Here is a 115343-nt window from a genome sequence, read left to right as displayed (position 1 = left end):
CCACCGGGTCCAGTGAGTCGAGCGTGTGGTGAACCGTCAGCACACGCTGCATCAGGTTGAAATCGAGCGCCGCCACGCCAGCCATACCGCCGATCTTGTTGCGGATCAGCGTCTCCTCGGTCGGGCAATCCATCGCCTCGATGCGATAGGCCGCCGCACGGGTGCCAGCCGGGGCGGCAACCGGCGTGCTCACCGAAACCGATGCGCCGCAGGCCGAGCCGCAGCACGCATTGGGCTGCGCCGCTTCGGGCGCCGCTTCATGTGCATGATCGTGATCATGCTTGTGGCCATGACCGTGCTCGTGACTGTGGTCGCGGGAATGCGGATGATCGTGGTCATGCCCGCGACCGCGCGCGGCCGAGGATGACGGCAGGACGTTATCAGGGGTGGTGCGAGCCATGTCAAATTCCATTGATTCTTGTTCCCTGTCATTGAAGACCCTTTAGTCGCTACAGGGTCAAGCGCCTGCCGAAAATCTTTGGAGCGGCGCAAACATGACATGAACGTAATGTTTGCCCGCTCGCTAAACGCCTATAATCGCCCCCCATGCGCCGCCTACTGCTTGTATTTCTCGCAATATTGCTGCCGCTCCAGTTCGCCTGGGCCGGCGCGGCGGCCTATTGCGCGCACGAGAAGGCGACCTCGGTCGATGCGAGGCAGTGGCACTTTGGCCACCACACGCACGAGCACAAAGCCGCCGACGGCGACCGGCAAGCGCAAGACGCGAAAGACAGCAAATCGGCCAAGCTCCCGGACGGTGACTGCAATGCCTGTCATTTCCCGGGCTCGCACGGCCTGTTCTCCGAGTTGGCGATGACCGGGGACTACCCGTTCGTCACTGTGCACTATCAGCCACGCGCCAGCGCGTTCGGCTCAATCCCCTCCCCCGTTCCGGACCGCCCTCAGTGGTCCCGTCTCGCCTAGCCGGCGAGACGCGGAGAGCCCCTTTCCAATCCACGCGCCCCTGAACGGCGCGCCAGTCGTCTCGCCGATTTTCTCCCGTTCGTATTGGTGAAACTCGATGAGAAACTTCCTTTCGCCGCCCGGTCTGGCGGCCGTGCTCCTTTGCCTGTCGCTGGGCCCCATCGTCAGTCCTGTCGCATCGGCGCAGGGCACGGCGGCCCCTGCACCGGCCCCGGTATGGGTCCAAGTACCTGCTCAGGAACCGCCCAGCGCCTTGACGCTGGAAGCCGCGCTGGCACTGGCCACCGCGCAGAACCCAACGCTGTCCGCCGCCCGTATCGAACTCGATTCGACCGAAGGCGGCATCACACAGGCACGCGTGATCCCGAACCCCGAGATCGCCGTGCAGATGGAAGACACGCGCGCCGCCACGCGGGCCACCACTGGCCAGGTCAACCTTCCGATCGAACTGGGCGGCAAGCGCAGCGCGCGGATTGGCGCTGCAAACCGCGCGCGCGACGTGGCCCAGGCACAGCTTGGCACCACGCAGGCCGACCTGCGGGCCGGCGTGATCGGCGCGTTCTTCAACGTGCTGGTCGCGCAGGAGCGCGTGCGGCTGGCGGCCGGTTCGGTCGACATCGCCACGCGCGGTGCGAACGCCGCGGCGCGGCGCGTGGCGGCTGGCAAGATCTCGCCAGTCGAGGAAACCAAGGCACAGGTCGAACTGGCCAACGCGCAGATTGAACGCTCCGAGGCCGACGCCGCACTGGTGGCAGCACGGCAGTCGCTCGCCACGCTATGGGGCAATCCGTCGCCACGCTTCACCGAGGCCGATGGCAACCTCGATGCGTTGCCCGCCCGCCCTCAGGCAACAATGCTGCGCCAATCGCTCGACGGCGCCCCCGCGCTGCTGGCCAGCGAGCGGGAACTCGATCGCCGGCAGGCCGAAATTAACGTCCAGCGCAGTCGTCAGTACCCGGACGTGACGGTGAGCGTCGGCGCCAAGCGCGACAACAGCTCGCCGGAGCGCGGCACCTATCCCGTGCTGGGTGTCGCCATTCCGCTGCCGCTGTTCGACCGCAACCAGGGCAATCTGTACACAGCCATCCGTCAGGCCGACAAGGCCGCCGACGAACTCCGCGCAACACGCCTTCGGTTGGATCACGACCTGCAACAGGCCTCGAGCCAGCTCGAAGTCTCCCGTTCCTCGGCGCTGAGCCTGCGCGAAACCGTGCTGCCGGCCGCCGAGCGCGCCTACCAGGCCGCATCGCAAGGCTTTGAAGCCGGCAAGTTCAATTACCTCGAAGTCCTGGATGCCCAGCGCACGCTGTTCCAGGCACGCATCCGCTACCTCGGTGTGGTCGCCAATAGCTGGCAAGCCGCTACCACGATCGACCGCATCCTCGGCCGCTGACAGGAACCAACATGACCTTGACTCGAAAACAGGCCATCACCATCGCTGGCATCGTGATCGCCGGCCTGATCGCCGCGCTTGCCCTGCTGCTCTCCGGCCGTGGCGACGACCACGCGCACGAGGAGGGCGAAGCCGCGCACGGCCAGCCCGCGTCGAACGCTTCGGCTGAATCCGCGAAGACGCCGCAACAAGCCGAAGAGCCGCCCGGACTGATCGAACTGACGCCGGAACAGATCCGCAACGCCAATCTGGACATCCGCGCCGCCGGCCCGGGCCGCATCCGCAGCGCGGTGGAATTCCCCGGCGAAATCAAGTTCAACGAAGACCGCACCGCGCACGTGGTGCCGCGCGTGGCGGGCGTTGTCGAATCGGTGTCCGCCAACCTTGGCCAGCGTGTGAAGAAAGGCGACCTGCTGGCGGTGTTCGCCAGCACGCAGTTATCGGATCAACGTAGTGAGTTGCTCGCCGCGCAGCGGCGCCTAGAACTGGCGCGCACTACCTACACCCGCGAAAAGAAGCTCTGGGAGGACAAGGTTTCCGCCGAGCAGGACTTCCTTGCGGCACGTACCGCGCTGCAGGAAGCCGAAATCGCCGAGCGCAACGCCGCCCAGAAACTGACCGCCATTGGCGCGAAGCCCAGCGCCCGTGCCATCAACCAGTTCGAGCTGCGCGCCCCCTTCGACGGCATCGTCGTCGAAAAGCACCTGGCACTCGGCGAAGCCGTCGCGGCGGAGACCGCGGTCTTCACGATCTCCGATCTCAACACGGTCTGGGCCGAGTTCGTCATCGCGCCAAAGGACCTCGGGCATGTGAAGCTGGGCGAATCGGTACGTATAGCTTCTGCTGCATTCGATGGCGAGGCGGAAGGCAAGGTCTCCTACGTCGGCGCCCTGCTCGGCCAGCAAACCCGTACCGCCACGGCCCGCGTGACGCTGTCGAACCCCGAGATGGCATGGCGCCCGGGTCTGTTCGTCACCGTCAGCGTGGCCACCGGCGACGCCGAAGCCCCAGTGATCATCGAAGCGGATGCGGTGCAGGTCGAGAACGGCCAGAAGCAGGTATTCGTTGAGGCGCCGGGAGGCTTCCTCGCCCGGGCGATCAAGACGGGCCGCACTGACGGCAAGCGCATCGAGATCGTCGACGGCCTGGCCGCCGGCGATCGCTATGTGGCGGGCAACAGCTTCGTGCTCAAGGCCGAACAGGGCAAGGGCAGCGCCGAGCATTCGCACTGAACGGAGAGTCATTCATGTTCGAACGTATTCTCCGCTTCGCCATCGCGCAGCGATGGCTCGTGATGCTGGCGGTCCTCGGCATGGCCGGGCTCGGCATCTACAACTACAGCCGCCTGCCGATCGACGCCGTCCCGGACATCACCAATGTCCAGGTACAGATCAACACTTCGGCGCCCGGTTACTCGCCGCTTGAAACCGAGCAGCGCGTCACCTATCCGCTTGAGGTCACCATCGCCGGCCTGCCGGGCCTGGAGCAGACCCGTTCGCTGTCGCGCTACGGCCTGTCCCAGATCACGGTGATCTTCAAGGACGGCACGGATATCTACTTCGCGCGCCAACTCGTCAACCAGCGCATCCAGGAAGCCAAGGACAAGCTCCCGGAAGGCGTGGTGCCTGCCATGGGCCCCATTTCCACCGGCCTCGGCGAGATCTACCTGTGGACCGTCGAAGCCGAGCCGGATGCGCGCAAGCCGGATGGCACGCCATACACGCCCACCGACCTGCGGGAGATCCAGGACTGGGTCATCAAGCCACAGTTGCGCAACGTGCCCGGCGTTACCGAAATCAACTCGATCGGCGGCTTCGCCAAGGAATACCTGGTAGCGCCAAGCCCTGAAAAGCTGGCCTCGTACGGCTTCTCGCTGCAGGACGTGGTGCAGGCGCTCGAACGCAACAACACCAATGTCGGCGCCGGCTATATCGAGCGGCGCGGCGAGCAGTACCTGGTGCGCGCGCCCGGGCAGGTCAAGTCGACCGACGACATCGGGGACGTCATCGTGGGCACCGCTCAAGGCTTGCCGATCCGTGTCCGTGATCTTGCCGAAGTGGACCTTGGCCGGGAGCTGCGCACCGGCGCCGCCACCGACAACGGCCGCGAAGTGGTACTGGGTACGGTCTTCATGCTGATCGGCGAAAACAGCCGCGCGGTATCCCAGGCCGTAGATGCGCGCATGGCCGTGATCAACAAGTCCTTGCCGGCAGGCATCAAGGCGGTCACCGTCTACGATCGGACCAATCTCGTCGACAAGGCCATCGCCACCGTCAAGAAGAACCTGCTCGAAGGCGCAGTGCTGGTGATCGCCATCCTGTTCCTGTTCCTCGGCAACCTGCGCGCGGCGCTGATCACCGCCATGGTGATCCCGCTGTCGATGCTGTTCACGTTCACCGGGATGGTGTCATACAAGATCAGCGCGAACCTGATGAGCCTGGGCGCGCTCGACTTCGGCATCATCGTCGACGGCGCCGTGGTGATCGTCGAGAACTGCGTCCGCCGTCTGGCTCATGCGAAAGAGCGCCTGGGACGCCCGCTGACACGCGCCGAACGCTTCGAGGAAGTGTTCGCGGCCGCGAGCGAGGCACGCCGGCCACTGGTTTATGGCCAGCTCATCATCATGATCGTCTACATCCCGATCTTTGCGTTGAGCGGAGTGGAGGGCAAGATGTTCCACCCGATGGCGATGACCGTAGTGCTGGCACTGATTGGCGCGCTGATCCTCTCCGTGACTTTCGTGCCGGCAGCCGTGGCGCTGTTTATTGGCGGCGGCGTCGAGGAAAAGGAAAACCGCATCATGGGCTGGGCTCGCCGCGGATACGAGCCGGTGCTCAAGCGCGCCCTGGCCAATACGCCGGTGGTGCTCGCTGGCGCGGGCATGGCGGTGCTGCTTAGCGGGCTGGTGGCGCTGCGCCTCGGGAGCGAGTTCATCCCCAACCTGAACGAAGGCGATTTCTCGGTACAGGCGCTGCGCATTCCGGGTACGAGTCTGACGCAGTCGGTGGCGATGCAGCAGCAGATCGAAACGCGCCTCAAGGCAACCTTCCCCGAGATCGAGCGCATTTTCGCGCGCACGGGTACCGCGGAGATCGCATCGGATCCGATGCCGCCCAACATCTCGGATGCCTACATCATGCTGAAACCACGCGACAAGTGGCCAGATCCCTCCCGTTCCCGCGAGTCGCTGCGCGCCGCGATCGAAGGCGAACTGGAGAAGATTCCGGGCAATCGCTACGAGTTCTCGCAGCCGATCCAGTTACGCTTCAACGAGCTGATTTCAGGCGTGCGCAGTGACGTGGCGGTCAAGCTGTTCGGCGACGATAACGAGGTGCTTGATACCACGGCGCAGCGCATCGCCAAGGTCCTGCAGACCGTGTCCGGCGCCACAGAGGTCAAGGTCGAACAGACCACGGGTCTACCGGTGCTGACCGTCGACGTCGACCGCGCCCGCGCGGCACGCTACGGGCTGAACATGATCGACGTTCAGGACACCGTCGCCATCGCCGTGGGCGGCCGCGACGCCGGCGTGTTCTACCAGGGCGACCGCCGCTTCAACATTGGCGTGCGCCTGCCGGAAGGCATTCGCGCCGACGTGGAAGCGCTGCGACGTCTGCCTATCCCCCTGCCCAAGGGCACCAACGCGGCAACGAGCTACATTCCGCTCGGCGAGGTCGCCACGCTGACCATTGCGCCAGGTCCGAACCAGATCTCACGGGAAAACGGCAAGCGCCGCATCGTCATCAGCGCCAATGTGCGGGGACGGGATCTCGGCACGTTCGTCCCCGAAGCCGTGGCGGCCATCGACGCGCGCGTGAAGATCCCCACCGGCTACTGGATTGCCTGGGGTGGCACATTCGAGCAGTTGCAGTCGGCGACGGAACGGCTCCAGATCGTCGTGCCCGTGGCGCTGCTGATGGTATTCGTACTGCTGTTCGCCATGTTCGGCAATGTGCGCGACGGGTTGATCGTCTTCACCGGGATTCCGTTTGCATTGACCGGTGGCGTCCTGGCCTTGTGGATGCGCGGTATTCCGTTGTCGATCTCCGCGGCGGTGGGCTTCATCGCGCTCTCCGGTGTGGCGGTGCTCAACGGACTGGTCATGCTCTCGTTTATCCGCTCGCTGCGTGAGGAAGGCCGATCGCTCGACGATGCCGTGTTCAACGGCGCGCTGACGCGGCTGCGCCCGGTGCTGATGACGGCGCTCGTGGCATCGCTCGGATTCGTGCCGATGGCGATTGCCACGGGCACTGGCGCAGAGGTGCAGCGGCCACTGGCCACGGTCGTGATCGGCGGGATATTGTCATCCACCGCGCTGACGCTGCTGGTACTACCGGTGCTGTATCGCTGGGCCCACGGGCGATTGGCGAGCCGCTGACATGACTGCCCCCTCTTCCGCGAACGCGGGAGAGGGGGCAGGAGAAAACCGGAGAAATGGAAAGAGGCGGAAAGAGGCGGGTGACGACGGCTTGGCCGCTCACCCGCAATACGTCATCGCGTCAGTGTTCGCAGTTGACCATCCACGTCATGCCGAACCGGTCGACGAGCATCCCGAACCCCTCGGCCCAGAATGTCTTCTGGTAAGGCATGAACACCTGACCACCTTCGGCCAGCGCATTGAATATCCGCTGACCCTCTGCATTCGGCACGTCGCCCACCGACATCATGAAGCCGGAGAACGCGGGGGTCTGCCCCTCCCGGCCATCCGATGCCATGAACTGGCTGTCTCCCACCTGGATATTCGCGTGCATGACTTTCTCGGCCCAGGCGGGCGATGGCTTGGGCTGCCCTTCGGGTGCGTCCTTGTAGCGCATCATAAACGTCACTTTGGCGCCCATCACCTTGCCGTAGAACGTCATTGCCTCGTCAAATCGGCCGCCAAAATCGAGATACGGTTGCACCTGCATGTCGGTCTCCTTACGTGGAGCGGGCATATCCCGCGAGCCGACTATTATGCGCCTGCCCTACTGACAGCTTTGTCAGGAAAGTCGAGTTCGAACGTGGTTTGTCCGTCCACGCTGCGCACGGACACGCTGCCGCCATGCAGCCGCATGATGGTGTCGACAATGGCAAGGCCGAGGCCGGTGGATTTGGCCGAGTCGCGACGTGACGGATCGCCGCGATAGAAGCGTGCGAAAAGGTGCGGCAGCGCCTCCGGCGCGATCCCGGGGCCGCCGTTCACCACGCTGATGGCGGTATGGCCGGGCTGTCCACGTGACACGGCCAGTTGCACCGTGCTGCCCGCAGGCGCGTGACGCAGGGCGTTGTCCAGCAGATTGATGATGGCGCGCCGCAGCAACGGCTGGTCCGCAGTCACCGTGGCCGCGCCGGCGACGGACAGCGTCAGATCGCGGTCGGCGGCCACAGCTTCGAAATACTCCGCCACCTTGTCCAGTTCCGCCCGCGCATCGAGCGGACGCGCCCCGAGTGCAACCTGTGCGTTGTCGGCGCGCGCCAGGAACAGCATGTTTTCGATCATGCGCGACAAGCGCTCGTACTCCTCGAGATTCGACTCGAGCAACGATTCATACTCCGCCGCCGTGCGTCGCTGGGCCAGCGTGACCTGCGTCTGGCCCACGAGGTTACTGATCGGCGTGCGGAAGTCGTGCGCCAGATCGGCCGAGAACGTGGAAAGCCGCGTGAAGCTGTCCTGCAGGCGCGCGAGCATACCGTTGAATGCGCCCGCCAGATCGCGCAGTTCCTCCGGTGCGCTGCCCACGTCGAGGCGCGTCGCCAGCCGGCTCGTGGTCACGGCCGCCGCATCGCTCGCCATCCGCCGCAAGGGCCGCAAGCCACGCCGTGCCAGCAGGAAACCGAGGGCCGCCGCCACGATCGCACCGCACAGCACCGCCACGAGCAACCGGCTGTGATACTCGCGCATCAGCGCCACGCGATAGCCCGCATCGCTGAGCACGACGATCTCCACAGTCTGACCGGAGTCGCCAATCTGGCCCAACGCGACGATGCCGCGTGACGGCACGCCATTGCGTGGATACCAGGTCTGCAATTGGGTCGTATCGGGCGCCGTGGCGAGCGGCAGCACGCGCAGATCTGGAACCCGTTCATTACGCGGGTTGAGCGTGACCAGCGGATCGCCGCCCAACGTGCGGACCACGAGCACCAGCCCTTCGTGCCCCATGGCGATATCGGCAAATCGGTGTGTGTCCGCGCGAATTTCGGCCTCACTGCCAACTTCACGCAGCAGATGCCGCACCAGCAGCACCTCGCCTACCAGCTCGCCTTCATCGCGCGCCTGCAACTGGTTACCCAGCGAACTCGACAGATACGTTGCCACGCCAACCAGCACCGCCGCCGTGGTCAGCCCATAGGCCAGCGCCAGCCGCGTGGTAAGCGATGCCGGCATTGCGGCCTGCAGCTTCGACAGCAACCGCATCATGCCTCGTCGAATTCGTCGAGCACGTAGCCCATGCCACGGCGGGTATGGATCAGCTTGTTCGGGAACGGGTCATCCACCTTGGCACGCAGGCGTCGGATCGACACGTCCACGACGTTGGTGTTGCTGTCGAAGTTCATATCCCAGACCTGCGACGCAATCAGCGAGCGTGACAATACCTCGCCACGGCGCCGCGCCAGCAATTGCAGCAGCGCGAACTCCTTCGAGGTGAGGTCGATTTTCTGCCCCGCGCGGGTCACGCGGCGGCGGATGGTGTCGATCTGCAGGTCGGCCACCTCGATGAATTCGCTCTCGCGCAGCGGGCCACGCCGCAGGATCGTCCGGATACGCGCCACCAGTTCGGCAAACGCGAACGGCTTGACCATATAGTCGTCTGCGCCCAGTTCCAGCCCCTTGAGCCGATCGGACAATTCGTCACGCGCGGTCAGGCATAGCACGGGCGTGTCCTTGTCCCGGCGCAGTTCGCGCAATACCTGCCAGCCATCCATGCCGGGCAGCATCACGTCGAGCACGATCAGGTCATAGTGCTGCTCGCGTGCGTGGGCCAGCCCATCCACGCCGTCGCGGGCCAGATCGGCCACGAAGCCCGACTCGGTGAGTCCCTTGAGCAGATAATCACCGGCCTTCGGCTCGTCTTCGACAATCAGGATGCGCATGTTGGTTCACTTCCAAGCCGGCTTGGTACCGGCCCATTATTCGAGGTTCTGGATATAGACCGAGACACTAGCGGAGCTTTGCCACGAATTGGCGAACATTGCACGAATGTCATCTTGATATAGCCATTTTGCAACCGTTAGAGGCAGTACAATGCTGCAACTGCTCAACACAGGCAGTTCTAGCCCCTCGCAAGCCCCCAATTTCCTCGATGAAACGCCCGTTCTCCGGTCTCCTGTTGTGCCTTGCCTCACTCGCGCTGCCTGTCCAGGGCGCGGCTGCGGCTGATATGGCGGCCTGCGAATTGACGGAAGCAATCGGCCTGTCGATGCCCGAGCGGCACGCGGCGATCAAGATTGAAGCGGAAGCGGAGATTGGCCCGTTGAATGGCCTCAATGGAATGCAGGCCCAATGCGAGATAGGCCAGATGGGCCAGATGGGCCCCGCGCGAGGGCTGGAGGATGACCTGCCAGTCTGGCAGGATGCGCGACCCGCCGTTGATGCGCCGAATCACCCCGGCAAGCAACCGGGCGCCGCCGCCAGCAATGCGATGCTGTTGCAGGAATTACCACCCGCGGCGATGCAGTACCAGCGTCATGCGCAGCCGCTGGCTATTACCGCCTTCACATCCCTGCCGAACCTGACTGCCGAGCGTTGCTGACGCATCCGGCCAGCCAATGATGCCGATACACCAGGCGCCCATGCGCCCAGTGGGGTATCGCATTGCTACTCGACGCGATAGAAGTCGATCGACTGCCCGGCATTGACCGCGCGTTGCAGCCAATCAGGGTATTCCCCATTACCGTCCCAGGTTTGCCCCATGGCGTTGCGGTACATCACACGCGGCGGCACTTCCGGCGTCGGCGTTGCGGCTTTCGCAACGGCGTCGGCCTGATCGGCAACTTCGATATGCGCATCGGCAAAACAGCCTGCCTCGACCAGGTCTTCGAACGTCAGGCCATGACGCTCCATCTGTTCGTGGACCCACACCACCGCGGCTTGTTTGGCTGACTCAGACTCGGACATGACTCATCGTGCGCGCCTGTCGACATGGCTGGACAGGCTGGAGAAAGGAAATTCTTGGGGGACGGCCCGCGCAGCGTGCATTGCGAACCAGATTGAGATTCTACAGGTTGTTTGGCGTGGATTTGTCGCCAAGGCCGAATTCATTGTCCGGTCGGCACCCTGTCCGGCAATCGTATCGCATTGCCTCGGACAAATGACATCAATGTCATTCAAGGGTCATGTTCGCGTCGGGACCCGCCCTCTAGACTGCATTCCAAGGTCGCGCAACGACCGATCAGACTCTCCAGCAAGCCGTGAACAACCCGTAACCCATATCACGAAGAGGATTCCAAGATGCGAACCATCAAGCAAGCCCTGCTCTACACTGCCCTGACCGCCACCCTCGCCAGCGCCGCCGGCTTGGCCAACGCCGCGCCGCGCAGCGCAGATCCGTTCACCGACGGCGCGCGCGTCACCAATCGCGATGGCCTGGTCGAGCGCACTGGCACACGCGATCCGTACACCGATGGTGGCCGCGCCATCCACGATCCGCGCAGCCCGTACACAGACGGCGGCTTCAGCGCAACGGGCAAGCGCGACGTGTTCACCGACGGGGCCTGATACAGGATGTCGCTCGATGCGTGACGTGTCATGACACGCTCACGCATCGACATCGGCCAGCGCCAGCTCCGTGAATTGCGCCGCAGGCATCGGCCTGCCAAGCAGATAGCCCTGCAACGCATCACACCCCAGACCTGCCAGGAACGACCGCTGAGCGGTCGTTTCCACGCCCTCAGCCACTACCTGCAAATTCAGCGTTCGGCCCAGCGCAACAATGGCCGATACGATCGCGGCATCCTCGCTGTCCTCCGCGAGATCACGCACGAATCCCCGGTCGATCTTCAATTCGCTCGCTGGGATGCGCTTCAGATGCAGCAGACTTGAATATCCAGTACCGAAATCGTCGATCGCAATCCGCACGCCCATCTCGTCGAGTTGGGTCATGATCGCGAGCGTGGTCTCCACATCGCGCATGGCGGTGGTTTCCGTAATCTCGAGCGTCAATCGTCCAGGCTCGACCTTATGCCGCGCCAACGCCTCGGCTACCGAGTCGACCATGCCCGCATGGCAGAACTGCAGTGCGGAAAGGTTGACCGCCATCGACCAGTGCGCGTGCCCCATGTCGTGCCATAACGCCAATTGCCGGCACGCCTCGTTGAGTACCCACGTCCCGATCGGCACGATCGCCCCGGTCTTCTCTGCCAGCGTGATGAACTGGTCCGGCATCAGCAGGCCCTGCACGGGATGATTCCAGCGCAGCAGCGCCTCGGCGCCTACCAGCACATTGTCAGCAGCCGAAAACTTCGGTTGATAGTGCAACTGCAATTGGCCGTTTCTCAGGGCCGCGCGCAAGTCCTGGATCAGCATCTGCTGCGCCCGCGCCTGATGGTTCATCGACCGCTCGAAGAAGTAGCTCGCGTTCCGGCCTGATGCCTTCGCGTGGTACATCGCGGCGTCGGCATTGGTCATCAGCGCGTCCTGATCCTGTCCGTCGACGGGGTAGATCGCAATGCCGATGCTGCCTGAGACGTGCACCAAGTGGCCTGCCACATTTGCGGGCTCGCGCAGCGCGTCGATCAGCTTCCCGGCGACGACACCCGCATCCTCGGGTTCGTCGACGTGCACCAGCAGCACGAACTCATCGCCACCGACACGCGCGATCGTATCCTCCGACGAGACCGATGCCCGCAGCCGACTGGCGATCTCCACCAACAATCCGTCGCCGACCTGGTGGCCGTAGGTGTCGTTGACACCTTTGAATCCATCCAGATCGACGAAAAGCACGGCAAAACGGCCATGGTGCCGGGCCGCTGCCTGAATCGCCAGCGTGAAACGGTCTTCCAGCAGCACGCGGTTCGGCAGATGGGTGAGCTTGTCGTGTAGCGCCAGGAATTCCAGCTCTTCGTTCGCGACGCCCAGCGCGTCGGCCAGCACCGCCGTGCGCATTTCCAGGCGCATGTCGAGCACCGAGGTAATCAGCGCCACGGCCAGGACGCAGATCGTGATCACGAGAATGGGCAGCGCCAGCGTATTGCCCTGCAGCCCGCCGCCCGCTGCGCCACACACACTGCCGATAGGAAACCTCGCCGCGGCCATGCCGGTGTAGTGCATCGCCGCGACGGCGCCGCCCATCACCAGTGCCGCTCCAAAGCGCAGTTGATGCACGCGCGGCATGTGCCGCCGCAATCGGAAGGCAATCCAGAGCGCCGCCCCGGATGCCCCCACGGCGATCAGGATCGACAATAGAAACAACCACGGGTCGTACTGAATGCCCGGTTGCATGCGCAATGCCGCCATGCCCGTGTAATGCATGCTGGCTACGGCCCCGCCGAGCACCAGCGCGCCAAGCGCCAGCCGCCTGCGCGGCAGATGCTCCAGGCAGACGAGCCGCAGCGCGAATGCCGAGGCAACAACGGCGATCAGCAGCGAGACAGCCGTGATGGCGGGGTCGTAGCCCAGCGGAATCGGCAGGCTGAACGACAACATGCCCAGGAAGTGCATCGACTAGATGCCAAGCCCCATGGCCACTGCCCCGCCGGCCAGCCACAGCCGCGCATAGCGGCCGCTCGCGGTGGAGATGCGCCCTGCCATGTCCAGCGCGGTATAGGAAGCGAGAACGGCGACAATGACCGAAAACAGGACGAGTAACGCGTCGTAACTGGCGGGAAACATGGTGGGGGCGATGACTTCGAATGGGGCGATGACTTCGAGGTGGCGGCATTCTGACATCGACCGCCACTGCCCGCAAACGACCTATACTCTTGCCTCTCTTCGAAGTCACGGAGCAAAGTCATGCGGGTTGCATTCCTCGGGCTCGGCGTCATGGGCTACCCCATGGCCGGCCATCTGGCCGCCAAGGGCCATGACGTCACCGTTTACAACCGTACGGCAGCCAAGGCGGAGCGCTGGGTCCAGGCCTTTGGCAAGCACGGTGGCAAACAGGCAGCGACGCCGGCGCTGGCCGCAGTCGACTGTGACATCGTTTGTGCCTGTGTTGGCAATGACGATGACCTGCGCGCGGTCATGACGGGGCCAGATGGCGCGTTCCAGCACGCGGCGCCAGGCACTATCTTCGTCGACCACACCACCGCCAGCGCCAGCGTAGCGCGCGAACTGCACGAGGCCGCACGCGAGCGCGGCTGCCATTTCATCGATGCACCCGTTTCGGGCGGACAGGCTGGCGCCGAACAGGGCATCCTGACTATCATGTGCGGGGGCGACCCGGAAGCGTTCCAGCGCGCCGAGCCCGTCATCGCCGCCTATGCCCGCGCCGTCACCCGCATCGGAGAGAGCGGGGCCGGCCAGTTGGCCAAGATGGTCAACCAGATCAGCGTCGCCGGCCTGCTGCAGGCGCTTTCCGAAGCCATCGCGTTTGGCGAGCACGCCGGGCTGGACATGCGCGTGGTGCTCGACGTCATCAGCAAGGGCGCGGCGTCATCGTGGCAGATGGAAAACCGTGGCCCGACGATGCTCCAGAGCAAATTCGACTTCGGTTTCGCCGTGGACTGGATGCGCAAGGACCTGGGCCTGTGCCTGGACGAAGCCCGCCGCAATGGCGCCACGCTGCCGGTCACATCGCTAGTCGACCAGTTCTATGCAGACCTGCAACAAATGGGAAGCTCGCGAGACGACACCTCGTCGCTGATCAAGCGCTTGCGTCGCTCGTGACCCGTGCTCCGGCGCGCGGTGCCTGCCGTATCGAGATAGGAATAGACTGCCCGTCCGACCATCCGACCGTCCGACAAACACCTACATCGCTTTCAGCACGCGCCCGAATGGTGAGCGGCCGGCCCGCACCTATGCTTGATGCGTGATGGAGGTTTCCGCTTCCTGGTCGGCGGGCAGGGTCGGTCAGGACGGCGCGGCATCGTCCGTAGATGGGATGGACATGCCGCCACGCGCCGCACCATGGCGCCAGTTGCTGTTCTCCGCTTGCGGCAGCCATCAACGATAGCAATACATCGTCATCGCGGCATGGCACTGCGGGTTGATGCGACGGGCGGCATGATGCGGTACGTGGGAGTCACACCATCGCCAAGCCCTGGTGCGTCGCGCACCAGGGCTTCTTCATTTCTACGTCCGCCTGATTTTCGGCCTTGGTCTCAAGCTCAGTAGGACTTCGGCAATCCCAGCACCCGCTCGGCAATATGGCACATGATCAGCTGCGCGCTGACCGGTGCGATACGAGGGATATAGGATTCGCGCAGATAGCGTTCGACGTGGTATTCGCGGGCATAGCCCATGCCACCCAGCGTCAGCACAGCGGTCTGACAGGCCTGGTGCGCAGCCTCGGCGGCCAGGTACTTCGCCGCATTCGCCTCCGCGCCGCACGGCTTTCCATTGTCGTAGAGCCAGGCGGCCTTCCACACCATCATGTCGGCCGCTTCCAGCGCCATCCACGCCTGGGCCAGCGGATGCTGAATCCCCTGGTTCTGGCCGATCGGCCGCCCGAACACCGTGCGCTCGCGCGCGTAGCGCGTGGCCGCCTCCAGCGCGGCACGGCCAAGGCCTACCGATTCCGCGGCGATCAGAATGCGTTCGGGGTTCAGGCCATGCAGGATGTACTCAAAGCCACGGCCCTCCTCGCCGATACGATCCTCCGCGGGCACCATCAGGCCGTCGATGAACAGCATGTTCGAATCGACCGCGCCCCGCCCCATCTTGTCGATCTCGCGTACCTCGATGTGGTTCCGATCCAGCGTCGTGTAGAACAGGCTCAAACCCTGGGTCGGCTTGGCCACCGCATCTAGCGGCGTGGTACGCGCCAGCAGCAGCATGCGCGATGCCACCTGCGCCGTCGAAATCCAGATCTTGCGGCCGTCCACGCGATAGGCGCTGCCATCGGCTGTGCGCACGGCCTGCGTCTTCAGGTGCGTGGTATCCAGCCCGGCGTCAGGCTCGGTCACGGCAAAACATGCCTTGTCGCGCCCCGCGATCAGCGGCGGCAACGCGGCGGCCTGCTGGGCCTCGGTGCCGAACACCACCACCGGGTTCAGGCCGAACACGTTCATATGGATCGACGACGCCCCGGAGAAGCCTGCACCCGACGCCGAGACCGTCTGCATGATCAGCGCCGCTTCGGTGATCCCCAGCCCCGCGCCGCCGAACCGTTCGGGCATGGCGATGCCCAGCCAGCCCGCATCGGCCATCGCCTGATGGAAAGCCTCGGGAAACTTGTGCTCGCGGTCGAGTTCAGCCCAGTACTCGGGCCCAAAATCGCTGCAAAGCTGCGTCACGGCCTCGACGATCGCGTTCTGCTCAGGTGTCCTTTCGAAGTTCATCTATGTGTCCTCTTATTCCGGCTGGATGCCGGCGTCCTTCACCAGCTTGTTCCACTTCACCAGTTCGCTGCCCACAAAGCCCGCGAACTGCTGTGGCGTCTGCCCGAAGGCTTCAAAACCAAGCGCTTCAAACTTGGGCGCCACTTCCTTGCTCGCGGCGATCTTCGACAGCTCGCGGTTCAACCGGTCGACGATCGGCTGCGGCGTCTTTGCCGGCGCGAAGACGCCATTCCACGAGGTGATGTCGAACCCCTTCAACTCGGGTGCATCCCCGATCGGAGGCAGGTCCGGCAACAGCCGGCTGCGCTGCGCCGTGGTCACCGCCAGCGCCCGCATCCGGCCCGCCTTGACGTTGGCGATACCAGCGGCGACGTCGACGAACATCATCGGCACCTGACCCGCAATCACGTCGGTCATGGCCGGCGGGGTGCTCTTGTATGGCACGTGCAGCAGATCGATCTGAGCCATACGGGCCAGCGTGGCGCCTGACACGATGCCGGTGCTGTTGCCGCTGGCGTATGACATGCCCGGATGCGACTTCGCATAGGCAATCAGCTCCCCGACGGTCTTGACCGGCAACTTCGGATTGATGACCAGCATGAACGGCAGGTTCCCCATGCGCGCGACCGGCGTGAAATCCTTGATCGGGTCGTACGGCAGCTTCTTCATCAGCGAAGGGTTGGCCGAATGCGTCGTGTTCGTTGTCATGAACAGCGTATAGCCGTCGGGAGCGGCCTGCGCGACGATTTCCGCCGCGATCGAGCCGTTCGCCCCCGGACGATTGTCGACGATCACGTTTTGATTCAACGCATCGCCCAACTCCTTTGCCGTAATGCGCGCGACCGCATCGGTACCGCTTCCCGCCGCGAACGGCACAACCAGGCGGATCGGTCGGCTTGGATAGGCGTCATTGGCGCTCGCCGGCAGCGAAATCGCGGCAGCAGGCAACGCCAGGATGGCAGCGGCCAGCGTGCGCCGAATGCGGAAATTGGGCATGGTGTCTCCTCGGTTTTCTTGTCGGCGGCGGGCGCCGCCACGCTTCGATGCGTACTGTGTGCTCACTCGGGCCGGATCACGCGATCGGGCGACTCTTCATATGGCGGGGCATAGACGACGAGCAGCTTGACCGGTTCGTCGCTGATCACCGTGAAGACGTGCATCGCGTCGGCCGGAAAGAAGCAGCAGTCGCCAGGACCAAGCTCCTGCGCGTGGCCATTGACCTCGGCACGCGCGCGCCCTTCCAGGACGTAACAGACCTGCTCGATGCCGGGATGCGCATGGGGCAATGCGCCCTTCCCCCGTTCAATGGTGCCGTGGATGACTTCAAGCTGCGTGGCGCCGACGTTTTCGCGGCCGATGATGCGGCGATTCAGGGTGCCGACGTGATTGGCGGGGTGATATCCGGCGACGTCCTCGGTGCGGACGAAGTAGACGGGTGATGCGGTCATGGGTGGGCTGTCTCCAACTTTGAGCCCGGCCGAGCACAGTCCACGTCGGCCAGACTCTATTTTCATGTTTGTGAAACAGATTTTATTCCTATGAAAAATACCGTCAACTAGGGATTGCTCCGGATCCGACGTCTCAGCGCCCGCGTGACCGCGCAAACCGGGGGCAGCCACTATCCCTATTCGACAGGATCAAATTCCTCCCTTGGCCTGCCTGCGCGCCGTGCACTAGACTGCTCTCACAAAAAAAGCATGACCGTTCAGTTTTATTCGCTTGGTGCATCCGCGCCATGAGCCATCGTCATGACGCTTGCATCCGGGTCGACCTCGAAGTGCAACCGGAAGGAGACAATGCATGGAATCGAAGAACGTTCCGCACGTGGCCGAACTACTGCGCGACGCGCCGAAAAACTGGGGCAAATGGGGAGCTGACGACGAAGTCGGCTCGCTCAACTACCTGACCCAGGCCGAAGTGCTGCGCGGAGTGGCAGCCGTACGCTCGGGCAAGACCTTCACGCTGCAGATCCAGATGGGCAACCCGAAGGGGGATCCGGTCTGGCCCGGCCGCTCGCAGGCACGTCGTCTGAACGTGATGGACAAGGGCCACTACCTGTGCGGCAAGGCGCCGATCTTCCCGGGGCAAGGCGAGTACGCGGACGACATGATGATCATGTACCTGCAAGGCTCCACCCAGTACGATGCCCTCGGCCATGTCTGGTACGGCGACCAGCTCTGGAACGGCTATGACGCCAAGTCGACCATCGGCGGCATGGAAAAAGCCAGCGTGCTGCCCATCGCCGAACGCGGCATCGTCGGCCGTGGCGTGCTGATCGACATGGCGCGCCATCGCGGCAAGGCCGTGCTCGATCCCGGTGAGACCTTCACCCACCTCGACCTGCTGGCCGCAGCCGAAATGCAGGGCGTGCGTATCGAGAAGCATGACATCGTCATCATCCGCACCGGCTGGATCGGCTCCTTCTACGAGCGCGATCAGGCTGAGTTCTACAAGAATTTCATCGAGCCGGGTCTGACCTACAGCCCCGAACTGGTGGAGTGGTTCCACAAGATGGAAATCCCGAATCTGGTCACCGACACCATCGCCAACGAGGTCACAGTGGACCCGGTCTCGGGCGTGGCGCTGCCACTGCACAATGCGTTGATGCGCAACCTCGGCGTGACGCTGACGGAAATCGCGCAGCTTGACCCGCTGGCCACGGATTGCGCCGACGACGGTCAGTGGAGTTTCCTCTATACCGCCGCGCCGCTGAAGGTCGTGAACGGTAGCGGAGCACCGGTCAATCCGGTCGTCATCAAGTAGGCGGAGGCAGGGGTTCTTCCACCCATGCGTCCGCCTGCTTGATGACCGCGGACGCACCCTGCCACGCGCGGCGGCACGCATGGTGTGCCGCCGTTCCACTTTCCGGAGACACCATGACGCCCTATGACCGCAAGCCCTGGCTGTCGAGCTACGAGCCGGGCAAGCCCCACGCGATCACGCCCGAGTTCACCGACGCGCTGAGCCTGTTCCGTGCCGCGGTAGCGCGCGCGCCGTCGCTGCCAGCCATTCTCTACTTCGACGGCAGCCTGAGCTACGCCGAACTCGACACGCAATCCGACGCGCTCGCCTGCGCGTGGCAAGACCGCGGCATCACGCGCGGAGAACGCGTGGCCATTTACCTGCAGAACATCCCGCAGTTCGTCATCGCTCTGGTGGCGACGTGGAAGCTGGGCGCCATTGCCGTGCCCGTCAACCCGATGAACCGCGCGCGCGAACTGCGCGTGATCCTGGCGGATTCGGGCGCTCGCCTGCTGGTTTGCTCCGAGACTCTGTACGTCGATATCGTCCGCCCCCTGCTTGCCGAAGAAGCCAATGCGGAAAACGGCGTGCTGCCTCTGGTGATGACGACATCCGAACTGGAGTACCAACGGCGCCACGACCCACGGCTGTTCGCCAATACGAGCCGACAGGAGACACCGGGCGCGGAATCCCTGTCGGCAGTGATCGCAGCCAACGCCGGCCGCCATCCTCCGCCAGCGGCGCTGGGGCCGAACGACATCGCCATGCTGGTGTACACCTCCGGCACCACCGGCGTGCCCAAGGGCGCGATGAACACCCACGGCAACGTAGCCTTCAACGCCCAGGTCTACCGCGACTGGATCACGCTGGGCGAAGGCGAGCCCATCCTCGGCGTCGCGCCCCTGTTTCATATCACCGGGCTGATCGGCCATATCGGCGCCGCCTTCATGTGCGCCGCCCCGCTGGTGCTGGCCTGTCGCTTCGAACCGGGCGTGATGCTCGACACGCTGCGCGAACATCGCCCCGCCTTCACCATCGGCGCCATCACCGTGTTCATCGCGCTGATGAACCACCCGAACGCCACGCGCGATTGCTTCGCGTCGCTGACCAAGATCTACTCCGGCGGCGCGCCGATTCCGCCCAGCGTGGTGGAGGCCTTTCGCGAGCGCTTCGGTCACTACATCCACAACGGCTACGGCCTGACCGAGACCAACTCGCCAACGCACGTGGTGCCGCGCGGGGTCGAGGCGCCTGTGGACCCGGCCTCCGGCACCCTTGCCGTGGGCGTGCCGGCCTACAACGTCGAGTCCTATATTGGCGACGACGAAGGCAAGCCGATGGCGGTTGGCGAAGTCGGCGAGATCATTTCGCGTGGGCCGATGATCGTGCCGGGATACTGGAACAAGCCGCAGGAGAGCGCCAAGGCCATCGTCGATGGTTACTTCCGCACGGGGGATGTCGGGTTCATGGACGAACGCGGCTGGTTCTACCTCGTGGACCGCAAGAAGGACATGATCAACGCCAGCGGCTACAAGGTCTGGCCACGCGAGGTGGAGGACGTGCTGTACACCCATCCCGCCGTGCGGGAGGCCGCCGTGGTTGGCGTACCTGATGCCTACCGTGGCGAGACGGTGAAAGCCGTGGTCAGCCTCAAGCCCGGGACGAACGTCACGCCGGAAGAACTGGCGGAGTACTGCAAGGCCCGGATGGCGGCGTACAAGTATCCCCGCGTGGTGATGATCATGGACGAGCTTCCCAAGACCGTTACCGGGAAGATCTTGCGACGGGAGTTGCGGGGGTAATCATCGGGTTTTGGCTTTGGTCTTGGACGGTGCTACTCGATCGCCATCGGGTAGCACGCCGTCTGAATCCATGCATCGGCCACCGACCCCCTGGATAATCCCTCATCCTTGCGTGGATCGAGAGCGCCAGGGGCGCTCCTCGCCGTAGACTTGGGGCGTTCCGACTGCCGAGCGTCCGCATGAACCGCCTGATCTCAAGCCTTTGTCTGCTAGCAATCCTCACGCTGCCTGGATGCGGGAGCGTCGAGCCAGCCAAAGAGCCCGAAGCACCCGTCGACGCGGGTAAGCTGGCTGCCGGCGGCCCCACCGTCACTATCGAAGAGGCATACAGCCTTCTCGGAGGTATGCCGTCCGCGGCCTGCACCGGCACGACGTGCGTCCTGACAGCGCCGGGACGGGATACCTATCGGTGCGCGGACGGCGTCTGCACGAAAGGAAACGCACCGACCCGCTGAAGTCCGGCGCGGAGCAGCGGTACGACTGAAGAGAACCGCAGGCAAGGTTTGCCAGGCGAATCGGTGCTCGCTGACCCTTAGAACCCGCCGCCACGCTTCTGCTCGTGCTCTCGTTGGCAGGCCGTGCACCGTTTGGCCGTCGGGTATGCCTGCAGTCGCTCGAATGGAATCGGCTCCTCGCACTCGCGGCAGATCGCATAGGAGCCGAGCGTCATCCTGCCGCGCGCGGCCGCGATGTCTTCCAGTTCCACGCGGTAATGCTCGCGCATCGCATCGGCCTGCCGCTGACCGATCTCCCGATCCGCGACGTCCGTTTTGTCGCCCGGATCCTGCCGCTCCAGCGGCGCTCGCGGCGTGGCGCCGGTACCCAGTGCGGCACGCGCGCGGGCTTCTTCTACGTCGAGCATTGCGGCCAAGGTGGCAAATTGTGCGGAAGTCAGTGCATTCATGGAGGGGCTCCTTGTAGGGTGTGAGAAGCAAAATGCCCAAGGGGCATCTTTTCAAGATATGCCTCGACATGCGTATCCATCTGCTCCCAGATCAAGAATGACGGCGGTATCCGGTGACACTGGTGACATATTGCCAGCGCCGCGACTGCCTGGCAGGCATCGCGGAGGCATGAAGGGGCGCTATCCGCCCGTTACGCACGCATGCAGCCTGCTCCGTCAGAAAAACCTGACAATCCACGCGATACGACTGACGACACTCTCAGTGCACCCTGCTTTCGCGAGCGATCGGCGGACGCGATACTCGCCCGATGATTTCGCGTACCAACACCGACCGACTGACTGTGTATCTGGTCGAAAGAACGCCGTCTGTCAGGCGCAGGCAGTTGCGCCTGCTGGCGTCCCTGGACGGTCTACGTGTGGCCGGCGCCGGACACGATGCGCAAGCCCATCAAACGGAACTGGTAGACCTCCAGCCGGACGTCGTGCTGATCGGCCTGAACGCCACGGAGAACACACCTCTGCCGCGAATCCGCGCGCTCGCGATCGCCTTGCCGGCCAGCACGCTGATCGTGCTGGCCAACGAGGGCACACCGCAGATGCGCCGCGCGTGCCTGATGGCTGGCGTGGCCCACTGCTTCGACAAGACGCTCGAGATTGTGGAACTACGCAACCTGCTGCTCGCCATGGCGAGCACGGCACGGCAACACCGGCAACGATAACCCCCTGAATTCCTACTGACCGCAAGGACGCCCATCATGCACCAGCACATTCTTGTCGCCGTCGACGATAGCCCCTGCGCGCGTCGCGCCCTGAACGAAGCCGTCGGCCTTGCCAGCGCGTTTCACGCAAAGCTCGAGATCCTGCACGTCATCGACTACAGCTTCCTGCAGTACGACTTCGGCTATGGCGATTTCACCGAGCTACGCCCACAGTTGACGGCAGCCGGCGAATCGCTTCTCAAGGAAGCTGGCGAGATCGCCGGGGCCGCCGGGCTCGAGCATCACGAAACCCTGATCGACGATCTGGCGACGATGGGCAACATCGCGGACCGCGTCAACGGTTACGCGCGAACGTGCGGCGCCGATATCGTCGTCATCGGCACGCATGGCCGGCACGGCTTGAAGCGCATGCTGCTTGGCAGCGTCGCCGAAAGCCTGGCACGCGATTGCCCGGCCCCCGTTGTCCTGGTGCGTGACGACTCCCCCGCCAGGACCGCTGAACGTCCGGTCGCCCAGAAGTAAGGCTGTGGGAACCCGCGGGACGGGACTCACCACCCCTCCCGCGCTTCCAGCAAGGCCATTTCGATGACCTCCCGGATCTGGCGGGCCAGACCATCCATCCGCTCCGCCGGCACGCCCCCGTATCCGAGCACCAGGCCGTTGTAGTCCGGTGCCGAGCCCGGCAGACAGAACCTCGACAGCGGGCGCAGCACCAGCCCTTGCGCGCGGCCGATGCGGCTGACTTCGGTATCGGCCACCGGCACGTCCAGTCGGGCGGAAAGGTGCATGCCGCCCGCGCCTCCCGAAACCGTCACCAGCCCGTGCAGATGGCGCGTCATCGCATCGTGCAGCGCGGCACGCCGGGCGGCGTAGAGTTGCCGCATCCGCCTGAGGTGGCGCGTGAAATGCCCTGCCTCGATAAACGATGCCAGCGCGAGTTGCTCGGCCACTCGTCCGCGCAGCATGAGCGCGCCGGCCGTACGGTGGATCACCGGCGCCAATGCCGGCGGAACCACCATGAAACCGATCCGCAGCGCCGGGAACACCGTCAACCGGACCTTGCCCGCGGCCACGACATCGCTCGGCCTGCTCGGGGTGCCGGTGTTCGGCGTGGCGTGTTCGGCCATCGCGCTCGGCGAACCCATCTCGCTGCAGCTCATCGTGGCGATGGGGTTGATTCTGGGTGGGATCGGGGTAGGGACGATGGGCGGGGGAAGACAAAGGGGGTGATGTCCCCCCCTTTGTCCCCGGCGCCGTCAGTCGACCTTCACGTTCAGTTCACCCACGACACCCGCCCATTTGGCCAGTTCCGCCTGGATAAACCGCCCGAGATCGGCCGGGGAACTGGCGACGGGCGTCGCGCCCTCGCCATTGAAGCGCTGCACCAGCTTTGGCGAGGCCATTGCCTTGCCAATTGCCTTGTTCAGCGAATCGATGATCGGCTGCGGCGTATTGCGCGGGGCCAGCAGCGCGTTCCAGGTATTGATCTCGAAGTTGCCATACCCCGGTACTTCACGCATGGCGGGAACATCCGGCAGTTGCGCGGACCGGTCCCGGGTGGTCACTGCAATGGCCCGCAGTCGGCCGGCCTTGACCTGAGGCAACGCGCCAGGCAACGTCGCGAAGCTCATCTGCGTCTCGCCGGCAATCACCGACGTATTGGCAAGCGCGCCGCCGCGATACGGCACATGCACAAGCTTGGCACCTGCACCCTGGGCGAACATGGCGCCTGCGAGGTGCACCGGCGATCCGTTCCCGCTCGACGCATAGTTCAGCTCACCCGGTTTCTTCCGGGCCAGCGCCACCAGATCGGGCACCGATTTCACCGGCAGGTTCGGGGTCGTGATCAGCACCAGCGGGATCGATGCCACCATGCTGATGGGCGCAAATCCGTTGACCGGATCGTAGCCAAGCGATTTCTTGTACAGGGCCGGGTTGATGCCGTGGCTCGACACCGTCGCCATGAACAGCGTGTAGCCATCGGGCGCGGATTGCTGCACGTACGCGGCGGCGGCATTGCCGGCCGCGCCGGGCCTGTTCTCGATGATCACCGATTGCTTCAGCTCGGCAGCCAGTTGCTCGGCCAGGGCCCGTGCCAGGATGTCCGTGGTGCCGCCAGCCGCGTAGCCCACGACGATCTTGACGGGCTGCTGCGGATACTGCGCAGCAGCATTCTGCGCCGTGCCCAACCCGCCCACGATCATCGCCGCTGCGAGAGCAAGAATCGGCCTCTTGTTCATACATGTCTCCTGTAGTTTTATATGTTCGCCACGTCCGGCGCGGCGATACTGCCGGGAGCCGTGGTCTCCCGGGACGCGCGCTACTTCCCGGTGAAAACCGGGCTGCGTTTTTCAGCGAAGGCGCGCTTGCCTTCGCGATAGTCGTCGCTGGCGAAACACTGCATGACCAGTTGCTGCATGGCCGCGATGTCGACTTCCGGACCAAGCTGCTGCAACTGGCGGATCATGCGTTTGCCGGCGCGCAGCGTCAGCGGCGCATTCGCGGCGATCTGGTCGAGGCGGACCTGGAGCGCGGCATCGAGGTCCGCCGCATCCGGTGTATCGGTCACGTGATGGATCAGTCCGAGGGCCTTGGCTTCGGCAGCCGCGTAGCGGTTCGCGGTCAGGAAGATCTCGAGCGCATTGGCCGCCCCGACCGTGGTCACCAGGTTGCGGATAGCGGTCAGCCGGTACCCGAGCCCGAGCTTGCCAGCCGGAATCGCGAAGGTGCTGTCGGCCGATGCGATCCGGATATCGCAGCACAGCGCGATGTTCATCCCACCGCCGATGCAATAGCCCTTGATGCGTGCCAGCGTGGGCTTGGCATAGTCGTAGAGCGCGAGTTGCGCGGCCTCTGCAACCTGCTCGTAGGCCGCCACGGCTTCGTCGCCCGAGCGCAGCTTGTCGAACTGGGAAATGTTGGCGCCGCTCACGAAAGCGCGTTCGCCAGCGCCGGTGAGCACGACCGCGCGGATGTCGTCGTCCCGCTCGAATGCTGCCAGCGCTTTGGGCACCGCCGCCCACATGTCGAAGGAGACGGCGTTGTGCCGCCCGGGATCGTTGAAGGTGATCCAGCCTGTGTTGCCCCGCTTCTCCACGAGCAGGGCATCGGTAATTTCGCCTTCCAGAATGCGTGTGCTGTTCATGTTGCCTTTCTTGGCCGTCTGGCCCGGTGTCGTTCGATTCCGTTGGTCAAATGCCGGCGCATGGCCGTGCGTGCCGCTTCCGCATCGCCAGCTGCGATGGCATCGAAGATGGCGTGGTGTTCGTTTTCGACTTCCGCGATACGCGCCGTCCCCGTCGATCCGGTTCGCAGCGTACGCACGGCGTCGTGCAATACATGGCTCAGATGCGCCATCAACCGGATGAAGTACGGGTTGTTGGTGGCGTTACCCACGGCAAGGTGGAAATCGAGCGCGCTATCCGTGCCCTTCTCCAGGTCCCCGCCCGATTCGTCGACCTTCGCCAGCGCGACGCGCAATGCCTCGAGTTGCGTATCAGTGCGATACATCGCCGCCAGCGCCGCCGCGCCCGATTCGATCTCGACCCGCAACTGGAAGACATGCTCGAGCGCATCCTTCTCCATCAGTTCATCGGTGACGATCTCGAAATTGCGCTGCCCGATACCGTGAGCCACGAACGAGCCGGTGCCGCGCCGCGTTTCCACGTAGCCCGACAGTTTCAGCCGGGCAATGGCCTCCCGCACGACGTTGCGGCTCACGTCGAACGCCGTGGCCAGTTCGTGCTCCGTGGGCAACCGCTGGCCATGCGCCAGCGAGCCGTTGAGAATGCGCTGGCGAATCTGGTGCGCGATCTCGTCGGGCAGGTTGTCTGGCCGGCGCAGGCTCGTGAATCCGCGGGCTTCGGTATCGAATGGGGCCTTCATCTGAATCTCCGTCATGTCTTGCGCCCCCGTGTCGGGGACATTCATGCCGGATATATTAGCGCCCAATCAGATGACACCCTGCGCGGCGAGCGCCTCGACCTTCGCCGCGTCCAGACCAAGCAAGGCGCGATAGACGTCAAGGTTGTGTTCCCCGCTTTCCGGAGCCGGCGCCAGTTTCCCCATCGGCGTGCGGCTCAGCGTCACCGCCTGGCCTACGACCGAAATCGGCCCGAGCGTCGGATGATCGATGGGCTGGCTCATGCGCAGATGCTCCACCTGCGGATCGGCGAATGCTTCCTTCATATTGAGAATCGGGCCGCATGGCACGCCTTCCTCGTTCATGCGCGCGATCCATTCCTGCGTCGTGCGGGTACGGGTGCGTTCGGCAATCTCCGCGCCCAGTGCCGCGCGATGGCGCGCGCGCAGCGGCACGGTCCGGAACCGCTCGTCCTGCACCAGTTCGGGCGCGCCCAGTACGTTGCAAAGGCGGGCGAAGATGTCGTTGCCCATGGCGGCGATGTTCATGTGACCGTCCGCCGTGGGGAAGACGCCGGTCGGGCTGCTGGTTGGGTGATCGTTGCCGCTCTGGCCCGGCACTTCGCCATTCATCAGCCAGCGCATTGCCTGGAAATCCATCATCCACAGTTGCGACTGCAGCAGCGAGGTCTGTACCCATTGCCCCTGCCCTGACACCTCGCGCTCCAGCAATGCCACCATCACGCCGATCGCGCAGAACAGGCCCGCGGTCAGATCGGCAACCGGTATGCCCGCGCGCATCGGTCCCCGCCCGGGTTCGCCGGTCACGGACATCATCCCCGAGATGCCCTGCGCGATCTGGTCCAGGCCCGGGCGGTCGTGATACGGCCCATCCTGGCCGAAGCCGGAAACGCTGCCGTAGACAATGCGCGGATTCACCTTGCGCAGCGACTCGTAGTCGATGCCGAGCTTGAATTTCACCGAGGGACGGTAGTTCTCCACCACCACGTCTGCCTTGCGCACGAGGTCAAGGAACAACGCGCGACCTTCGGGATGCTTGAGGTTCAGCGTGATGCTCTGCTTGTTGCGATGCGTGTTCTGGTAGTCGGCCACCTGCGCCGAGCCACCGGGCCGGTCGTCGGGCGCCAGCCCCGGCTCTTCGATCTTGATGACGTTCGCGCCCCAGTCAGCAAACTGACGCACGGCAGCCGGGCCCGAACGCACGCGCGTCAGGTCCAGCACGGTGAAGCGGGAAAGCGGTCCAGATCCCACAGTTGTCTCCAATGTCTTTGCTCGGCGTTCGCGGATTGCCGATGTTGTTAAGTAGGATGTTGGACATCCTATCTATAAAACAAGAGGGAGCAAACGGGGTTAACCCGCTCATGGCTGGTTTGCAGATCGAATCAGGAAAGAGAATGCAAAGATGGCCGAGGCGCGCCCGGCCGTCTCGGCGTCAGGACGCCTAAGCCTCGAGCCCCTCGGCCACCAGGCTGGCAAACACCTCCGTCAGCCGCGAACTGGCGAGATGGCCCGCATGAGCCAAGCGCACCTCCACCGCGATCGCCGGCACCAGCGGCACCACCATCAGGGCCTGGCCGAACACGCGCGCGGCGTACGGATTGACGATACCGATGCCTGCGCCCTCGGCCGCAAGACGACAGATCGTGCTCGAATAAGTGGTTTGCAGCGTCGCGGCCGGTTCCGCCCCGGCTTCTTGCAGCGCCTGCCAGAGCGCGACACTGAGTTCGTCGTCCGCGTTCAGGGTCAGCAGCCGCTGGCCCGACAGGTCCGCCGCGCGAATCCGCCGCCGCGATGCCATGACGTGCCCGGGATGCATCACGCATACGGCGGGTGACCGGTGCATGACGCGGATATCGAACTGGGGATGGTCGAGCCGCCCCGTGGCCAGCACCAGATCGAATCGTCCGTGCAGCAGCCCTTCGCCAAGCTGGTGGCTGCCGACGGTCTGCAGGTCCACCGATACATCGGGATGCCGCTCGATAAAGCGCGCCACGATACCGGGCATCGGCCCCAGACCAAGCGTCGGCGTGCAGCCGAGCCGAAGCAGGCCCGTACCGGAACGGCGCAGCAGATGGACCTCCTGCCCGATACGCGCCAACCCCTGGAAATGCCCCTGTACGGTTTCGAACAGCCGCTGCGCCTCGGGCGTGGGCCGCAGCCTGCCCTTTTCCATATCGAACAGTTTCAGGTCGGTACCGGTCTGCATCTGCGCCAGCACCCGGCTCACCGACGGCTGCGTGGTGTGCAGCATGGCGGCGGCGGCCGTTGTCGTGCCGCTCAGCATCACTGCGCGAAAGACCTCGATTTCACGGAAACTTGGCGCGCGCGGCATATGGACTGGCTTCGATGGGGGGTCACCGAGTGTATATCAGCGGCGTATAGGGTCCGCGCAAATTTGAATTATCCGGCATGGCTGCCCGCGCCTACACTCCTGCCATCGTAGACACGCACAGAACATCCCGGAGACATCGAATGCCACGCTTTTCCCGTTGCCTGCCCCTCATTGCCGCGCTGCTGGGCACGGTCGTGCCGGCCATCGCGCATGCCGCATACCCCGACCACGCACTGCGCCTGATCGTGCCATTCAGTGCGGGCGGCAGCTCGGACCTGCAGGCGCGGATGCTGGCGGACAAGCTTGGCAAGCTGTACGGCCAGCCGGTGGTCGTGGAGAACCGCCCCGGCGCGGGCGGTCATATCGGCGGCAAGGCCGTAGCCGACGCCGCACCCGACGGCTACACGCTGCTGCTTGGCTCCATCGGCCTGCACGCCACCTATGGCACGTATCCGAAACTGAACTACGACCCGTCGAAAGACCTGAAGGTGGTGACGGTGCTCGCGGAGATGCCGCACGTCGTTCTGGTCAACCCGAGCATCCAGGTAACGAACCTCAAGCAACTCGTCGACGCGGCGGCAAAGCGCCCGGATGGCATGACGTTCGGCTCGGCCGGCGTCGGATCGTCAGTGCACATGATTGGCGAACTGTTCAAGGTCACCACCGGCGCGCATCTGACCCATGTGCCGTACAAGGGAAGCTCCGCGGCCATCGCCGACCTGCTGGGCGGGCAGATCGACATGATGTTCGAGAACCCGCCGACTACGCTCGGGTACATCCGCTCGGGCAAGTTGCGCGCGCTGGCCGTGACCGGCAAGACCCGGCTGGCGGCCTTGCCGCAGGTGCCAACGGCCGCCGAGGCCGGCGTGCCGAACTTCGTTGCCACATCCTGGACCACTGTCGCGGTCAGCGCGAAAGTGCCCGACGCGATCGCCGACAAGCTCAATGCCGACATCCGCTCGATCGTCGCATCGCAGGAATTCCGCTCGGCGCTCGCCGAACAGGGCATGACGCCGGTTGGCAACACCCGCGACGCCGCCACGACATTCATTGCCGGCGAGAAAGCCCGCTGGGACCAGGTCATCGCCAAAGCCCGGCTGACGGCCCAATAATCGACAGCCCAATAACCACAACGCCAACCTCATACCGATTCCACGCCCATCAAGCCGGCTGACCATGCATCACGACAAGATCGAACACCATCCCCTGCCGTGCCGACGGCTGGGTGACGGCAAGCTCCACCACTTCTTCGGCTACTACAACAAGAGCACCTGGGATCGCACCGACCGCTACGTGCTGGCGCAGCGCGTGCCGATGGCCGACGCGGACCTGCATCCCGGCCTCATCGCAGAGATCGGCTTCTTCGATACCCAGGACGACGACCGCTTCCAGAAGGTCGGCCAGACCACCGCATGGAACTGGCAGATGGGCGCTCAACTGCAGTGGCTCGATGGCGCGCCCGGCAGGCAGTTGATCTACAACTGCCGCACCGACGACGAATCCGCCTTCTATCCGTGCCTCGGCGCGGTCATCCATGACGTCGCCAGCGGTGTTTCGCGCCCGCTGCCGATGCCGGTCTACGTGGTGGCGCCGGACAGCCGCTACGCGCTGTGCGTCGATTACCGCAGGCTTTACGTCACGCACCAGACCATCGGCTACAGCGACGAGGCTTCGCTGCGGGCCCTCCCCCAACTGGATCTGGCCCCCGCGAGCGATGGCATCCATGTGATGGACCTTGCGACCGGCATGTCCCGGCTGATCGTCAGCTACGACGCACTGCGCAACTTCCATCCGGTCCCATCGATGGACAAGGCAATCCACTGGGTCAGCCATATCGAAATCAATCCGTCGTCGTCGCGCGTGCTGTTCCTGCACCGCTGGACGGAGCGGGTCGAGGACGAGACCTGCTTCCTGCATCGGCTGATCACCGTGAACCCTGATGGCACCGATATGCGGCTGCTCGAATGCTCGGACCACCCGCTGCCGCAACTGGCGGCAGATTTCGATCCGAATGCGGTGGGTACCTTCGACTACGAGAAATCGGAGTACCAGATCTCGCATCCGCTGTGGAAGGACGACACCCACATCATCGTCTGGGGCCCGCACGCCGGCAGCATCCACTATCACCTGTACGAGGACCGCGCGGACGGCGAGGTCATGGTGATCGGGGCCGACGTCCTGACCGAGAACGGCCATATGACGTTCTCCCGCACGCATCCCGACTGGCTGCTCAGTGATACCTACCCAGACGCGCAGACCAATGAGCGCATCCTGTTTCTGTATCACGTGCCCAGTGGCGTGCGCCACGACATCGGTTCGTTCTACACGAGCCCGACGCTGAAGAAGGAAAACCGCTGCGACCTGCACCCGCGCTGGAGCCGCGATGGCAAGCGCGTGTGCATTGACTCGATCCACGACGGCAACCGGCAGATGTATGCGCTGGATGTCGCCTCGCTGGTCGATCCCGCGTAAGCATCGGCCGAAAGCATTGCCCAAAACGGGGGTAACGGCGGTAACGGGGGTATTTCGGCCACTTGTCCGCTACACTGCGGCGCAATGCCGTCGATCCAGCCCCCGCGCCATGCGCCTGCGTCACCTTGAAATCTTCCATGCGGTCATGCGTACCGGCTCGCTGAGCCGGGCCGCCGAACTGCTCTTCATCTCCCAGCCCGCGGCCAGCAAGGTGCTGGCCCACGCGGAACGCGACCTCGGCTTCAAGCTGTTCACCCGCGCGCACGGCCGGCTGCTGCCCACGCGCGAGGCGCAACTGCTGCACGCCGAAACGGTGCATCTGTTCGCCAACCTGGAGAACGTGCGCCAGCTCGCGCGCAACCTGCGACGCCATCCCGAGGGCCATCTGCGCATTGGCTGCCTGCCCAGCCTGGGCCTGAGCCTGATCCCGCAGGCGGTGCGAGAGTTTCGCCAGCGCTGCCCCGGCGTCTCGCTGGAAATCGAGACACGGCATGGCGACGAACTGCAAGGCCTGGTGATGTCGCGCGAACTCGACATCGCCGTGGTCTTCGACCCGGCCCCGCGCCCGGGCGTGACATCGAGCGCGCTGGGGCAAGCGGAGGTCGTCTACCTCGGCCCCGCCTCGAACGCGCCGCCGCAGGGGCCGGTGCAACTGGCCGCGCTCGACGATCAGCACTGGATCGGCATCGGCAACAGCGACCCGCTGGGTGGCCTGATCGCTCAGGCCTTCCGCGATCTCGGGCTGGAGGAGCGCACGCCGATGATCGAGGCGCGTACCTACTACGTGGCCGCCGCGCTGGCGGAATGCGGCGTCGGCTACGCTCTGGTCGACCATTTCACGGCTCAGTTCTCGCAGCGCGCGAGCGGCGAGGAATTGCTGATCCGCCCGCTGGAACCCGCCCTGTCGGTGGGCGTGGCCGCGATCTACGCGGACGGCGCTGCGTCCTCGCACGCCCACGACACCCTGCTGGCGATCCTCGGATCCCAGTTCGAGGCGGCGCTGCCGGACCGGTCCGAATAACCTCAGGTTATAGGGTATGCGCTAAAGGTCATTTGAACGCTACCCCGCTCTCGTCAACACTGTCGCCTTGCCCGCAGCTGCGGGCGGCAGGTCATTTTCAAGGTTGGGGAGAGAAACATGCGGGTATGCGTACTGGGTGGCGGAGTGGTTGGCGTCGCGAGCGCCTACTATCTGGCGCGCGAGGGGCATACCGTCACCCTGCTGGAAGCGCGCGACGAACTGGCCCAGGAAACCAGCCTGGCCAATGGCGCGCAACTCAGCTACAGCTACGTGGCGCCGCTGGCCGACCCGGCCGTGCTCCCCAAGCTGCCGGGATGGCTGCTCGACCGCAACTCGCCCCTGCGTTTCGTTCCTCGCCTTGATTGGCGCCAGTGGACCTGGTGCCTCGAGTTCCTGCGTGCCTGCCGCACCGGCGTGGCCAAGAAAGTCACCGCGCAGTTGCTCGGGCTGGGCCAGCTCAGCCGCGATGGCGTGCATGAACTGGTAGAGCGCGAGGCGCTGCACTTCAACTATCAGCGCAATGGCAAGCTGGTGGTGTATCGCGATCCGGTTGCCTTCGACGGTGCCCGGCAGCAACTGGCGTATCAGGCCTCGCTCGGCAGCCGCCAGCAGGCGCTGGACGCCGCGGCCTGCGTGGCGCTCGAACCGGCCTTGGCCTCGTTGGAGCACAAGCTGGCCGGCGGCATCCACACCCCTAGCGAGGAAGCTGGTGACTGCCACGCTTTCACCGTTGGCCTGGCCGCGGCCGCCACGCGCCGTTTCGGCGCGAGCTTCCGCTGCGGCACGCGGGTGACGGGGCTGCGGCACGCAGGGCGACGCGTGGTTGCCGCGCGCACCGATGCGGGTGACATCGAGGCCGATGCCTTCGTGGTCGCTGCCGGCATGCAAAGCGTGCCGATGCTGGCGCCGCTTGGCGTGACGTTGCCACTGTATCCGCTGACTGGCTACAGCCTGACCGCGCCGACGCAACCGGGCCACCATCATCCCCCTGCCATCAGCGTGACGGACCTGCACTACAAGGTGGTCTACGCCCGTCTGGGCGAGCGGTTGCGCATCGCCGGCATGGTCGACCTGATTGGCCGCCATCCGCGTGCCGATGCACGTCGCGTCGCCCTGCTCGCCCGGCAGGCGCGCGAAACGTTCCCGGACGGCGCGAACTTCGACGCGGCAACCTCGTGGTGCGGCGGCCGGCCGGCCACGCCCGACAGCAAGCCGCTGATCGGCGCCACGCCGTACGACAACCTGTGGCTCAACACCGGTCATGGCGCGTTGGGCTTCACGCTGGCCTGCGGCAGCGCCGCGCTGCTCGCCGACGCCATGGCCGGCCGCCCCTCGTCGCTGGATGCATCGGCGTTCGCGCTGATGCGCTGACGCGCTGACACCGGGCCAACATCGCTTCCCCTCACACCGATACCCGCAACACACCATGAAACAGATCATCGATACCGGCCTGCCTCGATCCGCTGCTCCCGTCGAATGGGCGGTACTGGGCAACGGCATCCTGTTCACCACGCAGATCCCGACCGGCGCCGACGGCAACGTGGTGGAAGGCGGCATGGAAGCGCAGGCGCGCCAGACGCTGCAGAACCTGAAGCAGACGCTGGATGCGGCCGGTGGTAGCCTTGCCGACCTGACCCAGGTCATCGTCTATGTGACCGACCGTGCCGATCTCGCCGTCTTCAACCGGGTCTATGCGGAGATGATTCCGGCACCCTATCCCAACCGCGCGGCCATCGTGACCGTGGGTTTCGGGCGGCCCGAGATGCTGGTCGAGATCCTCGCCTACGCGGCACTCGGCTGAGTCACCCCCGCGCCAACGCTTATCTCCGAAGGACTGATCCCATGCCATCCTGCGACCTGTTGTTCACCAACGCCACGTTGATCGATGGTACCGGCGCCACACGTCGTACCGGCGCGCTGGCCGTGACGGACGGACGCATTGTCGCGCTCGGTGACTGCTCCGGCTGGCAGGCCGCGCATACGGTCGACGCAACCGGCCATGTGCTGGCGCCCGGCTTCATCGACGTGCACACGCACGATGACAGCGCCCTGCTCAGCACGCCTGCAATGCCGGCCAAGACCAGCCAGGGCGTGACGAGCGTGATTGCCGGCAACTGCGGCATCAGCATCGCGCCGCTAACGCCTACCCACGGCCTGCCGCAGCCGCTGATGCTGCTGGGCGAGGTCTCGGACTACCGCTTTCCCTCCGTCGCCGACTACCGGCGCGCGCTGGAGGCCTCGCCACCCAGCGTCAACGTTGGTCTGCTGGTGGGCCACAGCACGCTGCGCGCGGGCGCGATGACCGATACCACGCGTGCCGCCACCGCCGAGGAAATCGAGGCGATGGCCGCGATGCTCGACCAGGCGCTGACCGATGGCGGCCTGGGCATGAGCACCGGCCTCAGCTATCCGGCAAGCCGCGCAGCGCCAACCGCCGAAGTGGTGGCCCTGGCGCGCGTGACCGCGCGTCACCCGGGCGCGATCTACACCACCCATATGCGCAGCGAGCGCGACCAGGTCATCGAGGCCGTTGGCGAAACGCTGGAGATCGGCCGCGAAGCCGCGCTACCCGTCGTGATCTCGCACCACAAATGCATCGGGCGCAAGAACTTCGGCAAGACCACCGTCACCCTGAGCCTGATCGACAAGGCGCTGGCCACCCAGGACGTATCCCTCGACGTCTACCCCTACACGGCCAGCTCCACGGTGCTGCTGCCCGAGTTCGTCGGCGAGGCGGAACGGATCATCGTCACGAGTTCGCAGCCGTATCCCGAGCAGGCACGCCGGGACCTGTCGGCCATCGCCGCCGACTGGAATGTATCGCTGGAGGAAGCTGCCGCCCGGCTCGGACCGGCCACCGCGATCTATTTCCAGATGGATGAGGGCGACCTGCGCCGCGTGCTCTCTCACCCGCGCACGATGATCGGCTCGGATGGCATTCCCGGCCCTTACCCGCACCCACGGCTCTGGGGCAGCTTTCCGCGCGTGCTCGGCCACTACGCCCGCGAACTGGGCCTGTTGACGCTCGAAGACGCCGTGCGCCGCATGACGTCGCTGCCAGCCTCGGTCTTTGGTCTGCCCGGGCGTGGGGTGCTGGAAGTGGGCTACGCCGCCGATCTGGTGCTGTTCGATCCCGAACAGGTGATCGACCGCGCCGACTACACGCAGCCGTGCGAGCCGTCGGCCGGCATCGAAGCGGTCTATGTCAACGGCGTGCAGGTCTGGGGCCCGGATGGCGCCACCGGCGCTGCCGCCGGACAGTTCCTGCGCCATTGAGCCGGACGACCCGACTACCGGCCCGCCGCCCCCGACAACATCCATCCTGACAAGAATCACGAGGAGACCCAACTTGAAACGCAGACACTTCCTTCTGGCGCCCGTCCTCGGCGCCATCGCGCTGGGCACCGCCACGCTGGCGCACGCCGCCTATCCCGACCGGCCGATCACACTGGTCATCCCCTTTTCCGCCGGGGGGCCAACCGACGTCGTGGGACGTATCGTTGCCAGCAAGGCTTCGGAGATCCTGGGCCAGCAGATTGTGGTCGACAACCGCGTCGGCGCGGCCGGCACGATCGGCATGAATGCCGTGGCGCGCGCCAAGGCCGATGGCTACACGCTCGGCCTCGCCACGGTCAGCACGCACGGCACCGCGCCGCATCTGCTGGCCAAGCCGCCCTATGACCCGGTCAAGGACTTCACGCCGGTCGTCAATCTGGTCAGCAGCCCCAACATCCTCAGCGTGCACCCCGGCTTCCCGGCCCGCACGCTGAAGGAGTTCGTGGACTACACGAAGAAGCACCCCGGCAAGGAAAGCTACGCCAACGCCGGTGCCGGAGGCATCAACGACCTCGGCATGGCCTGGTTCCTGCAACTCAACGACGCCAACATGATCAGCGTGCCCTACAAGGGCTCGGCGCCGGCGCTCAACGATGCGATCGGCGGCAACGTCAAGGTCATCTTCGACAACTTCCCGTCGTCCCTGCCATTCATCAAGGCGGGCAAGCTGCGCGCGCTCGCCATCACCGGCACGCAACGCAACGACAAGCTGCCCGACGTCCCGACCTTCGCAGAGCAGGGCTACAAGGACTATGACGTCAGCGCCTGGTATGGCGTGGTAGCGCCGGCAAAGTTGCCGCCGGAGGTTCGCACCCGCCTGGTGGAGGCCTTCCAGGCGGCGCTGGCCGATGCCAACACGCGGCAGCGCCTTGTCGATGCCGGCGCCTTCCCGGTCTCGGTCGGGCCGGATGCCTTTGCCCGCCAGATCCGTCAGGAATACGAGCGTTGGGGCACGGTGATCCGCAAGGCTGGCATCACGCCGCAGTAAGCCTCGCAAACATCGCAGGCACAGGGACGGGAGCGGGCAGCGCCGGCAGAGGCCTGCCCGTCCAGCAATACAAGACAACACAAAGATAAGACGAGAGCAGGCAGGAGCCGGCACATGACATCAGTAGCAAGCAAAGCCCCCACTTCCTCAGACCTGCAGCCGAGTCGGCGCATCGCGGCGATCGCGGTGTTCGTGGCGGGTCTGGCAATCGCCCTGTACACGCACCTGGCCATGCCCGGCGAGACGAGCCTCTGGGGCCTGACGCCCGTGCTCGTGTTCGCCATCATCGCGCTGCTCGGCGTTGACATCGTGCTGTCGACCATCGCCGCCATCGTGCTCGGCGCGATCATGACCGGCACGACGCCGGTGGGCATGGGAAAACTGCTGGCCGACTCGCTCGGCTCCTTTATCGCGGTTGTCGGCCTGATCATCGTGCTGGGCGCCGGCGTGGGCGAAGTGGCCTCGCGCACGGGCGCCGCCGAGCAACTGGTGCGCGCCATTGTGCGGCGTATCGGCTTGTCCAATCAGGTACGCGTGCGCCTCGGCATCATGGTCACCTCCACGCTGATCTGCGGCGCGCTGGGCACGCTGGCCGGCGGTAACGCCATCATTGCCGCCGTGGTGATCCCGATCGCCGCGGCGGTGCGCCTGTCGCCGCCGGCGGTGGCCGCGCTGTTCCAGACCGCGGGTTCCGCCGGCCTGGTGCTCGGACCGTTCACGCCCAACGTCGTGACCGTGCTGGGGCTGACCGGCCTGAGCTACCCGGAATACCTGATGGTGGCCGGCATCCCGATGGCGGCGGCCACGCTCGCCAGCGGCTGGTTCATGTCGGGCCGCATCCAGAAGATGACCGAGGCCGAGCACCAGTACGACGAAGCCAAGAACGGCATCGCCGCGTTCGACCTGTCCGCCACGCCACCGCGCACGGCAGTACGCGCCGCATGGGCGTTCTGCCTGACCATCATCGGGCTGGCCACGGCCGGCGTGATCGTCAAGGCCGGCTTTGCCTTCGCCATCATCGTCATGGTGTCGCTGGCCGCCACCACCGGCCTGGCCGGCGGCATGGGTCCGCGTGCCATCCTCCAGGCGATGTATGCCGGCGCGGGCAAGCTGATCTGGATCTTCTTCCTGTTCTGGCTGTTCAACCCCGTGCTGGTGCTGGTGGACAAGCTCAACGCCTACCACGCACTGCTCGACATCGCCAGCCCGCACCTGGCAGGCATCGGCGGCGCCATGCTGTGCGTGATCATTCTGTGGTTCAACGTGATTGGACACATCCCCGGCGCGGCAGTCGCGCAGATGACCTTCACGGCCAAGATCTTCGGCCCGCTGCTGGCCGCCGCCGGCGTCGGCCCCGCGGCCACGACCGCCGTGATCCTCGGCAGCTCGCAGATTGACTGGTTCGGCCCCTTCCCTACCTCCGACATGTTCGGACAGATGGGCCTGGCCCGTTCGACCCAGCTAAAGTACATGCTCTACAACGGCTGGGCGGTGATCATCGTGAATCTCTGTCTGTTCTCTGGGCTGTTCTTCTTGCTGGTCTGAGGAGGCGATATGGAACTCGTGGCATTTCCGCTAGGTAGCCGGATTCCCGATGCGGCCGCGCTTCGCGCGCGGGTAGAAACCGCGCTGGCACCGCTGCTGGCCGGCACGCAGGCACGCGTCGCGATCAGCCTGCGGCTTGCCGATGGCAAGGTGGTGCTGGAGCGCGAGGCCGAGCGCGTGCAGCCATCGGCCAGCATCATCAAGCTGCCGATCCTGTTCACGCTGCTGGAACAGGTGGCGCAGGGTCATCTGCAGCTTGAGCAACGCTTCTCTCTGGACGGACTCGAGCGCGTGGGCGGTACTGGCATCCTCAGCCAGTTGCCGAGTGTCCAGAGCCTGACGCTGGCGGAACTGGCGCGGCTGATGATCGTGCTGAGCGACAACCTGGCGACCAATGCGCTGATCGAATTGCTCGGCTTCGAGGGCGTGAACGACTGGTGCGATCGCGCGGGACTCGGGCAGACGCGGCTGCAGCGTCGCATGATGGACGCCGCCGCGCGCGCCGCAGGGCTGGACAACTTCACGAGCGCCAGCGACGCTGCGGCCTCGCTGTGCAGGCTGCTGCGTGATGGATCGTTGCCAGCCCCGCTGCGTGACTTCGCACTGGGGCTGCTGGCCGATCAGCGCGAGCGCGCCCATTTCGGCGCGGCGCTGCCAGCCGATGCCATGCTGGCCAACAAGACCGGACAGTTGCCCGGCCTTCGTCACGACGCCGGCATTCTGACCGTAGGCGCCTACAGCGTCGTGCTGGCCGTACTGGCCGACGGTTTCACCGACGCGCGCACCGCGCAGACGCTGCACGGTGGCGATGGCGCGCAATGGCTGGCCGAAGCGGCGCGGATCGTGGCGCAGGCGCTTGCCGCGCAGCAAGACGAGAACGGAGCGGAATGATGCGGATAAAAGTCGCTGCCATCCAGATCGACAGCCGGCAGGACCGCGAGGCCAACCTGGCGGCACTCGAACACTGGATTCTTGCCGCCGCGGCGGACGGCGCGAAACTGATCGTCACACCGGAGTACAGCGATGTCCGCGGCGATGCCAACGCGCTACAGGCGGCCGCCAGCGCGGTTCCGGGCCCAGTCTCCGAGCACATCGCCTCGCTGGCGCAACGCACCGGTTGCTGGATTCATCTGGGCTCGATGCATGAACGCCTGCCAGGCGAGACCCGCCTCGGCAATAGCGGCATCACGTTCGCGCCAGATGGCGGCATTGCCGCACGCTATCGCAAGGTGCACCTGTACGACGCCGTGGTGAATGGCAAACCCTATCGCGAGTCAGCCGACTTCGCGCCGGGGGACGGCCTGCATACCGTGGACGCTGCCGGCCTGACCCTGGGTCTGAGCATCTGCTACGACCTGCGCTTCGGCGAGTTGTACCGGACCCTGCGCGCACGCGGCGCCAACGTGCTGCTGGTGCCCGCCGCTTTCAACGTGCACACCGGACGCGACCACTGGGAGACGCTGCTGCGGGCCCGCGCCATCGAAAACCAGTGCTACGTGATAGCCGCCGCGCAGATCGGCGGCCCGGGACCCGCCCTGCCCTGCCTGGGGCGCAGCATGATCATTGACCCCTGGGGCACCGTGCTGGCCTGTATGCCCGACACCACCGGCTTCATCACCGCCGAACTCGATACAGAGCGCGTGGCCGGCCTGCGCGAGGCGCTACCGGCATGGGAGCATCGCCGCACGGACCTGTATTTCGGCGGCATTCAAAACTCAGGCTGAGCCCTGGCCCCGCGTCCAAGAGACGCTATCAAAATGGGGCGAAGCGGCTCTGGCTGGACGCGCGGCCGCAGACAGTACAGGTACGCCAGAATCGTTCTGATGTGTCTCTAGGCCCGCGCGCACTTGATGACGGTGTCCAGCGTGCGCGTGGTGATGTCCTTCCCGAACGAGCGCTCGAGCAGCGTCATGAATACCGGTCCTTTCTTCGGATCCGGCAAATATGCACTGAAGACTTCCGCCGCGCTCGCCTTGATGATGCTGGCGCCGTCGCGCTCGATTGGCAGTGTGATTTCGGGCGCCACCGGACTGCGGAGAAAGGTGACGACCCGCTTGGCCCCGGGCGCCAGGTCAAACTCGGCAAATGGATCGGCCTCGATCAGGTCCCGGAGATAGCCGGCGGGCCGAATGAACGTGCCGAAGCTATGACCCAACTCGGCGTGCATGGCCTTCTCGGCGCGTCGCTCCAGCGCTGTGGTGGACGCCAAACGCGCGTCGAACACGACGTTCCCGCTGGACAACAACGTCCGAACCTCGGAGAAGCCCGCCGCTTCGAAGCAATGCTTGAGCTCGGGCATCCGGGCGTTCATCGGACTGACACCGCGAAGAAAGGCGACGTATCGGGGCATGGTGATCTCTTGATGGCTGCCGGGCAGCCGCTCACGATTGGCGTGACACGCAGTCTACGCCCACCAGGCCCACTTCCGGCGGCGTCGCGCCACTAAAGGCGCGGGACATCGCCCATTGCATGCGATGCCCGCCGAGTATCAGATCAATTGTCGGATCAGTCGACGAATCAGTCGACCTGCGCGCCGGAAACTTTCACCGCTTCGGCCCAACGCTTGCTCTCGCTATCGATGAATGCCGAGAACTCCTTCGGTCCTTCGTTGACCGCGTCGCCGCCCAGGTCCTCGATGCTGGCACGCGTGGCGGGCTCCGCCACGATGCGCGTCACGTCCTCGTTGATCTTCTGACGCAGGCCGGGCGGCGTGGTCGCCGGGCTGAAGAGACCGAACCACGTGGCCGCCTGGAACGGCAGGCCAGCCTGCGTAAACGTCGGCACGTTCGGCAACGTCGGGCTGCGCTTCGAATGGGCCAGCGCAATCGCGCGGAGCTTGCCGGATTTGATATGCGGCAGCGCCGATGACAGCGTGACGAACGCCATCTGCACCTGCCCGCCCATCAGGTCGGACAGCATCGGCGCATCGCCCTTGTAGGGGACATGCGTCAGCTCCAGACCAGCCTTCGACTTGAACAGCGCGCCCGCCAGATGCTGCGGTGAACCGTTACCGGGCGAGGCATACGTCGCGCCCGGATGGCTGCGCGCGTACGCCAGCAGTTCGGGGAGATCCTTGGCGGGGACGGTCGGTCCGACCACGAGCACCAGCGGGACAATCGCCGACAGGTTGATCGGGGCGAAGTCCTTGACCGGGTCGTAGGGAAGGGACCGATACAGGCTACCGCTGATGGTATGGGCCGCGGTCGTCATGTAGAGGGTGTAGCCATCGCCCGGAGACTTCGCCACGAAGCCCGCGCCGAGCACAGTCCCAGCGCCGGGCTTGTTCACGACGACGACGGGCTGCTTCCACACTTCGCCCAGGCGCTTGCCGATCAGCCTGGCAATGATGTCGGTGGCGCCACCGGCGGCGTACGGCACCACGATCGACACCGGCTTGGTCGGAAATGCCGGGGCGTCCGCCGCATTCGCGGCTCCAGTGCCCGAAACGGAAAGCACGCCAAGACAGGCGAGCAAGCCTGCGACCCGATTGCGAATATTCATCCTAAGTCTCCTAACTGCTTCTTGCGGTGGGCGATGGGTATCGCCTGTTCAAAAACAACTGGAACGCCACTCAGCCATGGAGCCCGCGATCCAGCCGTCTTGTTCCGTCGAACGGAATATTTATTCTTCTGAACAGAATTCTAGCCGAATAATGGATCAGAAGTCGTCCACTACGGGAGCGCGCCAAGCTAAAATTTGCGGCCGCCACGAGGCAACGTGCCTTTGCGGCAGAACCGGTATTCTGTTGAGCCCATGGCAGCCAGTCGGCAGCCAGCGCTATGTAGCCCGCCGACCCTGTCTTTTCACTTCTTCCACTTCAGACATGTTGCAAACTCCTCCCGACGCGGCTGCAGGTCAAACCGACGGTGTTGCGGCAGTCGACCGCGCATTTGCCATCGCTGTTGCGCTGGCCCAGGCTGGCGCGCCGCAGACCCTTGCCGACCTGGCACGGGCGACCGGCATGTACAAGAGCACGCTGCTACGTCTGCTGGCCTCGCTCGAACGGAGCAGCCTGGTCGTGCAACGGCCCGACAAGCGCTACACGCTTGGCTCGCTGGCCTTCCTGTTCGGGCGCGCCTTCGAGGCAAGTCACGGATTGCAGGAGGCCATCTATCCGGTCATGGAATGGCTGGTGTCTAAAGGGACCGAAAGCCCGTCGTTCCATGTGCCGCACGGTCCGGACAACCGCATTTGCCTGCTGCGCATCGACTCCTCCCACTCCACGCTCGACCGCGTGCGCGTCGGAGACGTCCTACCCCTGCGCAAGGGCGCGCCCGGCAAGGTACTGATTGCCTACGGCGCCGGAGCGCCCGCCACCGCGGACACCCCGGTGGTGTTCACCTCGTTCGGCGAGCGCGATCCGCTGTGCGGCGCCATCTCCAGTCCCGTATTCGGGCCTGGCAATACGCTGCTCGGCGCCCTCTCCCTGTCCGGTCCGCTCGAGCGCTTCTCCGAACTCGCCGTGAACCGCATGACGGACCTGCTGCTCGAGGCGGCCAGCAGGGCAACCCAGGCACTCGGTGGCCGCTGGCCGGACGATGCCGCTCCGGATGCGCCAAAAGCCGCGAAGCGCCGCGCCTGATCGGCACGCTCTGGCCACGTTTTTGCGTCGTGGCCAGAGCCCCCTCGCCAGCGACTTCCGCCGCTTTCGTCCCCGAGTTACTTGCCTTCGAATACCAGGCTGATGGCCGGTGCGTACTTGTCGCCGTGGCCAGCCTCGATGGCCTGATCGAGACAGTTCATCAGGTTCTTCGCGCCAGTGGCTTCCACACCCAATTGGTCAGCCAGGGCTACGGCATAGCTGATGTCCTTGCGCGCGTAGGTCACCGGGAATGCGCGCTCCGGAAAGACCTGGGGCGCAATCGCCTTCATGCCGTGATTGCGCAGCGCGAAGCTGTCGGCCGAACCAATGGAAAGCGCCTCGAAAAGCCCCTGCGGCGAAAGACCGGCTCGCACGCCGATCGCACGCGCTTCAGACAGTGCGAGCACGGTCTCGTAGAGCACCATGTTGTTGAGGATCTTCACGACCTGCCCCGCGCCCACGCCACCGGCATGGACGACATCCGAGGCGAACATGCGGATGAACGGGGCAACCAGCGCGAACAGCGCGTCGTCAGCGCCCACCGGCACCGCCAGCGTGCCGGCTTCGGCCGCTGCACGCGTGCGCATGACCGGCGCATCGGCAAACTTCATGCCCCTGGCCGCCATGGCCTCCGCAGCCTTGCGTGCCGTGTTCATCGTGGACGTGCTCAGGTCGACGATGATCTGACCGGCGCGGCCACCGGCCAGCAGGCCGTTTTCGCCCAGCACCACCGATTCGACCACCTCGCCGGAGGGCAGCGACAGGAAGACGATGTCCGCCTGCGCAGAGACCTCCGCCATCGTCGCGGCGCGCACGCCGCATGCGGCCAGACGCGCCAGCGGCGCGGCATCCCGGTCGCACGCGAGGACGGTCGCTCCGCTCTTCTGCGCCAGGTGGCGGCACATAGGCTCGCCCATGACGCCAACACCGATAAATCCAATAGTCTTGATTGCCTGCATGATTTGATGCGCTCCTGATCTGGAAACTGGTAGACGTCAGGCCAGGGCCCCGTCGGACGGGAAGTTCTTCTCGTCCATGCTCCAGTAGATGCCTTTGCTTTGCTGGTAGAGGCGCACACCGTTGACGCCTTTCTCCCGCCCGATGCCGCTGTCCTTGAAGCCGCCGAACGGCGTGGCGATCGACAACTGTTTGTACGTATTGATCCAGACCAGTCCGGTCTCCAGCGCCCGCGCCACGCGCCATGCACGCTGGTAGTTTGCCGTCCAGATGCCGGAGGCAAGACCGAAGGCCGAGTCGTTGGCCTGCGCGATCAGGTCATCCTCGTCGCCGAAAGGCAGGACGCAAAGCACTGGCCCGAAGATTTCCTGCTGCACCGCAGTCGCGCTATTGGACAACCCACCGATCACGGTCGGCTCGAAGAACGCGCCAGCCTGCAGCGCCGCCTCGGGCGGCCGGCGGCCGCCAGCGAGAATCTGGCCGCCTTCCTCGCGCGCGATGCTGACGAAGCGTTCGACGCGATCGCGATGCGCGAAGCCCGCGAGCGGGCCCAGTTGCGAGCCCGCGACGTCTGGCAGGCCAACACGCAACGCGCGGGCGCGTTCGACCAGCAAACCCACGGCCTTGTCGTAGATCGAACGCTGCACGAAGAGCCGCGACCCTGCGACGCACGACTGGCCGCTGCCTTCGAAAATGCCATCGACCACGCCATTGATCGCGGCGTCGATGTTCGCGTCCTCGAAAATGATGTGCGGAGACTTGCCACCAAGTTCGAGCGCTACGGGGATGAGCCGCTGCGCGGCGATGCCGGCGATGCTGCGCCCGGTGGCCGTGCCGCCCGTGAACGACACCATGCGGACATCAGGATGCTCGACGAGCGCCGTACCGGTCTCCCTGCCGTCGCCGGTGACGACGTTGAGCAGGCCCTTGGGCAAGCCCGCCTCGAACGCCACCTGCGCCAGCAGCAACGCGCCCGACGGCGTGACTTCAGAGGGTTTCAGAATCACCGCGTTGCCGGCGGCCAGGGCCGGGGCCACCTTTTGCGCTTCCATCGTCAACGGGGAATTCCACGGCGTGATCGCGGCGACGACGCCATAGGGTTCATAGGCCGTCATCGACAGATAGTTGCCGCGCGACGGCGTCACTTCCGACCCGAGGGTTTCGCAGGCACTGGCATAGAAGCGGAAGGTCGAGGCCGCGGAAAGGGCCTGGGCCCGGCACTCCGACCAGACCTTGCCGTTCTCAAGCATCTGCAGCCGCGCGAACTCGTCGGCGCGCGCTGTCATGGCATCGGCAATCCGCATCAGGATGCCGGCCCGCACGTGGGGCAGCATCTTGCGCCACGCCGGATCATTGACCGCCCGCTTGGCGGACGCGACGGCAGCCGCCACATGCTCGGCCGTGGCAAAGGCGACCTGCCAGTTGACCTCGCCCGTGGCCGGATTGACGGAATCGAAAGTGCGCGCGGGGGTGAAAACACTGACGCCGTCGACCCAAAGAGCGCGGGTCTGGTCTGATTGATCCTGCATTTGCGTGACTCCAATGATTGTGAAATCCAGGAGTACGGCACGCCGGATGACGGTGCTGACGAGAATGTCTCGAAGCCGCTGCTCACAACCGGCGTGACGTTGCGCCGCAATGGACATGTGCGGTCGCGTCTCCTTTTTGCAGACTCCCTTTTCGTTCTATCTACAAGAACGTTAATTCTGCTAAAGAGAATTATGAGGGAGCAAGGCTGAGGACGTCAACCACGCCAGGAAATGCCAAGGGGCAAGGCGCGACAGCCGAAAAGACAACCGGCGCCCGGGCGCGGCCAATCTGGTCGCGCCCGGGCGCCGGTACCGCTGCGTCAGGCCGTGAAGGCCAGGCAGCGAAAGTCGGATACCGAAAGTCGAGTAGCGAAGGTCGAGTAGCGAAGGTCAGGCAGCGAAAAACCGGCGCTCCGCTTCCGCGGGCATCGCCATGCCCGTGACACGGGCTTTCTCCAGCACCTCCCAGAAATAACGGTAGGTGGCACGGTCATGCAGTTCGCCCTTGTACTGGATCGGTCCCCAGTCGGCATCCTGCGCGGCGAGCAGGATGCCGGCGGCGTCCTCCACCTCAGCAAAGTCCGGGCGCATTGCGCTGACGATCGGCAGGATCTGCGCGGGATAGATGCTCCACATGCGCAGGAAGCCGAACTGATTGCGCGCACGGCTGGCGTCGGCGCCAATCACGTCGGCGTCCTTGAGGTTCAGGCAGACGTTGTGCGCAGGCACGATGCCATTGGTCAGCGCCGCAGCCACCATGTCGGCTTTGGCGCGTGCCAGCAGCGCGTGCTCGAACTGGCCGGGGCTGCGCATCGCCGCAGCGGGAATCGCGCCGTGATGGCCACTGACAAAGTCCATCAGGCCGAAGTCCAGCACCTCAATGTCCGGCAGTCCGGCGATCGGGAACACGTCGCGCAGCGCGCCGTGGGTTTCGATCAGCACGTGCACCGGCACCGGCCGCTCCAGCCCGGCACGTTGCGCGGTCTCGCGGATAAACGCGATGACCTCCGCCACCTGCTCATGACGCGTGGCCTTGAGCACGGTGATATAGGCCAGCCGGCCGCCAGCCTGCCCGACGATGATCTCCACGTCCTGACGCCAGGCCGGGTGCGACGGATCATGAATCCGCGCGCCGGCGCGCCCGAAGCGATTGCGGTCGGAGGCGATCATCCTCGCTACCATTTCCGCGTGCTCGCGTTCCTGCCCCGTGGCGGCGCCGTCCTCGCAGTCGCAGGTCACGTCGAATACCGGACCGTACTCCGCTTGCAGGTCCATGGCCTTGCCGATCAGCTTTTCGCTACCGGCAAAGTGCTCGCAGGCGGCCAGCGCGGGAAAGGCTTTCTCGCCGGCAAACAGGGCATCTCTCGGGTGTGTCGCGGTTGTCATGCTTTGTCTCTCGTGTGTGTCGTGTGTCGTGTTCTTGATGGGTCGGACGGACCGGGGACTACCCCGCTCCTTGTCGTTACCGCCTTGTCGTTGCCACCTCGGCATTGGCGCCCGGGCATTACCGCCTTGGGATGGCGATGGTGTAGTCCAGGTCCAGCACCACGCTGGATGGATGCGCGGTCCGGCTCTCGCCGGGCGCGGGGAACGCGATGGATGCCGCGCTGACGTTCTTCACGCCGATCATGCGCAGCCGCAGCCCGCCGAGATGGCCCTGCCCCAGGTCGAGCTTCTCGATCACCTGCGTCGCGCAGGCAATGGTGTCGCCAGCATAGGTCGGATTCACGTGGCTGCCGCCGTTGATGGCGAGAATCGACAGCGCGTTCTCCAGTCCGTCGTACGACAGCGCGCGGCATACCGAAATGATGTGGCCACCATAGACCAACCGCCGTCCACCGCCGGCCGCCATGGCATGACCGTCGAAGTGCGCGCGGGCCGTGTTCTGGTACAGGCGCGTGGCGATGCTGTGGTCGCTGTCGTTGATCGTCATCGCGCCCGGGTGCTCGATGCGCTCGCCCACTGCGTAGTCGTCCCACAGGTCCGCAAAGCCGGTCATCGCCGTGATCTCGCGAACGCGCGCGGTGTAGTCGTCGCGACGCATCCATGCGCTCGGCACCACCGCCTGCGTGGCCGGCACCACCGCTTCCGCGCACGCCGCACCGTGGTCCCGCTTGTGCACCATCACCCAGCGCACCCAGCTCAGCACCTCGCGGCCGTGCTGGTTACGCGCCATGGATCGCACGTAGACCACGCCGCTCTTGCGGCTGGTGTTCTCCTTCAGGCCGATAACCTCGGATTCCACCGCCAGCGTGTCGCCCGGATACACGTGGGCGAGAAAGCGCACCTCCGCATAGCCCAGGTTGGCCACCGCATTGAGCGAGATATCCGGCACGGTCTTGCCGAACGCCGTGTTGAACACCAGCAGGTCTTCCAGCGGCCGTCGCTCCATCCCCAGATCGCGTGCATTGGTCTCGGCCGTGCACAGCGCCGCCCGGCTGCCGGTCAGGCCGATGTACAGACTCCGGTCGCCTTCGGTCAGCGTGCGCGGCGTGGCATGCCTGATCTTCATGCCGACCCGGAAGTCCTCGAAATAGTTACCGCTGCGGCACTTCTCCATATCCATTCCGTTTTATTTGTACGCACATAATTGCAACGAAAGTCGCGAGTGTCAACCGGGATCTTTGCCGCCAAGGCCGCGTACAGGCCGTCAGACCGCACATATATCGCACTTACCTCCGTAGCAGCCTCAACAGTTTCGCTTGCAAAAGTCCGGATACCCTGATTACTATGTCCGTACATATAAGCGAACCAATGCGAAAGTGAGGAGTCGTCGATGCAAAAACTGACCGAAGAGCGGCGCATGATTCAGGAGGCAGCGCGCCAGTTCACGATGGAGCGCGTGCTGCCGATCGCCAACAGGCTGGACCCTGAAAAAGGCCAGATCCCGCGCGACCTGATCGACGAAATGGCCGAGCTTGGCTACTTCGGCATCCTGATCCCCGAGGAGTACGGTGGCCTTGGGCTGGGCGCCTACGAGTACTGCCTCGTGGCCGAGCAGCTTTCGCGTGGCTGGATGAGCGTGGGCAGCCTGATTGCCCGCGGCAATGGCCTGATCGGCGCGCTGAAGGGCCTGGCGCCCGAGAAGAAGGCCGAGTACCTGCCGCGCATGGCGCGTGGCGAATTCCTGGGTGCGTTCTCGCTGTCCGAGCCGAATGCCGGATCGGACGTGGCCAACATCTCCTGCCGCGCCGTGCGCGATGGCGACGACTGGCTCATCACCGGCAACAAGTACTGGTGCACGTTCGCCGACCAGTCCGACTTCATCCTGGTGATCTGCCGCACCGATCCTGTGATCGACCCGAAGGCGCGCCACAAGGGCTTATCCGCATTCCTGGTGGAAAAGCCGCGCGGCGAGCTGCCCGAAGGCGTGAAAGGCAGCGTCATCCCGAAAATCGGCTACCACGGCTGGACCACCTGGGAACTGGCGTTCGACAACTGCCGCGTGCCGCACTCGAGCATGGTGGGCGAGGAAGGCAAAGCGTTCTACTTGACCACCGCCGGACTGGAAACGGCGCGCGCCCACACGGCGGCCCGCTCGATCGGGCTAGCCCAGGGCAGCCTCGAGGATTCGATCCAGTACGCGAAGGACCGCGCCCAGTTCGGCGCCCCGATCGGCAACTTCCAGGCCATCCGCTTCAAGCTGGCCGACATGGCGACGCAGATCGAAGCATCCCGCGCCCTGCTCTACACCGTGTGCGAAAAGATCGACGAAGGCGTGCGCGCCGACACCGAGGCGTCGATGGTCAAGCTGTTCGCCAGCGAGATGTGCGAGCGCGTGACCAGCGAAGGGCTGCAGATCCATGGCGGCGCCGGCTACACCACGCACTTCGCGGCCGAGCGCTACTGGCGCGATGCGCGTCTGACCAAGATTTTCGAAGGCACCTCCGAGATCCAGATGCGCATCATCTCCGATGCCATGCTGGGCAAGGTTGCAGCCTGATCTCCGGGGCAAGCGATGACTTCGAACATGCCTGCCACCGGCATTACCGCCCGCGCCGCCAGCATCGCGGTTGACCGAGCCCTGCGCTTTCCGGCCGCCGCGCTCGACGTGGCGCGGTTGTCCGTCTACGACTGCCTGGCTGTAGCGATCGCGGGGGCCGGCGAACCGGTCAGCGTGGCTGTGCGCGAGCTGGTCAGCCGCGAAGGCGGCACCGCGCAAGCGAGCGCAATCGGCCTGGCGGCGCGCATTCCCGCCCGCGCGGCCGCGATGCTGAACGGCACGGCCGCGCACGCGCTCGACTACGACGATACGCACTTCGACTTCGTCGGCCATCCCACCGTTGCCGTGCTGCCCGCCGCATTGGCCGTGGCCGAACAGCAGCAGGCCAGCGGCAAGGATCTGCTGGAAGCGTTCCTGACCGGGGTGGAAGTCACCTGCCGCGTCGGCGGCTGGCTGGGACGCCCGCACTACAACGCCGGGTTCCACCAGACCGCCACGTCGGGCGCTTTCGGCGCCGCCGCAGCCGCCGCGCGGCTGCTGGATCTCGATGCGGAACGCGCGGCCCACGCGCTAGGTCTCGCGGCCACGCGCGCGTCGGGACTGAAGTGCCAGTTTGGCACGATGGCCAAGCCGTTCCATGCAGGCATGGCGGCGTCCACGGGCGTGGAGTCAGCCACCCTCGCAGCCCTGGGATTCGTCGCCCGCCCTGACGCCATTGAATGCGCCGGCGGTTTCGCCACCACACATGGCGCCGGACAGGGCTGCCTCGACAATTCGTTTGACGGGCTACCCGAAGCCTTCCGCTTCGTCGACGTCCAGTACAAGTTCCATGCGTGCTGCCACGGCACGCATCCTGCGCTGGAGGCATTGCACGGCCTGCGCGAACAGCATCGTCTGACGGGCGGCGACATCGAGCACGTCACGCTGGCCATCGCGCCTCAATGGCTGCCGGTCTGCTGCATCGCGCAACCCACAACCGGCCTGGAGGCCAAGTTCAGCCTCGCGCTGACCGGGGCAATGGTACTGGCCGGTGTGGACACGGCATCTCTGGCGTCGTTTTCCGATGCCTGCTGCCAGGACCCCGCATTGACCGACCTCGCACGACGCATCGAGATCCGTCCCGACCCTGCGATTACCGACACCGCCTGTCATGCGACGGTGCTGACCCGGAGCGGCGCGACACTGTCCCGCCACGTCGATCTCAGCACCCCGGTGCCCTACGACACCAAGGCCACCAAGCTCAATGCCAAGGCCGGCGCCTTGCTGGGCCAGACCCGTGCAGAAGCACTCTGGACCTTCGTAGCCGCGCTGGACACGCTGCCAGCCGCCGTTCTCTACCCGCGCCTGCATGACTGGTTCGCCGATGCCGCCGCCTGATACCCCACACATCGGAGCCCCACGCATGCAAACCCACGCAGACACCCAGACCCATCCCCCCGGCGCCCTTGCCGGCCTGCGCGTGGTCGACCTCACGCAGATGCTCGCCGGACCGTTCTGCACCCAGGTGCTGGCCGATCACGGCGCGGACGTGATCAAGGTGGAAGCGATGACCGGTGACGGCACCCGCATCACCGGCCCGTTCTGTGACGACGACACGCTGCGCGACTTCGGCGGCTACTTCCAAAGCGTCAATCGCAACAAGCGGTCGATCGCGGTGGACCTCAAGAGCAGCACTGGGCGCGAGATCCTGCGCAAGCTGATAGACAGCGCCGACGTCGTGGTCGAGAACTTTCGCGCCGGCGTCATGGAGCGCCTTGGCCTGTCCTACGAAACCCTGCGCGAAACCAATCCGCGTCTGGTCTATGGCACGGTACGCGGCTTCGGCGACCCACGCAGCGGCGAAAGCCCCTACGCGCAGTGGCCTGCCTACGACGTCGTGTCGCAGGCGATGGGCGGCATGATGGGCATCACCGGCCCCGACCGGGACACTGCTACGAAGATCGGCCCGGGCGTCGGCGATACGATACCTGCGCTGATGCTCTGCATTGGCATTCTCTCCGCCGTGCACCGCGCGCGCGACACCGGGCACGGTCAGTTCGTCGACGTAGCCATGACCGATGCGGTACTGGCCATGTGCGAGCGCATCGTCTACCAGACGTCCTACACCGGCGTGGTGCCAGCGCCCGAAGGCAACCGCCACCCGTTGCTTTGCCCCTTCGGCCTGTTCCGCTCGCGCGACGGCCAGGTCTCGATTGCCTGCGCCACCGACGCATTCTGGGAAAAGCTGGCGATCGCCATCGGCCGCCCGGACATGGCCACCGACGAGGCGTTCGCCACCAATGCAGCCCGCGTGCAGCACCAGCAGCAGGTCATCGACGCGATCGAAGCATTCACCACCGTGCGCACGAAGGAAGAGATCGCTGCCGTTCTCGGCGGCAAGGTGCCATTCGGCCCGGTCTACACCGCCGCGGAGATCTTCGCTGACCCGCACTATGCGGTACGCGAGATGCTGGTCGAAGTCGAACAGCCCGGCTCGGCCAGACCGGTGAAGATCGCCGGCGTGCCCATCAAGCTGAGCGACACCCCTGGCGCGGTACGTCGGCGCGCGCCGCTGCTGGGCGAGCACACCGAGGAAATCCTGCTGGCCACCGGCTACACCGAACGGGACATCAAGGGCCTGCGGGAGACAAAAGCCGTTCGCTAGAAAACACAGGACAACCAAAAACAAGCAACAAAGGAGACAGGACATGAACTTCGCGAGAACCGCACTGACGACCTTGCTATTGACGCTTGCCGTCATGCATCCCGCCGCTGCCGCCGACTACCCGGAGAAACCGGTCAAGGTGCTGGTGGGTTTTCCGGCGGGGCAGACTACTGACGTGATTGCCCGCAAGCTGGCGCAGCAACTCTCGACGTCGCTCAAGCAATCGTTCTACGTCGAGAACAAGCCGGGCGTGGGTGCCGGGCTCGCTGCGGAAGAAGTCGCGCGCGCAAAGCCAGACGGCTACACGCTGCTGGCAACCTCGAGCGGGCCGATGGCCGTCAACGGCTGGATCTACAAGAACCAGCGCTACGACAGCGTGCGCGACTTCGAGCCGCTGGCACTGATCGGAGTCTTTCCGCTGGTGCTGGTCGTCAATCCGAACTCGCAGTTCAAGACTGTGGCGGACCTGGTCGCCTATGCCAGGCTCCATCCCGGCAAGGTGAACTACGCATCCGGCGGGAACGGCGTCACCAATCATCTGGTGATGGAAATGTTCAAGCAAACGGCAGGCATCAACCTCGCCCACGTCCCTTACAAGGGCGGCGTCGCCGCGATGACCGACGTGGTCGGCGGGCAGGTGGAGGTGATGTTCGAAGTGGTGTCGATTGCGGAGCCGCTGATTCGCGGCGGAAAGCTGAGACCGCTTGCCGTGGCCAGCGAACAGCGGGTGTCGACGCTGCCGAACGTGCCCACGATCGCCGAATCAGGCTTTCCGGGCTTCCGTGGCAACCCATGGATCGGCGTCGTGGCGCCGAAGAACTTGCCCAAACCGGTTGCGGACAAGCTGTCAGCGGAGATCATCCGCATCTCGAAGACCCCGGAGTGGACCAGGGCGATGGGTGAACTGGGCGCGATTCCTGAAACGATGGGGCCTGCCGACTTCAACCGCTTCGTGCGCGCCGAAGTCACGCGCTGGGGCAACGCGGTCAAGGCTGCCAACGTCAAGGTGGATTGACGGGGCTGCATCCGCCGTCACGCAGGACAGCGGTGGCAAGTCACGCGCCAGCGTGCCTGCCGCGCCTGAGCTGAAACGACACCGACACCCGGTCGGCCGGATACACCGTATCGGTGATCTCCAAAATCCGGCCGGCCGAATCCTTGTACTGACGCACCAGTCGCATACCCGCCGTGCCAGCCTCCACACCGAGTTGATCGGCCAGGGGGCCCTCGATCAGCGTGGCGGTGATCGTTTGCCGGATCTCGGCAATCGCGATCGCATACTCGCGCTCGATCAGCGCGCTGACCAGCACCTGGGGGCTATTCCGAATCGTGTCGACCAGCCCCGCCAGCGTGGCCTCGATATAGATATCCGCAACCGCGACCGGGGTCTGGCCCTTGCGCGCATCCACTCGCGTGCCGGACAGCAGCACCCATGCGCTGCCGATCGGCGCTTCCAGCCGCCGCGCCTGCGCGCGGTCCAGCGTGACATCGCGCACCGCCTCGATCGCCCGCACTTCGGTGGCGGCCACACGCACCAGATCCTCGGCCGTCCCGAACGACTGCGTATACGACGCCCCCGGGTTGGCGGATTCGACGATGGTCCCCACCGCTTTCTTGCGCGAGATATAGCCCAGATCCTGCAGCATCCGCAGCGACGCCCGCACCGTATGGCGGCTGACGCCATGCAACTCGGCCAGTTCGTGCTCGGTCGGCAACAGACTGCCCACCACATGGCGGCCTTCGGATATCTCGCGAATCAGCGTGCTCGCCAGTTCGGCGTAGCGCGTGGGGGCGGGTGACTCGGTCTTGCTGTCCTTCTGGGCGGTTGCCATTGCGATGGATGTCTGGATCTGGATGCCGCCGCATTGTACGGCCTGGCACGGGTGTTGGCTGCGATTGCCGGCCGCGTCCGGCCAACGTCTTGCCGCGCCTGCCTGCGCGGTGATTCTCATACGCCGTGCAGCTGCGAATCTGCCCCAAACTTATCTCCGATCTTGTACGCACATAGTACACGACGATCAACAATGATCACCCGGCTTTCCGCTTCCTATCTCATCTCCGCAATCCCTCGATTTTTGCGCCACCCATCTTGGGTGGGCAGGCGCGTCAGATCTTGCGCACCCCCCATCAGTAGCCGCTACTATGTACGTACATATAAATTTATAAAAACGCTGCCATGGATGCAGCGGATAGCAAGGAGACAAGGATGAAGAGAGGCTTCATAGCCGCCATGCTTTGCGTGGCTGCTGGCGTGGCGGGCGCGTCCGGGATCTACCCGGCCCGCCCGGTCAAACTGATCGTCGGCTACTCGGCAGGTGGCCCGGTCGACAGCGCCGCGCGAATCTACGCGCAGCATCTGGGCACCGTGCTTGGGCAGGTTGTGGTGGTGGAAAACCGTGGCGGCGCGGGCGGTGCCATCGCCGCGACCATGATCACCAAGGCCAGTCCCGATGGCTACACGCTGTTCTTCGTCGGCAGCCCAACCCTGACGATGGCGCCGATGGCGCAGAAGTCCGCCACATACAAGCCGCTCAAGGACTTCACGCTGGTCGGTCTGCTCAACACCTATACCAACGCACTACTGGTGGCGGAAGACTCGCCGCTCAAGAACGTGCAGGACCTGGTCGCCTACGCGAAGACGCACCCTGACGGGCTCGCATTCGGCTCCGCTGGCGTGGGCGCCTCCAACCATCTGGCCGCCGAACTGCTCGCGCAGCGTGGCGGCGTCAGGTTTCTCCACGTCCCCTACAAAGGCAACTCGCCGGCCATCGCAGACCTGATCGGCGGAAAGATCGGCTTCATGTTCGACGTCACCGGCAGCGCGGTCGGCTACGTGCAAGGCGGCAAGGTGCGGGCGCTGGCGGTCTCCTCCGCGACGCGCAACCCCGCCCTGCCCGGCGTGCCGACAGTCGCCGAATCGGGCCTGAAAGGCTTTGACGTGAGCGGCTGGTTCGGCCTGATCGGCCCGCCGGGTATGCCACAGCCGGTCATCGACCGCCTGGTCGGGGCCAACCGCGAAGTCGGCCGCAATGCGGCGTACCTGGAGAGCCTGGCACGCGGCGGCTATGCCCCCAGCATCAGCGGCCCCACGGAGTTCACCGATCGCCTCAGGCAGGACCTGACGCTTTGGAGCGACGTGATCAGGAAAGCCAACATCGAGCCGCAATAAGCCTGCCGACTCGGCACCCAATCTCACCAACATTCAGGAGCAACACAATGCAAGGAATCATGGAAGGCAAGGTAGCGCTGGTCACGGGCGCGGGTGGTGGTATCGGACGCGGTATCGCGCTGGCCCTCGGGGCCGCTGGCGCCCGGGTGGTCGTCAACGACCTCGGGGTATCGATGAGCGGCGAAGGCGGCGATGCCGGCCCCGCGCAGCGCGTGGCCGAGGAAATCCGCGCGGCCGGCGGCCAGGCGGTGGCGAATACTGACAGCGTGTCCACGTGGAACGGCGCTCACAACATCATCCAGTGCGCGCTAGACACCTTCGGCCGCATCGACGCCGTGGTCAACAACGCTGGCAACCTGCGTGACCGCATGTTCTTCAAAATGAACGAGGAAGAATGGCGCTCGGTGATCGACGTGCATCTGCACGGCACGTTCTTCGTCAGCCGCGCTGCCGCCAACCATTTCAAGGACCAGGAAGGCGGCGCGTATGTGCACATGACGTCGACCTCCGGCCTGATCGGCAACTTTGGCCAGGCCAACTACGCCGCGGCCAAGCTCGGCATCGTCGCACTGTCCAAGTCGATCGCGCTGGACATGCAACGCTTCAACGTGCGCTCGAACTGCATCGCGCCGTTTGCCTGGAGCCGCATGACCAGCTCGATCCCAGCCGAGACGCCCGACGAGAAAGCCCGCGTGGCCAAGCTGCAAAGGATGGAGGCCGGCAAGATCGCGCCGATGGCCGTATTCCTGGCGAGCGACGCGGCGCGCGATGTCAGCGGCCAGATCTTCGCCGTGCGCGCCAACGAGATCATGCTGATGAGCCATTCGCGCCCGATCCGCTCGGTGCACATGGGCGAAGGCTGGACACCCGAGGCCATCGGCGAAGTCGCCGTGCCGGCCATGCGCAACAGCTTCTACAAGCTCGAACGCTCCGCCGACGTGATCGGCTGGGACCCGATCTGAGGGGCCGCGCATGAGCATCAAGGGCAAGGCCTATATCGTCGGGGCCTACGAGCACCCGACGCGCAAGGCGCCGGACAAATCCGTCGCGCAGCTTCACGCCGAATGCGCCAGAGGGGCACTGGAAGACGCCGGACTCTCCCTGTCCGACGTGGACGGCTACTTCTGCGCGGGCGACGCACCGGGTCTCGGCGCGACCAACATGATCGACTACCTCGGGCTGCGCGTGCGGCATGTGGATTCGACCGACACGGGCGGGTCCGCCTATCTGGTCCACGTATCGCACGCCGCGCAGGCGATTGCCGCCGGCAAATGCAATGTCGCGCTGATCACGCTGGCGGGCCGTCCACGCTCCGAAGGCTCCAGCGGCACGCAGGCACGCAACTGGGGCGCCAACCTGCCCGACGCGCCATTCGAGGCGCCGTTCCACCCGGTCACCGTGAACCTGTACGCGATGGTCGCCATGCGCCATATGCACGAGTACGACACCACGCCGGAACAGCTCGCGTGGATCAAGGTGGCCGCGTCCCATCACGCGCAGCACAACCCCCACGCGATGCTGCGCGACGTGGTCACAGTGGAAGACGTACTGAACTCTCCGCTGATCTCCGACCCCTTGCGCAAGCTTGATTGCTGCGTGGTGTCCGACGGTGGTGGCGCCCTGATCGTGGCACGCCCGGAGATCGCCGCGAAGCTGAAACGCCCCAAGGTACGCATCCTGGGCGCCGGCGAACACGTGAAGGGTCAGCTTGGCGGTCAGGTGGACCTGAGCTGGTCCGCCGCCCGCGTATCGGGTGCGGCAGCGTTCGCCGAAGCAGGCATCACGCCCGCAGACATCAAGTACGCGTCCATCTACGACAGCTTCACCATCACTGTGCTGATGCAGCTCGAAGACCTGGGCTTCTGCAAGAAAGGCGAAGGCGGCCGCTTCGTGGCCGACGGCAACCTGATTTCGGGCGTGGGCCGGCTGCCGTTCAACACCGACGGCGGCGGGCTCTGCAACAACCATCCGGCCAATCGCGGCGGCATCACCAAGGTCATCGAGGCCGTGCGCCAGTTGCGTGGCGAGGCCCATCCCGCTGTGCAGGTGAAGCACTGCGACCTGGCGCTGGCCCAGGGCACCGGCGGCTACCTCGGCAGCCGCCATGGCAGCGCCACGCTGATTCTCGAACGGGAGCAATGAGATGACCACCCCGTATATCGCCGCCCCGTTCCCAGCCCCGGAGGAACGCCCCGACAACGCACGCTTCTGGCAGGCCGCCCGCGAGGGACGGCTGTTGGTCAAGGTCTGCGAATCGTGTGGCAAGCCGCACTGGTATCCGCGCGTGCTGTGCCCATTCTGCATGGGCGACACCGCATGGAAGGAGGCCAGCGGCCTTGGCACCGTCTACGCGTTCAGCGTGACCCGCCGCGCAGGCCCGAATCCGTTCTGCATTGCCTACGTGACGCTGGAGGAAGGCGTGACGATGATGACCCATATCGTCGACTGCGACCTCGACACCGTGCGGATCGGCCAGCCGGTGCGCGTCAGGTTCTCGCCCAGCGAGGATGGCGCGCCGGTTCCAACCTTCGCGCCCGCGTGAAACGCCCCCCATTTCCGGAGTGAATCGTGAATCCAGTCGCCTCGCCAGTCATATCGCTCAGCACCCTGCTCAACCCGCGCTCCGTCGCGATCATCGGCGCCTCGGATGATCCCGCGCGCATCGGCGGCCGTCCCATCCACGCCATGCGCAAGCTCGGCTATGCCGGACGCATCCTGCCGGTGAACCCGAACCGGCGCGAGGTGCAGGGTCTGCCCGCCTACGCCTCCGTTGCGGATTTGCCAGAGGTGCCTGATGTCGCGGTGGTGGCCGTGCCGGCGGCGCAGGTGCTCGATACCGTCACCGCCCTGGGCGAGCGCGGCACCCGCGCCGCCATTCTGTTCAGCGCTGGCTTTGCCGAGATCGGCGGCGACGGCGTCACGCGTCAGGCGGAACTGCTGGCCGCCGCGCGTCGCAGCGGGCTGCGTCTGCTCGGCCCGAACGCGCTCGGGCTAATCAATGTGCGCACCGGCTTCGTCGGCAGCTTTGCCTCAAGCATTTCTCTGGGGCCCATTCAGGCGGGCCATGTCGGCATCGTCAGCCAATCTGGCGCCTATGGCGGGCATCTGGTGATGGCGGCCCAGTCCGCCGGCGTTGGGCTGTCCAGCATCGTGATGACCGGCAACGAGGCCGACATCACGTTGGGCGAGGTTGTCCAATTGATGGTGGATGACCCGCATACACGCGTGATCGCGCTCTATTCGGAAGGCATCAACGACGGCAACGGCCTGGTGGCGGCGCTGCAGGCGGCGCGCCGCGCGCGCAAACCGGTGGTGATGATGAAGGTTGGGCGCAGCGAGGTCGGCGGCGCCGCCGCGCGGTCGCACACGGCGTCCATCGCTGGCGACGACGCCGTAATCGATGCCGTGCTGGCCGAGCTTGGCGTGGTGCGCGCTCGCAGCACAGAGGAAATGCTCGACATCGTGCGGCTGGCCACGCGTGGCATCTATCCGTCCGACAACACGCTGGGGGTGATCACGGTCAGCGGAGGCGCGGGTGTCATCGCGTCGGATGCCGCCGAGGACCTGGGCCTGCCAATGCCGGAGATGCCGGCGTCCACCCAGGCCCGCCTACTGAAGCTGCTGCCGATCTGCTCGCCGCGTAACCCGGTGGATACCACGGCGCAAATCGTCAACGACCTGTCGCTGATCGAGCCGTTCGCGGAGGCCATGGTGGGCGAAGGTGGCTACCGCTCGGTCCTCGGCTTTTTCACCTATGCCGGCGCCACGCCGGCGGTGGCGCCACGCCTGCGCGAGCAACTGGCGCGCGTGCGAGAGCGGTATCCGGACCGGCTCTACGTACTGGTGCTGCAGGGGCCGCGCGATGTGCTGAATACCTATGAGGAAGCCGGCTTCACGGTGTTCGAGGACCCTACCCGCGCCGTCGTCGCGCTGGCTGCGATGGGCCGCTTCGGGCATGCCTTCGCGCAGCCCGAAACTACGCCCCTGCCGGCAGCGCAGCCGGTCGCGCTGCCCACGCAAACGCCGAGCGAAGCCGAAGCCAAGGCCATGCTCGACGCCGCCGGCATCCCTGCCGTGCCCGAACGCGCGTGCGCCGTGGTCGAGGCGGCCGTGATCGCCGCGCGCGAGCTGGGCTTCCCGGTGGTGATGAAGATCCTGTCGCCAGACATCCTGCACAAGTCAGAAATCGGTGGCGTGCTGCTCGACGTGCGCAACGAAGCGGCGGTACGCGGCGGCTTTGCCACGTTGATGCAACGCGCCCGCGACGCGGCACCCGACGCCCGGATCGATGGCGTGCTGGTCGCACGGCAGGTCAGCGGCGGGGTGGAATGCATCATGGGCATCAAGCAGGACCCCGCCTTTGGCCCCATCGCGATGTTCGGCCTCGGTGGCGTGTTCGTTGAAGTGCTCCGCGACGTGGTCTTCCACCGCTGCCCGTTCGGTGAGGACGTGGCCGAACGCATGATTCGCTCGATCCAGAGCGCGCCGCTGCTGCTGGGCGCGCGCGGCCGCCCGGTGGCGGATATCCCCGCGCTTGCCCAAGCGTTGTCGCGGCTGTCGATCTTCGCGGCCGCCGCTGGCCCGCGCCTGCAGGCCGTGGACGTCAACCCCGTATTCGCCATGCCGGCAGGACAAGGCGCATTCGCCGCCGACGCCGTCATCGACGTAACCCCACCCCAATCCTCATCAGGAGACCTTGCATCATGACCTTCGACATCCCCAGCGAGTGGGTGGAATTCGGCGACGCGCTGATCCGCTTTGTCGACCGTGAAGTCGTCGCGCTCGAGAAGGAGCATCGCACCCTGCTGGCTAGCGAACGCACGGTCTATACCGCCGACGGGCGCTATGCCCCGGAGGTGCTGGCGCTACGCCGCCAGGTACGCATGCGATCGGCCGAACTGGGCTTCTACACCGCGCTGTCCGCCGAAGCGCTCGGCGGTGGCGGGCTGGGGCCGCAGGCCGCCGTCTACATCCAGGAGCGCCTGAACGCCCACTGCGGCCCCGAGCGCCATCTGGTGCAGACCGTGGTGCTGCCCTCCCCATTCACGAATGGGCTGTCGCCGGTACTGAAGCATCTTCATCCGTCGGTCTTCGACACCGTGCAGCCAGAACTGGCCAGCGGCGACAAGACGATGTGCTTCGGGCTTTCCGAACCGGATGCCGGCTCGGACGTCTTTGGCATGCGCACACGCGCTACGCGCGATGGCGACCACTGGGTGCTCAACGGCACCAAGCAATGGATCACCAACGCGCCCTATGCGGACTACGCGATGGTCTTCGCCGTCACCGACGAAGAGAAAGCCCGCGCCCACAAGGGCGGCATCACCGGCTTCTTCCTGCCCACCCGCACACCGGGGTTCTCGGTACCGAGCGTGATTCCGACGATGGGACACCTGGGCGCCGACATCGGCATCATCTCGCTGGAAAACGTGCGCGTGCCGGACACCCACCGCCTCGGGCCGGTCGACCGTGGCCTGTCCGTGGCGCTCGACGGCGTCAACGCCGGTCGCCTGAGCATGGCCGCCAGTTGCCTCGGCCTGGCCGAGTGGGCGCTGGAACAGGCCGTGGCCTACGCCAAGGTCCGCAAGACCTTTGGGCAGCCTATCGGCGACCACCAGGCCGTGCAGATCATGCTAGCCGAATGCGCGATGGACATCTACGCCACCAAATCGATGGTCCGCCACTGCGCCTGGCTGGTGGACAACGATCTGCCCGCCACAAAGGAGGTCTCCATCATCAAGGCATCGTCCACGGAGATGGCCGGGCGTGTCTTCGACCGGGCAATGCAGATTCACGGCGGCATGGGTCTGACCAACGAACTGCGACTCGAGGCCGGCTACCGCTTCGTGCGCACGATGCGCATTCCCGATGGCACCTCCGAGATCCAGCGGCGCACCATCGCGCGGCGTCTGCTCGACGGCGACACGGCTTTCTGACCGGCGACGCGCGCGACTGCCCCAATACAAGACAAAAGACACCAAGGAGACTGCCATGCGAACCAGCGACACCAAGGACACCAAGAACGCCGAGGACACCAGAGCCTGGCCCTTCACCCTCCACCGCTGCACGCCGACGATCGGCGCCGAAGTCAGCGGCGTGGACCTGGGCAACCTCGACGACACCACCTACCGCGCGCTGCGACAGGCGTTGCTCGAACACAAGGTGCTGTTCTTCCGCGATCAGGACATCACCCCCGCCCAGCATGTTGCCGCCGCGCGGCGCTTCGGCGAACTGGAGGTCCACCCGATGATCGGCCACCACCCCGATCATCCGGAGCTGGTCGTGTTCGGGCGCGGCGGCGACAAGCGCGGCCGGGAGAACCTGTATCACTCCGACGTGTCGTGGCGCGAACTCCCGTCGATGGGTTCGATGCTGCGTTGCGTGGAGTGTCCCGAGATCGGGGGCGACACCATCTGGGTCAACATGGCAGCCGCGTACGCGGCCTTGCCGGAGGACGTGAAGACGCGCATCGCCGAACTCCGGGCCGTGCACGACGCCATGCCGACCTTCGGCCAGAGCATGGATGGCGAGCGCTACGACGAAATGCGTGCCAAGTATCCGCCGATGGTTCATCCGGTCGTGCGCACCCACCCGGAAACGGGCGAGAAGATCCTTTACGTCAACGAGGGCTTCACCACTCATTTCGCCAATTACGCGCGGATGCAGCCGTACCGCATCGGCTCGGATTTCCGCATGGCGGAGATGGACCTGATGCAGTACCTGTTCCGGCAGGCCGCCGCGCCCGAGTACCAGGTGCGGTTGCGCTGGCGCGCCAACACCGTGGCGCTCTGGGACAACCGGTCCACCCAGCACTACGCCGTACAGGACTACTTCCCCGCCGTGCGCCACATGAACCGCGCGACGATCATCGGCGACCGTCCGGCGTAGACCCGGCTACCGACACACACGGCGTCACGGTACTGACCCTGATAGGGCAATCCCGCCCATTCGATTTGGCGGGTTCTCGCATTCCGGATGTCCGCTACCTTGGCGACAAGGGATCCACCGCACATCCGGGACACAGAAAGGAGACACGCAATGTTCATCAAACGACTGCTCGTCGCGGGCATCATGGCCTGGAGCGCGGCCAGCCCTGCGCAGACCTATCCGTCGCGGCCCATCACGTTCGTGGTGCCGGGTCCGCCCGGCGGCGCAACCGACGTCATGGCCCGCGCGCTGGCCGAAGACATGGGCAAGCGTCTTGGACAGACCATCATCGTCGACAACAAGCCCGGTGGCGGTGGCGTGATCGCAGTGCAGGCCGTCACACGCGCCGCACCCGACGGCTACACCCTGCTGCTCACGCATTCGACGCCGCTGATCAACACGCCCTACCTGTACGCGAATGTCCCGTACAACGTGCGCCGCGACCTGGCCTTTATCTCCGAGCTGTGCGTCGGCAAGCTCGTGCTGGCCGTGGGCCGCGACGTGCCAGTCAAGACCGTGCCCGAGTTTCTGGACTGGGCGGCAAAGAACAAGGGCAAGGTCAGCTTCGGCTCGTATGGGGTGGGCAGCTTTCCCCATCTGGTGGGCGCGCACCTGAACCAGACCCGTCACCTGGACATGATCCACGTGGCCTACAAGGGCGAGGCCCCGATGGTGCAGGACATGCTTGCCGGCAATATCGCCTGGGCCATCGGCTCGGTCACCACACTCGGGCCGCAGATCAAGAGCGGTCGCCTGCGCGCGCTGGCCGTCATGGGCGATAACCGCATCAAGGAAATGCCCGACGTGCCGACCATGACCGAGGCCGGCATGAAGGACCAGGAGATGCGTCCGCCGGCATGGATCGGCCTGTTCGCGCGCTCGGGCACGCCGGCCGCCATCCTGTCGCGCGTCGAGGCAGAAGCGCGCGCGTCGATCCAGTCCCCCGCCATGCGCGCGCGGCTCGACTCGCTGGCGCTGGAACCGGTCGGCAACAGCCCCGAGGAATTCCGCCGCTCGTTCGAAACGGCGGAGCCCATCATGGCCCGCCTGATCAAGAGCAGCGGGGCGACGGCGGAGTAATCACGTCGGAGACATCGCGGCCGAGTCATCGCGACCATCTCCGGCGGACCCGGAAAACAAAAACGGACGGCGCCAAATATGGCGACCGTCCGTTTCTGCGTGATGCGTTGGTAGGCTCGATTGGACTCGAACCAACGACCCCCACCATGTCAAGGTGGTGCTCTAACCAGCTGAGCTACGAGCCTGTTGAAGGGAGCGCATTGTATAGACACTGCCACTCTTGCGCAAGCATTTCCTTCGGCCGATATTGAAATCGGCGATCGGCCCGCGCGAGCGGCTGTGGCAACCGCTCCTGCAACCGCTCCTGCAACGGCTCAATCCGGCGCCGACAGCGGTTCAACGCTCAAGCCAGCTTCTCCTTCAGGAACGCCACCATATACGGTGTGGCGGCGGCCGCGACAGTCGCCGCCGTGCCGGGGTCGAGCCCCATTTTCTCGCCGAGCGATTCGGCCACGCGGCCGGTCAGGATGCCTTCACCGCCCTCGGTCAGCGACTTGAAGAATCCATCGCCATGCACCAGTCCCGCCGCGAACGCCGCGAAGAAACTCTTGCCTGCGTGATCGCCCAGGAGGCCACCACCCTGCTCTTCAACGTGGGCGTGAGCGGTCTCCGCGACCTGCCCGAGCATCTGCTGGGCATCGGCCGGATTGACCCCCTGATCGGCCAGCGCCTGGGCCGCCTGGGTGCCGTGATCGGAAGCCAGGAATTCAGAAACGAGTTGCTGCATATCCATGAAACGCTCTCCTTCGAATAGCCACCACGGCGCCGGGCAGAGGCGCGCGGCGGACCCGCCGGCGCAGCCCGTGGTGGATTCAGCATAGTGCGCAACGCGTGTGTCCGGAGAACGTCGGCGCGGACAAATTCGGAGTACAGTCCCCGTCAGGCTCCGGCCACGCGGGCAGATACCGAGCCTGAAGGAGGGTTGTCATGGATGACACTGGTAACGACAGGGCCGTCACCGTCACGGTGCAGGACAACGGGCCCTACCGCATCAAGGGGCCGATCACCATCGTGACACCGGCCGGCGTACCGTTCACGTTCGAGGGGGATCAGGTCTGGCTATGTCGCTGTGGCCATTCCGAGAACAAGCCGTTCTGCGATGGTTCGCACAAGCGCGCGGGATTCGCGAGCGTGCCCCAACCGAAACCCTGAGACACGAAGACCCTGAGACACGAAGACCCTGAGACGCGAAGACCCTGAGCCCTGGTGTACCGGGGACTTCACATCGGCCCGGGGAGCGTCTTCAGCCCGACCCATAGCACGCAGATGACGACGTTGATGGGCACGCTCAGCACGCCCGGCACGTAGAAGAACGCCGACAGCACTGGCGCGCTCAGCATGAGTTCTATCGAACCGCCGAGCAGGCAAAACAGCGCACCACACCAGACCCAGCGGCGCAGATAGGTCAGCAGCCAGTGCGCGTGCGCCTGATTGAAGCGCCACGCGGCCGAGCGCTCGCGCAGATCGCCTCGACTGGCGTCCTTGAACAGCCAGTCGAAGAAAAAGTACCGGTATAGCAGGGTGCGAAAAGCAAGCTCTTGCATGGTTTGCTCGGGACGTGCCAGCGCCGTGACCATGAGCTTACCCCTGCCAGATCCTCGGCCACCGGTCTTCCCCGGACTTTTTTCCTGGACGTTCATGGCGATGCGCAATCCATGGCAATCGTCCACGAATTGAAAACAATCCGTCCGGATGGTATCTTCCGGGTCCATGAGTGAAGCCCATCGCCGCCCCAAACAACCGCTCCTGATACGCGACCGCCTGCTCTCCGCCACCATCGACCTGCTGGTCGAGGAAGGCATCGGCGCCGTCACCCTTAACTCTGTCGCCACGCGCGCGGGTGTATCGAAGGGTGGCCTTCAGCATCACTTCTCAAGCAAGCAGGAACTGCTGGAAGCCCTGTCTGCCAAGGTGCTCCAGCATTTCACCGGCCAGGTTGCCACGCTGGCCGAATCCGATACCGATGCCCAGGGACGCAATACACGAGCCTATCTGCGCGCCTCCGCCGATGGCTTCGCCGAATCCGGCGAACGCGAGCTGTGGAAGGCCGCGATGATGCTCATCATGGCGCGTCCCGAGTTCCGCACGCCCTACCAGGAATGGGAATCCGGCAGCCTGAATACGGACCTCGCGCAATGCGAGGACCCCATCGGCCTGCTCCTGTGCCGGCTGGCGGCTGACGGGCTCTGGCTGGCCGATCTTCTTGGCCATCGCGCCATTCCCCCGGCTCAACGGGCTGAGCTGGTTCGCCGGCTCGAGCAATTGACGCACTGCCGTCCTCAACAAGCATGACCAGAAAAACAATCCCCGCATCGGAACTCGATGCTGCGATCGTCCGCGCACGCGACGCATTGCTGGACCGCCAGCACCCCGACGGCCACTGGTGTTTCGAACTCGAATGCGATGCCACCATCACGGCCGAGTACATCCTGATGATGCACTTCGTCGACGAGATCGACACCGCGCTGCAGGCCCGCATGGCGAAGTACCTGCGCGCGGTGCAACGGCTCGACGGCCATGGCGCATGGGACCTCTACTTCGGCGGCGATCTCGATATCTCCTGCAGCGTCAAGGCCTACTTCGCGTTGAAGGCGGCGGGCGATCCGCCGGATGCGCCGCATATGGTCAGGGCGCGCGAAGCCATCCTGGCGCGCGGCGGCGCGGCGAAGTCGAACGTGTTCACGCGCATCCTGCTGGCGACCTTCGGCGAGATCCCTTGGCGGGGCACGCCGTTCATGCCGGTGGAATTCGTGCTGTTTCCGCGCTGGGCGCCGATCCACATGGACAAGGTGGCCTACTGGGCGCGTACCACGATGGTGCCGCTGCTGGTGCTGTGCTCGATACGCGCCGCCGCGAAGAATCCGCTTGGCGTGCACGTGCAGGAACTGTTCGTCACGCCGCCCGAACTGGAACGCGAATACTTCCCGCGCAAGCGTGGGCTGCAGCAAGCGTTTCTGGTCGCGGACCGCGTGGTTCGCCATCTCGAACCGCTGATTCCGCGTGCATTGCGCCGCCGCGCGATCCAGCGCGCGGTGGAATGGTCCGAAGCCCGCATGAACGGTGAAGACGGCTTCGGCGGCATCTTCCCGCCGATGGTGTACAGCTACGAGATGATGGTGCTGCTCGACTACCCGGAGGATCATCCGTTGCGGGTGGAGTGCAAGGCCGCGCTGAAGAAGCTCGTGGTCCATCGCGACGATGGTTCGTCGTATTGCCAGCCCTGCCTGTCGCCGGTGTGGGACACGGCCTGGAGCGTGATGGCGCTCGAGCAGGCACCCTCTGACGCACGCACCGAAACCGCCATCGCCCGCGCCTATGACTGGCTCACCGATCGTCAGGTGCTGGACCTGCGCGGCGACTGGGAAAACAATGCTGCGCCCAACACGCCGCCTGGCGGCTGGGCATTCCAGTACGAGAACCCGTACTACCCGGACATCGACGATTCGGCCGTCGTCCTGGCGATGCTTCACGCGCGTGGCAAGCGCACCGGCCAGCCCGGGCGCTACGAGATGCCCGTCGCGCGTTGTCTGGACTGGATCATCGGCCTGCAGTCGCGCAACGGCGGCTTTGGCGCGTTCGATGCGAACTGCGATCGCGACTTTCTCAATGCGATCCCGTTCGCCGATCACGGCGCTCTGCTCGATCCGCCAACCGAGGACGTCTCCGGCCGCGTGCTGCTGGCACTTGGCATCACCGAGCGTCCGCAGGACGCTACCGCACGCGAGCGCTGCATCCAGTACCTGCGCGACACGCAGCAGCCCGATGGCAGTTGGTGGGGACGCTGGGGCACCAACTACATCTACGGCACCTGGAGCGTGCTGGCGGGCCTGGGGCTCGCCGGTGTCGATCGCAAGCTGCCGATGGTGCGCAACGGCCTGCAATGGCTGCGCGGCAAGCAGAACGCCGACGGCGGCTGGGGCGAGACGAACGACAGCTATGCCCGCCCGGAACTGGCCGGCAAGCACGAAGACGGCAGCATGGCCGAGCAAACGGCGTGGGCCATGCTCGGACAGATGGCCGTCGGCGAAGGCGATGCGGATTCGGTGCATCGTGGCGCCGCGTATCTGCTCGATGCGCAGAACGAAGATGGCTTCTGGATGCACCCGTATCACAACGCACCGGGCTTCCCGCGCATCTTCCACCTGAAGTACCACGGGTACACAGCGTACTTCCCGCTGTGGGCGCTTGGCCGATACCGGCGGCTTGCGGCCGCGCGCGCGTCGGCTATGCAAACGGCGAAAGCCGAATCCGCCGAGTCCATGATGGTGCACTGATCGGGAAAGCACGCTAGGCGGCGCGGGCTGGAAAGTGCTACTGTCGCCCCATCCCCCGCTCCCGCCAGCCAGGCATGTCAGAACGCCCGACGTATGAGGTACCCGCCGCAACGCCGGGCGCCACACCGAACACGCAGTGGCTGCGCGTAGCGCCCGCGCTATTCCTGCTGCTCTGGTCCGGCGGATTCGTCTTTCTGAAGCTCGGCCTGCGCCACGCCGATCCGCTGACCTTTCTGGCGTTGCGCTATGCATGCGTGGTCGGCCTGCTGATCGTCCCCTGCCTCTGGATCCGCCCTGCGTTCCCGCCGGGCATCAAGCCCTGGCTGCATCTGGGCATGGTGGGCCTGCTGATTCAGGCCGGCTATTTCTCGTTCACCTATCTGAGTCTCAAGCACGGCATGTCGGCCGGCGCGGTTGCGCTCGTCACGTCACAGCAACCAATCCTGATCGGGCTGCTCGCGCCAGCCATCGCCGGCGAACGCGTGGACCGGGTGCGATGGCTTGGGCTGGCACTTGGCGTGACCGGCGCAGCTATCGTCATCACATCCCGTTCATCCATCGACGTGGCCACCCCTGCCGGGCTGATATTCGCCTTGCTCGCGCTATTGGCGATGACAGGTGGCACGTTGTGGGAAAAGCGCTTCGGCACGACCGTGCATCCGGTGGCCTCGAATCTCGTGCAGTACGCCGTCGGGCTAGCCATCACCGCGCCACTGGCCTATGCGCTCGAACCGATGCATGTGGCATGGACGCCGGAGCTGTTCGGATCGCTGGCCTACCTGGTGATTGGCAATTCGATCATCGCCATTTCGCTGCTGCTGGCGATGATCCGGCATGGCGAGGCCTCGCGGGTATCGGCGCTGTTCTTCCTCGTGCCACCGATGACGGCGGTGGTCGCCTTCGCGGTGCTTGGCGAGTCGATTCCGCTCGCGGCATGGCCGGGGATGGCCATGGCCGCAATCGGGCTCTATTTGGTAATGGGCAGGCGGAGTTGATAGACCCGAAGACGCCCATCAGTGCGGGCCAGCCGCGTATCGTCCGCGCAGTGCCTTGATGACGCGCCGCTCCGCCAGCACCACGACGTAGTCCAGAATCCGCGCATCGGACGATAGTGAGCACCAGGCGTCCCAGAATTCCCGCTCGACCAGTTTCCTGGGTGCGCCATAAAGCTCCGCAATCCGGTCGATCGCGTGTTCGCCCGATGCCGGGCGACGCATCGAGCCACCTCCCGACGCGGAGGGAATTGCAGGGCTTGAACGATCTGGCTCGGTTCCAGGTGCGAGATACATGGCAGGGCCTTCACGGTGAGGAGTTTGTCGAGTGTAGACGCTATAGCAGGCATTCCAAGTACAGCCAACGTACTGCATATGGCCTAGTACCCGTGATAGTCCCCTACGCCGATTGCCCTTTGATTCGACGCAAGGAATTGTCGTATTTTGCTTTCCTGCGGTGGGCATCCTGCGCCACCGTTAGTCTTTGGGCCAATAGAGATCGCCCTCGTCACACGCTAAGGTGTAAAACGCTAACCACGGGAGAACCGCATGAGATATCTGGCAAGCCTGATCATGATTTCCGCGACACTTTGCACTGCCCCGGCCTGGGCGCAGTCGGCCTCCGGGGCGGCGGCGCAGGGCAACAATGACGCCATCGTCAAGATGCGCGGAGAGGTTAACGCGGCACGCAAGGAATACAACCGGAAGGTTGCCGAAGCGAAGAAGGTCTACAACGAGGCCAAGGCGGCTGCGGCCAAGGAGCGCGATGCGGCGATCGCGGCTGCTCACGCTGCCGCCGGCCAGAAGTAACGACGTGCGCGCCCAGGCGCGCGAAGTCCCGCCAGACCCGGTTGCCGGGCCACCTTGCCAACCCAAGGTGGTCCAGCAATCGCACTTTCATGCCCAGTGGCCGTTCGCGCCACGACGCTTCTCCCGTTGCCCCTAACATTGCGCTGCTGGCGCCGCCAGATCACGCGCGGGCTTCTATCATGCAGTTGTAGATGTGGCCTTGAACGCCGCATTACTATCGTCGGCGCCGGCGCGGGAGGAATGCGTGCATGGACCTGCTGCAAGTTCATCACCTGTCCAAGTCTTTCGGCGGCCGGCCGGTCCTCGACGATATCGGCTTCAATGTCGGATCGGGACAATTCTTCACGCTCGTGGGGCCTTCGGGATGCGGCAAGACCACCCTGCTTCGGCTGCTCGGCGGTTTCTCCGAGCCTGATAGCGGCGAGGTACTGTTCGATGGCAAGAGCCTTCAGGGCGTGCCACCCGAGCATCGCCCCATGCACACGGTCTTCCAGAGCTACGCGCTTTTCCCGCACATGACCGTGGCCGCCAATATCGCTTTTCCGCTGCGGATGCAAAAGTTACCACGCCACGAAATCGACGGGCGCCTGGGCAGCCTGATCGAAAACGTCCGTCTGCAAGGCTTCGAGCGCTACTACCCGCACGAGCTTTCCGGCGGACAGCGTCAACGCGTGGCCATCGCCAGAGCACTGGCCGCGCGTCCCCGGCTACTCCTGCTCGACGAACCGCTGTCCGCGCTCGATGCGGCGCTGCAAACCCAGATGCTTCATGAGTTGATCGCGTTGCAGCAGCAACTGGGCGTGGCGTTCATCTACGTCACGCACGATCAGACCCACGCACTGGCGCTCTCGCAACGCATCGCGGTGATGCATGAAGGCCACATCGTCCAGCTCGACACACCCGAAGCGATCTACCGTGCACCGGCCACGACATTCGTGGCTGGGTTCATCGGGTCCTGCAATCTGCTGGACGCCACCGTCGCGGAATCCAACGCGGCGCGCTTGCGTGTGCGCATTGCCGGCGTGGGCGAGCGTGATATGCCCGCGGGGCAAGCGCTGGCGATCGGCAGCCGTGGCACCGTCGCGATCCGGCCAGAGGAAATCCAGTTGCGGCCACGTGGCGCATCGCCGGGGGGCAACGCCAGCGCGCCGATGCTCGAAGGCGCCGTCGTCGACCGGCTGTACCAGGGCGATGTCACGCTGTACACAGTCGAGCTTGCCAGCGGGCACCGTCTGCAAACGATGGTCGCCAACGCGGGGCCGGTGACCGACGGGCAGTTTACGCGGGGCGATCGCGTCGAGCTCGACTGGCCCGGCAACGCCGGCGTGTTTCTAAGCCGGTGAGGCAAAGAGACGGCCATGATCACGCGCGCGGATCGGCTGGCCCGCTGGCTTGTCTGTGGCATCCCCATCGCCTCCCTGCTCGTATTCTTCGGCATTCCATCGGCCATCATGATCGTGGCGGCATTCCGGACACCGGCGGAGTCCGGCGGATTGCTGCCGCTGATCCCGCCTGACCAGGGTCTGACCACCGCCGCGGCCATCACCATGATCAGGCACTGGCCGGACCTGTTCACGCTCGACAACCTCCGCGAGTTGATCCAGGAACCACTCTATGCCGGGCTGTTTCTCAAATCAGCCGGCTACGCCGCGCTGACCACCGCGATCTGCCTGGTGGCTGCCTACCCGCTGGCATGGTGGATTGCCCGCAGCGACAAGCGACGGCGCGACCTGCTGCTGATCCTTGTGATCCTGCCGTTCTGGTCGAACTTCCTGATCCGGATCTACGCGTGGATGATCATCCTGAGTCCACGCGGATACCTGATGCATGGCGTCAACAGCTTCATCGGCTGGATGGGCTTCGCCCCGGTCGAAGCGCTCTACACCCCCGCTGCCGTCATCCTCGTGCTGGTCTACGTGCACCTGCCGTTCTTCATCCTGCCGCTCTATGCCAGCCTGGAAAAGCAGGACCCCCTGCTGCTCGATGCCGCGCGCGACCTGGGCGCGAATGGCTGGCATTGCTTCTGGCAGGTGATCTGGCCGCTTTCGCTGCCTGGCGTCTACGCGGGCATCGCGCTCGTCTTCACACCGTGTCTGGGGATCTTTGCCGTGCCCGAACTGGTGGGCGGCACGCGATCGATCCTGATCGGCAACCTGATCAAGCAGCAGTTCCTCGATAGCCGAGACTGGCCGCTGGGGTCGGCGCTATCGCTGGCGCTGGTGGGCATCGTGCTGGCGTTGATCGGACTGGCAACGCTGGCGGCACGCGTGAAGGGCACGGCGCGTGCCGCCTCGCAGCGGGGTACGCACAAGTCCGCCCATCGTCCAGCGCAACCCGCGCCGGCCGCCGTGGCCACTGGCAGGAGATCGTCATGAATCGCCCCCGTTGGCCTGTGTGGGTGGCCTGCCTGGGCTGCGCGGTCTATGCGTTCCTGTACCTGCCGTTGCTGATCGTCGTGGCCTACTCGTTCAATGACTCACGCCTGAACGCGGAATGGGACGGCTTCACGCTGCACTGGTATGACGTGCTGGCAAGCGATCCGGACATGCTGGGTGCGGCGTGGAACTCGTTGATGATCGGCGCGATCGCGGCAGGCACGTCATGCGTGCTCGGCACGCTCGCCGCCATCGCGCTGCACCGCTACCGGCCGCCATTGCTGGCTACGCTGGTGCTCGCGCCGATCGCGATGCCCGAGGTATTGATGGGGGTGTCGCTGCTGTTGTTCTTTGTTGCCGTGAATATCGATCTCGGCCTGACAGCCGTGGCGCTGTCGCATATCACGTTCTGCGTCGGCTTCGTTGCCGTGGTGGTGCGTGCCCGGCTCGAAGGGCTCGACGAGAGCCTGATCGACGCCGCCCGCGATCTCGGCGCCTCACCGCTTCAGGCCGGGTGGCATGTCATGCTGCCGCTGATGCTGCCGGGCGTCCTCGCGGGCGCGTTGCTGGCCTTCACCCTGTCGATGGACGACTTCGTCGTGACCTTCTTCACGGCGGGACCCGGCCAACCGACACTGCCGCTGCAGATCTACTCGATGATCCGGATCGCGGTCACGCCGGAAGTGAATGCGATCTCGTCCATCCTCATGATGCTGACACTGGCCGTGTCGCTCACGGCCTATCGCGTTTCGCGCGACGTCTGGAGGGCGCAACTATGAGTCATCGCATATGGACGAAGGTGCGCCATCTGCTGGTGGGCCTGACGCTGATGGGGTGCTTCGGCCTGGCCATGGCCACGGAAGACCTGAACGTATTCACCTGGAACAACGCGCTGTCGCCCGAGACGATTGCCCGATTCGAGTCCGAATGCGCCTGCCACGTGAACCTGACGTACTTCGGTTCGATGGAGGAAGCGCTGGCCAAGCTCGCGGGCGGCGCGCAAGGGTTCGACGTGATATGTCCGAGCAACTACGGCATTCCGGCGCTGATCCGCCTGGGGCTGCTCCGGCCGCTGGACAAGCACGCCATCCCGAATCTTCGCAATATCGACCCGGCGTTCCTGAACACGCCGCTTGACCCGGGCAACGTCTATTCCCTGCCCTACGATTTCACGATCACGCTGGTCGGCTACAACGCCACGCGCCTGCACGATCTGGGGCTCGATGCGTCGTCATGGTCGCTGGTTTTCGACCCGCACATGCTGGAGAAGCTGCGGGGCCGTGTCACCGTGCTGGACGACCCCCGCGAAGTCATCGCGGCTGCGTTGCGCTACAAGGGCCACTCCGGTAATTCGACGGACCCTGCGCAACTGCGCGAAGCCGAGGCGGCCATCCGCGCCGCGCTGCCCTACTGGGCGGCGTTCAACAGCCAGAGCTATATCCGCGAGCTTACGGTCGGCAATATCTGGGTGGTGCTCGGCTATTCGAGCGATGTCTATCAGGCCGGGTTGGACGCGCGCAACACCCACCGGGCTTTCTCGATCACCTCGTCACTGCAGCGCGAGGGCAATGGCATGACCGCCGACAGTTTTGTGGTCACAAAGACGGCGCCGCATCCCGCGCTGGCATACAGGTTCATCAACTTCATGTTGCGCCCCGAAAATGCCGCCGAGATCACCAATGCCATCGGCGCGGGCAATCCAAATGCCGCGGCGCGCGCGTTCATCCGGCCAGACCTGCTGGCCGACCCGGTCATCACGCCGGGCGCCACGCAGCGGCAGCGGCTCGAACAGTTGAACGACCTCGACAGCGGCACGCGGCGGGCGTGGAATCGCGCGTGGACCGACCTCAAGGTCGGCCACTAGCGATTCGATCGGGCAAGGATGGGGATGGGAAATTACGCGGAAGTGGTGCTTTGGCCGGCGGCCACTTCCTCGGCCAGCGGAATGTCGCCACGCACCACCAAGACGGGTACGGAAGCGTGGCGCACCAGGGTTTCGGCCACGCTGCCAAGCACAACGCGCTGCAGCCCGCTCTTGCCGTGGGTGCCGATGACCACCAGGTCAGGCTTGCTGTCCTGGATGTCATGGATCAGCCGGTTCGCAACGTCGCCGAGCGTGGACTTATCGTCGAGCAGCCGCTCGGTGAACTTGATCCCGGCGCGCTCGGCGTGGTGCCGGGCCTTGACGAGCAGCGCATTGCCGGCCGCCACGCGATGCTGGTGCTCCTCCTCCAGTTCTCCACCATGCGCGCGCACCCTAAGGAAACCGTAGTCGATGACATGGATGATCTCGAGATTTGAACCGGTGGCGCGGGCCAGCCGGACGGCTTCGTCCAGCGCGCGGGACGAGCAGTGGCTATCGTCGATCGGGACCATGATGTTGCGATACATGTGGGGCTCCTTTTGGAATGGCAGTCCCCGCCGGGATGGCGGAGATTCTCACACGTCACTCTAAGCGGGGAGGTTGTTGTTGCTTTGATGTAGCGCAAACTCGCTCCAGATCTTAAATCTAGCCGACTCCGGGAACCTGCGCTTGCGGCACTGCAGCCACCCAGCCAGTCACATCGACCGGACATTCGGGCCCGTGCTACAGTCCGCCGGGTATCAGACGCCACATTCAGACGCCCCAAAACTCCGCCCGCCATGCCAGAGCGCCCCGCCCCTTCCGCTGCCAAACCGTCGTCGATGAACGTCAAGACGGCGCTGCGCGTCATCGAAATCATCGAAACGTTCGCACGCGAGCGCCGGGCGTTGTCGCTGTCGGAACTGGCCCGCCTGCTGGCCGTGCCGGCGTCGAGCTGTCTGGCGCTGATCCGCACGCTGACCTCGCTCGGCTATCTCTACGAAACCGCGCGCCGCCAAGGCTACTACCCCACCGGCCGCCTGCTGGCGATGGCGCAGCAGATTGCTCGCCACGATCCGGTGCTGGATCGCGTGCACGGCACGATGAGCGAGTTGCGTGACGCCACCGGCGAAACCATCGTCATCGGCAAACTGCATGAAGGGCAGGCGGTGGTGTATCTGGATGTGCTTGAATCACCACATGCGATTCGATACATCGCCACGGCGGGCGAGCGCCGCGAGCTTCATGCCAATTCGATCGGCAAGGCCCTGCTGGCGGCGATGGACGAGGCCGAACGCGCGACGCTGCTCGCGCACCTGCCCTTCCAGGCGTTCACCTCGCGCACGCTGACCACGCCCGCCGCGCTGGAGGCGGATCTGCAGCAGGCGCGCGAACGCGGCGCTTACGTGAACCTGAGCGAGTCGATGCCCGACGTGGGGGCGCTGGCATGGCCGGTGCGGCTGTCCGGCGAGTGCTACGCAATTTCGATTGCGGGTCCGGTCTACCGGATCGAACCGCACCTCGACCGCTATGCGCCAATGCTGCGCGCCGCCTGTGCGGCACTGGAAAAAACCTGAGCGGAATCAGTCGGCGGCGTCGCGCTCGCGCAGCCGCCAACCGGTGGCATCCGGCAAGCCCAGTCCGTCCACGGGCGCGGAAGCCGCCAACGCCAGCACGGCGTCATCGCGCCGCCAGGTCACCGCATTGGCCTGGGATATCGGCGCCGGCAGCGCCTCCACCACATGTCCCATCATGGTCTGGAACAGGTTGCCACCGTGGCACTTGATCCACGCTTCCTTCAGGGTCCAGAGTTGAAAAAACGCCACGAGACGCGCGTGGGCATCGCTCTCGCGAAGCAGTTCGGGTAGCGCGGCACGCTCGGCCTCCGTCGTGGTGGCTTCGATCAACGTGTCCAGATGCTTGCGCGGCTGCAGATGCTCGATGTCGATGCCAACCGGCACATCGGCCACCGCGCAGGCCAGGTGATCGCCGGAATGGGCAATCGACACGAATACCGGCACGCCCACCGCTCCGCTCGTATGTATCGCCAGTGGCGGCGAATCCTCCGCGGCCGACAGCGCCCACTCGGACGCATCGCCGCCGAATGTCACCGCCAGCAGCCGGCGCGCCAGCCACCGGCCGGCGGCGAACTGCTCCGCCCGCGCCTCGGCCCGCATCGTCGCCAGCCGCCCCAGTTCTTCCTGCGACATCCAACGGCTCACGGGCGGCGCCATTGCCGCGAAGGCCATCACAGATCCGGTACGCAGTGCGAGCGGCATGTCAGTGGAAGGGTTCGAATGCGTCGAAAAGGATCGAAAAGGATCGAAAAAGGCCGAAAGGGTCAGGAACGACTCAGTCGTTCCAGCGGCGCAAGACCAGCGACGTATTGATGCCGCCGAACGCGAAATTGTTGCTCATCACGTACTCGGTGTCGATAGCACGCCCCTCGCCCACGATGTAGTCGAGCTGCGCGCAGCGGGGATCGGGGTTCTCCAGATTGATCGTCGGCGCAAACCAGCCATCGCGCATCATCTCGATCGTCATCCACGCCTCGAGCGCACCACACGCGCCCAGCGTATGGCCGACGTAGCTCTTGAGCGAACTGATTGGCATTCGGGCGCCAAACACGGCGTGCGTGGCCTGTGATTCGGCGATATCGCCCTGATCGGTAGCCGTGCCATGCGCGTTCACGTAGCCGATTCGATCCGGCGAGACGCCGGCATCGTCCAGCGCCATCCGCATGGCCAGGGCCATCGTGCCGGCATCGGCCTGGGTCACATGCACGCCATCGCTGTTGGTGCCATAGCCAACGATCTCGGCCAGGATCGGGGCGCCGCGCTGGCGCGCGTGCTCCAGTTCCTCCAGTACCAGCGTGCAAGCGCCCTCGCCCAGCACCAGGCCATCGCGCGCGGCATCGAACGGTCGTGGCGTCGCCGTGGGCGCATCGTTGCGCGTGCTGGTGGCGAACAGCGTATCGAAGACGGCCGCCTCCGTGGCGTCAAGCTCTTCGGCGCCGCCGGCCACCATCGCCACCTGACGGCCCATGCGGATCGTCTCGTATGCGTAGCCAATGCCGTGGCTGCCTGACGTGCAGGCGCTCGACGTGGTCAGGATGCGGCCCTTGATGCCGAAGAACACGCCGATGTTTACGGCGGCCGTATGCGACATCATGCGGATGTACGTGGTGGCGTTGACGCCCTCGGTGGTGCGGTCGCTCATCATCCGCGCGAAGTCCTGCGCGGCGGACGGCGTGCCGGTCGAGGACCCGTACGCGATCCCCATCTGTCCGCCGGTCACCAGCGGATGTCCGGCCAGCCCGGCACCGGCCAGCGCCGATTCGGTCGCCAGCACGGCCATCTGCGACACGCGGCCCATGGTCCGCATGAGTTTGCGCGTGTAGTGCGGCGGCAGCGTGAACGGCGGCACCGGCGCCGCGATGTGCGTGTTGAGGCCACGGATCTCGCGCCAGTCTGGCACGACCACTATCGCATTGCGACCGGCGGCCAGGCGCTCGCGCACCGTCGCCCAGTCGTTGCCGATCGCGCTGACCGCGCCCGCTCCCGTGACCACCACCCGCTTCATCCGAACATGCCTCCGTTCACCGAAATCACCTGGCGCGTAATGTACCCGGCATCGGGCGAAAGCAGGAACGCCACCGTGGCCGCCACCTCGTCCGGGGTGCCCATGCGGCGGGCGGGAATCATCTTCATGGCTTCCTCGCGCACGTGTTCCTCGATCATTTCCGTGTCGATCAGCCCCGGCGCCACGCAGTTGACCGTGATCTGGCGCTTGGCCAGTTCGATCGCCAGTGCCTTGGTGGCGCCGATCACCCCAGCCTTGGCAGCGCTGTAGTTGGTCTGCCCGCGATTGCCCACGATCCCGGACGCCGACGACAGCGTGACGATCCGGCCCGGCCGACGCCGCTGCACCATCGGCAGCACCACGGGATTGAGCACGTTGAAGAACGCATCGAGGTTGGTGTGAATCACCTCGTCCCACTCCTCGCCGCTCATGGCCGGAAACGCTGCATCGCGGGCCAGCCCGGCGTTGCAGACCACTCCGTAGTAGCAGCCGTGATGGTCGATATCGGCCAGCAATGCGCTGGCCGCGGCCTCGCGTTGCCCGACATCGAAACACAGCACGCGCGCATTTCGGCCGAACGCGCGCACGGCGTCGGCCACCGATTCGGCTTCGTTGCGACGCGCGCGGCAGTGGATCACCACGTCATAGCCATCGCGCGCAAGACGCAGCGCAATGGCGCGGCCGATGCCGCGCGATGATCCCGTGACGAGCACGGTCTGGGTTGTCATGTCTGCTGCCCCTCGAGGAAGGCCTGCGCGTCCGCAGGCCGATATACCGAAACCGTTGCCCGAGCCACCTCCTGGCCGCCCATGTCCAGCGTGCAGGCGAACAGCGACAGGCCGTCATCACCCGTCATCTCCAGCCGGGCACGAATGGTCAGCACGCTGCCCACCGGAAACGCGGGCACGTCACTGGCATAGCGGCGCGAGCCCAGCAGGAAACCCGGGCCGGGCTTGCATCCCTTGCCGCGAGCCTGCATACCCGCCCATGCCGCGATCGTCTGCGCCATGTACTCGATGCCAATCCATGCGGGCATCCCAGCGTCATCGACGAACAACTGCGTCGACCTGACTGTCGCGCGCGCCACGCACTGGGTGTCATCGGCTGCCAGCAGTTCGTCGATCAGACGCATCGCGCCGTCATGCGGCACCAGCTCGCCAACGGGCGGCAAGGTCGATATCGGTGCGGGTGTGCGCATCTTTAGCCCTCCCCCATCACCAATACGCAATTGCTCCCCCCAAACGCAAATGAATTGCTCACCGCATGCCGCACCGGCCGGCCCAGGGATTCGTCAGCGCCCACCACATGCAGCGGCGGCATCGCGGGGTCGGCGATGCCATCCCACCAGTGCGGCGGCAGGCGACCCCGGGGGTTGTCCGTCAGCGTCAGGTACAGCAGTGCGGCTTCCACCGCGCCGGCGGCCCCAAGCGTGTGCCCGGTCTGCGACTTGGTGGAACTGACCGGCACACCGGCGCCGAACAGGTCGGACACCGCACGCGCTTCCATCACGTCGTTCTGCTCGGTGGCGGTTCCGTGCAGGTTCAGATAGTCGATGTCCGCGGGCTTCAGTCCGGCGCGAGCCAGCGCCTGCTGCATGGCCGTCCGCGCGCCGACACCCGATGGGTCGGGTGCGGACATATGGTGGGCATCCGAAGTCTCGCCCCAGCCGGTCAGCCGCACGGGCCCGGCCTCGCGGGACATCAGGAACAACCCCGCGCCCTCTCCCAGATTGATGCCACGCCGGTTCGCCGACAGCGGGTTGCACCGCTCGGCGCTCACCGAATCGAGCGAAAGGAAACCGGAAATCGTAAACGTGCACAGCGTGTCGACACCACCGGCGATTGCCACGTCGACGATGCCGTGCTCGATCAGGCGGGCCGCGGCCGACATGGCCTTGGCGCTGGACGAGCACGCCGTGGAAATCGTGTAGGCAGGCCCGCCGACGCCGAGCCGCCAGGCCAGATACCGGGCCGGCGAGCCAAGCTCCTGCTGGGCGTAGTGGAACTGCTCGGGCCACGTGCCCTCTTTCGCGTGCGTGCGCACGGCAAGCTCGCCCTCGTAGATGCCGGACGTGCTGGTACCGAGCACGATCGCCACCCGCATCGGGCCCACCCGCGCGATGGCCGCATCCACCGCCGGACGCAAGCCGGCAAGCGTGCGCTCCAGCATGGCGTTGTTGCGGCTGGCCAGTTCCAGCGCGGTGCCCGCCGGAAGGTCGGTGGCCGCCATGGGCTCTGCAACGGTGCCCAGATGCAGCGGACTGCCCGGCGTATAGCGTTCGGTGACCTCGCCACCAAACGGACAGTCACTGCGCCACAGCGCGGCACGCACGGCGTCGCTGCCGCTACCGAGCGCGCATATCACGTTCATTGCGTTCAGATAGATCGTCATGGCGTCTTTCCTTCTTCCTGCAACGTGCGAATGGTCAGCCGATAGCCGTCACGCCGCTGCGTGAACAGCGTGGTGGTGGCATCCGGATAGCGCACTTCGGCCACGACCTCATCGCCGTACCGCAGCACACGCATGGCCGGCGTGGCATCGACGTGCCAGCCATCGGGCAGCGCCGCCTGAATCGCTTCGACAGGCCAGAGCGACAGTTGCAGGTCGCTCAGGATGCGCTCGGGCATCAGTTCCCGTGGGGCCCACGGGGCCCGCGTCACACGCAGGTCCCGGCCATCCCAATCGATACGCGCCAGCACCTGGCCACCTGCCACGGCGGCCAGCCGCGTATGGGCGGCATCGGCTTCCAGCATCGCGATCATGTCACGTGTCTGCTCGCCCTGCGGCGATGGGAACTGCACTGTGATCTGCTGCTGCAGGCTCAGCGTCCTGCCCAGCGAGGCCGGCGGCAGGCGCAACAGCGGCACCTCGGCCCGCGTCGGGGCGACGGTGGCGCAACCGGCCAGCACCGCTAGCGCGGCCAACGCAGCCAGCGTCGCCAGCGCGGCGGGCAGCCTCAATCGTCGCAAAATTGCTCCAGCACGCTCAGCCGACGGCGCGACTCCGTCACGAATGGATTGTTCAGATCCCAGGCATAGCCTGCCAGGATCGACGAGATCATGTCGCGAATGTCGGTGGGCGCGTTGGGATGGAAGATAAGCTTCTGGAAGCTGCCTTCGTACCATGCTTCGACAAAGGCACGGAAGCAGTCAACGCCTGCTTTCAGCGGCCTGGCGTACTCGGTTTCCCAGTCCACGGATTCGCCGGCCAACGCGCGCGCCACGCAGGCGGTGGCGAGGCTGGCCGACTTGAATGCGATCGTCACGCCCGACGAAAACACGGGGTCGAGAAATTCGCCGGCATTGCCAAGCAGTGCGTAGCCATTGCCCCAGAGCGACCGGACGTTGGCCGAATAGCCGACGATCTGGCGGGCCGGCGTGTCCCACTCGGCATCCTTCAGCAGCTTCGCGAGGCCCGGCTCCTCGGCCACGAGTTGCCTGAGGCGAGTCATTTCATCGCCTTCGTACCGGTCGAGGAACGACTTCTCGGCCACCACGCCCTGCGAGCAACGCCCGTTGGAGAACGGGATGGTCCAGTACCAGACATCGACGTGTTCCGGATGCACGCTGACGCGGATCTTGTTGCGATCGAAGCTGCCCCCCGGAATCCTGTCGGCCACGTGCGTGAAGATGGCGGCGCGCACCGGAAAATTCGACGGCGACTCCAGGTCGAGCAGGCGCGGCAAAACCCGGCCAAAGCCAGAGGCGTCCAGCAGGAAGCGTGATTCCACCTGATACACGTTGCCATCCGGATCGCGCACGGTGACAACCGGCGCGGCACCGCTGACGTCCACCGCTTCCACGACATGGCGAAAGCGCACCTCGGCGCCCTGCTTCTGCGCCTCGCGAATCAGCACATCGTCGAAATGGGCGCGCTGCACCTGGTAGGTGGTGCCCCATCCCGGCGAGAATTTCTCGCGAAAATCGAAATCGGTATAGCGGTCGCCCCGCGCGAAGGCCGCCCCGTTCTTGTACTGGAAGCCCGCCTCCACCACGGCCTGCAGCATACCGGCCTCCTCGATGTAGGCCATGCTCTGGGGCAGCAGGCTCTCGCCGATCGAGAAACGCGGGAACGTTTCCTTTTCGATCACCAGCACGCCGATGCCGCGCTTGCGCAGCAATCCGGCCGCCACGGAACCCGCCGGGCCCGCGCCGACGATCAGTACGTCCACTGTCTCTTTCTTCATTGAGATCCTTCCTGACTGATTTGATGCGATGACGTTCCGGGCAGCGGCCTGAACCACGGCGACATCACCCAGACCGCACCCACGCCCGACAGCATCGTCGCCCCGAACGCATGAAGCGCGGGAGTCGACGACAACGCAAGCAGCCCGAAGGCCAGCAACGTGCTGGCCGCCCCGAGCACGATGGCGGTCCAGGACACGCCATCGCCCGGGTGTTCGAGCAGGAAAATTCCATAGTCGACGCCCACACCCAGCAGCAGCGCCAGCGCGAGCACCGAGAACAATTGCAGTGGCACGCCGGTCCAGCCCAGCACGGCCACACTGAACGCCGCCGCCAGCAGCGTCGGCACGAGGGCGCGCCAGCCCGAGCGGCCATAACGCCACCAGAGCAGCAGTGCCACGCCCACGGCGCCTGCCAGCAGGAACCAGCTCATCAACACCCGGTAGTGATGGAGCAGGAACGAGATATCGGCCACGCGATCGACCCACTCCGCGCCGGGCACCTGCCGCACCGACGCCGCGATACCGTCAATCGCCGACACGTGGTCCAGGCCGCGCAACAGCATCACGCTGGCGAAACCATTGCCCTCGCGGCCAAGCCACAGGTGCCGCAGCGTTTCCGATACCGGATTCGCCAGCCACGCGGGCAGCGTCAGCACGGCGTCACCAGCACGCGCGGACGGAGCGGGCGGCGCGATCGAGCCGCCCACTGCGCTGGCCACGCGTGCGCGGATCGCCGCCTCCTGCCGATCGGCCAGCGCGGCATCGGCTTGCTGACGGCCGGCGGACGGCACCCAGTCCGAGATCGCAATGAAGCCGGCCAGATCGCCGCGCCGGATCGCATCGGCCAACCCGGCCTTGATCGCCTCCTCGCGCGCGAGCACCTCGTCCGGCGTCGCGCCACGCACGAGGATGAACTGCGCCGGGCTTGGCGTGCCCAGCAACTGCCCTGCCGTGCGTTGCGCCTCGATCAGCGCGGGCGGCGAACTCTGCAGTTGCCGGATGTCGTCGGCAACGCGCACCTGCCAGATGCCGGTCACGATGAACAGCATCAACACGCCAAGCGCCAGCCAGGTACGCCGGTCATTGCGTGCGTACGGCCAGCGCGCCAGGCTATCGGCAAGCCAGGTGGAAAGACGCGTCGGACGCAGGTTGCCCCGATCGAGCAAAGGGAACCAGAACAGCACGGTCAGGAAGGCCGTGATCAGGCCAACCGCGGAGAACAGCGCCATCTGGCGCAGCCCGGGGAACGGTGCGATGCCAAGCGCGAGATAGGCCACCACGCTCGTAGACAACGCCAGCGCCAGTCCCGGCGCCAGGAAGCGCATCACGGCAGGCGGCGTCGCACGCGGCATGGCCTGGCGCGTCACGAAGTAGTGGATGCCGAAGTCCTCGGCCACCCCGACCAGACTGGCGCCGAACACCAGTGTGATTAGGTGGACGCGGTCGAAGACGATCGCCGTGGCGGAGATTGCTGCCGCCGTCCCGATCAGCAGTGACAGCCCCACCAGCACGATGGGCCGCAGCGAACGGAAGGCCAGCCACACCAGCAGCAGCACCGCGGCCAGCGAACCCCATCCGATCACGTTCATTTCCCAGTTGGCCTGCGCGGCCGCGGCTTCGGCGTGCAGCGGGATGCCGGCCGTCACCACGCGCACGCCGTCGTCGCCCTGACGCGCCGCCGCTTCCGCCGCATGGAGCAGGTCGCCGTAGTCGGTGCTGCCATTGGCGGAAAACGCGGGCTTGGTGATCCGATAGGTCAACAGCACCCAATCCTTGCCTTCGCCGGTCACCGTTGCCAGACCATCGCGCTCATGTACGCGGGTCACCGCCGCGCGAGACAGCCACCAGTTCTGCCACAGCCCGAGCGGGTCGGACGCCCAATCGGTCAGGCGCGGTCCGGTGGAAAACTGGTAGAGCCGCGTCAGCGCCTGCTGCGCGAGCATATCGGCATTGGTCGTCCGCAATGCCTCGCGCTGCGCGTCGGTCAGAAGCCCGTCGCGCCACGGCCGGTAGAACGCCAGCGCCGCATCGAAATCGAACGCGGCAATCTTGTCGACGGGCTTCAGCAACGCGCTGCCGCCGGACGTGGCCTGCGAGAAGCGCTGCGCCGCCGCGCGCGTGCGGGCCCAGTCCGAGCCCCCCACCAACACGACTATCTCGCGCGACACACCGTCGGTCAGCTGCCGCAGCACGCGATCGGCCGTGGCGGTGCGCTCGCTGGTCGGCAGCAGCGCCATCACGTCGGTGTCGAGCCGCGATGCACGCCAGAACTGCACCTGGTGCGCGATCAGCGCAATCACGAGCAGCAGCCAGCCAATCGCCAGCAGGCGCTCGCGGCGGGTCAGCCCGCCCTGCATCGCGGCCCCGTGGGCCAGTTCATTCAAAACGTTGTTCCTCCGAAGGACTGAGTTTTTCCGCTCCGGCGGGGTCGATCATCCTGACGACGGTGCTGTCGCCGCTGGCTTCCTCGAGCCTGACGTCGCGGACGTAGCGGTCTCCGGCCAGATCGATCCGCGTGAACGCGCGGCGCACACCCGCATCGGTCGGTGTCAGGGTCAGCGTCCAGCCCGACTTGCCGACGAGCTTGCCGGTCACGCTAAAGCGCGTGGACAGACTGCGCAGGTCGCCGCGCAGGATCGCGATCATCGACTCCCCGACCAGCCGCATGGCGGGCTGGGCATCGGCCTGCATTTCCTGCTGCACCTTGCCGTCCGCGCCCCGCATCACCAGCTTCTCTGGCGTGACCAGCAGGCTCGACGCGAACGGTTCGCGCGTGGCCCACACTACGCCCCGGCCTCGCGCCATCACGAAGTCACCCCGCGAGATCAACGGGTTGCTGAAGCCGGCCAGGCGGCGCGTCTGCTCGAACTGACCATGGATGACCGGCGCATCGGACAACCGCGCCGACACGGCCGCGGAAAGATCCTCGGCGTGTGCCGGTACGACGCTCATCGCCGCCATCGTCACCAGCGCAAACATCGCCTGCAGAGCCCGGCGGCGCATCATGGCTCGACTCCAAGCCGTTGCAGTAGCACCGGCGGACTGACGTACTGCATCTCCTGGGTGGCCATATCCACCGCCACCTGGATGGAGTATCCCTTGGTCAGCCGCGCGCCGGACAGCGCGTCGCGCATCTCGTAGTCGATTCGGAGCCGGTTTTCCCATTCCGCGAACGTGGCACGCACGATCACAGGCTGGCCATATCGCAACGGGCGAACGTACTTGACGCGCACGTCGACGATCGGCCAGGCATAGCCCGATGCTGACATCTGCGGATAGTCGTAGTCGATCTGCTGCAGCAACGCGCAGCGTGCCAGCTCGAAGTAACGGAGATAGTTGCCGTGCCAGACCACGTTCATCGGATCGAGATCGTGGAACGCCGGCGTCAGCGTGATTTCATGACTCAGGATTCTTGGCATCGCGCTCCTGTGCGGGCTGCTGCATGTCACGGCGGCCGATGCTGATCGGATCGTCCGCCCAGAAATCATAGAAATTGAACCAGTCATACGGTGAACGCGCCACGAGGTCCTCCAGCCAGCGGGAGTAGGTTGCGGCCAGCGTCTGCAGACGTGCCTCGCGTGTGGCGCGCGGTAGCGTCACGACGCGTTCCAGCTCGGTGAAGCGGATCAGGTGCCCGCGCCCCTCCCGCACGCAACCCATCGCGTACAGCGGGCATTTCAGCAGGCTCGCCAGCACATAGGGGCCTATCGGGAAGCGTGCGGGCTGACCGAGGAACGGCACCCGCACAGCCCGGCCACCGTGCGCGGGCGCGCGATCGCCGGCAATCGCCACGAATTCACCGGCCTCCACGCGCGCGGACAGTTCGAGCGCCGTGGCCGGAGAGATATCGTCGATCTGGTAGAGCTGCAGCATCGAGTCCGGGTCCAACCGCGCCAGAATGCGATTGAAGCGCTCGGCATGGGCGCTGTGGACCAGCACGGTCAGCCGCAGCCCGTTCAACCGGTTGGCCATCGCCCGGCAAAGCTCCAGACAGCCGACGTGAGCCGTCATGATGATGCCGCCCCGCCCGCTCGCGATCTGCCGGAGCAGCACGTCGCCGCCTTCCTTGGAAACATGCTCGAAGCGATACCGTCCGCCAATGGCCAGCAGCTTGTCGAGCATCGTGTCGCCAAACGAAAACAGATGCCGTAGCGACTGGCGCCACGTGGGCTGCGTGCCGATGGCGCCTGTTGCCGCCTCGACTCGCGCGAGATACTCCATCGAAGACCGGCGCGCCAGCGGATACGCCAGCCAGAAGTAGACGACCACGGGGTACATCACCACGCGGAACAGCAGCCGGCCGAACGCGCGGTACAGGCCGTAGAGTAACCAGATGCCCCAGACGCAGGTGGCTTCGCCAATGGCGCTCCAGTGCGGCGTGCGGCGGCGCGGCGCGGCGCCCGGTGTTTCGGGGTGCAAGGTGCTCATGCGGGGCGCACCTTGCGCCACAACAGACGCGGCATTCGCCACAACATGCCGAAGAACAGGCGGGTCAGCATCCCCGTCATCAGCAGGTTGTCCTGGATAAGACGGAAATGCGAGACGCCATCGCTGGGATACGTGACCCGCGTCGGAACGTTGACGACCGGCACGCCGCGCCAGTACAGGCGCACGATCACCTCGGTGTCGAACTCCATGTGGTGGCCGAGCCGCACGTCCTGCATCAGCGCTGTCACCGCGTCGAGCGGATAGACGCGCAAGCCGCACATCGAGTCGCGGATCTCGAACGAGAGCGTGTTGATCCACACCAGGATGTGCGTGAGATACCGGAAATAGAAGCGGTGGCGCGGCACCGTCTGGTCATACACCGGGCAGCCCGCGATGACCGCCGTCGGGTTCTCGCGTGCCAGCGTGAAGAAACGCGCGATGTCGTCGGCATTGTGCTGCCCGTCGGCATCGATCTGCAGCGCGTGCGTATAGCCGAGCTTCGCGGCCTCCTGGAACCCGGCCATCATCGCCGCGCCCTTGCCCCGGTTTTGCGGCAGGCGGATCAGGATCACGCGCTCCCCATGGGCATCGGCAAGGTCGCGCAGCACCTGGCTGCACGCCGGGCCGCTGCCGTCATCGACCAGCAGGCAAGGCCACGGATGCCTCAGGATGGCCTCGACCATGGCTCCGATGGCATGTTCGTGGTCAAAGACCGGAACCAGCACGATGGGACGAAAAACGGCGGTCATGAAACTGCGGGGTGAAAAACGATCTTGCCGCTCGCGTGCGAGCCGGCATCGGAGGTTAGTCGAAAGGCCAGCGTGCATGACGCCGGCTGCCAGTCGAGCGCCATGCGCACCGCTGCGCCGGGACGCATCACAGCCTGGAATTTGAGCACATCCAGCCTGGCAAAACGTTGACGTGGCGGGACCGCCAGGCGTTGCGGCGCCAGCGCCATGACCCAGTCGACCTGAGCGACGCCCGGCACGACCGGTGCGCCCGGAAAGTGGCCATCGAAGATTGCGAGGTCTTCGGCGATGTCCAGCTCGGCCGTGGCCGACGTATCGTCGGCCTCCACCCAGCGCGCCACCGGAATACTGTGACGCAGCAGTTCGCGCAGCATCGCCTCGGTGGTCTTGCCCTGGGCGTTGCACGGCAACGCCTGCGGGAACGCCCAGCGCCGCGGCAACGCCAGCCGGTCAACGCCGTCGGCCAGCGCACGGCGCAGCGCGGCAATCAGCGCATGACGGCCCTTGCCGTCAAGCATCGATTGGCCGGCTTCCTGCAGCACGATGGCCGCGCCCACGCGCGTGCCGATAGCGGTCTCGATCAGCAATACGCGGGCTTCGCGCACCAGCGGCGACGCCTGCAACCGCTGCTCGATCGCGCTCAGCGACACCCGTTTTTCCTCGATCTTGACGATGCGGTCCGCCCGACCGGCCAGCACGAATGCGCCATCTCCAGTCGGCAGCACCCGGTCGGCGCACACCTGCCAGTCATCGTCGGCGAGGTGGGCCGAGCGCACCGCGAGGAACCCTTCTTGCAGCCGCCACGCCACACCGGGCAGCGGCGTCCAGCGGTCGTCCCCTGCCGCGCGCTGACGCCACGCGACGCCACCGGTCTCGGAACTTCCAAATACTTCGATCGGCGAGACACCGGTATGGCGCAGCACATCCGACGCACCCTCGGGCGGCAACGGACCGCCAGACGAAAACACCGCCCGCACCACGCCGCGCGTGGCGGCCCAGTCCAGCGCTTCCGGCATCCGCTTCAGATGCGCCGGACTGCTGACCAGGACCACCGGTGTCCGGTCTTCGGCACAGGACGCAACCAGCTCTTCGTGGAACGCCATGCGTGCCACCGGCATCGACCGGCCCACCGCCAGCGGCCACAGGATCGTGAACAACAGGCCGTAGATATGTTGATGCGAAACCGTAGTCAACAGACGGCTTTCTCGCGGCATCGTCGGGCCAAACGCCTGTTCGAGCGCGTGGACCTCGGCCTCTAGTTGCGCCAACCGCTTGGGCGCGGCCTCCGGCGCACCGGTGGAGCCGGACGTGAACAACGTGATCCAGGTTTCTCGCGCGTCCAGGCGGGGCCATTGCAGCGGAGACTCCGTGGCAGACGGTTGCAGGCCCTGCGGAAGATCGCCGGCCATGCCATCGACCTGCTCGCGCAGCGCGGCAAGCGTATCGGGCCTCGCATCGCCGGGCAGCACCACATGCTTGCCCGCGTGCCAGGCGCCGAACAGCGCAGCGGCAAACTCGGCCGGGCTGTCGACGAACAATGCCCAGCGCGCGCCGGGCGCCGCCAGGAACGCGTGTCGCCATGCCGTTGCCCGCGCGACCAAGGCGCGAGCATCGTCTCGGGCAACCAGCGCCGCCATCGTTGCACTGACGCCGTTCGGACGGTCATCCATGATGGCCCTCCGCATGACGGCGCTTCACGCGCTGGCGCACCAGCCACTCCACCGCGAACATCGCGCCGATCAATCCGTAGGCAATGCCGCCGTTGTAGATCGCCCAGGCACGGTCGCTACCGGCCAGGGCCGTGATCGCGGCAATCGTGCCATTGACGACGAAGAACACGCACCAAGCCTGTGTGACCCGGCGCGTATAGGCCACGCCGCTCGGCGGCAAGTCCGGTTCGCGCAGGCGCGCAAGGCGTTCGATCAGCGTGGGAGGATGGCGCAGGCTCCAGCCAAAGACGGCGAGCATGGCCACGTTGACGAGGACGGGGTAGAGCTTCAGCGGCAATTCATGATCGGAGGCGAGCACCGCAATTGCCAGCGCGGCCGCCAGCAGCGCCGTGACGCGCCAGCCGGTCTGGCGGCTGGTGGCGGCGCGCAGCAGCGCGAGCACGACCAGCGCCAGCGCCATCACGCGCGGCGAGTAGTGCTGCAAGCCGAAGTAGATCACGAGCGGGTAAGCCATCGTCAGCAGCCCCAGCCCCCATTTGCGCCATGCCATGTGCTTGTCAGGCGGTGGCCGGCGAGTCGATCAGCGATGCCAGGGTCCGCACCACGTCGCCCACCGTCTTCACCGATTTGAACTGCTCCGCCCGGATCGGCCGGCTCATCAGCGGTTTCATTTTCACCAGCAGGTCCACGGCGTCGATGCTGTCGATATCGAGATCGTCATACAGGCGCGCATCGAGCGTGATGCGGGCGGGGTCGATCTCGAACATCTGTTCGAGCACCCCGGCCACGCGTGTGAAGATTTCGTCGTGCGTCATGCTTGTGGCTCCGTGTTCCCCGATTCAAACCATCCAGACCATCATCCGCGCGTCACGCGGTGGCCTGGCCGCGCTGCGACGCAATATAGGCGGCCAGCGTCGCGACGCTGGCGAACCGGGCGCGGACTTCGTCCTTCTCGCCCTTCATAGTGATTCCATAGCGCTTCTGCAGCGCCAGGCCGAGTTCCAGCGCGTCGATGGAATCGAGCCCCAGCCCTTCCACGAAGAGCGGCGCGTCGGTCTCGATATCTTCCGCCTTGATATCTTCCAGAGACAGCGAGGTAATAATGAGTTCCTTGATTTCCTGCTCAAGCGACTTCACGGCGGATCTCCCGAGAAAAATAGTCAGATAGTGAATGATTCAACCGGCGTACGGCCTTTACGGGCTCCAGGCCTTGCGGCACCCACTGGGCGACGCTGACATCGGCATGAACGTCGATGACAAAGCGCGGCCGCCGCCGTGGGACGTGGTACCACTTCTCGCCTTTAGTCAGCGTAGGCGGTACGCAGCGGATCACCACCGGTGTCAGCGCAATATCGCCGCGTACGGCCACGTTGGCCGCGCCGCGCTGCAATTGCAGCGGCGCGCCGGGCCGCGTGCGGGTGCCTTCCGGAAAGATGATCAGGCTGCTGCCGGCGCGGAGTGATGCGATGCAGTCGTCGACCATCGCCACGCCACCGCTGTCGTTGCGTACCCAGCCGGTGGCCTGCACGGCCCCCCGCGTGAATGGATTCCGCGCCAGCGCCCCCTTCACGACGCAGTTCGCGTCGGGTGTCAGCGCCAGCAGGAAGACCGCATCGATCAGCGACGGATGATTGGCCACGATCAGCAGGCCGGGCCGGCGCAGCCGATCCGCATTGCGGATTTCGTAGTCCAGCACACCCAGAGTGCGCATCAGCCACAGGAATCCCCAAAGCGTGGAATGAATCACGCGGCGACAGGCCCGCTGCGCCCTGGCACGCGCCCAGAGCATCAGCGAGAGCAGCGGGAATACCAGAACGCCCAGCACCAGGCCCCCGATGCCGAAGATCGCAAAGCAGAATGCCGTGGCGACAACGCGCCACGCGCGGCCGAGGCGGTCAAACATGGCGACCCCACTTCCAGATCGCATGATCCGTGCGATGCAACAGTTGCGACTTGCCGGCCCCTGCGTCACTGGACAGGACGAAATGCAATACCTCCAGGCCGTGTGGCAGCAGCGGCTTGCCCTGACCGTCCACGGGGCCGTCCCCCGACTTGTCGGTCACCTCGATCGCGGGATCGGCCAACTCGAGCGTCCACACTGGCGCTCCTGCACGCGGCAAGCCCACGCGCCACGCCCACCCATACAGGCACTGCGGTTCGTCGGCATACGTCAGGTACGGCTCGGGAAGCGGCGTGTCATAGCAGACCAGCAGAACCTCGTCGGCACCATCGGCCAGCAAGCTGCAGGCCTCGACGATGGCGGCCTCGACGGTGTCCTTCCCACCGGACAACGCCTGGATATTGGATGCCGCGCTCCGGTCGATGGAAAACATCGCCCCGATCGCGTTGTGCACGGACAGACCGAACGCCGTGGGCGACAGCGGTTCGCCGGCGGCAAGCTCGCTCAGCATCGAAAAAGCGCGGCGCGAATCCCCGTGACGCGACGCGAAGACGGCCGGCATTACGCCTGCGTCATTGGCGGCGATCTCGTAGGCGGGATGTAGCGCGGCACGTCCTGTGGCATTGACACGGCGACGCAACATCGGCGCCATCGCGGCAAGCGCGGGCAGATCAGCACCTTCCGGCAGCCATGGGGCTCGGCTCCATGCCAGCCAGTCGGCGTGTGTCTGCAACGCCGGCGCACATGCCGCCCATGCGCGGATCTCGAATTCAAGTGTCATGCCTTGCGCGTGGGAGGATTGTGACCCGGTCCGCCGCCAGATTCTGATAGGTTGGATATCTGGTCGGCGGCGCATTCTCTCATGCTCCTGCGCGCACTGGCTGTGCCAGAAAAGTAACGGAATTTCGGAAATGTAACAGGGCGGATGCAGCACTTTCTTGCCGCTCCGCCCTGTTGACTTGCCGTGGCCGCCGTAGCAGCCGTCGCGGTACTTAGCGCGCCGGCAGGATTTTACCTGTTACCTCGCCGAAGCCGACGCGATACCCTTCGCCCTGACACCAGCCCGTCATGGTCACGGTATCGCCATCCTCGAGGAAACCGCGCTTCGCGCCATCAGCCAAGGTGACGGGTTCCGCACCATTACGCGTGGTTTCCAGCAGGCTGCCGCACGAATCCGACGTAGTGCCGCTGATCGTGCCGGAGCCCATCAGGTCGCCAATGCGCACATTGCAGCCCGATACCGTGTGGTGGGCCAGTTGCTGCGCCATGGTCCAGTACATCGCCTTGAAGTTGGTGCGGCACACCGTGCTGGCCGCCGTGGCGCCGGCTGGTTGCAGCGCCACTTCCAGGTCGATGTCGTAGGCGTTTTGCCCTTGCTGCTGCAGATACGGCAACGGCTCCGGCGATTGCGCCGGGTTTTCGCGGCGGAACGGCTCCAGCGCGTCCATCGTCACCACCCACGGCGAAATTGAGGTGCCGAAGGACTTGCTGTTGAACGGACCGAGCGGCACGTACTCCCACTGCTGGATATCGCGGGCGCTCCAGTCGTTGAGGATCACCAGACCGAACATATGGGCCGGGGCATCGCCTGTGCTCACCGGCTCGCCGAGGTTCGAGGGCTTGCCGACGATAAAGGCCATCTCGAGCTCGTAATCAAGCTTGCGGCAGGGGCTGAAGATCGGGCGTGCCTCGTTCGGCAGCTTGATCTGGCCATTGGGACGATGCAGCGCGGTGCCGCTGACGACCACCGAACTCGCACGGCCGTTATAGCCGATCGGGATTTCGAGCCAGTTTGGCAGCAGCGCGTTTTCGGGATCGCGGAACATGCGGCCAACGTTGGTGGCGTGTTCGCGCGACGAATAGAAGTCCGTATAGCCGGGAATATCCACCGGCAAATGCAGCGTGGCGGCCGACATCGGCACGAGTGCCTTGTCGCGCAGCGCCACGTTGCCGGAGAGCCGCTGGTCATCGGCGGACAGCAGCGCGGTCAGGCGCGCGCGCACGTCGGTCCAGACCGGCTTGCCCAGCGCGATAAAGCGGTTGAGGCTCGACGCTGCAAACGCGCCCTTGGCCGCCGTCGGCATCAGGCCGGCATCGTCCAGCGCAGCCAGATCGACGATCTGGTTGCCGATCGCCACGCCCACGCGTGCCGCGCCGCCCGTGGTCGAAAAGATGCCATACGGCAGGTTCTGCAGTGGGAAATGGGTCTGGCCGTCGTTCGCGGAATCGACCCAGCTAGTCTTGGGGGCAGTCATTATCTTGTTACTCCTATTGGTGCGAGAGTCGCGTCAGATCAACGCACGTTCGGGTTGAAATGCTTCTTCAGGCCTTGCCAGCAGGTGTAGTAATCGTGCTGGAGCAGCGCCGACTCGGCAGCGTGCCGCGTCGGACGGATCACGCCCGGGGTTTCGAACATGAATGCCATCGTGTCCGTGATGTGGTGCGGCTTGCTGGTGTCAGAGGCGGACGCACGCTCGAAGGTCTCCGCATCAGGGCCGTGACCGCTCATGCAGTTGTGCAAGCTCGCTCCGCCCGGCACAAAGCCTTCGGCCTTGGCGTCATACTCGCCCGCGATCAAACCCATGAATTCGCTGGCGATATTGCGGTGGAACCAGGGCGGACGGAACGTGTCTTCCGCAGCCAGCCAGCGCGGGCCGAAGATCACGAAGTCGATCGTGTCCACGCCCGGCGTATCCGACGGCGATTGCAGCACCAGGAAAATCGACGGGTCCGGATGGTCGTAGCTGATCGAGCCGATCGTGTTGAAGAGGCGCAGATCGTACTTGTACGGCACATAGTTGCCGTGCCACGCCACCACATCGAGCGGCGAGTGGCCAATGTCGGCACGCCACAGATTGCCCTGGAAACGGGCGACCAGTTCGAAGTCGCCTTCGCGATCCTCGTAGCTGGCGACCGGCGTCAGGAAATCACGCGGGTTGGCCAGCCCGTTGGAGCCGATTACGCCGAGGTCGGGCAGCTTGAACATCGCGCCGTAGTTTTCGCAGATATAGCCACGCGCCGCGCCGTCGGGCAGTTCCACGCGGAAACGCACGCCGCGCGGGATCACCACGATCTCCTGCGGCTCCACCGCCAGGCGCCCCATCTCGGTGACGATCAGCAGACGGCCCTCCTGCGGCACGATCAGCATTTCGCCATCGGCGTTGTAGAAGAAGCGGTCCCGCATCGACGCGTTGGCCAGATACAGATGGATCCCGCACCCGGACAGCGCTTCCGGACCGCCGTTACCAGCCATCGTGACGATGCCATCGACGAAGTCGGTGGGAACGGTCGGCATGGCCGGCGCACTCCAGCGCATCTGATTGGGCGATGGCGCCACTTCGTCGAACCGGCTCAGCCAACGATCCTGCTCGATCAACGTGAACGGCTTGTGCATGGCTGCCGGGCGAATGCGATACAGCCACGAACGGCGATTGTGGGCGCGCGGCGCGGTGAACGCGGTGCCCGATAGCTGTTCGGCATACAGGCCATACGGCGCGCGCTGCGGCGAGTTGCGTCCTACCGGCAACGCGCCGGGCAACGCCTCCGTGGCGAACTCATTGGCAAAACCGGACATGTACTCCGCCACGGCGGTGTCGGCCACATTGAGTTGGGTCTGGGTCATGAAGTCTTCCTCTCACTTTGCTCGTACCTGCGACGCGGCGAGCATCCTGGGCGGCAAGGAGACTGGCTGCTGGCGAACGCCAGGCCCGTCCTGTGACGATGTCTCCGCTTTATCTTCGATTTACGTATTATGAAATCGATTTACCAAATCGTAATCATCGTCTTGCGCAATGTCAAACCACAATTACGATAGGCGACAGCGCGCGAGCAAACGCGCAGTTGCACGGATGTGCCGCGAAAGCAGGACAGACAGAGAAGAAAGTCTTTCGGAAAGGGGCTGCCAATCACGCCGGAGAATCGGCGAGGCAGAATGCCGGCTGCATGGACGACAGCGGCGATGGCTGCGCCCAGGCCAGCCAGGAGGAAAAGGTCATCGCGCCCAAACGCAGGGGCGACTGGACCTCGGCACGGCGAACAAACGTTCGCCGTGCCGAGAAATCCGGAGCCCTACCGGGCTCAGACGGGCTTGTGACCTTCGGGCGTCGAGCCCGAACCGAACCCGCCAGGGGCCGGCGCGGCAGGCGCGGTGGTTGCCGGGCCCGCCATGGATGCGGCTGTTACGCCGCCATTACGGCTGGCAATGAATGCGTTCACGTCTGCCGCAAGATGCTGCGGAGCAAGTACGACCTCGAGGCCCAGTGCCTCACAGGCCGCGAGGAACGTGGACATACGCGGATCGGCTTGTCCCGATTCCGCCCGTAGATAAGCTTCCCGGGATATCCCGGCCTTACGGGCGACGTCCTCCTGCTTGAGCTTGCGCGCTCGACGCAACGCCCGCAGTTGCCGGAACGGTTCGCTAGCGCCTCTTGGCACGGCTGTACTGTTCATGTCGGTCTCCAGTCACCAGTGAAAAAAAAGTGCGCGGACGTGCATTCGAGTATAGAGCACGTAAAGCGTTCCGTAAGGTCTTCTGGAACACTTTTGCAGATTTCCTATGATGGCTCGCTCCGTTCTTCCAGACTCTCATCCAAAAGACGGATAGAGCACAACTTCCTCCTCCCGCCACACACATAACGGGACCGCCTGTTTTGCGTTGACGTCACATCAGTATCGTCAATGTGTGGCACAAGGCAAGTTGACAAACCGACCGGTCGTGCTATTCTCAAACCCATGCAAAAAGGCCAACTCACTCGCACCGCCATCATCGAGCAGGCATTCCGATCCGCGACGCAGGTCGGGTTCGAACAGTTGTCGCTCGCGACCCTGGCGGCGGACACGAGTATGTCCAAGAGCGGGTTGTACGCGCACTTCAAATCGAAGGAGGCGCTGCAGGAAGCCGTGCTCGAACACGCGATGGAGCGATTTGGCGAGATCGTGATCAACCCTGCCATGCGGCAGCGCCGTGGCGCGCCTCGATTGCTGGCGCTGTTCGATGGCTACCTGGCATGGCTGGGCGGCACGGTTGTGGAGGGCCGCTGTATTTTCATGGCCCTCTCCCAGGAGTACGCAAATCGCCCCGGAGTCATACGCGACAAGGTTGTGCAGGCATTCAAGGATTGGCACAGCACGATCGTGCGCGTGATTGGCGATGCGGTGGATGAAGGTGTATTACGCGCCGATACCGACGCGCACCAGTTTGCGTTCGAAATGGAAGGTATCGGCATGTCCTTCCAGTCGTCATTCAAGCTGATGGGCCGTGCCAGCGCCGAAACGATGGCGCGGCGCGCCTTTGCAAGACTGGTCAATGACCTGAAAGAGAATCGCGCCGAACCGCTCGTTGCGACACGCTAAGGCGGAAACAGCAGCGTTCGAGCATCCGCACGATAAGTATCGGTGATGGAAGCGCGGTGTATCCAACGGCATTTTTGCCACTTTTTCTTGCCCAAAAAATAGCACGACTGGTCGGTCGTGACGTACAAAAAACTTCAGGAATCACAGGGTCTTGCTGCCGGCCTGACCGGTTGAAGCATCCGCAGGAGGAGTTTGTCGTGTCGCAAGTGCTGTCATCGTCAACCCAAACCCGCCCCGCCCGTGCATCCGCACCCGGCGAGACGGCCTCCAATCGCCGACGCGCCGGCGCCACACTTTTCCGTTTGGCCGGAGCGATAAGTCATGCCAGCCGACGTCTGAGCTGGCAGGCCGGCAGCCTGATTTTCCCCGTGGCGACATCCCGGGCGCTGGAGCGCCTGTGGTTCAGCCCACCCCGCGCGCGATCCACGCCCGACGGTCTGCGCTTGCTCGACAGCGCCCGCGCAGAATGGGCACTGGTCACCGGCCAGGGCGCCAGCCGGCGCGTGCGCGTCTATCGCTGGGGCAGCAAGGGACCCGTGGTTCTGCTTGCGCACGGCTGGGGCGGCGAAGCCGGCCAGTGGCACGCCGTGGTCAGCGGCTTGCTGGCGGCGGGTATGCGCGTGGTGGCATTTGACGCGCTATCGCATGGAGCCTCGGACGCAGGCGCGCGCGGGCAGGATCAAAGCTCGATTATCGAGATGGCCCGATCGCTGCTGGCCGTTGCCTGGCACGTCGGCCCGGTCCATGCGGTGGTAGCCCACTCAATGGGCGGCGCGGCCACGGCCCATGCAATCCGCGAAGGCTTGCCCGTGCGCGGCGTGGTCATGCTCGGCTCTCCCGCCGACATGCACAGCGCCTGCTCCACCCTCGCCTGGCAACTTGGCGTGGCGCCACACGTGCAGGCCCGCATGGAGCGTCGCAGCGAACAGTGGCTGGGCACGCAGTGGTCCACGTTCAACGTGCCCGACGTGGGACGCACGCGACCGGTACCACCCGCGCTGGTGATTCATGATCGCGAGGACAAGGAAGTCCGTTGGGAGGACGGTGCGGCAATCGCAGGCGCATGGCCAGCCGCGCGGCTGGTAACAACCCAGGGCCTCGGGCATCGCCGGATCCTGCGTGACGCTACCGTGATTGGCCACATTGCCGGCTTCGTGAACGATCTGCAGGCGATACCACCCGTGCATCGCATGACAAGCGCGCGGACGTCGCCGGCGACCACCATCTGATCTCGCCCCGACTGCAAGCAAAGCAAAAGGGGCGGGCCTCGCGAGAGGCCCGCCCCTTCATATTGGTGTCGCGCGCTGCCTGGCAGTTAATTGCAGATATACCGCTATCAGAAGCCGGAGAGCACAAGTTTGCCGATCGTTCGCCCGCCTTCGAGCAGCGCATGGGCGCGACGCAGATTGGCCGCATTGATGGTGCCGAGGTTGTCACCCACCGTAGTCCGCAGCTTGCCGGCATCGATCAACCGCGCCACCTCATTCAGCAGCCGGTGTTGCGCAATTATGTCCGGCGTCTGGAACATCGCCCGCGTGAACATTAATTCCCAGACAAAGCCGGCGCTCTTGTTCTTGAGCGCCGAAATGGCCAGGGGGCCGGTATTCTCCACGATCGTGCAGATCGTTCCCTGCGGGGCGATAGCCTCGGCCATGGCGTTGAAATGGCGATCGGTGTCGTTGAAGCAGAGGACGAAGTCCACATGCGCGAAACCCAGCGCGCGCAGTTGGGCCGGGATGTCGCCGTGATGATCAATCGTATGGTCGGCCCCAAGCCCGCGGCACCAGGCTTCAGATTCCGGCCGGGACGCCGTGGCAATCACCGTCAAGCCAGCCAGAACCTTGGCAAGCTGGATGCCGATCGACCCTACCCCACCCGCGCCACCAATAATCAACACCGATTTTCCGGCGTCCTCGCCTTTCGGCGAGATACGCAGGCGATCGAACATCGCTTCCCAGGCCGTGATGGCTGTCAGCGGCAAGGCTGCCGCTTGCGGGAAATCGAGCGAAGCCGGCTTATGGCCGACGATCCGTTCGTCTACCAGGTGGTACTCGCTATTCGCGCCCGGGCGCGTAATGCTGCCGGCGTAGAACACGGGATCGCCTACCTTGAACAGCGTGACATCCGCGCCGACAGCCACGACGGTGCCAGCGGCATCCCAGCCCAACACGCGCGGCGCATCCTCGACCTTGTCTTTCGGCGCCCGGACCTTGGTGTCCACGGGATTCACCGAGATTGCCTCCACCTTGACCAGCAGGTCATGGCCGCTGGCCTCGGGCTGGGCGATCTCGACATCGACGAGCGACTGCGGATCGCTGATGGGCAGGTAACGGGTCAGACCAATGGCTTTCATGGCGGCATCCTTTGAAGGGAGAGATAAGCGGATGCTAGTCGCAAACGATCCCGACGATTAGCCGGAAGATCCCGCAATCACTTTCCCGCATATCGGGAAAATAGAACGACAAAAAAGCCCGCACGAGGCGGGCCAAGGTTTTACAGCGCACTCACTCAGGTCAGGTCCTCCGGTACAGGACGGTATCCCATCGGCGCGCCCGCGCTATCCTGGACAAATCTCCTCGCATGGGCTTCACGCATCGGCTTGAGTACGAAGATTGCCATCAGGGCCGAAACCGCTGCCATGCCGGACGCCAGCATGAACACTGCATACCAGTCGCCCGTTGCCGCCGTAATGACACTGGAGAACGGCACCAGCAGTGCGGCGGTGCCTTTCGCAGTGTAGAGCAGCCCTGCATTGGTCGCGGCGAACTTCGGTCCGAAGGTATCGCCGCACGTCGCCGGGAACAGACTATAGATTTCGCCCCAGGCGAAGAACACGATGCCGGTCAGGATCACAAACGCCGTTGGGTTCTGCCCATACTTGGCCAGCAGCAGGATGCCGACGGCTTCGACCGCGAACGCCAGGAACATGGTGTTCTCGCGACCAATGTTGTCGGAAATCCAGCCGAAAAACGGGCGTGTCAGACCATTTAGCACACGGTCGATGGTCAGCGCCAAGGTCAACGCTGGCAGGGTCAGACCAAGGATGGAGACCGGCGAGTCGTGCAGACCGAAGTCCTTGGCGATGGGCCCAAGCTGCGCCGTTGCCATCAGTCCGCCCGCCGCCATCATCACGAACATGGCGTACATGACCCAGAAAATCGGCGAGGACAGCACCTGGCGCGGCGTGGCGTTGTAGGTGGCCGCAGCCTTCAGCGTACTCTTTACATCCGAGAGGATCTTGGCCGACGGCGGATAGAGCAACATGCCGAGCATCACCACAACGATCCCCTGCCCGAGCCCAAACCACAGGAACGTGGCCTCGTAGCCGCTGGACTTGATCATGTTGGCAATTGGCACCACGGTGGCGGCGGAACCCGCGCCGAAACCGGCGGCCGTCAGTCCCGCCGCTAGCCCTCGACGATTCGGGAACCACTTGAGCGCATTGCCCACGCAGGTCCCGTAGACTGCCCCGGCCCCGACGCCACCCACCGCTGCCGCGAAGTACAGCATCGGCAACGATGAGGCCACCGAGTTCAACGCCCAGGCCACCGCGCAAAGCAGGCCGCCACAAACAACCACCGGGCGTGGCCCGTACTTGTCGACCAGATACCCTTCGATGGGCACCAGCCAGGTCTCCGTGACCACGAAGATCGTGAATGCCACCTGGATCGCGGTGCGACCCCAGTGGTACTTCTCGTCAATCGGATTGACGAACAACGTCCAGCCGTACTGCATGTTGGCAATCATCGCCATGCAGATCACACCGAACACGAGCTGCGTCCATGGCGATGCAAACCATGACGTCGGCGCGCTTCCGTTCTGCTGAGGTTCCATGGTGTCTCCTTCTGGCAACCTTGGTCGCCGTTGTGGATGGGCATCTGCGGAGATGCCTCTGGTGTATCGCGTCGCTTCACCCTGCTGATCTCGAACAGCTGAGCCGTTCTAGTGCTATACGGTATGTGATATATCAACTGTGTCAAGGCGATTTGGATGCCTGCCTGACCTATCGTGCAGACATTCTTGACGACGGTTTTCGAGGGGCTGGATCAATGGTGCGCAGGGTGCATCAAACGCACTGCCCTACCCCGGCAAGCCTCATTCCGGATCAATGACTTAGGTACAAATCCGGCATCAATGCACGACCGGAAAAAGCCGGCGCGAAATGTTGCGGCGCACGTCGTGAATCGACCGCCCTAGGGAAAGTCCCAAGCGGCGAATCAGACAGGCAACGGATGAGTGGCGGGTGGTTCAGAACACCACCGCATGAACCCGAAAGGGAATCGGGAAGATCGGAGACCGATTCGACAGGCTTGCGTGGAAGCGTCTGAACGAAACGAAGCGGAAACAAGGGAGGAACGGCCGTGGGGAAACTGCTCGGTACTGCTGGACATCAGGAGTTGCCGGCCGTCACAAGGCTCCTGCTGGTAAAACTCGCCTGGGAGTATCAGGCGTGCGCGAGTTGCGGCTGCACCGATGTGGAGGTGCTCGGCGTTGCGCGGCCCGCACCGTCAATTTCCTGCGTGGACCCGAGTCCGGCGAAACGACCATGGTCTTGCGCCGTGGCCAGCAGGCGCATCGGCAGGCGCGTTGCCAACAGGTAGGTCACGGCGACACCCGTCGCGATCAAACCGAGGGCGATGGCGGAAAGCAGTACGGCGTTCATGAAAACTCCTAAGTGAGATAGATCAAGGAGTCCTCAGTATATGCTGCACTGCGGCGTCTGTAAATATTTTGTATGTGATATATCAATAGACGTGTCGCTCTAAAAGCAACAACGCACCCCGTAGGGTGCGTTGCGCATCTCAAATTGAACGTCCGTCGCATCAAAAGTTGATCGGAATACGCCTGCGGCAGTGCCGCACGTGAATTCGATTCAATGCCCTACCCCACTTTCTTCAGCAACCCCTGATTGCCGTAATCGCCACGCTCGTACTCCTGGGCACGCAGGTTGTCCCACACCGCCGCCGCATTTGGCTTGAGCGACCGGGCCTTGCGGCGCACGAGCATGACGTTCGAGGTCACCTGCGGACGCAACGGGCGCAGCACTGCCGAGGGCGCAATACCAGCGGCCTGCGCCCGCGATGGCACCACACCGATCCCTAGCCCCATCGCCACCATGCCGAATACCGCAGCAAAGTGGCCCAGTACCTGCAACGAGCCCGGGCGTACGCGATAGGCGGCCAGCGCGCGCTCCACCGCGGGCTGGATGCCGGAACTCTGATCGAGCGTCAGCACCGATGCATCGCCCAGTTCGCCCCACCCCAGTGACTCCCGCGCGGCCAGAGGATGCCCCGCCGGCAGCACGGCCTGGAAAGGATCCACGCACAGGGGTTCACAGTAAAGATCGTCGCAAGGCGCCGGATTGCTGGCGATGCCGAAATCGACCTCTCCGCTACGCACACGCTGCAGCACGCATTCATGCGAGCAGTCGCGCAGCGTGATGCCGATGCCGGGCCACGCCTTGCGGCAGCCAGCCACCCACATCGGCAGCGTCATCGATGACAACACCGGATCGGTGGCGATCTGCACCGTGCCTTCACACGGTTTGCCGGTGCCGTGGCTATCGCGCAGTGTCTGTTCGACTTCCTCGACCAGATGGCAGATCCGTTGCGACAGCATCTCGCCCGCATCGGTCAACTCCACCTGGCGCGTGGTGCGATCGAACAGCCGCTGGTCGATCTCCTCTTCCAGTTCGCGCACGCTCCGGCTGATAGCCGACTGTGTCAGCCCAAGCTCGGCCGCAGCACGCGTGAAGCTCTTTTGGCGAGCCACCGCAGCGAAAGCCTTCAACTGGGGAAGCGATACATTCATGCTGCCGCTCCTTTCCGCATTCGCCGGACCGGTTATTCACCCTTGCCGGTCGAGAACCCGGCCATGTATGTCGCGTGATCGCTGACCGGCTGCGCCATCGCGTGGCCGGTGATGAAGCGGCGACGCATCGGCTGCAGCACGAACTTGGCGGAAAGCCCGGCCGCCACGGTCATTACGGCCGCCACCGTGAACACCAGGTTCCAGCCACCGTGGTGGGACAGCACGGACGCCAGCGGCACCAGCAGCGCGGCGGTGCCCTTCGCCGTGTAGAGCGTGCCGGCGTTGGCCGCGGCAAACTTGCTGCCAAACGTATCGGCGCAGAGCGCCGGGAAGATCGAAAAGATCTCGCCCCAGAACAGGAAGGTCAGCGCGGCGAAGAGCATGAACCAGTAGGGGTCATGGCCCAGTTCGAGGAGCCCGATCAGCGACAGTCCTTCACCAATGAAGATCACGAACATCGTGTTCTCGCGGCCGATGCGGTCGGAAATAAAGCCGCACAGCGGACGCGTGAGCCCGTTGCAAAGATTGTCAATCGACAGCGTCATCGTCAGCAGCGGCAGTGTCATGCCAAGCATCGTGACCGGCATCGAGGCAAACCCGAAGTCCTTGGCAATCGGCCCAAGCTGCGCGGTAGCCATGATGCCGCCCGCGGCCACCGCCACGAACGAGGCATAGATCACCCAGAAGACCGGCGTGCGCACCATCTGGCCCGGCGTGAACTCAACCGGGTTGGTCAGGATGGCCTTGTTCGCCACCACGCCCTTGGGCGGCTGCGGCTTCACCAGCAGCAGCGCCATCGCGAAGATCAGCACACCCTGCAGGATGCCGAATGTGAAGAAGGCGTGCTCATAGCCGGACTTCTGGATCATGTTGGCAATGGGAATCACCGTCAGCGCCGAGCCCGCGCCGAAGCCCGCAGCGGTCAGTCCTGCCGCCAGGCCGCGCTTGTCCGGGAACCACTTCAGCGCATTGCCGACGCACGTGCCATAGACACCGCCGGCGCCAATCCCCGCGATCACGGCAGCCGTGTACAGCATCGGCAGGGTCGTGGCGTACGAGTTCATCACCCACGCCAGTCCGGCACAGATCGCGCCGCCGGCCACCACGGGGCGGGGCCCGAACTTGTCGACGAGCCAGCCTTCCAGCGGCACGAGCCAGGTTTCGGTGACGATGAAAATGGAAAATGCAACCTGGATCGCCGATTCGCCCCAGTGGTGCCGGGCATTCATGGGGGTGACGAACAATGTCCAGCCATACTGGAGGTTGGCCACCAGCCCCATGCAGATCACGCCGATGAAGAGCTGGAACCAGCGGTTGCGAAGCAGCCCGCCGTTGAAGTTGCCCACGGCGGGGCCTGCCGCGTTGGTGTGCGCCATGTCGTGTCTCCTTGCATTAGTGTCTTTCGCGCTCTGGTGGCGCGACTGCTGGGCTGGCCTTGTGGACGCCCGACTTTTTCACTACTGAATGAGCGCGCCTGACATTGCGGCACGTTGCATCTGTGGATTGATGCTACTTCAAACTTAGATCAGCACAGCATAAAGTTTTTTATTATGATCATTGACGATCATTTATAGATTGCAGGATATCGTGCGATGAAGAACGCGACGCTTCGCCAGCTGAAAGTGTTCGAAACGGTGGCCCGCCATCTGAGCTTCTCACGCGCGGCGGAGGAGCTTCATCTCACGCAACCTGCTGTTTCCACACAGGTTCGACAGCTCGAACTCCATGTCGGCCTGCCCCTCTTCGAGCAGCTTGGAAAGCGCATCTACCTGACGCCGGCCGGCACCGAGATGCTGCATTACAGCCGATGCATCATCCAGCAGTTCCGCGAGGCCGAAGACGCGATGGCGCAGCTTAAGGGTATATCCGGGGGCCGCCTCAACGTCGCGGTTATCAGTGCCGGTGACTACTTCTTCCCCCGCCTGCTGGCCGAGTTCATGAACCGGCACGAATCGGTCACGCTCAATCTTGCCGTGCACAATCGCGAGGAACTGCTGCATCAGCTAGCCGGCAACCTGACCGATCTGGCGGTGATGGTTCGCCCGCCGGAAGGCATGGATACGATCGCCGAAGCATTCGCCCCCCACCCCTACGTGATTGTCGCCGCGCCGAACCATCCGCTGGTGGACCAGCGCAATATCCCGCTGGCTGACCTGGCCGAGGAAGCATTCGTCTCGCGCGAGAAAGGCTCGGACACCTGGAATTCGATGCAGGAAGGCTTCGCGGGCCGCTTGTCGAACCTGCGCATCGCGATGGAGATCAAGAGCACCGAGACCATCAAGCAGGCGGTAATCGCGAACATGGGCATCGCCTTCCTGTCAGCCCACACGGTGGGCCTGGAACTTCAGGCCGGCAAGCTGGCCGTGCTCGACATCCAGGGCTTCCCGGTGATGCTCAACTGGTACGTGGTGCACCGCAAAAACAAGCGCCTGCCACCCGTGGCCCTGGCATTCAAGCATTTCCTCATGGAAGAAGGCGCCACGCTGATCCAGCAGATCACTGGCGTGGAGGGGCTGATTCGCCCGCGCGCCATCCATAAATGATTGCTTATGATTTTGCGATGAAACTTTAATTATCGTAAATCGATCGTCCCATCTAAGCTGCAGGCATCAAACCGGCATCAAGCCGCCCCACCTGCCATGCAAGGAGACGATCATGAACCAACTCCAGCCCGCCGCACCGATTACCGCCCCGGCAGTCAGCGAGAAGGGCCAGCCTGATCGCGAAATGCAGCTCGCCGCGTACAACGCCGCGTTCGCCGAACTCGGGCTGCGCTTCCGCTGGGACATGCAGATGTTCGACTGGCTCTGCGGCATCGAATGCGAGAAGACCCGCGTCACGCGCTATATCGAAGACTTCCACGCGCACCTGTTGAAGGCCTACGAGGCATCGTTCCTGAGCGAACTCATCTTCGATAAGAAGAGCGAGTACATGCGGGCAATGGCAGGCGCCGGCGTCAACTGATCACGTCAGCGGACTGCTCACGCATTCCCAGCAGGGAATCCATCCACGCAAAGGGGCGCGGATCGTAGGCCGTCAGTGGAGGCAGAATGTCCCCCTTCTCGAACTCGCGCCTGGAGCCCGAGATGCTTGCGGCACCTCTGACGCACCACAGTCCGCGTTGCGGACACTGCTCGCCCGTACTCGCCTCAGTACCGAGTGGCAGCGGCTTCCGCTCCGGCGCCGAGGTCGCCGTCTGCGCGGTCTTTGCTGAAGTGGTCAGCGGCAGGCCGGTGGCCGGATCAAGATTCCTGGCCTGGCTCAGGCGGTTGATGAGTTCGTCCGATGGCTTTTCCAGTGGGACCGCGGCATCCTGTTCTTTCTGCCACTGGAAGGTGCCATCCCAGGGCGGCAGCTTCGCAGGAGGCAGTGGCACGATCTGATCGATGTCCGGCACTTTGGGGTTGCGGCCGTCGTTGCGTATCAGGAACCGCCAGATCAGCTCGTAGCGCCGCGACCGTTCGGGATCGTTTGGAAGGGCGAGGTAATAGAGTTTCTCAGTTGGCGGAGGCCCCTGAAAGCCATGTTCAAGAAATGAGACCGATGTGGTGTCTCCCGCCATAACGCCCTTCTGGAAAGCGGCAATGGATTCCGCATATTGGCGATCGCCCTTCAGGCTGATGCCCAGAATCCCGGCGGCTTTGCCAAAGCCTTGATCGGTCGCACACTGGTACATTTGCCTGGCGATATCGGGGGCCTTGTCCCACGGTTCCAGCAAGTCCCCTACGTAGAACTGCGCATCGGCATTGCCCAGATCGGCAGCCTTGCGGAAGTAGCGCAGCGCCATCTCCTTGTCCTGCTTCAGCCCATATCCCAAGTTCAGGTAGTAGCCGATGTCGTAGTAGCCCGACGGCACGCCCGCATCGATCAACTGACTGGCCAACGCGACGCTCTCCCGCTGTGGGAGCGGCGATGCCGCCAATCCTTCCGAGACCAGCTTCTGCAGGTTGCCGTTGGCCTTGTAATGACCATGAGCCGCCGCGATCCGGTAGTAGCGCGCTACGTCATCGAAGTCCTTGGGTCCCTCAAGCTTCTGCAGATAGCGGGCGTACTTGAACAACGCATCGGCCTCCGGATCAAGCGGCGGCAGATGGTCCGCCTCGCGGACGCAGGTAAAGGCCAGATTGGCGCGAACGGTGGCCAGATCGGGGACGGTCGGCATAGAGGTTTCCTTGGAACACGCGGTGAGCGTGAAGGCCGCCAGCAGTACGGCCAGTGCGATGCGCATCGGTCAGTCCTTGTAGGTCCGCTTCGGGTCGTCGCGGTGGAATTCGATCAGAGAGGCATGGGGCGCTTCTTTCCCGGTCTTCTTGCGTCTCGCGTTCTCTCCGATGATCTTCCCCCACTGCTTAAATGCCTTCGCCGGATCATCGTGATCGCCCATCCCCTTCGTATGGTCATGCCAAAGTTTCCGGCGCAATGGCCGCGTCACCACGTCGTTCTCGTGGCTCTGTAGGCAATGAGTTCCCAGGTCACGTCAGCGGATTGCTCACGCATTCCCAGCAGGGAATCCATCCACGCAAAGGGGCGCGGATCGTAGGCCGTCAGTGGAGGCAGAATGTCCCCCTTCTCGAACTCGCGCCTGGAGCCCGAGATGCTGGCGGCACCTCTGACGCACCACAGTCCACGTTGCGGACACTGCTCGCCCGTGCTCGCCTCAGTACCGAGTGGCAGCGGCTTCTGCTCCGGCGCCGAGATCGTCGTCTGCGCGGTCTTTGCTGAAGTGGTCAGCGGCAGGCCGGTGGCCGGGTCTAGATTCTTGGCCTTGCTCAGGCGGTTGATGAGTTCGTCCGATGGCTTGTCGGGCGGGACCGCGGCATCCTGTTCCTTCTGCCACTGGAAGGTGCCATTCCAGGGCGGCAGCTTCGCAGGGGGCAGTGGGACGATCTGATCGATGTCCGGCACTTTGGGGTTGCGGCCGTCGTTGCGTATCAGGAACCGCCAGATCAGCTTGTAGCGCCGCGACCGTTCGGAATCTTGTGCAAGGGAGAGGTAATGCAGCTCCTCGGCTGGCGGTGGCCCCTTAAAGGAATCCGCAAGAAAGAAGGCCGACATGCTATTCCCAGCTTGCACTCCCTTCTGAAAGGCCTCTAACGCTTCCGCATAATTGGATCGATTCTTGAGAACAAATCCCAATGTACTCGCTGCCTCCCCATGCCCTTGATCGGCGGCGCACTGTCGCATTTGCCTAGCGATTTCCGGCGCCTTATCCCGGGGAGCTAGCAGCTTCCCGACATAAAACTGCGCATCCGCATTGCCCAGATCGGCAGCTTTGCGGAAATAACGCAGCGCCATCTCCTTGTCCTGTTTGAGTCCATATCCCAGGTTCAGGTAATAGCCGATGCCGTAGTAGCCCGACGGCACGCCCGCGTCGATCAACTGACTGGCCAGCGCGACGCTCTCCCGCTGTGGGAGCGGCGATGACGCCATGCCTTCCGAGACCAGCTTCTGCAGGTTGCTGTTGGCCTTGTAATGACCATGAGCCGCCGCGATCCGGTAGTAGCGCGCTACGTCATCGAAGTCCTTGGGTCCCTCAAGCTTCTGCAGATAGCGGGCGTACTTGAACAACACATCGGCCTCCGGATCAAGCGGCGGCAGATGGTCCGCCTCGTAGACACAGGTAAAGGCCAGATTGGCGCGAACGGTGGCCAGATCGGGGACGGTCGGCATAGAGTTTTCCTTGGAGCAGGCGGTCAAGGTAAGGGCGGCTAGCAGCACGGCCAGTGCGATATGCATCGGTCAGTCCTTGTAAGTCCGCTTCGGGTCATCGCGGCGGAATTCGATCAGAGAGGCATGGGGAGGTTTTCCGCCGTCTTCTTGTCGACTCTTGTTTTCTTCTATGATTTCTGTCCACTGCGCAAATGCTTCCGCCGGATCATCCTGATCGCCCATCCCCCTCGTATGGTCATGCCAGAGTTTCCGGCGCAATGGCCGCGTCACTGCCTCGTTCTCGTGGCAGATGTTCAGCTCGCTGTCGCCCTCCATGCTGCGCGTGTTGATATTGGCCGATCCCAGCGTCATGAAGACATCGTCCACGATCATCAGCTTGGCGTGGATATACACGTCCTGCCACTTGTCCGGCGGCGAGTCGGGTGCTACGAGGGTGCAGATGTGGACCTTCAAGCCGTCAATCGGCGCGGGCAAGACAGCCTTTGGTGGCTCCTTCATCTGCGCTTTTGCCTCCGCTTGTTTCGCGCGGGCCTGCTGAAGCTTCTCTTCGGCTCGAGCCAGCAACTTCTGCACATATGCATCGCCCAGATGGGTGAACTGATATACCCCGGCAATCGCTCTCTGGGCTTCCCTCGCTTGTGTTCTAGCCGCGTCATACTGGCGCTGCAGATCGGCCTGACGAACGTCTTCCTGCTCCAGCTTCGCCACGCCCGGAATGACTTCGGCCCGTCCCAGCGCGTTGAGCATGCGGTAGGTGTTGACCGTACCATCGCCCATACCCTCGTCGCTGGAGTTCGTGATCACAAAGAGATGGATGGCCCCGTGTTGACCGGGGTCGCGCCCCCACTGGATTTGCTTCTTGACCGCTTCATTGATCTTGTCCGCCAGGGGCTTGAACCGAAAGTACTGATTCTCGATATAGATGAACTGCGTCGCATTGTTCACCGCCTGGAGATACATCTTCTCGATGTCCTGCTTGCCGTTCTGAGAGTGTGTGCGCAGCACCTGGGCCATCACCTTGTCGCCTAGCGACGGTAGCATTCTGAGACCGGCTGCGGCTGGCTTGCGCGCCTTACCCAGACCGGTGCCGGTTTCCCGATCCCACGCCTCGCAGAAGTTATCGTTGAGGTATTGGAGAATCGGCCCAGTCACCCGGCTTGAGATGTCGTGCCTCGGTGTCGCGCCATTGCGACCAAGATACCCCCACGGCATCTTGGTCGCACTGTGGTCATCGGTGTCCCAGTACGGGTCCAGCATGTTGTGTCCCATCACGTATCCAACCGCCTTGTTCGGGACCTCGTAATCGACCAACACCATTTTCTGGTGATGCGTCGGCGCGGCAAGGCCCATGGCCGCCCCTCCGGCAGCCTTGTTGCCCGCGCCGCGCTGCTTGTCCGCACCGAACAGGCTGGTCCTGAAGGCAATCTCCAGCCGGCTCGGCAAATCGAAGTCCCGCGTCATGAACTCGACATTCTTCAGCGCCGCCACCTGCCAGACCGAGGGGATGTGTCTGGCGATGACCGATGGGTCCATGACCACATTGCGAAACGTCAGCCTTCTCGGATCTTTCTGCGCGACCGACCAGTACCACCAGCGATCGAAGTCCTCGGCATGCCTGCTCGGGTGCGGTCTTGGCCTCATGTGAGCGGCGGGCCGGTGTGGCATGTTTGGCTCGGGGCCGAATCTGTTGTTGATTTCCGGTAGGCCAAGCACCTGCCCACCCCAACACAGCAAGCGCACCTTAACGCCGCGCTTGCCTACGTCCTCCAGCAATTCGCCAATGCATTTTGTTCCCTGTCCGCCTGCGCCACGCTTGAAGAACATGGACGGCTGGAAACCCCAGCAGATGATGTCCACACTTTTCTCGGCAAGGAAAATCGCGTCGTAAATGTCACGAAATGCCGTCTCGCCGTTCACCAGCGGCTTGAAGGTGGCGGGCGCCGGGTTGTATTCGGTACGCTGGACGAACCACGGCAGGGTGATCGTTGCACTGCGCGTGCATGACAAGGCAATAGGTACGGTAATGAAGGGTTGTGTCATGCTTCCGGCTCCGGATGGAACGTCTCGTGGTAAGCCCGCCGATGGGCTGCCCGGTCAGCTGCAGCACCGTCGCTGCCGTGCGCTGCCTCGTGAAAATGAATGCCAGCGTGATCGAACCGGGGCTGCAAGGAGCCAACATCTAGCGACGATATGCGCTCCCGAGCATCGAACGCTACCCGCAAACTGTGGTGCCGGGAATGCGATTCCGGCGCCAGTTGAGTGCAAAGCAATGTCTCGCGCAGAATCAGAGAAATGCGATATCGCCGCCAATTGGTTTCCACTACCCTGCCCGCCGGATCGCAATCGCGAGCCGCGTGCCCGACGGGTTCGTTCGCGTGTTACCACTGCCGTTGGGAATTCGAAACCAACTATCGGGAACCGAAGCAAACCATGCTCGGGGCGGAACTGACTTTGCGTATCCGCCAACCTGAGGATGTTCTTCAAGAAAAATCTAGTAGGCACGCATCGGGCCCACGGACCTAAGCTCTGTACTGGCCTTGCGCCTGATACAGAGCGAACTGATCTGGACAGCCAGCATGGCTCAGGCAAGCTGCCGGCCTATCTGCAGCGCATGCGCGTCAAACTTCAGTTGGCGATCATCCAAAAGCGACGGGGGCGTAAATGCCCCCGTGTGGTCAAAGCCCTGCCTAAGCGCTACAACGTCCGGTTCTTCAGACAGACCCTTAGCGGAACGGCATTACCCCGCGCGGGGCCTTTTGCCGTTCTTCTGCTATCCCTTCACGTGGTTGACCAAGGCGCCAATTCCGGCGATCGACACCTCGACCACTGCGCCGTCCTTCATCGATCCGACACCGAGCGAAGTACCGCAGGCAATCACGTCGCCGGGCATCAGCGTCAGATCCTGTGAGATCCGGCTGACCTGTTCTTCGGGCGAGAAGACCATATCGGCGAGCGGATAGTTCTGCCGCTCCACGCCATCGAGCCGGGTCACGACGCTAGCGGCGCGCCAGTCGAAGCCGGTGACGATGCCCGGCCCCAGGCAGCCGAACGTGTCGTAACCCTTGGCCCGCGTCCACTGCGGGAAGTTCGGGTCTTCGGTGATCAACTCGGCCGCGGTGACATCGTTGACCACGGTGTAGCCAAAGATGTGCGAGGCCGCCTCCGACACGCCCACATTGCGGCATTTGCGGCCGATAACGATCCCGAGCTCGCCTTCATAGACGATCTTGCCGCGATAGCTGGCGGGCCGCTCGATGGCATCGCCAGGCCCGGCCAGCGAACTGGCCGGCTTCATCAGGAACAACGGATGCAGCGGCACGGGCTTCTCGAGCTTGCGCGCCAGCGCGTGGAAGTTGTTCCATAGCGCGACGATCTTGCCCGGCTCGCACGGCGCCAGCAGGTGCACTTCGTCGCGGGGCAGCACGGCGCCGGTGGGCTTCGAGCCGGTGTAGCCGGGGCCGTCGTACACGATGACGCGATCGCCATCGACGAGGCCGAAGCCAGTGTCTCCGCGTGGGCTGCGGAAGCGAATCCAGGTTTGCTGCATGGGGGCTCCTTATAAAAAAAGAAGAAGCCCTCGACGTGGGCTGTCATGTCGAGGGCCTTGGCAATGGAAGCGCTGGCCCTCTTTCCCTCTCACGCCAGCGCGAGAGGGAAAGAGGCAGCCGTACGAACGACCGAACAACCGAACGCGTCAGATCTTGCCCGCCCCTCGTGCCCACTTGTACTTTGCGCCGAGCACCGCCACCGGAATCTCCGTCGAGTACGCATAGGCCGGCACGCCGTGCTCGTACAGGTACTCCGCAGCCTCCTCGACCTGCACGTCACCGGCCAGAGACGCGACGATCGGCTTCTCGATGCCCTTCGCGCGCATTTCTTCCTTCACCTCGACCACGAGCTTGGCAAAGACCATCGGCGGCGTGATGATCGTGTGCCAGTAGCCCAGGATGATCGCGTGGATACGCGGATCTTCCAGGCCGAGCTTGATCGTGTTCTTGTACGTGGAGGGCGGCTCGCCGCCGGTGATGTCCACTGGATTGCCGGCCGCGCCGAACGGTGGGATGAACTTGCGGAACGCCGCGTCCAGGTCATCGGGCATCGTCATCAGCGACAGTCCGTTGTCCACGCACGCATCGGACAGCAGCACGCCCGAGCCACCCGCGCCGGTGATGATGACCACGTTCTCGCCCGTCGGCGTCGGCAGCTTTGGAATGCCGCGCGCGAACTCGAGCAGGTCGCGCAGCGAGCGGGCGCGGATCACGCCCGCTTGCTTGAAGACGTCCTCGTAGATCTTGTCATTGCCTGCCAGCGCGCCCGTGTGCGAGCTTGCGGCGCGCGCGCCAAGGCTGGTGCGGCCTGCCTTCAGCACCACCACCGGCTTCTTCTTCGAGACGCGACGTGCCACTTCGGCGAACGACCGGCCATCCTTCAGGTCCTCGCAGTGCTGGGCGATGATCTCGGTGTTGTCGTCCTGCTCGAAGAACGTGAGCAGATCGTCCTCGTCGATATCGGACTTGTTGCCGAGCCCGACAATCGCGGACACCCCCATCTTGGCCGAGCGCGAGAACCCGATGATCGCCATGCCAATACCGCCCGACTGCGACGACAGCGCAGCCTTGCCCTTGACGTCGTATGGCGTGCAGAACGTCGCGCACAAGTTCTTCGGTGTGTAGTAGAAGCCGTAGATGTTCGGCCCCATCAGCCGGATATTGTGTTTGCGGGCGATGGCGACAATCTCCTCCTGGCCCTCCACATTGCCGGTCTCGGCGAATCCGGACGGAATCAACACCGCACCCGGAATACCCTTCTTGCCGACCTCCTCCAATGCCTGCGCGACGAACTTGGCCGGGATGGCGAAGACCGCCACATCGACATCGCCCGGCACGTCGAGCACGCTCTTGTAGGCCGTCATGCCCATGATCTCGTCGGCCTTCGGGTGGATCGGGTAGATCTTGCCCTGATAGCCGCCATTGATCAGGTTCTTCATGACCGAGTTGCCGATCTTGCCGTCCTCGGCCGATGCGCCGATCACCGCCACCGTGTCGGGCCGCATAATCCGGTTCATCTGCCGCACGATCTCTTCCTGGCTCGGCCGGTATTTCTCCGGCTGCGGCGAGTCGTCGATCACGATGCGCACGTCGGCGGCAATCGCGCCGTCCTTGCTGGCGAACACCGGATTCAGGTCAAGCTCGGAGATCTCGGGGAAATCGCTCACGAGTTCGGACACGCGCTGGATCATTCCGGCCAGCGCCTCGCGATTGGCCGGGTCCGCGCCGCGCACGCCCTTGAGCACGTCCGCCGCGGCGATGCCATCGAGCATCGACAGCGCATCGTCATAGGTGGCCGGCGCCATGCGGAACGTCACATCCTTGAGCACCTCCACCAGCACGCCGCCCAGGCCGAATGCCACCAGCTTGCCGAACGACGGGTCGGTCACCGCGCCGACGATCACCTCCTGCCCGCCGCCAATCATCTGCTGGACCTGCACGCCAACGATCTGCGCATTCGCGTTGTACTTCTTCGCGTTCTCGACGATCGTCAGATAGCCGCGCTCCACGTCGGCGGCCGAGTTCACACCCACCAGCACACCACCGGCTTCGGTCTTGTGCAGGATGTCCGGCGACACGATCTTGAGCACCACCGGGTATCCCATCTTGCTGGCCAGTTCCACCGCTCCCGTGGGCGACCTGGCGACGCCCTCCCCCGGCACAGAGATGCCATAGGCATCGCAAACCAGCTTGCCTTCGGGGGCGGTCAGCGCATTGCGGCCTTCCTTCTTGGCGATTGCGAGAATCTTGCGTACAGCATCCTTGTCATGTGCCATGTCAGGTCTCCATCTGTTCAGGCATGAATGAGGGGCAGGCGAAAAACGCGGCCCGGATGGGCTGCGCAGGGCGAAAGCAGGCCCACCCGCCACGCATTGGAGATGCGGGCGGCCTGCGGATTTCGCCGGAATCGGTTGAGAGAGTGTGCGTTGAGGGTGTGGAGGGCTACACCGCGCCGGCGGCCTTGAGCGCGACGATTTGCGACGGCGTGCGGCCGAGCCACTCGAGGATCTCTTCGGTATGCTCGCCAAGCAGCGGCGAGCGCTCGACTTCCACCGGCGATGCCGACAGCGAGATCGGGCAGCCGAGCTGCACGTACCTGCCGCGCTCCGGATGGTCGAGTTCGACCATATAGCCACGTTCGTAGAGCGAGCGATCCTCGATCAGGTCCTTCATCGACAGGATCGGGCCACACGGCACGTCAACGTCATTAAGCGCCGCCATCACCTCGAACTTGCTCTTGGTCCGCGTCCATTTCTCGATGATCGAGAAGCACTCGGCCAGGCACTTGAGGCGAGCCTCCGGCGTGGCGAACTGCGGATGCGTGATCAGATCCTCGCGACCGCACAGGCGCATCAGCGGCTCCCAGCCCTGCGGCTGGATGATGACGTAGACGAAGTCGTTGGCGCCACCGGGCGAGCAGCGCAGCGCCGCACCCGGTTGTCCGCCACCGGACGCATTGCCAGCGCGCGGCACGTAGTCCTGGAAATCGTCGTTCGGATACTCCTTGAGCGGCCCGGCCGACAACCGTTGCTGATCGCGCAGCTTCACGCGGCACAGGTTCAGCACCGAGTCCTGCATGGCGACTTCCACCCGCTGCCCACGCCCGCTCTGCTCGCGGTGCAGCAGCGCGGCCAGGATGCCGACCACGCAATGCACGCCCGTGCCCGAATCGCCGATCTGCGCGCCGGTCACCGTCGGCACGCCGTCTTCGTTGCCAGTGGTGCTGGCCGAGCCGCCCATGCACTGCGCCACGTTCTCGTACGCCTTGCAATCGGCGTACGGGCCGGGGCCGAAGCCTTTGATCGATGCGTAGATCAGGCGCGGATTCAGCGACTGCAGGCGGTCCCAGTCGAACCCGGCGCGATCCAGCACGCCCGGCCCGAAGTTCTCCACCAGCACGTCGCAGCGCTGCACCAGGTCTTCAAGCAGCGCCTTGCCTTCCGGCGTCTTCATGTTCAACGTCAGACTGCGCTTGTTCGAGTTCAGCATCGTAAAGTAGAGGCTGTCCGCGTTCGGAACATCGCGCAGCTGGCTACGCGTGATGTCGCCGCGACCGGGCAGTTCCACCTTGATGACATCGGCACCCAGCCAGGCCATCAGCTGGGTGGCCGACGGGCCGGCCTGCACATGCGTCATGTCCAGAATGCGGACCCCTTCCAGTGCCTTGTTGTTCATGGCGTTGTCTCCTTGAGGATTCTCTTGAGGCAATGTCGTGCTGGCGACCGGCCTTTACTTGTACATGGTCTGGTTCTTTGTGCCCGGCGCGTACTCGCGCGGGTCCACCCAGATATTGATGACGGCGGACTTGCCGGTCTTCGCGATCGACTCGCGGCCGCGCTGCAGCGCACCGGCGATCTGGCCCGGCTCGCGCACCTCCTCGCCGTATCCGCCCAGCATCTCGGCGAACTTGGAGAACGGCACGTCGGACAGCAGGTTGCCGACATTGCCACGGTCGTCGCCGTACTTGGCAAGCTGGCCGTAGCGGATCTGGTTCATCGCCGAGTTATTGCCGATGACGGCCAGGTACGGCACGCCGAAGCGGTTGGCCGTTTCCATGTCGAACGCGGTCATGCCGAACGATCCGTCGCCGTAGTAGCAGAGCACTTCCTTGCCCGGATTGGCGACGCCCGCTGCAATCGCAAAGCCGGTACCGACACCGAGCGACCCGAGCGCGCCCGGGTCCATCCACTGGCCCGGGCGGCGCGGACGCACCGCCTGCGCGGAAATCGTGACCACGTCGCCACCGTCGCCGATATAGATCGTGTTGTCGGCCAGGAACTCGTTGAGTTCGTAGGCCACGCGATACGGGTGAATCGGCTTGTTCTCCGACTTGAACAGCGGCATCAGCTTTTCCGTGGCAACGGCTTCGGCTTCCGTCAACTGACCCATCCACTTCTTGCGCGCCAGGCGCTTATCATTCTTGATCCGGCCACTGGCCGCCTGCAGCACCGCGCCAAGAATCGCGCCCGGATCGCCCACCAGGCCCAGATCGATCTCGCGATTCTTGCCCACCGTGCGGTAGTCCATGTCGATCTGCACCAGCGTGATTTCCTTGCTGATGCGCTTGCCGTAGCCCATGCGGAAGTCGAACGGCGTGCCGACGATCACCAGCACATCGGCATTGGCGAATGCCTGCGAACGGGTGCGGTCGAAGTGATGCGGATCGCCCGGAGGCAGCAGGCCACGTGCGGCGCCGTTGAAATAGCCGGGGATATCGAGACCGCGCAGCAGGTCGACAGCTTCCTCATGCCCGCGCGCGGTCCAAACCTGCTGGCCATAGAGAATTGCCGGACGTTCGGCGTTGACAAGAATATCGGCCAGTTTTTCGATGTCGCGCGGATCTCCGATCGACTTCGTCGAGGCACGATAGTGGCCCGGGCGCGGAATCACGGCACGCGATACATCGACTTCACGATCCAGCACATCGCGCGGGATTTCCAGGTAGGCCGGCCCCGGCGCGCCGTTGAAGCACTCACGGGCGGCCATCGCAATCATGTCGGCCACGCGCTCGGTGTTGGGGATGGTGGCCGCGAACTTCGTGATCGGCGCCATCATGTCCACGTGCGGCAGATCCTGCAACGATCCCATCTTGTGCTGGGACAGCGCGCCTTGGCCGCCGATATGGATGATCGGGCTTTCCGAACGGAACGCGGTGGCCACGCCCGTGACGGCGTTCGTGCAGCCAGGGCCTGCCGTGGTCACAACGCAGGCGAGCTTGCCGGTCTGGCGCGCATAACCATCTGCTGCGTGCGCGGCCACCTGCTCGTGGCGCACGTCGATGATGCGAATGCCCTCATCCACGCAACCGTCGTAGATGTCGATGATGTGCCCGCCGCACAGCGTGAAGATCGTATCCACCCCCTCGTTCTTGAGGGCGCGAGCCACCAGATGGCCGCCGGATATGACGCCCGCGTCGCGGGACTTTTGCTTCAGCGTGTCTTCAGCCGTGGTGGTCTCGGGCCGGGTGGATACGACAGCGGACATGTCTTTGTCTCCTCGTTTGGACTGGATCGTCGGATCGCAGATCGTTGCGCTTCGGAAAGCAGCCGATCTTGATGACATACGGTATGTGATATACCACCAAACAACAAGAACAAAATGCTGGCCGCTGCCGACTTTCAACGACGCACCGCAGCAAGCAGCCCATCCCATTTGGCGTTAACCCGCAAAAAATGCCGCTTTCTGATCAATGACAAGGCATTGATGCGATTGTCTTCTGAAGTCTGTCTGCCACCTGGAACAGCCTTCTCCACTTGCCGAGAGCATCAAATCCAGCTTGATTTTCTTTTTGATATATCACATACCATATTTTACGCCGTGTGAAACCGGACAGGCGGACCCCGACC

The 115343-nt window shown here is 64.7% G+C and carries 107 protein-coding genes, 1 tRNA gene and 3 pseudogenes (1 of these 111 only partly in view); 49 read left to right on the top strand and 62 right to left on the bottom strand.

Annotated elements, in window-relative coordinates; all coding sequences use genetic code 11:
• Positions 1–400 carry the beginning of a heavy metal translocating P-type ATPase gene (locus tag WD006_RS26190; RefSeq protein ID WP_029309602.1) on the bottom strand. It extends 1961 nt beyond the left edge of the window, so the window shows 400 of its 2361 coding nt (coding positions 1–400); the start codon lies at positions 398–400; its stop codon lies off the left edge, out of view.
• Positions 401–546: 146 nt separating this feature from the next.
• Here WD006_RS26190 and czcI point away from each other — a divergent pair, with 146 nt between their 5' ends.
• The 4 genes from czcI (at position 547) to WD006_RS26170 (ending at position 6695) form a co-directional block, all read left to right on the top strand.
• Positions 547–924: a cation efflux protein, CzcI family gene (gene czcI, locus WD006_RS26185; protein ID WP_011519038.1), complete on the top strand. Its 378-nt coding sequence runs from the start codon at positions 547–549 to the stop codon at positions 922–924.
• 97 nt (positions 925–1021) lie between these two features.
• Positions 1022–2317: a TolC family protein gene (locus WD006_RS26180; RefSeq protein ID WP_141192908.1), complete on the top strand. Its 1296-nt coding sequence runs from the start codon at positions 1022–1024 to the stop codon at positions 2315–2317.
• Between the two features lie 11 nt (positions 2318–2328).
• The gene (locus tag WD006_RS26175) at positions 2329–3549 is read left to right on the top strand and encodes an efflux RND transporter periplasmic adaptor subunit (RefSeq protein ID WP_029309601.1); all 1221 of its coding nucleotides are present in this window, start codon (positions 2329–2331) and stop codon (positions 3547–3549) included.
• Between the two features lie 14 nt (positions 3550–3563).
• On the top strand, positions 3564–6695 hold the full coding sequence (locus WD006_RS26170) for a CusA/CzcA family heavy metal efflux RND transporter (RefSeq protein ID WP_011518935.1): 3132 nt from the start codon (positions 3564–3566) through the stop codon (positions 6693–6695).
• 121 nt (positions 6696–6816) lie between these two features.
• Here the strand turns inward: WD006_RS26170 and WD006_RS26165 are convergent, their stop codons facing one another.
• From WD006_RS26165 to WD006_RS26155, 3 genes are read right to left on the bottom strand one after another with little or no spacing between them, the layout of a single operon-like run.
• Positions 6817–7224 (bottom strand): VOC family protein, encoded by a 408-nt coding sequence (locus tag WD006_RS26165; RefSeq protein WP_029309600.1) that lies wholly within the window; start codon positions 7222–7224, stop codon positions 6817–6819.
• A gap of 44 nt (positions 7225–7268) precedes the next feature.
• Complete coding sequence (locus WD006_RS26160) at positions 7269–8711, bottom strand: heavy metal sensor histidine kinase (protein ID WP_060784143.1); 1443 nt, start codon at positions 8709–8711, stop codon at positions 7269–7271.
• A complete protein-coding gene (locus WD006_RS26155; RefSeq protein WP_008646759.1) occupies positions 8711–9388 on the bottom strand; it encodes a heavy metal response regulator transcription factor in 678 nt (225 codons plus the stop codon). The genes WD006_RS26160 and WD006_RS26155 overlap by 1 nt, the downstream gene beginning before the upstream one ends.
• Positions 9389–9597: 209 nt before the next feature.
• Here WD006_RS26155 and WD006_RS26150 point away from each other — a divergent pair, with 209 nt between their 5' ends.
• A complete protein-coding gene (locus WD006_RS26150) occupies positions 9598–10047 on the top strand; it encodes a hypothetical protein (protein ID WP_029309598.1) in 450 nt (149 codons plus the stop codon).
• Between the two features lie 65 nt (positions 10048–10112).
• On the opposite strand, the gene WD006_RS26145 is transcribed toward WD006_RS26150, so the two are convergent.
• Complete coding sequence (locus WD006_RS26145) at positions 10113–10412, bottom strand: H-NS family nucleoid-associated regulatory protein (protein WP_011518930.1); 300 nt, start codon at positions 10410–10412, stop codon at positions 10113–10115.
• A gap of 333 nt (positions 10413–10745) precedes the next feature.
• Here WD006_RS26145 and WD006_RS26140 point away from each other — a divergent pair, with 333 nt between their 5' ends.
• Positions 10746–11012: a hypothetical protein gene (locus WD006_RS26140; protein WP_011518929.1), complete on the top strand. Its 267-nt coding sequence runs from the start codon at positions 10746–10748 to the stop codon at positions 11010–11012.
• Positions 11013–11051: 39 nt separating this feature from the next.
• Here WD006_RS26140 and WD006_RS26135 read toward each other — a convergent pair.
• Positions 11052–13124 (bottom strand): annotated as a pseudogene (locus tag WD006_RS26135) (putative bifunctional diguanylate cyclase/phosphodiesterase).
• 120 nt (positions 13125–13244) lie between these two features.
• On the opposite strand from WD006_RS26135, the gene WD006_RS26130 reads away from it, so the two are divergent.
• Positions 13245–14120, top strand: a complete 876-nt coding sequence (locus tag WD006_RS26130) for an NAD(P)-dependent oxidoreductase (RefSeq protein WP_011518927.1) — start codon at positions 13245–13247, stop codon at positions 14118–14120.
• 440 nt (positions 14121–14560) lie between these two features.
• Here the strand turns inward: WD006_RS26130 and WD006_RS26125 are convergent, their stop codons facing one another.
• From WD006_RS26125 to WD006_RS26115, 3 genes are all read right to left on the bottom strand, one after another.
• Positions 14561–15733, bottom strand: a complete 1173-nt coding sequence (locus WD006_RS26125; protein WP_029309597.1) for an acyl-CoA dehydrogenase family protein — start codon at positions 15731–15733, stop codon at positions 14561–14563.
• A 12-nt stretch (positions 15734–15745) separates the two neighbouring features.
• Positions 15746–16729 (bottom strand): Bug family tripartite tricarboxylate transporter substrate binding protein, encoded by a 984-nt coding sequence (locus tag WD006_RS26120; protein WP_011518925.1) that lies wholly within the window; start codon positions 16727–16729, stop codon positions 15746–15748.
• A gap of 62 nt (positions 16730–16791) precedes the next feature.
• A complete protein-coding gene (locus WD006_RS26115) occupies positions 16792–17181 on the bottom strand; it encodes a cupin domain-containing protein (protein ID WP_008646773.1) in 390 nt (129 codons plus the stop codon).
• A 352-nt stretch (positions 17182–17533) separates the two neighbouring features.
• On the opposite strand from WD006_RS26115, the gene WD006_RS26110 reads away from it, so the two are divergent.
• Positions 17534–18496, top strand: coding sequence for a cyclase family protein (locus tag WD006_RS26110; protein WP_029309596.1), 963 nt, complete (start codon positions 17534–17536; stop codon positions 18494–18496).
• A gap of 113 nt (positions 18497–18609) precedes the next feature.
• Entirely contained in the window at positions 18610–20277 is a 1668-nt protein-coding gene (locus WD006_RS26105; RefSeq protein WP_011518923.1) for a class I adenylate-forming enzyme family protein, read from the top strand.
• A gap of 532 nt (positions 20278–20809) precedes the next feature.
• On the opposite strand, the gene WD006_RS26100 is transcribed toward WD006_RS26105, so the two are convergent.
• A complete protein-coding gene (locus WD006_RS26100; protein WP_011518922.1) occupies positions 20810–21181 on the bottom strand; it encodes a TraR/DksA family transcriptional regulator in 372 nt (123 codons plus the stop codon).
• A 308-nt stretch (positions 21182–21489) separates the two neighbouring features.
• Here WD006_RS26100 and WD006_RS26095 point away from each other — a divergent pair, with 308 nt between their 5' ends.
• Both WD006_RS26095 and WD006_RS26090 read left to right on the top strand, forming a co-directional pair.
• Entirely contained in the window at positions 21490–21900 is a 411-nt protein-coding gene (locus WD006_RS26095; protein ID WP_011518921.1) for a chemotaxis protein CheY, read from the top strand.
• Positions 21901–21936: 36 nt separating this feature from the next.
• Positions 21937–22422 (top strand): universal stress protein, encoded by a 486-nt coding sequence (locus WD006_RS26090; protein ID WP_029309595.1) that lies wholly within the window; start codon positions 21937–21939, stop codon positions 22420–22422.
• A 26-nt stretch (positions 22423–22448) separates the two neighbouring features.
• On the opposite strand, the pseudogene WD006_RS26085 reads toward WD006_RS26090, so the two are convergent.
• The 6 genes and pseudogenes from WD006_RS26085 to WD006_RS26060 form a co-directional block, all read right to left on the bottom strand.
• Positions 22449–22946 (bottom strand): annotated as a pseudogene (locus tag WD006_RS26085) (PLP-dependent aminotransferase family protein); the annotation flags it as partial.
• A 210-nt stretch (positions 22947–23156) separates the two neighbouring features.
• Positions 23157–24140, bottom strand: a complete 984-nt coding sequence (locus tag WD006_RS26080; protein ID WP_029309593.1) for a Bug family tripartite tricarboxylate transporter substrate binding protein — start codon at positions 24138–24140, stop codon at positions 23157–23159.
• A gap of 80 nt (positions 24141–24220) precedes the next feature.
• On the bottom strand, positions 24221–25045 hold the full coding sequence (locus WD006_RS26075; protein ID WP_029309592.1) for an enoyl-CoA hydratase: 825 nt from the start codon (positions 25043–25045) through the stop codon (positions 24221–24223).
• The gene (locus tag WD006_RS26070) at positions 25042–25785 is read right to left on the bottom strand and encodes a FadR/GntR family transcriptional regulator (RefSeq protein ID WP_029309591.1); all 744 of its coding nucleotides are present in this window, start codon (positions 25783–25785) and stop codon (positions 25042–25044) included. The genes WD006_RS26075 and WD006_RS26070 overlap by 4 nt, the downstream gene beginning before the upstream one ends.
• Positions 25786–25851: 66 nt before the next feature.
• Positions 25852–27033, bottom strand: a complete 1182-nt coding sequence (locus WD006_RS26065) for a CaiB/BaiF CoA transferase family protein (protein WP_008647518.1) — start codon at positions 27031–27033, stop codon at positions 25852–25854.
• Positions 27034–27223: 190 nt separating this feature from the next.
• Positions 27224–28114: a LysR substrate-binding domain-containing protein gene (locus tag WD006_RS26060; protein WP_029309590.1), complete on the bottom strand. Its 891-nt coding sequence runs from the start codon at positions 28112–28114 to the stop codon at positions 27224–27226.
• 140 nt (positions 28115–28254) lie between these two features.
• On the opposite strand from WD006_RS26060, the gene WD006_RS26055 reads away from it, so the two are divergent.
• The 10 genes and pseudogenes from WD006_RS26055 (at position 28255) to WD006_RS26010 (ending at position 39200) form a co-directional block, all read left to right on the top strand.
• The gene (locus WD006_RS26055; protein WP_029309589.1) at positions 28255–29226 is read left to right on the top strand and encodes a Bug family tripartite tricarboxylate transporter substrate binding protein; all 972 of its coding nucleotides are present in this window, start codon (positions 28255–28257) and stop codon (positions 29224–29226) included.
• Positions 29227–29290: 64 nt separating this feature from the next.
• Entirely contained in the window at positions 29291–30586 is a 1296-nt protein-coding gene (locus tag WD006_RS26050; RefSeq protein WP_029309588.1) for a hypothetical protein, read from the top strand.
• Between the two features lie 109 nt (positions 30587–30695).
• Positions 30696–31607 carry a LysR family transcriptional regulator gene (locus WD006_RS26045; RefSeq protein WP_029309587.1) on the top strand — a complete coding sequence of 304 codons (912 nt, stop codon included), beginning with the start codon at positions 30696–30698 and terminating at the stop codon, positions 31605–31607.
• A gap of 66 nt (positions 31608–31673) precedes the next feature.
• Positions 31674–32978, top strand: a pseudogene (locus WD006_RS26040) (D-amino acid dehydrogenase); the annotation flags it as partial.
• A 55-nt stretch (positions 32979–33033) separates the two neighbouring features.
• Positions 33034–33408, top strand: a complete 375-nt coding sequence (locus tag WD006_RS26035; protein ID WP_029309585.1) for a RidA family protein — start codon at positions 33034–33036, stop codon at positions 33406–33408.
• A 41-nt stretch (positions 33409–33449) separates the two neighbouring features.
• Positions 33450–34883, top strand: coding sequence for an N-acyl-D-amino-acid deacylase family protein (locus WD006_RS26030; protein WP_029309584.1), 1434 nt, complete (start codon positions 33450–33452; stop codon positions 34881–34883).
• Positions 34884–34956: 73 nt separating this feature from the next.
• A complete protein-coding gene (locus tag WD006_RS26025; protein WP_008643254.1) occupies positions 34957–35931 on the top strand; it encodes a Bug family tripartite tricarboxylate transporter substrate binding protein in 975 nt (324 codons plus the stop codon).
• A gap of 114 nt (positions 35932–36045) precedes the next feature.
• Positions 36046–37476 carry a hypothetical protein gene (locus WD006_RS26020; protein ID WP_017511058.1) on the top strand — a complete coding sequence of 477 codons (1431 nt, stop codon included), beginning with the start codon at positions 36046–36048 and terminating at the stop codon, positions 37474–37476.
• A gap of 9 nt (positions 37477–37485) precedes the next feature.
• Entirely contained in the window at positions 37486–38367 is an 882-nt protein-coding gene (locus WD006_RS26015; protein WP_029309582.1) for a serine hydrolase, read from the top strand.
• Positions 38364–39200, top strand: coding sequence for a carbon-nitrogen hydrolase family protein (locus tag WD006_RS26010; RefSeq protein WP_029309581.1), 837 nt, complete (start codon positions 38364–38366; stop codon positions 39198–39200). Before WD006_RS26015 ends, WD006_RS26010 begins: the two co-directional genes overlap by 4 nt.
• A gap of 107 nt (positions 39201–39307) precedes the next feature.
• Here WD006_RS26010 and WD006_RS26005 read toward each other — a convergent pair whose 3' ends face one another.
• Both WD006_RS26005 and WD006_RS26000 read right to left on the bottom strand, forming a co-directional pair.
• Positions 39308–39826, bottom strand: a complete 519-nt coding sequence (locus tag WD006_RS26005; RefSeq protein WP_080711527.1) for a DUF1697 domain-containing protein — start codon at positions 39824–39826, stop codon at positions 39308–39310.
• Positions 39827–39993: 167 nt separating this feature from the next.
• On the bottom strand, positions 39994–40977 hold the full coding sequence (locus WD006_RS26000) for a tripartite tricarboxylate transporter substrate binding protein (protein ID WP_029309579.1): 984 nt from the start codon (positions 40975–40977) through the stop codon (positions 39994–39996).
• A gap of 322 nt (positions 40978–41299) precedes the next feature.
• Here WD006_RS26000 and WD006_RS25995 point away from each other — a divergent pair, with 322 nt between their 5' ends.
• On the top strand, positions 41300–42058 hold the full coding sequence (locus WD006_RS25995; protein ID WP_049799804.1) for an IclR family transcriptional regulator: 759 nt from the start codon (positions 41300–41302) through the stop codon (positions 42056–42058).
• Between the two features lie 77 nt (positions 42059–42135).
• On the opposite strand, the gene WD006_RS25990 is transcribed toward WD006_RS25995, so the two are convergent.
• The 4 genes from WD006_RS25990 to WD006_RS25975 all read right to left on the bottom strand — a co-directional run bounded on the left by WD006_RS25990 (position 42136) and on the right by WD006_RS25975 (position 47104).
• Positions 42136–43017 (bottom strand): NAD(P)-dependent oxidoreductase, encoded by an 882-nt coding sequence (locus WD006_RS25990; RefSeq protein WP_029309577.1) that lies wholly within the window; start codon positions 43015–43017, stop codon positions 42136–42138.
• Between the two features lie 36 nt (positions 43018–43053).
• Positions 43054–44544, bottom strand: a complete 1491-nt coding sequence (locus tag WD006_RS25985) for an aldehyde dehydrogenase (RefSeq protein WP_011518901.1) — start codon at positions 44542–44544, stop codon at positions 43054–43056.
• A 390-nt stretch (positions 44545–44934) separates the two neighbouring features.
• A complete protein-coding gene (locus tag WD006_RS25980) occupies positions 44935–45930 on the bottom strand; it encodes an HpcH/HpaI aldolase/citrate lyase family protein (protein WP_375199017.1) in 996 nt (331 codons plus the stop codon).
• Positions 45931–46048: 118 nt separating this feature from the next.
• On the bottom strand, positions 46049–47104 hold the full coding sequence (locus WD006_RS25975; RefSeq protein ID WP_080711526.1) for a MaoC family dehydratase: 1056 nt from the start codon (positions 47102–47104) through the stop codon (positions 46049–46051).
• A 216-nt stretch (positions 47105–47320) separates the two neighbouring features.
• Here WD006_RS25975 and WD006_RS25970 point away from each other — a divergent pair, with 216 nt between their 5' ends.
• From WD006_RS25970 to WD006_RS25955, 4 genes are read left to right on the top strand one after another with little or no spacing between them, the layout of a single operon-like run.
• Entirely contained in the window at positions 47321–48487 is a 1167-nt protein-coding gene (locus WD006_RS25970) for an acyl-CoA dehydrogenase family protein (protein WP_011518898.1), read from the top strand.
• A gap of 15 nt (positions 48488–48502) precedes the next feature.
• A complete protein-coding gene (locus WD006_RS25965; protein ID WP_029309574.1) occupies positions 48503–49864 on the top strand; it encodes an MmgE/PrpD family protein in 1362 nt (453 codons plus the stop codon).
• Positions 49865–49889: 25 nt separating this feature from the next.
• The gene (locus WD006_RS25960; RefSeq protein WP_029309573.1) at positions 49890–51131 is read left to right on the top strand and encodes a CaiB/BaiF CoA transferase family protein; all 1242 of its coding nucleotides are present in this window, start codon (positions 49890–49892) and stop codon (positions 51129–51131) included.
• A 43-nt stretch (positions 51132–51174) separates the two neighbouring features.
• Positions 51175–52146, top strand: coding sequence for a Bug family tripartite tricarboxylate transporter substrate binding protein (locus WD006_RS25955; protein WP_029309572.1), 972 nt, complete (start codon positions 51175–51177; stop codon positions 52144–52146).
• 40 nt (positions 52147–52186) lie between these two features.
• Here WD006_RS25955 and WD006_RS25950 read toward each other — a convergent pair whose 3' ends face one another.
• Positions 52187–52963 carry a GntR family transcriptional regulator gene (locus tag WD006_RS25950; protein ID WP_029309571.1) on the bottom strand — a complete coding sequence of 259 codons (777 nt, stop codon included), beginning with the start codon at positions 52961–52963 and terminating at the stop codon, positions 52187–52189.
• Positions 52964–53337: 374 nt separating this feature from the next.
• Between WD006_RS25950 and WD006_RS25945 the strand changes: the two genes are divergently transcribed.
• From WD006_RS25945 to WD006_RS25910, 8 genes are all read left to right on the top strand, one after another.
• Positions 53338–54300: a Bug family tripartite tricarboxylate transporter substrate binding protein gene (locus WD006_RS25945; RefSeq protein ID WP_029309570.1), complete on the top strand. Its 963-nt coding sequence runs from the start codon at positions 53338–53340 to the stop codon at positions 54298–54300.
• 47 nt (positions 54301–54347) lie between these two features.
• Entirely contained in the window at positions 54348–55262 is a 915-nt protein-coding gene (locus WD006_RS25940; protein WP_029309569.1) for an SDR family NAD(P)-dependent oxidoreductase, read from the top strand.
• A gap of 10 nt (positions 55263–55272) precedes the next feature.
• Positions 55273–56442 carry a thiolase domain-containing protein gene (locus WD006_RS25935; RefSeq protein WP_029309568.1) on the top strand — a complete coding sequence of 390 codons (1170 nt, stop codon included), beginning with the start codon at positions 55273–55275 and terminating at the stop codon, positions 56440–56442.
• 1 nt (position 56443) lies between these two features.
• Positions 56444–56842, top strand: a complete 399-nt coding sequence (locus WD006_RS25930) for a Zn-ribbon domain-containing OB-fold protein (protein WP_029309567.1) — start codon at positions 56444–56446, stop codon at positions 56840–56842.
• A gap of 26 nt (positions 56843–56868) precedes the next feature.
• Positions 56869–59007: an acetate--CoA ligase family protein gene (locus WD006_RS25925; RefSeq protein ID WP_029309566.1), complete on the top strand. Its 2139-nt coding sequence runs from the start codon at positions 56869–56871 to the stop codon at positions 59005–59007.
• A complete protein-coding gene (locus WD006_RS25920; protein ID WP_029309565.1) occupies positions 59004–60236 on the top strand; it encodes an acyl-CoA dehydrogenase family protein in 1233 nt (410 codons plus the stop codon). Before WD006_RS25925 ends, WD006_RS25920 begins: the two co-directional genes overlap by 4 nt.
• 55 nt (positions 60237–60291) lie before the next feature.
• Positions 60292–61188 (top strand): TauD/TfdA dioxygenase family protein, encoded by an 897-nt coding sequence (locus WD006_RS25915; protein ID WP_029309564.1) that lies wholly within the window; start codon positions 60292–60294, stop codon positions 61186–61188.
• 150 nt (positions 61189–61338) lie between these two features.
• Positions 61339–62307 carry a Bug family tripartite tricarboxylate transporter substrate binding protein gene (locus WD006_RS25910; RefSeq protein ID WP_008651543.1) on the top strand — a complete coding sequence of 323 codons (969 nt, stop codon included), beginning with the start codon at positions 61339–61341 and terminating at the stop codon, positions 62305–62307.
• Positions 62308–62415: 108 nt separating this feature from the next.
• Here the strand turns inward: WD006_RS25910 and WD006_RS25905 are convergent.
• Positions 62416–62492 (bottom strand) — tRNA-Val (locus WD006_RS25905).
• Positions 62493–62650: 158 nt separating this feature from the next.
• Entirely contained in the window at positions 62651–63040 is a 390-nt protein-coding gene (locus WD006_RS25900; RefSeq protein WP_017513452.1) for a hypothetical protein, read from the bottom strand.
• A gap of 194 nt (positions 63041–63234) precedes the next feature.
• Between WD006_RS25900 and WD006_RS25895 the strand changes: the two genes are divergently transcribed.
• Positions 63235–63459: a CDGSH iron-sulfur domain-containing protein gene (locus WD006_RS25895; RefSeq protein ID WP_011518887.1), complete on the top strand. Its 225-nt coding sequence runs from the start codon at positions 63235–63237 to the stop codon at positions 63457–63459.
• Between the two features lie 68 nt (positions 63460–63527).
• On the opposite strand, the gene WD006_RS25890 is transcribed toward WD006_RS25895, so the two are convergent.
• Positions 63528–63851 (bottom strand): hypothetical protein, encoded by a 324-nt coding sequence (locus tag WD006_RS25890; RefSeq protein WP_024570806.1) that lies wholly within the window; start codon positions 63849–63851, stop codon positions 63528–63530.
• Positions 63852–64017: 166 nt separating this feature from the next.
• Here WD006_RS25890 and WD006_RS25885 point away from each other — a divergent pair, with 166 nt between their 5' ends.
• The 3 genes from WD006_RS25885 (at position 64018) to WD006_RS25875 (ending at position 67576) form a co-directional block, all read left to right on the top strand.
• Positions 64018–64599, top strand: coding sequence for a TetR/AcrR family transcriptional regulator (locus WD006_RS25885; RefSeq protein WP_029309563.1), 582 nt, complete (start codon positions 64018–64020; stop codon positions 64597–64599).
• A complete protein-coding gene (gene shc, locus WD006_RS25880; RefSeq protein WP_029309562.1) occupies positions 64596–66581 on the top strand; it encodes a squalene--hopene cyclase in 1986 nt (661 codons plus the stop codon). The genes WD006_RS25885 and shc overlap by 4 nt, the downstream gene beginning before the upstream one ends.
• Positions 66582–66655: 74 nt before the next feature.
• Positions 66656–67576: a DMT family transporter gene (locus WD006_RS25875; RefSeq protein WP_029309561.1), complete on the top strand. Its 921-nt coding sequence runs from the start codon at positions 66656–66658 to the stop codon at positions 67574–67576.
• 18 nt (positions 67577–67594) lie between these two features.
• Here WD006_RS25875 and WD006_RS25870 read toward each other — a convergent pair whose 3' ends face one another.
• Positions 67595–67798, bottom strand: coding sequence for a DUF3562 domain-containing protein (locus tag WD006_RS25870; RefSeq protein ID WP_008651536.1), 204 nt, complete (start codon positions 67796–67798; stop codon positions 67595–67597).
• A 324-nt stretch (positions 67799–68122) separates the two neighbouring features.
• Between WD006_RS25870 and WD006_RS25865 the strand changes: the two genes are divergently transcribed.
• The 5 genes from WD006_RS25865 (at position 68123) to WD006_RS25845 (ending at position 72622) form a co-directional block, all read left to right on the top strand.
• Positions 68123–68383: a hypothetical protein gene (locus WD006_RS25865; protein WP_011518882.1), complete on the top strand. Its 261-nt coding sequence runs from the start codon at positions 68123–68125 to the stop codon at positions 68381–68383.
• 248 nt (positions 68384–68631) lie between these two features.
• Positions 68632–69726 carry an ABC transporter ATP-binding protein gene (locus tag WD006_RS25860; protein ID WP_029309560.1) on the top strand — a complete coding sequence of 365 codons (1095 nt, stop codon included), beginning with the start codon at positions 68632–68634 and terminating at the stop codon, positions 69724–69726.
• Positions 69727–69741: 15 nt separating this feature from the next.
• Complete coding sequence (locus tag WD006_RS25855) at positions 69742–70758, top strand: ABC transporter permease (RefSeq protein WP_029309559.1); 1017 nt, start codon at positions 69742–69744, stop codon at positions 70756–70758.
• Positions 70755–71537 (top strand): ABC transporter permease, encoded by a 783-nt coding sequence (locus tag WD006_RS25850; protein WP_011518879.1) that lies wholly within the window; start codon positions 70755–70757, stop codon positions 71535–71537. Before WD006_RS25855 ends, WD006_RS25850 begins: the two co-directional genes overlap by 4 nt.
• Positions 71534–72622 carry an ABC transporter substrate-binding protein gene (locus WD006_RS25845; protein WP_029309558.1) on the top strand — a complete coding sequence of 363 codons (1089 nt, stop codon included), beginning with the start codon at positions 71534–71536 and terminating at the stop codon, positions 72620–72622. The genes WD006_RS25850 and WD006_RS25845 overlap by 4 nt, the downstream gene beginning before the upstream one ends.
• Before the next feature lie 32 nt (positions 72623–72654).
• Here WD006_RS25845 and WD006_RS25840 read toward each other — a convergent pair whose 3' ends face one another.
• Positions 72655–73149 (bottom strand): universal stress protein, encoded by a 495-nt coding sequence (locus tag WD006_RS25840; protein WP_011518877.1) that lies wholly within the window; start codon positions 73147–73149, stop codon positions 72655–72657.
• A gap of 294 nt (positions 73150–73443) precedes the next feature.
• Here WD006_RS25840 and WD006_RS25835 point away from each other — a divergent pair, with 294 nt between their 5' ends.
• On the top strand, positions 73444–74178 hold the full coding sequence (locus WD006_RS25835; protein WP_029309557.1) for an IclR family transcriptional regulator: 735 nt from the start codon (positions 73444–73446) through the stop codon (positions 74176–74178).
• A 6-nt stretch (positions 74179–74184) separates the two neighbouring features.
• Here the strand turns inward: WD006_RS25835 and WD006_RS25830 are convergent, their stop codons facing one another.
• From WD006_RS25830 to WD006_RS25730, 21 genes are all read right to left on the bottom strand, one after another.
• Positions 74185–74850 carry a 4'-phosphopantetheinyl transferase family protein gene (locus tag WD006_RS25830; RefSeq protein ID WP_234710889.1) on the bottom strand — a complete coding sequence of 222 codons (666 nt, stop codon included), beginning with the start codon at positions 74848–74850 and terminating at the stop codon, positions 74185–74187.
• 103 nt (positions 74851–74953) lie between these two features.
• The gene (locus tag WD006_RS25825) at positions 74954–76183 is read right to left on the bottom strand and encodes a beta-ketoacyl-ACP synthase (protein WP_029309555.1); all 1230 of its coding nucleotides are present in this window, start codon (positions 76181–76183) and stop codon (positions 74954–74956) included.
• The gene (gene fabG / locus WD006_RS25820; RefSeq protein WP_011518873.1) at positions 76180–76911 is read right to left on the bottom strand and encodes a 3-oxoacyl-ACP reductase FabG; all 732 of its coding nucleotides are present in this window, start codon (positions 76909–76911) and stop codon (positions 76180–76182) included. Before fabG ends, WD006_RS25825 begins: the two co-directional genes overlap by 4 nt.
• Positions 76908–77381 carry a hotdog family protein gene (locus WD006_RS25815; protein ID WP_011518872.1) on the bottom strand — a complete coding sequence of 158 codons (474 nt, stop codon included), beginning with the start codon at positions 77379–77381 and terminating at the stop codon, positions 76908–76910. The genes fabG and WD006_RS25815 overlap by 4 nt, the downstream gene beginning before the upstream one ends.
• Before the next feature lie 2 nt (positions 77382–77383).
• Positions 77384–78574 (bottom strand): beta-ketoacyl-ACP synthase, encoded by a 1191-nt coding sequence (locus WD006_RS25810; protein ID WP_011518871.1) that lies wholly within the window; start codon positions 78572–78574, stop codon positions 77384–77386.
• The gene (locus tag WD006_RS25805; RefSeq protein WP_011518870.1) at positions 78571–79143 is read right to left on the bottom strand and encodes a DUF3261 domain-containing protein; all 573 of its coding nucleotides are present in this window, start codon (positions 79141–79143) and stop codon (positions 78571–78573) included. Before WD006_RS25805 ends, WD006_RS25810 begins: the two co-directional genes overlap by 4 nt.
• A complete protein-coding gene (locus WD006_RS25800) occupies positions 79140–80369 on the bottom strand; it encodes an NAD(P)/FAD-dependent oxidoreductase (RefSeq protein ID WP_011518869.1) in 1230 nt (409 codons plus the stop codon). The genes WD006_RS25805 and WD006_RS25800 overlap by 4 nt, the downstream gene beginning before the upstream one ends.
• Positions 80366–82753 (bottom strand): MMPL family transporter, encoded by a 2388-nt coding sequence (locus tag WD006_RS25795; RefSeq protein WP_231108892.1) that lies wholly within the window; start codon positions 82751–82753, stop codon positions 80366–80368. Before WD006_RS25795 ends, WD006_RS25800 begins: the two co-directional genes overlap by 4 nt.
• Positions 82746–83375, bottom strand: a complete 630-nt coding sequence (locus tag WD006_RS25790) for a LolA family protein (protein ID WP_029309552.1) — start codon at positions 83373–83375, stop codon at positions 82746–82748. Before WD006_RS25790 ends, WD006_RS25795 begins: the two co-directional genes overlap by 8 nt.
• Positions 83372–83788, bottom strand: a complete 417-nt coding sequence (locus tag WD006_RS25785; RefSeq protein WP_017515621.1) for an acyl-CoA thioesterase — start codon at positions 83786–83788, stop codon at positions 83372–83374. Before WD006_RS25785 ends, WD006_RS25790 begins: the two co-directional genes overlap by 4 nt.
• Entirely contained in the window at positions 83766–84797 is a 1032-nt protein-coding gene (locus WD006_RS25780) for an acyltransferase (RefSeq protein WP_029309551.1), read from the bottom strand. Before WD006_RS25780 ends, WD006_RS25785 begins: the two co-directional genes overlap by 23 nt.
• The gene (locus tag WD006_RS25775; RefSeq protein ID WP_011518864.1) at positions 84794–85546 is read right to left on the bottom strand and encodes a glycosyltransferase family 2 protein; all 753 of its coding nucleotides are present in this window, start codon (positions 85544–85546) and stop codon (positions 84794–84796) included. Before WD006_RS25775 ends, WD006_RS25780 begins: the two co-directional genes overlap by 4 nt.
• Complete coding sequence (locus tag WD006_RS25770) at positions 85543–87216, bottom strand: AMP-binding protein (protein ID WP_029309550.1); 1674 nt, start codon at positions 87214–87216, stop codon at positions 85543–85545. The genes WD006_RS25775 and WD006_RS25770 overlap by 4 nt, the downstream gene beginning before the upstream one ends.
• Positions 87209–87766 carry a membrane protein gene (locus tag WD006_RS25765; protein ID WP_011518862.1) on the bottom strand — a complete coding sequence of 186 codons (558 nt, stop codon included), beginning with the start codon at positions 87764–87766 and terminating at the stop codon, positions 87209–87211. The genes WD006_RS25770 and WD006_RS25765 overlap by 8 nt, the downstream gene beginning before the upstream one ends.
• Positions 87767–87773: 7 nt before the next feature.
• A complete protein-coding gene (locus WD006_RS25760) occupies positions 87774–88031 on the bottom strand; it encodes an acyl carrier protein (protein WP_008652282.1) in 258 nt (85 codons plus the stop codon).
• 52 nt (positions 88032–88083) lie between these two features.
• Complete coding sequence (locus WD006_RS25755; protein WP_011518861.1) at positions 88084–88353, bottom strand: phosphopantetheine-binding protein; 270 nt, start codon at positions 88351–88353, stop codon at positions 88084–88086.
• A complete protein-coding gene (locus tag WD006_RS25750) occupies positions 88340–89119 on the bottom strand; it encodes a lysophospholipid acyltransferase family protein (protein WP_011518860.1) in 780 nt (259 codons plus the stop codon). Before WD006_RS25750 ends, WD006_RS25755 begins: the two co-directional genes overlap by 14 nt.
• A complete protein-coding gene (locus tag WD006_RS25745; protein WP_035833853.1) occupies positions 89112–89897 on the bottom strand; it encodes a beta-ketoacyl synthase chain length factor in 786 nt (261 codons plus the stop codon). Before WD006_RS25745 ends, WD006_RS25750 begins: the two co-directional genes overlap by 8 nt.
• Before the next feature lie 211 nt (positions 89898–90108).
• Positions 90109–91371, bottom strand: a complete 1263-nt coding sequence (gene fahA / locus WD006_RS25740) for a fumarylacetoacetase (protein ID WP_029309548.1) — start codon at positions 91369–91371, stop codon at positions 90109–90111.
• 38 nt (positions 91372–91409) lie between these two features.
• On the bottom strand, positions 91410–92738 hold the full coding sequence (gene hmgA, locus WD006_RS25735; RefSeq protein ID WP_011518857.1) for a homogentisate 1,2-dioxygenase: 1329 nt from the start codon (positions 92736–92738) through the stop codon (positions 91410–91412).
• A 455-nt stretch (positions 92739–93193) separates the two neighbouring features.
• On the bottom strand, positions 93194–93565 hold the full coding sequence (locus WD006_RS25730; RefSeq protein ID WP_011518855.1) for a helix-turn-helix domain-containing protein: 372 nt from the start codon (positions 93563–93565) through the stop codon (positions 93194–93196).
• A gap of 282 nt (positions 93566–93847) precedes the next feature.
• Here WD006_RS25730 and WD006_RS25725 point away from each other — a divergent pair, with 282 nt between their 5' ends.
• Both WD006_RS25725 and WD006_RS25720 read left to right on the top strand, forming a co-directional pair.
• Positions 93848–94468, top strand: coding sequence for a TetR/AcrR family transcriptional regulator (locus tag WD006_RS25725; RefSeq protein WP_035833851.1), 621 nt, complete (start codon positions 93848–93850; stop codon positions 94466–94468).
• Between the two features lie 197 nt (positions 94469–94665).
• Positions 94666–95697: an alpha/beta fold hydrolase gene (locus tag WD006_RS25720; protein WP_035833871.1), complete on the top strand. Its 1032-nt coding sequence runs from the start codon at positions 94666–94668 to the stop codon at positions 95695–95697.
• Between the two features lie 107 nt (positions 95698–95804).
• On the opposite strand, the gene WD006_RS25715 is transcribed toward WD006_RS25720, so the two are convergent.
• From WD006_RS25715 to oxlT (WD006_RS25695), 5 genes are all read right to left on the bottom strand, one after another.
• A complete protein-coding gene (locus WD006_RS25715; RefSeq protein WP_011518852.1) occupies positions 95805–96821 on the bottom strand; it encodes a zinc-binding alcohol dehydrogenase family protein in 1017 nt (338 codons plus the stop codon).
• 155 nt (positions 96822–96976) lie between these two features.
• Positions 96977–98302, bottom strand: coding sequence for an oxalate/formate MFS antiporter (oxlT, locus tag WD006_RS25710; RefSeq protein ID WP_375199016.1), 1326 nt, complete (start codon positions 98300–98302; stop codon positions 96977–96979).
• A gap of 610 nt (positions 98303–98912) precedes the next feature.
• Positions 98913–99131 carry a hypothetical protein gene (locus WD006_RS25705; RefSeq protein WP_011518850.1) on the bottom strand — a complete coding sequence of 73 codons (219 nt, stop codon included), beginning with the start codon at positions 99129–99131 and terminating at the stop codon, positions 98913–98915.
• A gap of 218 nt (positions 99132–99349) precedes the next feature.
• Positions 99350–100279 (bottom strand): LysR family transcriptional regulator, encoded by a 930-nt coding sequence (locus WD006_RS25700; RefSeq protein WP_011518849.1) that lies wholly within the window; start codon positions 100277–100279, stop codon positions 99350–99352.
• Between the two features lie 32 nt (positions 100280–100311).
• A complete protein-coding gene (gene oxlT / locus WD006_RS25695) occupies positions 100312–101655 on the bottom strand; it encodes an oxalate/formate MFS antiporter (protein WP_011518848.1) in 1344 nt (447 codons plus the stop codon).
• 216 nt (positions 101656–101871) lie between these two features.
• On the opposite strand from oxlT (WD006_RS25695), the gene WD006_RS25690 reads away from it, so the two are divergent.
• Both WD006_RS25690 and WD006_RS25685 read left to right on the top strand, forming a co-directional pair.
• Positions 101872–102822, top strand: a complete 951-nt coding sequence (locus WD006_RS25690) for a LysR family transcriptional regulator (protein ID WP_011518847.1) — start codon at positions 101872–101874, stop codon at positions 102820–102822.
• A 112-nt stretch (positions 102823–102934) separates the two neighbouring features.
• Complete coding sequence (locus WD006_RS25685; RefSeq protein ID WP_029309544.1) at positions 102935–103243, top strand: hypothetical protein; 309 nt, start codon at positions 102935–102937, stop codon at positions 103241–103243.
• Here the strand turns inward: WD006_RS25685 and WD006_RS25680 are convergent.
• The 8 genes from WD006_RS25680 to WD006_RS25645 all read right to left on the bottom strand — a co-directional run bounded on the left by WD006_RS25680 (position 103236) and on the right by WD006_RS25645 (position 114981).
• Entirely contained in the window at positions 103236–104507 is a 1272-nt protein-coding gene (locus WD006_RS25680) for an SEL1-like repeat protein (RefSeq protein WP_231108893.1), read from the bottom strand. The two genes, WD006_RS25685 and WD006_RS25680, sit on opposite strands and share 8 nt — an antisense overlap.
• 3 nt (positions 104508–104510) lie before the next feature.
• Positions 104511–104714: a hypothetical protein gene (locus tag WD006_RS25675; protein ID WP_231108894.1), complete on the bottom strand. Its 204-nt coding sequence runs from the start codon at positions 104712–104714 to the stop codon at positions 104511–104513.
• The gene (locus tag WD006_RS25670) at positions 104708–106015 is read right to left on the bottom strand and encodes an SEL1-like repeat protein (RefSeq protein ID WP_231108895.1); all 1308 of its coding nucleotides are present in this window, start codon (positions 106013–106015) and stop codon (positions 104708–104710) included. The genes WD006_RS25675 and WD006_RS25670 overlap by 7 nt, the downstream gene beginning before the upstream one ends.
• 3 nt (positions 106016–106018) lie before the next feature.
• Entirely contained in the window at positions 106019–107989 is a 1971-nt protein-coding gene (locus tag WD006_RS25665; protein ID WP_029309541.1) for a phospholipase D-like domain-containing protein, read from the bottom strand.
• A gap of 730 nt (positions 107990–108719) precedes the next feature.
• The gene (locus tag WD006_RS25660) at positions 108720–109496 is read right to left on the bottom strand and encodes a fumarylacetoacetate hydrolase family protein (protein WP_011518845.1); all 777 of its coding nucleotides are present in this window, start codon (positions 109494–109496) and stop codon (positions 108720–108722) included.
• A 147-nt stretch (positions 109497–109643) separates the two neighbouring features.
• Positions 109644–111773 carry an acetate--CoA ligase family protein gene (locus WD006_RS25655; protein WP_029309540.1) on the bottom strand — a complete coding sequence of 710 codons (2130 nt, stop codon included), beginning with the start codon at positions 111771–111773 and terminating at the stop codon, positions 109644–109646.
• A 166-nt stretch (positions 111774–111939) separates the two neighbouring features.
• Entirely contained in the window at positions 111940–113172 is a 1233-nt protein-coding gene (gene frc / locus WD006_RS25650; protein WP_029309539.1) for a formyl-CoA transferase, read from the bottom strand.
• A gap of 54 nt (positions 113173–113226) precedes the next feature.
• Entirely contained in the window at positions 113227–114981 is a 1755-nt protein-coding gene (locus WD006_RS25645) for a thiamine pyrophosphate-binding protein (RefSeq protein ID WP_029309538.1), read from the bottom strand.
• A gap of 114 nt (positions 114982–115095) precedes the next feature.
• Between WD006_RS25645 and WD006_RS25640 the strand changes: the two genes are divergently transcribed.
• Entirely contained in the window at positions 115096–115320 is a 225-nt protein-coding gene (locus WD006_RS25640; protein WP_141192910.1) for a hypothetical protein, read from the top strand.
• Positions 115321–115343 lie beyond the last annotated feature (23 nt).

The sequence above is a fragment of the Cupriavidus sp. Met-2 genome (assembly GCF_049843575.1).
GTDB lineage: Bacteria > Pseudomonadota > Gammaproteobacteria > Burkholderiales > Burkholderiaceae > Cupriavidus > Cupriavidus metallidurans.
This window is presented reverse-complemented; position numbering and strand designations above follow the sequence as displayed.

Bases quoted from the DNA above. Each gene is read 5' to 3' on its own strand.
- czcI (WP_011519038.1), top strand. From the start codon at position 547: ATGCGCCGCCTACTGCTTGTATTTCTCGCAATATTGCTGCCGCTCCAG.
- WD006_RS26180 (WP_141192908.1), top strand. From the start codon at position 1,022: ATGAGAAACTTCCTTTCGCCGCCCGGTCTGGCGGCCGTGCTCCTTTGC.
- WD006_RS26175 (WP_029309601.1), top strand. From the start codon at position 2,329: ATGACCTTGACTCGAAAACAGGCCATCACCATCGCTGGCATCGTGATC.
- WD006_RS26170 (WP_011518935.1), top strand. From the start codon at position 3,564: ATGTTCGAACGTATTCTCCGCTTCGCCATCGCGCAGCGATGGCTCGTG.
- WD006_RS26165 (WP_029309600.1), bottom strand. From the start codon at position 7,224: ATGCAGGTGCAACCGTATCTCGATTTTGGCGGCCGATTTGACGAGGCA.
- WD006_RS26160 (WP_060784143.1), bottom strand. From the start codon at position 8,711: ATGCGGTTGCTGTCGAAGCTGCAGGCCGCAATGCCGGCATCGCTTACC.
- WD006_RS26155 (WP_008646759.1), bottom strand. From the start codon at position 9,388: ATGCGCATCCTGATTGTCGAAGACGAGCCGAAGGCCGGTGATTATCTG.
- WD006_RS26150 (WP_029309598.1), top strand. From the start codon at position 9,598: ATGAAACGCCCGTTCTCCGGTCTCCTGTTGTGCCTTGCCTCACTCGCG.
- WD006_RS26145 (WP_011518930.1), bottom strand. From the start codon at position 10,412: ATGTCCGAGTCTGAGTCAGCCAAACAAGCCGCGGTGGTGTGGGTCCAC.
- WD006_RS26140 (WP_011518929.1), top strand. From the start codon at position 10,746: ATGCGAACCATCAAGCAAGCCCTGCTCTACACTGCCCTGACCGCCACC.
- WD006_RS26130 (WP_011518927.1), top strand. From the start codon at position 13,245: ATGCGGGTTGCATTCCTCGGGCTCGGCGTCATGGGCTACCCCATGGCC.
- WD006_RS26125 (WP_029309597.1), bottom strand. From the start codon at position 15,733: ATGAACTTCGAAAGGACACCTGAGCAGAACGCGATCGTCGAGGCCGTG.
- WD006_RS26120 (WP_011518925.1), bottom strand. From the start codon at position 16,729: ATGCCCAATTTCCGCATTCGGCGCACGCTGGCCGCTGCCATCCTGGCG.
- WD006_RS26115 (WP_008646773.1), bottom strand. From the start codon at position 17,181: ATGACCGCATCACCCGTCTACTTCGTCCGCACCGAGGACGTCGCCGGA.
- WD006_RS26110 (WP_029309596.1), top strand. From the start codon at position 17,534: ATGGAATCGAAGAACGTTCCGCACGTGGCCGAACTACTGCGCGACGCG.
- WD006_RS26105 (WP_011518923.1), top strand. From the start codon at position 18,610: ATGACGCCCTATGACCGCAAGCCCTGGCTGTCGAGCTACGAGCCGGGC.
- WD006_RS26100 (WP_011518922.1), bottom strand. From the start codon at position 21,181: ATGAATGCACTGACTTCCGCACAATTTGCCACCTTGGCCGCAATGCTC.
- WD006_RS26095 (WP_011518921.1), top strand. From the start codon at position 21,490: ATGATTTCGCGTACCAACACCGACCGACTGACTGTGTATCTGGTCGAA.
- WD006_RS26090 (WP_029309595.1), top strand. From the start codon at position 21,937: ATGCACCAGCACATTCTTGTCGCCGTCGACGATAGCCCCTGCGCGCGT.
- WD006_RS26080 (WP_029309593.1), bottom strand. From the start codon at position 24,140: ATGAACAAGAGGCCGATTCTTGCTCTCGCAGCGGCGATGATCGTGGGC.
- WD006_RS26075 (WP_029309592.1), bottom strand. From the start codon at position 25,045: ATGAACAGCACACGCATTCTGGAAGGCGAAATTACCGATGCCCTGCTC.
- WD006_RS26070 (WP_029309591.1), bottom strand. From the start codon at position 25,785: ATGAAGGCCCCATTCGATACCGAAGCCCGCGGATTCACGAGCCTGCGC.
- WD006_RS26060 (WP_029309590.1), bottom strand. From the start codon at position 28,114: ATGCCGCGCGCGCCAAGTTTCCGTGAAATCGAGGTCTTTCGCGCAGTG.
- WD006_RS26055 (WP_029309589.1), top strand. From the start codon at position 28,255: ATGCCACGCTTTTCCCGTTGCCTGCCCCTCATTGCCGCGCTGCTGGGC.
- WD006_RS26050 (WP_029309588.1), top strand. From the start codon at position 29,291: ATGCATCACGACAAGATCGAACACCATCCCCTGCCGTGCCGACGGCTG.
- WD006_RS26045 (WP_029309587.1), top strand. From the start codon at position 30,696: ATGCGCCTGCGTCACCTTGAAATCTTCCATGCGGTCATGCGTACCGGC.
- WD006_RS26035 (WP_029309585.1), top strand. From the start codon at position 33,034: ATGAAACAGATCATCGATACCGGCCTGCCTCGATCCGCTGCTCCCGTC.
- WD006_RS26030 (WP_029309584.1), top strand. From the start codon at position 33,450: ATGCCATCCTGCGACCTGTTGTTCACCAACGCCACGTTGATCGATGGT.
- WD006_RS26020 (WP_017511058.1), top strand. From the start codon at position 36,046: ATGACATCAGTAGCAAGCAAAGCCCCCACTTCCTCAGACCTGCAGCCG.
- WD006_RS26015 (WP_029309582.1), top strand. From the start codon at position 37,486: ATGGAACTCGTGGCATTTCCGCTAGGTAGCCGGATTCCCGATGCGGCC.
- WD006_RS26010 (WP_029309581.1), top strand. From the start codon at position 38,364: ATGATGCGGATAAAAGTCGCTGCCATCCAGATCGACAGCCGGCAGGAC.
- WD006_RS26005 (WP_080711527.1), bottom strand. From the start codon at position 39,826: ATGCCCCGATACGTCGCCTTTCTTCGCGGTGTCAGTCCGATGAACGCC.
- WD006_RS26000 (WP_029309579.1), bottom strand. From the start codon at position 40,977: ATGAATATTCGCAATCGGGTCGCAGGCTTGCTCGCCTGTCTTGGCGTG.
- WD006_RS25995 (WP_049799804.1), top strand. From the start codon at position 41,300: ATGTTGCAAACTCCTCCCGACGCGGCTGCAGGTCAAACCGACGGTGTT.
- WD006_RS25990 (WP_029309577.1), bottom strand. From the start codon at position 43,017: ATGCAGGCAATCAAGACTATTGGATTTATCGGTGTTGGCGTCATGGGC.
- WD006_RS25985 (WP_011518901.1), bottom strand. From the start codon at position 44,544: ATGCAGGATCAATCAGACCAGACCCGCGCTCTTTGGGTCGACGGCGTC.
- WD006_RS25980 (WP_375199017.1), bottom strand. From the start codon at position 45,930: ATGACAACCGCGACACACCCGAGAGATGCCCTGTTTGCCGGCGAGAAA.
- WD006_RS25975 (WP_080711526.1), bottom strand. From the start codon at position 47,104: ATGGAGAAGTGCCGCAGCGGTAACTATTTCGAGGACTTCCGGGTCGGC.
- WD006_RS25970 (WP_011518898.1), top strand. From the start codon at position 47,321: ATGCAAAAACTGACCGAAGAGCGGCGCATGATTCAGGAGGCAGCGCGC.
- WD006_RS25965 (WP_029309574.1), top strand. From the start codon at position 48,503: ATGACTTCGAACATGCCTGCCACCGGCATTACCGCCCGCGCCGCCAGC.
- WD006_RS25960 (WP_029309573.1), top strand. From the start codon at position 49,890: ATGCAAACCCACGCAGACACCCAGACCCATCCCCCCGGCGCCCTTGCC.
- WD006_RS25955 (WP_029309572.1), top strand. From the start codon at position 51,175: ATGAACTTCGCGAGAACCGCACTGACGACCTTGCTATTGACGCTTGCC.
- WD006_RS25950 (WP_029309571.1), bottom strand. From the start codon at position 52,963: ATGGCAACCGCCCAGAAGGACAGCAAGACCGAGTCACCCGCCCCCACG.
- WD006_RS25945 (WP_029309570.1), top strand. From the start codon at position 53,338: ATGAAGAGAGGCTTCATAGCCGCCATGCTTTGCGTGGCTGCTGGCGTG.
- WD006_RS25940 (WP_029309569.1), top strand. From the start codon at position 54,348: ATGCAAGGAATCATGGAAGGCAAGGTAGCGCTGGTCACGGGCGCGGGT.
- WD006_RS25935 (WP_029309568.1), top strand. From the start codon at position 55,273: ATGAGCATCAAGGGCAAGGCCTATATCGTCGGGGCCTACGAGCACCCG.
- WD006_RS25930 (WP_029309567.1), top strand. From the start codon at position 56,444: ATGACCACCCCGTATATCGCCGCCCCGTTCCCAGCCCCGGAGGAACGC.
- WD006_RS25920 (WP_029309565.1), top strand. From the start codon at position 59,004: ATGACCTTCGACATCCCCAGCGAGTGGGTGGAATTCGGCGACGCGCTG.
- WD006_RS25915 (WP_029309564.1), top strand. From the start codon at position 60,292: ATGCGAACCAGCGACACCAAGGACACCAAGAACGCCGAGGACACCAGA.
- WD006_RS25910 (WP_008651543.1), top strand. From the start codon at position 61,339: ATGTTCATCAAACGACTGCTCGTCGCGGGCATCATGGCCTGGAGCGCG.
- WD006_RS25900 (WP_017513452.1), bottom strand. From the start codon at position 63,040: ATGGATATGCAGCAACTCGTTTCTGAATTCCTGGCTTCCGATCACGGC.
- WD006_RS25895 (WP_011518887.1), top strand. From the start codon at position 63,235: ATGGATGACACTGGTAACGACAGGGCCGTCACCGTCACGGTGCAGGAC.
- WD006_RS25890 (WP_024570806.1), bottom strand. From the start codon at position 63,851: ATGCAAGAGCTTGCTTTTCGCACCCTGCTATACCGGTACTTTTTCTTC.
- WD006_RS25885 (WP_029309563.1), top strand. From the start codon at position 64,018: ATGAGTGAAGCCCATCGCCGCCCCAAACAACCGCTCCTGATACGCGAC.
- shc (WP_029309562.1), top strand. From the start codon at position 64,596: ATGACCAGAAAAACAATCCCCGCATCGGAACTCGATGCTGCGATCGTC.
- WD006_RS25875 (WP_029309561.1), top strand. From the start codon at position 66,656: ATGTCAGAACGCCCGACGTATGAGGTACCCGCCGCAACGCCGGGCGCC.
- WD006_RS25870 (WP_008651536.1), bottom strand. From the start codon at position 67,798: ATGCGTCGCCCGGCATCGGGCGAACACGCGATCGACCGGATTGCGGAG.
- WD006_RS25865 (WP_011518882.1), top strand. From the start codon at position 68,123: ATGAGATATCTGGCAAGCCTGATCATGATTTCCGCGACACTTTGCACT.
- WD006_RS25860 (WP_029309560.1), top strand. From the start codon at position 68,632: ATGGACCTGCTGCAAGTTCATCACCTGTCCAAGTCTTTCGGCGGCCGG.
- WD006_RS25855 (WP_029309559.1), top strand. From the start codon at position 69,742: ATGATCACGCGCGCGGATCGGCTGGCCCGCTGGCTTGTCTGTGGCATC.
- WD006_RS25850 (WP_011518879.1), top strand. From the start codon at position 70,755: ATGAATCGCCCCCGTTGGCCTGTGTGGGTGGCCTGCCTGGGCTGCGCG.
- WD006_RS25845 (WP_029309558.1), top strand. From the start codon at position 71,534: ATGAGTCATCGCATATGGACGAAGGTGCGCCATCTGCTGGTGGGCCTG.
- WD006_RS25840 (WP_011518877.1), bottom strand. From the start codon at position 73,149: ATGTATCGCAACATCATGGTCCCGATCGACGATAGCCACTGCTCGTCC.
- WD006_RS25835 (WP_029309557.1), top strand. From the start codon at position 73,444: ATGAACGTCAAGACGGCGCTGCGCGTCATCGAAATCATCGAAACGTTC.
- WD006_RS25830 (WP_234710889.1), bottom strand. From the start codon at position 74,850: ATGGCCTTCGCGGCAATGGCGCCGCCCGTGAGCCGTTGGATGTCGCAG.
- WD006_RS25825 (WP_029309555.1), bottom strand. From the start codon at position 76,183: ATGAAGCGGGTGGTGGTCACGGGAGCGGGCGCGGTCAGCGCGATCGGC.
- fabG (WP_011518873.1), bottom strand. From the start codon at position 76,911: ATGACAACCCAGACCGTGCTCGTCACGGGATCATCGCGCGGCATCGGC.
- WD006_RS25815 (WP_011518872.1), bottom strand. From the start codon at position 77,381: ATGCGCACACCCGCACCGATATCGACCTTGCCGCCCGTTGGCGAGCTG.
- WD006_RS25810 (WP_011518871.1), bottom strand. From the start codon at position 78,574: ATGACGATCTATCTGAACGCAATGAACGTGATATGCGCGCTCGGTAGC.
- WD006_RS25800 (WP_011518869.1), bottom strand. From the start codon at position 80,369: ATGAAGAAAGAGACAGTGGACGTACTGATCGTCGGCGCGGGCCCGGCG.
- WD006_RS25790 (WP_029309552.1), bottom strand. From the start codon at position 83,375: ATGATGCGCCGCCGGGCTCTGCAGGCGATGTTTGCGCTGGTGACGATG.
- WD006_RS25785 (WP_017515621.1), bottom strand. From the start codon at position 83,788: ATGCCAAGAATCCTGAGTCATGAAATCACGCTGACGCCGGCGTTCCAC.
- WD006_RS25780 (WP_029309551.1), bottom strand. From the start codon at position 84,797: ATGAGCACCTTGCACCCCGAAACACCGGGCGCCGCGCCGCGCCGCCGC.
- WD006_RS25775 (WP_011518864.1), bottom strand. From the start codon at position 85,546: ATGACCGCCGTTTTTCGTCCCATCGTGCTGGTTCCGGTCTTTGACCAC.
- WD006_RS25770 (WP_029309550.1), bottom strand. From the start codon at position 87,216: ATGGATGACCGTCCGAACGGCGTCAGTGCAACGATGGCGGCGCTGGTT.
- WD006_RS25765 (WP_011518862.1), bottom strand. From the start codon at position 87,766: ATGGCATGGCGCAAATGGGGGCTGGGGCTGCTGACGATGGCTTACCCG.
- WD006_RS25760 (WP_008652282.1), bottom strand. From the start codon at position 88,031: ATGACGCACGACGAAATCTTCACACGCGTGGCCGGGGTGCTCGAACAG.
- WD006_RS25750 (WP_011518860.1), bottom strand. From the start codon at position 89,119: ATGTTTGACCGCCTCGGCCGCGCGTGGCGCGTTGTCGCCACGGCATTC.
- WD006_RS25745 (WP_035833853.1), bottom strand. From the start codon at position 89,897: ATGACACTTGAATTCGAGATCCGCGCATGGGCGGCATGTGCGCCGGCG.
- fahA (WP_029309548.1), bottom strand. From the start codon at position 91,371: ATGACTGCCCCCAAGACTAGCTGGGTCGATTCCGCGAACGACGGCCAG.
- hmgA (WP_011518857.1), bottom strand. From the start codon at position 92,738: ATGACCCAGACCCAACTCAATGTGGCCGACACCGCCGTGGCGGAGTAC.
- WD006_RS25730 (WP_011518855.1), bottom strand. From the start codon at position 93,565: ATGAACAGTACAGCCGTGCCAAGAGGCGCTAGCGAACCGTTCCGGCAA.
- WD006_RS25725 (WP_035833851.1), top strand. From the start codon at position 93,848: ATGCAAAAAGGCCAACTCACTCGCACCGCCATCATCGAGCAGGCATTC.
- WD006_RS25715 (WP_011518852.1), bottom strand. From the start codon at position 96,821: ATGAAAGCCATTGGTCTGACCCGTTACCTGCCCATCAGCGATCCGCAG.
- oxlT (WP_375199016.1), bottom strand. From the start codon at position 98,302: ATGGAACCTCAGCAGAACGGAAGCGCGCCGACGTCATGGTTTGCATCG.
- WD006_RS25705 (WP_011518850.1), bottom strand. From the start codon at position 99,131: ATGAACGCCGTACTGCTTTCCGCCATCGCCCTCGGTTTGATCGCGACG.
- WD006_RS25700 (WP_011518849.1), bottom strand. From the start codon at position 100,279: ATGAATGTATCGCTTCCCCAGTTGAAGGCTTTCGCTGCGGTGGCTCGC.
- oxlT (WP_011518848.1), bottom strand. From the start codon at position 101,655: ATGGCGCACACCAACGCGGCAGGCCCCGCCGTGGGCAACTTCAACGGC.
- WD006_RS25690 (WP_011518847.1), top strand. From the start codon at position 101,872: ATGAAGAACGCGACGCTTCGCCAGCTGAAAGTGTTCGAAACGGTGGCC.
- WD006_RS25685 (WP_029309544.1), top strand. From the start codon at position 102,935: ATGAACCAACTCCAGCCCGCCGCACCGATTACCGCCCCGGCAGTCAGC.
- WD006_RS25680 (WP_231108893.1), bottom strand. From the start codon at position 104,507: ATGCGCATCGCACTGGCCGTACTGCTGGCGGCCTTCACGCTCACCGCG.
- WD006_RS25670 (WP_231108895.1), bottom strand. From the start codon at position 106,015: ATGCATATCGCACTGGCCGTGCTGCTAGCCGCCCTTACCTTGACCGCC.
- WD006_RS25665 (WP_029309541.1), bottom strand. From the start codon at position 107,989: ATGACACAACCCTTCATTACCGTACCTATTGCCTTGTCATGCACGCGC.
- WD006_RS25660 (WP_011518845.1), bottom strand. From the start codon at position 109,496: ATGCAGCAAACCTGGATTCGCTTCCGCAGCCCACGCGGAGACACTGGC.
- WD006_RS25655 (WP_029309540.1), bottom strand. From the start codon at position 111,773: ATGGCACATGACAAGGATGCTGTACGCAAGATTCTCGCAATCGCCAAG.
- frc (WP_029309539.1), bottom strand. From the start codon at position 113,172: ATGAACAACAAGGCACTGGAAGGGGTCCGCATTCTGGACATGACGCAT.
- WD006_RS25645 (WP_029309538.1), bottom strand. From the start codon at position 114,981: ATGTCCGCTGTCGTATCCACCCGGCCCGAGACCACCACGGCTGAAGAC.
- WD006_RS25640 (WP_141192910.1), top strand. From the start codon at position 115,096: ATGCTGGCCGCTGCCGACTTTCAACGACGCACCGCAGCAAGCAGCCCA.